Origin of the sequence: Streptomyces zingiberis (genome assembly GCF_012034935.1) — a bacterium.
GTDB classification, from domain to species: domain Bacteria; phylum Actinomycetota; class Actinomycetes; order Streptomycetales; family Streptomycetaceae; genus Streptomyces; species Streptomyces zingiberis.
Genome location: NZ_JAATEN010000016.1, coordinates 57,672 through 153,816, shown reverse-complemented (window position 1 = coordinate 153,816; position 96,145 = coordinate 57,672). Strand labels below are relative to the sequence as shown.

Annotated in this window: 69 protein-coding genes, 3 pseudogenes and 2 riboswitches (1 of these 74 running past the window's edge); of the genes and pseudogenes, 39 read left to right on the top strand and 33 right to left on the bottom strand. The window is 76.7% G+C overall.

The genetic code is table 11. The features are described from left to right. Positions 1-254 precede the first annotated feature (254 nt). The 7 genes from HCK00_RS19665 to HCK00_RS19635 all read left to right on the top strand — a co-directional run bounded on the left by HCK00_RS19665 (position 255) and on the right by HCK00_RS19635 (position 11,916). Positions 255-2,474 (top strand): catalase, encoded by a 2,220-nt coding sequence (locus tag HCK00_RS19665; RefSeq protein ID WP_168103316.1) that lies wholly within the window; start codon positions 255-257, stop codon positions 2,472-2,474. A 412-nt stretch (positions 2,475-2,886) separates the two neighbouring features. Further along, a complete protein-coding gene (locus tag HCK00_RS19660; protein WP_168103315.1) occupies positions 2,887-3,510 on the top strand; it encodes a hypothetical protein in 624 nt (207 codons plus the stop codon). Positions 3,511-3,905: 395 nt separating this feature from the next. Continuing rightward, positions 3,906-4,220, top strand: coding sequence for a DMT family transporter (locus tag HCK00_RS19655; protein WP_206320624.1), 315 nt, complete (start codon positions 3,906-3,908; stop codon positions 4,218-4,220). Between the two features lie 679 nt (positions 4,221-4,899). Continuing rightward, positions 4,900-5,106 (top strand): type A2 lantipeptide, encoded by a 207-nt coding sequence (locus HCK00_RS19650; RefSeq protein WP_168103313.1) that lies wholly within the window; start codon positions 4,900-4,902, stop codon positions 5,104-5,106. Positions 5,107-5,325: 219 nt separating this feature from the next. Beyond that, positions 5,326-6,132, top strand: coding sequence for an HlyD family efflux transporter periplasmic adaptor subunit (locus HCK00_RS19645; RefSeq protein ID WP_168103312.1), 807 nt, complete (start codon positions 5,326-5,328; stop codon positions 6,130-6,132). A 323-nt stretch (positions 6,133-6,455) separates the two neighbouring features. Beyond that, positions 6,456-8,573: an NHLP family bacteriocin export ABC transporter peptidase/permease/ATPase subunit gene (locus tag HCK00_RS19640; protein WP_240965704.1), complete on the top strand. Its 2,118-nt coding sequence runs from the start codon at positions 6,456-6,458 to the stop codon at positions 8,571-8,573. A 10-nt stretch (positions 8,574-8,583) separates the two neighbouring features. Next, positions 8,584-11,916: an NHLP bacteriocin export ABC transporter permease/ATPase subunit gene (locus tag HCK00_RS19635; protein ID WP_168103310.1), complete on the top strand. Its 3,333-nt coding sequence runs from the start codon at positions 8,584-8,586 to the stop codon at positions 11,914-11,916. A gap of 109 nt (positions 11,917-12,025) precedes the next feature. Here the strand turns inward: HCK00_RS19635 and HCK00_RS19630 are convergent, their stop codons facing one another. Beyond that, positions 12,026-12,919: a hypothetical protein gene (locus HCK00_RS19630; RefSeq protein ID WP_311765397.1), complete on the bottom strand. Its 894-nt coding sequence runs from the start codon at positions 12,917-12,919 to the stop codon at positions 12,026-12,028. 873 nt (positions 12,920-13,792) lie between these two features. Here HCK00_RS19630 and HCK00_RS19625 point away from each other — a divergent pair. After that, positions 13,793-14,536, top strand: a complete 744-nt coding sequence (locus HCK00_RS19625; protein ID WP_311765396.1) for an IclR family transcriptional regulator — start codon at positions 13,793-13,795, stop codon at positions 14,534-14,536. Positions 14,537-14,814: 278 nt separating this feature from the next. Here HCK00_RS19625 and HCK00_RS19620 read toward each other — a convergent pair whose 3' ends face one another. The 9 genes from HCK00_RS19620 to HCK00_RS19580 form a co-directional block, all read right to left on the bottom strand. Next, positions 14,815-15,771: a PDR/VanB family oxidoreductase gene (locus HCK00_RS19620; RefSeq protein WP_311765395.1), complete on the bottom strand. Its 957-nt coding sequence runs from the start codon at positions 15,769-15,771 to the stop codon at positions 14,815-14,817. 655 nt (positions 15,772-16,426) lie between these two features. Continuing rightward, complete coding sequence (locus HCK00_RS19615) at positions 16,427-16,675, bottom strand: hypothetical protein (RefSeq protein WP_168103223.1); 249 nt, start codon at positions 16,673-16,675, stop codon at positions 16,427-16,429. A gap of 8 nt (positions 16,676-16,683) precedes the next feature. Beyond that, positions 16,684-17,814 carry a Rieske 2Fe-2S domain-containing protein gene (locus tag HCK00_RS19610; protein ID WP_168103307.1) on the bottom strand — a complete coding sequence of 377 codons (1,131 nt, stop codon included), beginning with the start codon at positions 17,812-17,814 and terminating at the stop codon, positions 16,684-16,686. A gap of 454 nt (positions 17,815-18,268) precedes the next feature. Then, entirely contained in the window at positions 18,269-18,715 is a 447-nt protein-coding gene (locus HCK00_RS19605) for a DUF6069 family protein (RefSeq protein ID WP_168103306.1), read from the bottom strand. A gap of 426 nt (positions 18,716-19,141) precedes the next feature. Further along, positions 19,142-19,612, bottom strand: a complete 471-nt coding sequence (locus HCK00_RS19600; protein WP_168103332.1) for a hypothetical protein — start codon at positions 19,610-19,612, stop codon at positions 19,142-19,144. A gap of 485 nt (positions 19,613-20,097) precedes the next feature. Next, a complete protein-coding gene (locus HCK00_RS19595) occupies positions 20,098-21,201 on the bottom strand; it encodes a calcium:cation antiporter (protein ID WP_168103305.1) in 1,104 nt (367 codons plus the stop codon). 163 nt (positions 21,202-21,364) lie between these two features. Next, on the bottom strand, positions 21,365-22,174 hold the full coding sequence (locus HCK00_RS19590) for an SAM-dependent methyltransferase (RefSeq protein WP_168103304.1): 810 nt from the start codon (positions 22,172-22,174) through the stop codon (positions 21,365-21,367). A 233-nt stretch (positions 22,175-22,407) separates the two neighbouring features. Continuing rightward, entirely contained in the window at positions 22,408-23,790 is a 1,383-nt protein-coding gene (gene gdhA, locus HCK00_RS19585; RefSeq protein ID WP_168103303.1) for an NADP-specific glutamate dehydrogenase, read from the bottom strand. Continuing rightward, positions 23,790-23,930, bottom strand: a complete 141-nt coding sequence (locus tag HCK00_RS19580) for a hypothetical protein (protein WP_168103302.1) — start codon at positions 23,928-23,930, stop codon at positions 23,790-23,792. Before HCK00_RS19580 ends, gdhA begins: the two co-directional genes overlap by 1 nt. 81 nt (positions 23,931-24,011) lie before the next feature. Here HCK00_RS19580 and HCK00_RS19575 point away from each other — a divergent pair, with 81 nt between their 5' ends. Then, positions 24,012-24,431: an HIT family protein gene (locus HCK00_RS19575; protein WP_168103301.1), complete on the top strand. Its 420-nt coding sequence runs from the start codon at positions 24,012-24,014 to the stop codon at positions 24,429-24,431. A 50-nt stretch (positions 24,432-24,481) separates the two neighbouring features. Here the strand turns inward: HCK00_RS19575 and HCK00_RS19570 are convergent, their stop codons facing one another. From HCK00_RS19570 to HCK00_RS19545, 6 genes are read right to left on the bottom strand one after another with little or no spacing between them, the layout of a single operon-like run. Beyond that, a complete protein-coding gene (locus HCK00_RS19570; RefSeq protein WP_168103300.1) occupies positions 24,482-25,282 on the bottom strand; it encodes an SDR family NAD(P)-dependent oxidoreductase in 801 nt (266 codons plus the stop codon). Beyond that, on the bottom strand, positions 25,279-26,721 hold the full coding sequence (locus HCK00_RS19565; RefSeq protein ID WP_240965700.1) for a cytochrome P450 family protein: 1,443 nt from the start codon (positions 26,719-26,721) through the stop codon (positions 25,279-25,281). The genes HCK00_RS19570 and HCK00_RS19565 overlap by 4 nt, the downstream gene beginning before the upstream one ends. Next, positions 26,718-27,377 carry a GTP-binding protein gene (locus HCK00_RS19560; protein ID WP_168103299.1) on the bottom strand — a complete coding sequence of 220 codons (660 nt, stop codon included), beginning with the start codon at positions 27,375-27,377 and terminating at the stop codon, positions 26,718-26,720. Before HCK00_RS19560 ends, HCK00_RS19565 begins: the two co-directional genes overlap by 4 nt. After that, positions 27,355-27,717, bottom strand: a complete 363-nt coding sequence (locus HCK00_RS19555) for a DUF742 domain-containing protein (protein WP_168103298.1) — start codon at positions 27,715-27,717, stop codon at positions 27,355-27,357. Before HCK00_RS19555 ends, HCK00_RS19560 begins: the two co-directional genes overlap by 23 nt. After that, positions 27,714-28,115 carry a roadblock/LC7 domain-containing protein gene (locus tag HCK00_RS19550; protein WP_168103297.1) on the bottom strand — a complete coding sequence of 134 codons (402 nt, stop codon included), beginning with the start codon at positions 28,113-28,115 and terminating at the stop codon, positions 27,714-27,716. The genes HCK00_RS19555 and HCK00_RS19550 overlap by 4 nt, the downstream gene beginning before the upstream one ends. 8 nt (positions 28,116-28,123) lie before the next feature. Continuing rightward, entirely contained in the window at positions 28,124-30,421 is a 2,298-nt protein-coding gene (locus tag HCK00_RS19545) for an ATP-binding protein (protein WP_168103296.1), read from the bottom strand. 540 nt (positions 30,422-30,961) lie between these two features. Continuing rightward, a riboswitch (cobalamin riboswitch) is annotated at positions 30,962-31,108 on the top strand. Between the two features lie 382 nt (positions 31,109-31,490). On the opposite strand from HCK00_RS19545, the gene cbiE reads away from it, so the two are divergent. Both cbiE and cobM read left to right on the top strand, forming a co-directional pair. Continuing rightward, complete coding sequence (gene cbiE, locus HCK00_RS19540; RefSeq protein WP_168103295.1) at positions 31,491-32,741, top strand: precorrin-6y C5,15-methyltransferase (decarboxylating) subunit CbiE; 1,251 nt, start codon at positions 31,491-31,493, stop codon at positions 32,739-32,741. Next, positions 32,738-33,481: pseudogene (gene cobM, locus HCK00_RS19535) on the top strand (precorrin-4 C(11)-methyltransferase); the annotation flags it as partial. The gene cbiE and the pseudogene cobM, both read left to right, overlap by 4 nt. A 316-nt stretch (positions 33,482-33,797) precedes the next feature. Here the strand turns inward: cobM and HCK00_RS27795 are convergent. Beyond that, positions 33,798-35,162, bottom strand: a complete 1,365-nt coding sequence (locus tag HCK00_RS27795) for a cobalt-precorrin-5B (C(1))-methyltransferase (protein WP_240965699.1) — start codon at positions 35,160-35,162, stop codon at positions 33,798-33,800. Between the two features lie 207 nt (positions 35,163-35,369). On the opposite strand from HCK00_RS27795, the gene HCK00_RS27790 reads away from it, so the two are divergent. Continuing rightward, positions 35,370-36,059, top strand: coding sequence for a cobalt-precorrin-6A reductase (locus HCK00_RS27790; protein WP_240965732.1), 690 nt, complete (start codon positions 35,370-35,372; stop codon positions 36,057-36,059). Positions 36,060-36,115: 56 nt separating this feature from the next. On the opposite strand, the gene cobJ is transcribed toward HCK00_RS27790, so the two are convergent. The 3 genes and pseudogenes from cobJ to HCK00_RS19510 form a co-directional block, all read right to left on the bottom strand. Beyond that, entirely contained in the window at positions 36,116-37,948 is a 1,833-nt protein-coding gene (cobJ, locus tag HCK00_RS19520) for a precorrin-3B C(17)-methyltransferase (protein ID WP_240965729.1), read from the bottom strand. 421 nt (positions 37,949-38,369) lie between these two features. Next, the gene (locus tag HCK00_RS19515; protein ID WP_168103331.1) at positions 38,370-39,002 is read right to left on the bottom strand and encodes a precorrin-8X methylmutase; all 633 of its coding nucleotides are present in this window, start codon (positions 39,000-39,002) and stop codon (positions 38,370-38,372) included. 807 nt (positions 39,003-39,809) lie between these two features. Then, positions 39,810-40,925 (bottom strand): annotated as a pseudogene (locus tag HCK00_RS19510) (ferredoxin-like domain-containing protein); the annotation flags it as partial. A 513-nt stretch (positions 40,926-41,438) separates the two neighbouring features. Continuing rightward, positions 41,439-41,515: riboswitch (cobalamin riboswitch) on the top strand. A 339-nt stretch (positions 41,516-41,854) separates the two neighbouring features. Between HCK00_RS19510 and HCK00_RS19505 the strand changes: the two are divergent. Beyond that, on the top strand, positions 41,855-45,808 hold the full coding sequence (locus HCK00_RS19505; RefSeq protein WP_168103290.1) for a cobaltochelatase subunit CobN: 3,954 nt from the start codon (positions 41,855-41,857) through the stop codon (positions 45,806-45,808). A 282-nt stretch (positions 45,809-46,090) separates the two neighbouring features. Here the strand turns inward: HCK00_RS19505 and HCK00_RS19500 are convergent, their stop codons facing one another. After that, the gene (locus HCK00_RS19500) at positions 46,091-47,794 is read right to left on the bottom strand and encodes a hypothetical protein (RefSeq protein ID WP_206320603.1); all 1,704 of its coding nucleotides are present in this window, start codon (positions 47,792-47,794) and stop codon (positions 46,091-46,093) included. 922 nt (positions 47,795-48,716) lie between these two features. On the opposite strand from HCK00_RS19500, the gene HCK00_RS19495 reads away from it, so the two are divergent. From HCK00_RS19495 to HCK00_RS19480, 4 genes are all read left to right on the top strand, one after another. Then, positions 48,717-50,351 (top strand): sensor histidine kinase, encoded by a 1,635-nt coding sequence (locus tag HCK00_RS19495; protein WP_168103289.1) that lies wholly within the window; start codon positions 48,717-48,719, stop codon positions 50,349-50,351. Between the two features lie 17 nt (positions 50,352-50,368). Continuing rightward, positions 50,369-50,755, top strand: a complete 387-nt coding sequence (locus HCK00_RS19490) for a roadblock/LC7 domain-containing protein (RefSeq protein WP_168103330.1) — start codon at positions 50,369-50,371, stop codon at positions 50,753-50,755. Next, positions 50,752-51,114 carry a DUF742 domain-containing protein gene (locus tag HCK00_RS19485; protein ID WP_168103288.1) on the top strand — a complete coding sequence of 121 codons (363 nt, stop codon included), beginning with the start codon at positions 50,752-50,754 and terminating at the stop codon, positions 51,112-51,114. Before HCK00_RS19490 ends, HCK00_RS19485 begins: the two co-directional genes overlap by 4 nt. A 207-nt stretch (positions 51,115-51,321) precedes the next feature. Beyond that, positions 51,322-52,971 (top strand): cytochrome P450 family protein, encoded by a 1,650-nt coding sequence (locus HCK00_RS19480; protein ID WP_168103287.1) that lies wholly within the window; start codon positions 51,322-51,324, stop codon positions 52,969-52,971. A 194-nt stretch (positions 52,972-53,165) separates the two neighbouring features. Here the strand turns inward: HCK00_RS19480 and HCK00_RS19475 are convergent, their stop codons facing one another. Then, entirely contained in the window at positions 53,166-53,981 is an 816-nt protein-coding gene (locus tag HCK00_RS19475) for an SAM-dependent methyltransferase (protein ID WP_168103286.1), read from the bottom strand. Between the two features lie 783 nt (positions 53,982-54,764). On the opposite strand from HCK00_RS19475, the gene HCK00_RS19470 reads away from it, so the two are divergent. From HCK00_RS19470 to HCK00_RS19405, 14 genes and pseudogenes are all read left to right on the top strand, one after another. Further along, positions 54,765-56,960, top strand: coding sequence for a hypothetical protein (locus tag HCK00_RS19470; RefSeq protein ID WP_168103285.1), 2,196 nt, complete (start codon positions 54,765-54,767; stop codon positions 56,958-56,960). A 369-nt stretch (positions 56,961-57,329) separates the two neighbouring features. Further along, positions 57,330-58,868 carry a GT4 family glycosyltransferase PelF gene (gene pelF / locus HCK00_RS19465; RefSeq protein WP_168103284.1) on the top strand — a complete coding sequence of 513 codons (1,539 nt, stop codon included), beginning with the start codon at positions 57,330-57,332 and terminating at the stop codon, positions 58,866-58,868. Between the two features lie 137 nt (positions 58,869-59,005). After that, entirely contained in the window at positions 59,006-60,448 is a 1,443-nt protein-coding gene (locus HCK00_RS19460; RefSeq protein WP_168103283.1) for a hypothetical protein, read from the top strand. Between the two features lie 443 nt (positions 60,449-60,891). Beyond that, positions 60,892-61,887, top strand: a pseudogene (locus HCK00_RS19455) (SDR family NAD(P)-dependent oxidoreductase); the annotation flags it as partial. A gap of 173 nt (positions 61,888-62,060) precedes the next feature. Further along, positions 62,061-62,774 carry a nucleotidyltransferase family protein gene (locus tag HCK00_RS19450; protein ID WP_168103281.1) on the top strand — a complete coding sequence of 238 codons (714 nt, stop codon included), beginning with the start codon at positions 62,061-62,063 and terminating at the stop codon, positions 62,772-62,774. A 9-nt stretch (positions 62,775-62,783) separates the two neighbouring features. Further along, entirely contained in the window at positions 62,784-63,701 is a 918-nt protein-coding gene (locus HCK00_RS19445) for an NAD-dependent epimerase/dehydratase family protein (protein WP_168103280.1), read from the top strand. Positions 63,702-63,862: 161 nt separating this feature from the next. Continuing rightward, entirely contained in the window at positions 63,863-64,624 is a 762-nt protein-coding gene (locus tag HCK00_RS19440) for a spherulation-specific family 4 protein (RefSeq protein WP_168103279.1), read from the top strand. Continuing rightward, positions 64,621-65,655 (top strand): endo alpha-1,4 polygalactosaminidase, encoded by a 1,035-nt coding sequence (locus tag HCK00_RS19435; RefSeq protein ID WP_168103278.1) that lies wholly within the window; start codon positions 64,621-64,623, stop codon positions 65,653-65,655. Before HCK00_RS19440 ends, HCK00_RS19435 begins: the two co-directional genes overlap by 4 nt. A gap of 298 nt (positions 65,656-65,953) precedes the next feature. After that, positions 65,954-67,423 (top strand): SDR family oxidoreductase, encoded by a 1,470-nt coding sequence (locus tag HCK00_RS19430; RefSeq protein ID WP_168103277.1) that lies wholly within the window; start codon positions 65,954-65,956, stop codon positions 67,421-67,423. Positions 67,424-67,980: 557 nt separating this feature from the next. Then, on the top strand, positions 67,981-68,160 hold the full coding sequence (locus tag HCK00_RS19425; protein ID WP_311765393.1) for a hypothetical protein: 180 nt from the start codon (positions 67,981-67,983) through the stop codon (positions 68,158-68,160). 154 nt (positions 68,161-68,314) lie between these two features. Beyond that, complete coding sequence (gene fdh / locus HCK00_RS19420; protein ID WP_168103276.1) at positions 68,315-71,599, top strand: formate dehydrogenase; 3,285 nt, start codon at positions 68,315-68,317, stop codon at positions 71,597-71,599. Next, positions 71,596-72,657, top strand: a complete 1,062-nt coding sequence (locus tag HCK00_RS19415) for a 4Fe-4S dicluster domain-containing protein (RefSeq protein ID WP_168103275.1) — start codon at positions 71,596-71,598, stop codon at positions 72,655-72,657. Before fdh ends, HCK00_RS19415 begins: the two co-directional genes overlap by 4 nt. After that, positions 72,654-73,805, top strand: coding sequence for an NrfD/PsrC family molybdoenzyme membrane anchor subunit (gene nrfD / locus HCK00_RS19410; RefSeq protein ID WP_168103274.1), 1,152 nt, complete (start codon positions 72,654-72,656; stop codon positions 73,803-73,805). Before HCK00_RS19415 ends, nrfD begins: the two co-directional genes overlap by 4 nt. Positions 73,806-74,086: 281 nt before the next feature. Beyond that, entirely contained in the window at positions 74,087-75,280 is a 1,194-nt protein-coding gene (locus HCK00_RS19405) for an alcohol dehydrogenase catalytic domain-containing protein (protein WP_168103273.1), read from the top strand. Positions 75,281-75,424: 144 nt separating this feature from the next. On the opposite strand, the gene HCK00_RS19400 is transcribed toward HCK00_RS19405, so the two are convergent. Next, positions 75,425-76,036, bottom strand: a complete 612-nt coding sequence (locus tag HCK00_RS19400) for a DUF6328 family protein (protein ID WP_311765398.1) — start codon at positions 76,034-76,036, stop codon at positions 75,425-75,427. Between the two features lie 30 nt (positions 76,037-76,066). Next, a complete protein-coding gene (locus tag HCK00_RS19395) occupies positions 76,067-77,800 on the bottom strand; it encodes a hypothetical protein (protein WP_311765392.1) in 1,734 nt (577 codons plus the stop codon). Between the two features lie 431 nt (positions 77,801-78,231). Here HCK00_RS19395 and HCK00_RS19390 point away from each other — a divergent pair, with 431 nt between their 5' ends. Continuing rightward, on the top strand, positions 78,232-79,440 hold the full coding sequence (locus tag HCK00_RS19390) for an acyl-CoA dehydrogenase family protein (protein ID WP_168103272.1): 1,209 nt from the start codon (positions 78,232-78,234) through the stop codon (positions 79,438-79,440). 60 nt (positions 79,441-79,500) lie between these two features. Here the strand turns inward: HCK00_RS19390 and HCK00_RS19385 are convergent, their stop codons facing one another. From HCK00_RS19385 to HCK00_RS19360, 6 genes are all read right to left on the bottom strand, one after another. Then, complete coding sequence (locus HCK00_RS19385; RefSeq protein ID WP_168103271.1) at positions 79,501-80,085, bottom strand: GAF domain-containing protein; 585 nt, start codon at positions 80,083-80,085, stop codon at positions 79,501-79,503. A 106-nt stretch (positions 80,086-80,191) separates the two neighbouring features. Beyond that, positions 80,192-80,785, bottom strand: a complete 594-nt coding sequence (locus tag HCK00_RS19380) for a GTP-binding protein (RefSeq protein ID WP_168103270.1) — start codon at positions 80,783-80,785, stop codon at positions 80,192-80,194. Next, a complete protein-coding gene (locus tag HCK00_RS19375; RefSeq protein ID WP_168103327.1) occupies positions 80,763-81,110 on the bottom strand; it encodes a DUF742 domain-containing protein in 348 nt (115 codons plus the stop codon). The genes HCK00_RS19380 and HCK00_RS19375 overlap by 23 nt, the downstream gene beginning before the upstream one ends. Positions 81,111-81,153: 43 nt before the next feature. After that, on the bottom strand, positions 81,154-81,615 hold the full coding sequence (locus tag HCK00_RS19370) for a roadblock/LC7 domain-containing protein (protein ID WP_168103269.1): 462 nt from the start codon (positions 81,613-81,615) through the stop codon (positions 81,154-81,156). Positions 81,616-81,658: 43 nt separating this feature from the next. Further along, positions 81,659-83,821: an ATP-binding protein gene (locus tag HCK00_RS19365; RefSeq protein ID WP_168103268.1), complete on the bottom strand. Its 2,163-nt coding sequence runs from the start codon at positions 83,819-83,821 to the stop codon at positions 81,659-81,661. Positions 83,822-84,033: 212 nt separating this feature from the next. After that, positions 84,034-85,233 carry an FUSC family protein gene (locus tag HCK00_RS19360; RefSeq protein WP_168103267.1) on the bottom strand — a complete coding sequence of 400 codons (1,200 nt, stop codon included), beginning with the start codon at positions 85,231-85,233 and terminating at the stop codon, positions 84,034-84,036. Between the two features lie 447 nt (positions 85,234-85,680). Between HCK00_RS19360 and HCK00_RS19355 the strand changes: the two genes are divergently transcribed. Beyond that, the gene (locus HCK00_RS19355) at positions 85,681-87,516 is read left to right on the top strand and encodes a transketolase (RefSeq protein WP_168103266.1); all 1,836 of its coding nucleotides are present in this window, start codon (positions 85,681-85,683) and stop codon (positions 87,514-87,516) included. Positions 87,517-87,628: 112 nt separating this feature from the next. On the opposite strand, the gene HCK00_RS19350 is transcribed toward HCK00_RS19355, so the two are convergent. Beyond that, positions 87,629-87,871 (bottom strand): DUF6480 family protein, encoded by a 243-nt coding sequence (locus tag HCK00_RS19350; protein WP_168103265.1) that lies wholly within the window; start codon positions 87,869-87,871, stop codon positions 87,629-87,631. A gap of 435 nt (positions 87,872-88,306) precedes the next feature. On the opposite strand from HCK00_RS19350, the gene HCK00_RS19345 reads away from it, so the two are divergent. The 6 genes from HCK00_RS19345 to HCK00_RS19320 all read left to right on the top strand — a co-directional run bounded on the left by HCK00_RS19345 (position 88,307) and on the right by HCK00_RS19320 (position 93,764). Then, positions 88,307-88,753: a DUF2267 domain-containing protein gene (locus HCK00_RS19345; RefSeq protein ID WP_168103264.1), complete on the top strand. Its 447-nt coding sequence runs from the start codon at positions 88,307-88,309 to the stop codon at positions 88,751-88,753. 221 nt (positions 88,754-88,974) lie between these two features. Then, complete coding sequence (locus HCK00_RS28760) at positions 88,975-89,388, top strand: DUF6343 family protein (RefSeq protein ID WP_375781982.1); 414 nt, start codon at positions 88,975-88,977, stop codon at positions 89,386-89,388. A 321-nt stretch (positions 89,389-89,709) separates the two neighbouring features. Next, positions 89,710-91,020, top strand: coding sequence for an NAD(P)/FAD-dependent oxidoreductase (locus HCK00_RS19335; protein ID WP_168103263.1), 1,311 nt, complete (start codon positions 89,710-89,712; stop codon positions 91,018-91,020). Positions 91,021-91,151: 131 nt separating this feature from the next. After that, complete coding sequence (locus HCK00_RS19330; protein ID WP_206320602.1) at positions 91,152-91,706, top strand: GNAT family N-acetyltransferase; 555 nt, start codon at positions 91,152-91,154, stop codon at positions 91,704-91,706. Between the two features lie 17 nt (positions 91,707-91,723). Further along, the gene (locus HCK00_RS19325; RefSeq protein ID WP_168103261.1) at positions 91,724-92,653 is read left to right on the top strand and encodes an Fpg/Nei family DNA glycosylase; all 930 of its coding nucleotides are present in this window, start codon (positions 91,724-91,726) and stop codon (positions 92,651-92,653) included. Positions 92,654-92,978: 325 nt separating this feature from the next. Continuing rightward, positions 92,979-93,764: a CAP domain-containing protein gene (locus HCK00_RS19320; RefSeq protein WP_168103260.1), complete on the top strand. Its 786-nt coding sequence runs from the start codon at positions 92,979-92,981 to the stop codon at positions 93,762-93,764. A gap of 379 nt (positions 93,765-94,143) precedes the next feature. On the opposite strand, the gene HCK00_RS19315 is transcribed toward HCK00_RS19320, so the two are convergent. Further along, a complete protein-coding gene (locus tag HCK00_RS19315; protein WP_168103259.1) occupies positions 94,144-95,607 on the bottom strand; it encodes a HAMP domain-containing sensor histidine kinase in 1,464 nt (487 codons plus the stop codon). Then, a protein-coding gene (locus HCK00_RS19310; protein ID WP_168103258.1) for a response regulator transcription factor crosses the window boundary here: on the bottom strand, positions 95,604-96,145 show its 3' portion. 202 nt of this gene lie beyond the right edge of the window; the window shows 542 of its 744 coding nt (coding positions 203-744); its start codon lies beyond the right edge, outside the window; its stop codon occupies positions 95,604-95,606. Before HCK00_RS19310 ends, HCK00_RS19315 begins: the two co-directional genes overlap by 4 nt.

Below are 96,145 nucleotides of genomic sequence, written 5' to 3'. Positions count from 1 at the left end.
TGGAGGGATGAGGACCGCTCCGGGCGTCGGGGGCGGAGCCGGGGCCGGGGCGCCGGGCGGAGGGAACTCCGGCCCGGGGCCCGGGGTGAGCCCCCTGCGGAACCGGGGGCGCCGGCAGGCGGCCGGCCACCGGGGGCCGGTCCCGCGGTGTCCGCCACCCGGGGGACGGGCCGGGACCGGATCCCGTCCGCGGGTTTCGGAAGGCCGTCCCAGGGTCACGCGTAGGCCGTCACTCGACGTCACGCGGAGGATTCGTGGACCAGCCAGCCCCCATTCCCGGCCGTCCCAGCAGCGAGGAGCCGCAGCTCCAGGAACCCACCGAGCCGCGCGAGCCGCTGCCCCCCAAGCCCGGCCAGAGCGGCCCGGAGCCGGTGAGCCCGACCGGCCGGCCCACCGGCGCCGACCCCGCCGCCCTCGCCCAGGGGGGCGCCCACCTCACCGACGCCCAGGGGCACCGGCTGCCGGACACCGACCACTCGCTCACGGTGGGGGCCCGCGGGCCGGTGCTGCTGAGGGACCACCATCTGCGGGAGAAGATCACCCACTTCGACCACGAGCGCATCCCCGAGCGCGTCGTGCACGCCCGTGGCGCCGCCGCGCACGGCGTCTTCCGCGGCTACGGCACGGCGGCCTCCGTCACCCGGGCCGCCTTCCTGGAGAAGGACGTGGAGACTCCCGTCTTCACGCGGTTCTCCACCGTGCTCGGCTCCCGGGGCTCCGCGGACACCGTGCGGGACACCCGCGGCTTCGCCACCAAGTTCTACACCTCAGAGGGCGTCTTCGACCTGGTCGGCAACAACATCCCGGTCTTCTTCATCCAGGACGCCATCAAGTTCCCGGACGTCATCCACGCGGGCAAGCCGCATCCGGACCGGGAGATCCCGCAGGCGCAGAGCGCGCACGACACCTTCTGGGACTTCGTCTCGCTGCACACCGAGGCCACCCACCACACCCTGTGGAACATGTCCGACCGGGGCATCCCGCGGTCCTACCGGATGATGGAGGGGTTCGGCGTCCACACCTTCCGCCTGGTCGACGCGCGCGGCGCGACCACCCTGGCGAAGTTCCACTGGAAGCCGAAGCTCGGCGTGCACTCCCTGGTGTGGGAGGAGGCCCAGCTCACCGGCGGGGCCGACCCCGACTTCCACCGCCGGGACCTCGCGGACGCCATCGAGGCGGGCGCCTTCCCCCAGTGGGAGCTCGGGATCCAGACCTTCCCCGACACCCCCGAGCAGACGTTCGAGGGCATCGACCTGCTGGACCCGACGAAGATCGTGCCGGAGGAGCTGTCCCCGGTGCAGCCCATCGGGCTGCTCACGCTCAACGCCAACCCCACCAACTTCTTCGCCGAGACCGAGCAGGTCGCCTTCCACCCCGGTCACCTCGTGCCCGGGATCGACGTCACCGACGACCCGCTGCTGGCGGGGCGCCTCTTCTCCTACATCGACACCCAGATCACCCGGCTCGGCGGCCCCAACTTCGCCCAGCTCCCCATCAACCGCCCGCACACCGAGGTCAACGACATGCTGCGGGACGGCATGCACCAGACCGCGGTGCACCGCGGCGTGGCCCCGTACCGGCCCAACTCCCTCGACGGCGGCTGCCCCTTCACCGCCGGGGCCGACGCGGGCGGCTACGTGGAGGCACCCGTCGAGGTGCCCGCCGGGCGGAAGGTGCGCGAGGCCCCGGCCTCCTTCGCCGACCACTACAGCCAGCCCCGGCAGTTCTGGCTCAGCCTCTCCCCGGTGGAGCGCGAACACGTGATCGCCGCGTACACCTTCGAGCTGAGCAAGTGCTACGAGAACACGATCAAGGAGCGGGTGCTGCGCACCCTGGCCGCCATCGACCCCGTGCTCTGCCAGGAGGTCGCCACCGGGCTCGGGATGCCCGCCCCGGAGCCGCCGGAGCCCCTGGCGGACGTGGCGCCGAGCCCCGCGCTCTCCCAGCTCGGCCGGGAGTGGCCGGCCGAGGGGCGGATCATCGGCATCGTCGCCGACGGGAACAGTGACCTCGACGCGGTGCGCGCCGTGCGGCAGGCGGTGCTCGACCGCTCCATGGTGCCCCTGGTGGTCGCCCCCACCGGCGGGACCCTGGGCGCCGGCTCCGGCGACCCGGTCACCGTGCAGCGCACCTTCGCCGCCGCCCGCTCCGTCGAGTTCGACGCCCTGCTGCTGGCGGGGGCCCCGGAACCGGGTGACGACGCCCACGGGGCACGGGACGCCAAGGCGGGCGGCGGCAGCGGCGCGCCGGTCGACCCGCGAGTGGCGCTGCTCGCCGGGGAGGCGTTCCGGCACGCCAAGGCGCTCGGCGGCTGGGGCGACGCCCGGCGCGTCACGGAGGCCGCCGGCATCGACCCGGCGGCGCCCGGCGTGATCCTGGCGGACGGCCCCGACGGCGCGGTGGACGTCCTGGACGGCGTGGCCGGGCTGCTCACCCGCCACCGGGTGTGGGACCGCTTCCCCGCCACCGTCTGATCCCGCGCCACCGTCCGACCCCGCGCGGAGACCGGCCCCCGGTGCCCGTGACGCACGGGGCGGCCAGGGCCACGGCTCCGGCGAACGACGCGGCCCTCCCCTGCCGAACGACGGCGGGGGAGGGCCGCTTTCGTATGTCCGGGTGGGTCCGCTGCCGGTGCGGGCCCACGGCCCGCACCGCCCGGGGGTGGAGGCCGCGTCCCGCGCGCCCGGCACCCGGAGGAGAGGGAGAACGGGGCGGGGTGACCGCTGTGCGACCGTTTGCCTCCACTGCGTGAAAAAGCGGGCCCCGAGACCTCCCCCAAACACGCGGATACGGGTACGGTACGACCCCGATCACCAAGACGAACCACCGAACAAGCACGCGATGCCACTGATGCCGATGGGCCAGTGGAGAGGAGTGGTGTGCCCCGTGCCCACTGATTACGCCTGTCAGGCAGCGGCGGAGCGGGCCGCTCGCGGGGTCGCCCCCGTCCGGGACGTGCTGGTGCCGCTCCGGCCCCAGCAGCAGGAGGACGTCCCCGTCGTCCTCCGTTCCTATCTGGGGATGCAGGGCCCCGGCCGGAACGGAGGGGGAGGGCCCGCCCAGCCGCCCGTCAGCCATGTCATGGGGGCCGCCGTGCTGCTGGTCCTCCTCGACGGTCTCCGCGCGGAGATGTCCGGGGCCCTCTCCGAGTGGTACGCCGACCTCGCGGTCCGGCTGCCGCGGACCCTGGGCGCGCCCGCCGCGGGCGGGCAGGCGCCCCGTCAGCAGCCGGGCAACTGGCAGATCATGACCGATCTCCAGACCAACGCCCAGGAGGTGCTGACCGACTTCTCCGGGCGCGCCCGCGGCGGGCCCGGCGCCCTGAACGTCCGGCTCGCGCTCGTCGAGGACTCCCTGTCGGGCGCCCTGCGCCGGATGAACGTCCCCGCCGGGACGGCCGTCGACTCCGCCGGGGAACTCGTGGTCGCCGCGGGCTCGCTCTTCGGCCTCTCCACCCGGCCGGCCCCGCCCGTCGTCCCCTACGAACCGTCACCGCCCGACCGCCGCTGACCCGGGCCCGGGGCCGGGGCCACGCCGCGCCCCGGCGGGGCGGCACCACGGCCTTACCGGCACACCGCACCGGACCGCAGCCGTCACCCGCGGTCCGCGGCTCCCCGGCCGCGCCGCCCCACCAGGGCGCCGCGGCCCGTTCCGTCCCGGGGGCGCGCACCCGGTGGCGGGCCGGCCCGGGCGGACGGCGGTTCCGTGTGACGCGCCTCCCAGCGCGACCCGGCGCCGGCCGCGGCGGTGACCGGGGGTGCACCGGATACGCTCGGCCGGGGCCGCGGCGCGCGCCGCGCCGGCCCGTCCCCGTCCGCCCGCCGCCCGGGGAGAACCGGAAGCGGGGCCCGTGGCGGGGCTCCGCGGGTGGGCACGAGGGAGGAACCGCTGTGGGCCCGGTACTGATGGTCGCCGTCGCGATCGTGTTCGAGGTGGTCGCGACCCTGGCGCTGCGCGCCTCGCACGGTTTCACCCGGCTCGGCCCCTCGGCCGTGGTGGTCGTCGGCTATCTGGCCGCGTTCTGGCTGCTCGCCCAGGCCCTCAAGAGCCTCGATGTGGGCCCGGTGTACGCCGTCTGGTCCGGCATCGGGACGGTGGGCGCCTTCATCGGCGGTGTGCTGCTCTTCGGGGAGCAGGTGCGCGTCACCACGGTCATCGGCGCGGCGCTGATCGTCATCGGTGTGATCGTGATGAACGCCGGCGGGGGTTTGCAGCACTGACGGTGCCGGTGGTGCCACCGGCACCGGCGTTCCGGCGGCGCCGGCGGGGGAGCGGAGAGCCGCCGCCCGTCCCGTCCGTGGGGCCGTCCGTTTCCCGGGCCGCTCCCGGGCCGGGTTCCCTCTGCCGTGTCTCCGCCCTCTCTCTCGCCCGGTCTCCCGCCCGGTGCGTTCCGGGCCCTGCCCGCCCGTCCCTCCCCCACCCCTCGGGCCCGTGCGCAGGCCGCCCCGGGGCACGGGTCTGTCCCGCTTTCCCGCGCCACTTCATTTCCTACCCCTCTTGTCTTCCCGTGTCGCTTTCCGTCTGCCCTGCACACCGTTTTTGCAGAAGCGGCACAGAGGAACGTTAGGAAGGGGATGAGGCCGAAATCACGGTGCCGCCGTGGCGGTCGGGTCCCCGCGCTGCCCCCAATTCCGGTGGCCACGCGGTGGAAGGTGTGAAGGGGTTGTCATCATCCGGTGCCTCACCTGCGGTCTCTCATGGGTGGTGACGGTGGGGCAGTAGTGGCGAAGGTGGCCTCCCGCCGCGGCGGCATGCTTATATCTGGCGGTGCCCGGAGATCGATCACACATGATTTCCGGGGAGGGGCAGCTGACGCCCTGACCGTCGGCCGCTTTTCGTCCCCCTTGAAGCGGCCGGTGTTTTGCAGAACACCCAGCAAGGAATTGAAGGGAAGCCCAAGTGCGCAACGACTTCACCTCCCAGGTCGAGACCCGCGAGATCGACGACGCCGACCTGGACGGCGTGTCCGGCGGTGTCGGTGTCAACGTCGGCGCCGTCCTCGGCACCGTCGACGGCGTCGCCCCGGTCTCGGAGGCCCTGGGCCTGGTCACGGACGTCACCGGCGTGCAGACCGGCCAGGTGACCGGCCTCGTCGCGGGTCTCTGATCCAGACATCCGCCGCCGGGGCCCGCGAGGGTACCGGCAGCTGACGGCCCGCCGGTCCGGCTGATACCGGCACGGGCCGACCATGGGCCCCGGAATCCTTCCGGGGCCCATGTGTGCCGTCATCCGGCGGCCCCGGTTCCGGTTCCGCCCCGGACCACCGGGTACGGTGTGCGCCGCCGGGCCGAACGGCCGGTGGATCCGCAGGCGAGGAATGAGAACGTGCAGTTCCGGCAGAAGGCGCTGTCCAAGCTCCAGTCGCCCGAAGATCTCGACATCCCGGTGCGTTTCGCCCGGCCGCAGGGCCTGCTGGTGCTCGCCGTCACCCTCGCCGTGCTGGCGGGCGCCGTCGTGTGGGCCGTGACCGGCACCGTCACCTCCCGGCAGGAGGCGCCCGGCGTCCTCACCCGCCCCGAGGGCAGTTACGTCCTGCAGAGCCCCGTCGCCGGGCAGGTGACCGAAGTCCTGGCCCAGGAGGGCGAGATGCTGCCCGCCGACGCGCCGGTCCTGGCCGTCGCCACCGAGGGCGGCACCCGTGCCGTCCGCACGGTGGAGGCCGGCCGGGTCACCTCGCTGCTCGCCGAGACCGGCTCCGTCATCACCCCCGGCACCCAGGTGGCCACGGTCGAACGCGTGGACGATCCCGAGGACCCCCTGGTGGCCATGCTCTACATCCCCGGCGGGAAGGGCTCGCCCGTCCCCGTCGGCGCCCGCGTGGACCTCAGCGTCCAGTCCGCGCCCGCCCAGCAGTTCGGGGTACTGAAGGGGCGGGTCAAGGCCGTCGGGCGGGTCCCGCAGACCCGTCAGCGGATCGCCTCCTTCCTCGGCAGCGCCGACCTCGCCGAGCGGTTCTCCGCCGGCGGGCCGGCCGTGGCCGTCCTCGTCGAGCTGGAGCGGGACCCGGGCACCAAGTCCGGCTACGCCTGGTCCCAGGAGGACGGGCCTCCCTTCCCGATCGAGTCCACCACACCCGTCAGTGGCGCCGTCCACCTCGCCGCCCAGCGCCCCGTCGACTGGCTGCTGCCATGACCACACCGCACGAGACCACCGCTTCAGGCTCTTCGGGCTCCGGCGGATCTTCGGACTCCACCGGGCCCACCGGCACACCGGGGCCCTCGGGCTCCGGAGCGCCCGCCGCAGCCGGGCGGCCCGCCCCCGCCCCGCCGGGCCCCCGGCCCGCCGCGGACGGCCCGGCCCGCCGCCCGGCCACCGGCGGGCGCCGCCGCGCCGACCGCGCCCGCGGCGGGTCCCCCGGCGCCGGACACGGCAGGCGTGGCCGCCGGGACCGGCGTGGCGGCCCGGGGCGGCGCCCCAGGCCCGGCCGCGCCGCGCGCAGCCCCGTCGTCCTCCAGATGGAGGCCGTGGAGTGCGGTGCCGCGTCGCTCGCCATGGTCCTCGGCCACTACGGCCGCCACGTCCCGCTGGAGGAACTCCGCATCGCCTGCGGTGTCTCCCGGGACGGCTCCCGGGCCGCCAACATCCTCAAGGCCGCCCGGAGTTACGGCCTGACCGCCAAGGGCATGCAGATGGAGCCCGAGGCGCTCGCCGAGGTGAACGCCCCGGCCATCCTCTTCTGGGAGTTCAACCACTACGTGGTCTACGAGGGGACGGTCCGCCGCCTCGGCCGCCGCATGGTCCGCATCAACGACCCGGCCCGCGGCCGCCGTCACATCACCCCGGAGGACTTCGACACCAGCTTCACCGGCGTCGTCCTCGTCTTCGAGCCCGGGGAGGGATTCCGCCGCGGCGGGCGCAGGCCGGGGGTGGCCGGCGCGATGCCCGCGCGGCTCCGCGGCACCAGCGGCACCATGCTCGCCGCGCTCGTCGCCAGCTTCCTCCTGGTCCTCACCGGGGCGGCCGTCCCCGCCCTCAGCCGTACCTATATCGACATGTTCCTCTTCGGCGACCAGACGTCGGTGCTCGGCGTGCTCTTCGCCGCCATGGGCACCACCGTCGCGCTCATCGCCGTGCTCACCTGGCTGCAGCAGGCCAATCTGCTGCGCGGGCGCATCATCGCCTCCACCCTGGGCAGCGCCCGCTTCTTCCGCCATCTGCTGCGGCTGCCGGTCACCTTCTACTCCCAGCGCAACCCCGCCGACCTCGTCCAGCGGCTGCAGTCCAACGACACCGTCGCCGAGACCCTCGCCCGCGACCTCGCCGCCGCCGGGGTGGACGTCGTCGTGGTGGTGCTCTACGCCGTGCTGCTGTGGTCCTACGACCCGCAGCTCACCGGGGTCGGCATCGGCATCGCCCTGGCGAACGTGATCGCCCTCCGCGTGGTGATGCGGCTGCGGGCCGTCGGCACCCAGAAGCTGCGCGCCGACAGCGCCCGCCTCACCAACACCTCCTACAGCGGCCTCCAGCTCATCGAGACCATGAAGGCCACCGGAGGCGAGGACGGCTGGTTCCGCCGCTGGGCCGGGCAGCACGCCACCACCCTCGACACCCAGCAGCGGCTCGGCGTCCCCAGCGCAGCCCTCGCGGTGGTCGCGCCCACCCTCGCCACCCTCAACAGCGCGCTGATCCTGCTCATCGGCGGGCAGCGGGCCGTGGAGGGCGCCGTCTCCATCGGCCTGCTCGTCGCCTTCCAGGCGCTGGTCACCAACTTCACCGCGCCCATCACCCGGCTCAACGGCGTCGCCGGCCGGCTCCAGGACTTCGCCGCCGACCTGGCCCGGCTGAAGGACGTCGAGAACTTCCCCGCCGACCCCCTCTACACCCGGCGCGAGCCGCCCGAGGACACCCGGCGGCTGCGCGGCCACGTGACGCTGGAGAACGTCACCTTCGGCTACAGCCCGCTGGACAAGCCGCTGCTGTCCGGTTTCTCCCTGGACGTCGGGCCCGGCCGCCAGGTCGCCCTCGTCGGCGGCTCCGGCAGCGGCAAGTCCACCGTCTCCCGGCTGATCTCGGGCCTCTACCGGCCCTGGGAGGGCGTCATCCGCATCGACGGGGTGCGGCTGGACGAGATCCCGCGCTCCGCGCTGTCCGCCTCCGTCTCCTTCGTCGACCAGGACGTCTTCCTCTTCGAGGGCACCGTGCGGGACAACGTCGCGCTCTGGGACCCCTCCGTCCCCGAGGAGGCGGTGACCGCGGCCCTCCGCGACGCCGCCGTGTACGACGTGGTCGCCCGCCGCCCCGGCGGCATCCACAGCCGCGTCGAGCAGGACGGCCGCAACTTCTCCGGGGGGCAGCGGCAGCGGCTGGAGATCGCCCGTGCCCTCGCCCGCCGCCCCAGCGTCCTCGTCCTCGACGAGGTGACCAGCGCGCTCGACGCGGAGACCGAGCAGGTCATCATCGACAACCTGCGGCGGCGCGGCTGCGCCTGCGTGGTCATCGCGCACCGGCTGAGCACCGTACGGGACAGCGACGAGATCGTCGTCCTGGACCGGGGCACGGTCGTGGAACGCGGCCGGCACGAGGAACTCGTCACCGCCGGCGGGGCGTACGCCGCGCTGGTCCGGGAGCACTGAGAGCGCCACCATGACGACACCAGATCCGGCCCCCTGGGGCGGGGCCGTGCCCGGACCCGGAGCCGACGGGCACGCCGGGGCACCGGCCGGTGCCGGGACCCCGGGGATCTCCGAGGGCTCCGGGACCCCCGGCCCCGGCCACCACCCCGGCGGCACGGCCCCGGGCGCCGTTCCGGGCGCCGCCTGGGCCGGGCCCACCGGCACCGCCGCCACCACAGCCAGTGGCGCCCCCACCGGACCCGGCGCCACGGCGGGCGCCGGCGCCGGCGTCGGCGCCGCCGCCGCCGCCGACGATGTCGTCGTCGCCCACCTGGGCGGCCTCGGCGCACCCGTCGACCACAGCGGCAGCCGCAGCCTCGACCTCGGCGGCCCGCAGACGCTGTGGCTGGTGACCTATGGCGCCATGGACCTCTTCGCCGTCGACGCCGGCCAGGAGGGCCACTGGCACTTCCTCGGCCGGCTGGAGACGGGCACCCTGCTGCTCGGCCCCTCCGGAGGCCCCCGTCACACCCTGGTCGGCCGCCCGTTGCAGGGCTGCGCCCTGCGCCGGATCCAGCTCCGCGAACTCCTGCCCGGCTACGGTGCCCCGGCCGCCGGCGCCGGGAGCCCGTACGGCCCGTACGGCGGTCACACCGCGTACGGCGACTCCCCGGAGACATACCCCGGGGCGGGGCCGGCGGGCCAGGGCGGCTGGTACCAGGACTCCTACGGTGCCTGGCACCCCCACGGCGACGCCGCGGGCGCCGCCCAGGGCGGCTCCTGGACCCACCCCGGACACGAGCCGGCCCTCAGCCCGCTGGACGACGCCTTCGCCCGCGGCTACGGACGCAGCCTGCGGGTCCTGTTCGAGGCCCCCTTCGGCGAGCAGCACCCCACGCTCGGCGCGGACGGCGCGGGAGCCCCCGGCGACGGCGGGGCCCCGGACGGCGGGGCCGGACCGGCCGCCGGGGAGCCCGAGTTCGGCGACGAGAACATCCTGTGGATGTCCCTCACCCCCGGCAGCGTGCAGTACGGCTCGGTCTACGGCGCGGAGACCGCCGCCGAACTCCTCATCGACGGCTCTCTCTGGCAGACCATGGTCAACCAGCAGGTGCGGCTGCTCACCGCCCTCGACCGGTGGATCGAACGGCTGGAACGCGCCCACGAGGACCGCACCGCCGCCGGCCTCCGCGCGGGGGAGGCGGAGCGGGAACGCGCCGACCGGGCCCTGCTCGCCTCCATCGGCCGCCCCCGGCGCCGCTCCACGCTGCCCGGCCCGCCCGGCGCGGTGAGCACCTCCGACGACGCGACCCTCGCCGTCTGCCACCGGGTGGCCGCCGCGGCCCGGATCCCCGTGGCGGCCCCGGGGGACGCGGGCGGTTCCGGGGCCGGCGCCCGCCTCGACCCGGTGGAGCGCGTCGCGCTCGCCTCCCGTTTCCGTACCCGCGACATCCGGCTCGGCGGCGCCTGGTGGCGCGAGAACACCGGGCCGCTGGTGGGCCGCTGGGCCGACGACGGGTCACCCGTGGCCCTGCTGTGGCGCCGCGGCCGCTACGAGGCCGTGGACGCCGACGGCACCCGCGAGCGGCTCGGCGGGGACAACGCCGGGGATCTCGAACCGCGCGCCGTCATGTTCTACCGCCCGCTGCCCGACCGGCCCCAGCCGGCCTGGCGGCTGCTGCTCTTCGCCCTCCGCGGCACCCGGGTGGACCTGCGCAATCTCGCGCTCGGCGGCCTCGTCGCCGTCGCGCTGGGCGCCCTGGTGCCCGTCGCCACCGGGAAGGTGCTCGGCGAGTTCGTCCCCGCCGCCGAGACCGGGCTGATCGTCCAGACCTCGCTGGCGCTGATCGTCGGTGCGGTTCTCGCGGCCGCCTTCCTGCTGTTGCAGAACATCTCCATCCTCCGTATGGAGGGGCGCGTCGAGGCCACCTTGCAGCCGGCCGTCTGGGACCGGCTGCTGCGCCTGCCGACCCGCTTCTTCGCCGAACGCTCCACCGGCGAGCTGGCCAGCGCCGCCATGGGCATCAGCGCGATCCGCCGGGTGCTCTCCGGGATCAGCTCCACCGTGTTGCAGGCCGGCACCATGGGTGGCGTCAGCCTCGTCCTGCTGCTGGTCTACAGCGTGCCGCTGGCGCTGGTCGCGCTCTCCCTGCTCACCGTCATCGCCGCCGTCTTCCTCGCCCTCGGGCTGTGGCAGCTGCGCTACCAGCGGCGGCTGGTCGTGCTCACCAACAAGCTCAACAACCAGGCGTTCCAGACCCTGCGCGGACTGCCCAAGCTGCGGGTCGCCGCCGCCGAGAGCTTCGCCTACGCCGCCTGGGCGGGGGAGTTCGCCCGCAGCCGCGAACTCCAGCAGCGGGTGGGGCGGGTGAAGAACCTCATCACCGTCCTCAACGCGGTCGCCCTGCCGCTCTCCCTGCTGACGCTGTTCATGCTGCTGGCCGGCCCCGCCCGGGGCGCCCTGTCCCCCTCCGGGTTCCTCACCTTCAACACCGCCGTGACGATGATGCTCGGCGCCGTCACCCAGCTCACCGGCGCGCTGATCTCCGCCGCCGCCGTCCTGCCGATGTTCGAACAGGTCCGGCCGGTGTTCCAGGCGGTGCCCGAGGTCCGCGGCGGCTCCACCCGGCCCGGTGAGCTCAGCGGCGCCATCGAGGCGCGCCGTCTCTCCTTCCGCTACTCCGGCGACGGCCCGCTGGTGCTGGACGGCGTCTCCTTCCGGGTGGAGCCCGGCGAGTTCGTGGCGATCGTCGGCGCCAGCGGCTGCGGCAAGTCCACCCTGCTGCGGCTGCTGATCGGCTTCGACCGGCCCGACGCCGGCGAGGTGCTCTACGACGGCCAGGACCTCGCCGCCCTCGACCAGGCCGCCGTCCGTCTCCAGTGCGGGGTCGTCCTGCAGAACTCCCAGCCCTTCTCCGGCTCCGTGCTGGACTGCATCCGCGGCACCGGCACCTACACCCTGGAGGAGGCGTGGGAGGCCGCACGGCTCGCCGGGCTCGCGGAGGACATCCGGCGGATGCCGATGGGCATGCACACCGTGCTCTCCGACGGCGGCGGCACCGTCTCCGGCGGCCAGCGCCAGCGGCTGATGATCGCCCAGGCGCTCATCCGCCGCCCGCGGATCCTCTTCTTCGACGAGGCCACCAGCGCGCTGGACAACGAGACCCAGCGCGTCGTCACCGAGTCCACCCGCGCCCTCAACGCCACCCGCGTGGTCATCGCCCACCGGCTCTCCACCGTCATGGACGCGGACCGGATCGTCGTCATGGACGCGGGCCGCGTCGTCCAGGAGGGCCCGCCCGCCACGCTGCTCGCCGACACCACCGGGCTCTTCCACGAACTGGTGCGGCGGCAGATCCACTGAGCCGGCGGCCAGGCCCGGCCCGGCCGCCGGCTCCACCGGACCCCGTGGGCGCCGGGCATCGGGTACCGATCAGGGGTGGTCAGGGGTGGTCAGAGGCGGTCGGGGACGGTCAGCGAGGGCAGCCCACCCGTTCCGGGGCGAGGGCCAGGTCGTCCAGGAGGACGTCGAAGCGCCCGGGGGCGGGGTCCGGCTGGTAGAGCTGCCAGCCGAACTTCACCGTGCCGAACCGGGGGAAGACGAAGTCGGTCCCCGGGTCCGCCCCGCCGTGGTCGCGGGTGCTCACCGTCAGGTCGGGCTGCGGCCGGCCGTCGAACCACACCTCGATCCGGTTGTCCGTCGCGTCCATGCGCCATTCCGCGCACACCCAGCGGCCCGCCCGCGCGGGCGCCGACTCCCGCCAGGCCGTCCAGTCGCCGGTGGGCCCGCCGTCCGAGCCGACGCCCCACAGGTTGGCGTCCACCGAGGGCACGTACTGCCCGCCCAGCGGGCGGACGAAGCCCGGGCCCTCCCCGGTCGCCTCGACCATCGTCCAGTGCGCCCAGTCGGGGGCGGTGGGGAACTCCGCGACGCGGAGCCGGGCCCGGCCCCAGAAACTGTTCCCGGGCGGCGTGAGCCCGTCCACCACGAGAAAGGCCTTGCCGTTGCCCTCGGTGCGGACGCGCAGCGCCTTCCCGGGGCGGTGGACCCCCCGGCCCGGGCGCTGCCGCTCCACGGTGAGCGTGCCGTTCGCGTTCTCGGTCCGCCAGCGGCGGCTCACGGCCGGGCCGGTGGGCAGGGACTCGAAGTCCTCGCAGAACAGCGGCGTCCGTGCGGCGAGGCGGGGGCAGGGAGTGGCGTGCCGGCCGGAGGTCTTCCCGGGGCCGGGACCGGAGCGGGGGCCGGGGGCCGGGCCGTGCGCCGGGGCGGCGGGCGCGGCGGCGGTGGCGAAGGACAGCGAGAGGACGGCCGCGAGCAGGGCCTTCCCCGGTCTCGTGCGTAACGTTCCCCAAGCGCTTCTCAACACGTTCGGGCTCCTCGTCCGGTGACTGCGGTGGAGGGTGCGGGATGGTGTGCCGGTGTGCCAGGTGCGTGCGCCGGGGGCCATCCTGGCCCCTCCGCGCCCGGAGCGACACCCGGCCGGCCACCTGGTGGGACGTCACCGGCATCACGACGAGTGCCCGCGGCCACCTCGAGCAGTGCCATGGGGGGCCTTCGAGCAACCCGGGGACGTGCTGACCGGGAACTCGCCTGAGTGTTCGCCTTTCCCCGGCGGGTCGTTTCGGCTTACCGCCACCGGGCGCAGGAGCTCCGGTCAGGCTCGGGGTGTGCCAGTTGCCCCATCTCTCCGGCCCGGGGCCGACGGCGGTGCGAGGGCGGGCGCATGTGGTGGCGGAGGTGCAGAGGCCGTCCGGAGGGGTGTGACCCCTGATCAGGCCGGCCGTGCGCGCCAAGGCCAAGGGGACGAAGCCGCGGCCGGCTTCCACCGCGCCGTATCCGGATCAACCCGGAGGAAGTGGCACAAGCCCCGCCTGGGCCGCCGATGGTGACGAGCATCTCCGGCTGGACACGCGCCGTGCGCGACGACCGTGTCCAGCCCGCCGCTCGGCGCGCTCGGTTGCTCCGGCGGGATGCCGTCGTCCGCGCCCGGGCTGACGCGGGGCCCGGCACCGTGGTGCCTCCCGGCCGCTGTGGACCGCTCCCGCGGCGGCCGGGGTCGCTTCCGGTGGTGACGGCCTGGCCGGTGGCGCGGGTGGCTGGCAGACTCCTGGCCATCCGACCTGCCCCGACCGCCCGCCCTGACAGCCCCGGGGGCTCCGGGCGCGCCGACGGCGGCCGGTAGGGGCCCGTGGGGGCCGGGGCGGGCCGAGGGGCCGCCGAGGGACGAGGGGAGCCGCGGGTGAGCGAGTCCGTAGCGGCGCGTCTGCTGGCCGTGCTCGGCGCCTTCGACAGCGGCCACCGGGTCCTCACCCTCACCGGCCTCGCCCACCGCGCCGGGCTGCCCCTCGCCACCGCCCACCGGCTGGCCGCCCAGCTCACCGAGTGGGGGGCGCTGGAACGCGACGGCGGCGGCTGTTACCAGATCGGCCTGCGGCTGTGGGAGGTGGCGACCCTCTCCCCGCGCCCCGTCGGGCTCCGTGAGGCCGCGCTGCCGTTCATGGAGGACCTCTACGAGGCCACCCACGAGAACGTGCAGCTCGCCGTCCGCGACGGCACCGAGGCCGTCTACGTCGAACGCATCACCGGGCACTCCGCCGTCGGTGTGCGCACCCGGGTCGGCGGGCGCTGGCCGCTGCACGCCACCGGTGTCGGCCTGGTGCTGCTCGCGCACAGCCCGCCCGCCGTGCAGGACCAGGTGTGCCGGGGACGGCTGGAGCGGTTCACGGAGAAGACGGTCCGCGATCCGCGGCGGCTGCGCGCGATGCTCGCGGAGGTCCGCCGCGCCGACGCCGCTGTCAGCGACCGGCAGATCACCATGGACGCCCTCTCCGTCGCCGTGCCCGTGCGCGGGCCGGGCGGGGACGTGGCGGCGGCCCTCTCCCTGGTGGTGCCCAGCGCCGGGGCCCGCCCCCACACGCTGATGCCGGCGGTACGGGTCGCGGCCCGGGGCATCTCGCGGCGGCTGGGACGGGCGGCGGAGTGACGCCGGCGCCGCGGGGCGCCGCTCCCGGCCCCGGCGGCCGGCGGGGCCGGGCACGCAGCCGCCCACCCGGCCGGACGAGGACGGAGCGGTCGGAGGCCCTGACGTGACGGGCGGAGCGGGCGCCCGGCCGTCCGCCCACCGCCGACACCGGCGGGCCTGCCTCCGGCCGTTCCGCCTCTTCCCGTCCCGGCGCCCGTCCCCGCCCGAACCCGGGACGGCCACGGCCCGCCGCACCCCGCAGGCTCCGGGCCCCCGCTCCACGGCCCTCCGCCGGCCGGTCAGAGATCCAGCACCAGGCGCCCGCCGCGGCAGCGGGAGACGCAGATCATCATGGTGTCCCCGGCCGCCCGTTCCTCCTCGGTGAGCAGGACGTCCCGGTGGTCCGGCTCGCCCTCCAGGACGTCCGTCTCGCAGGTGCCGCAGGTGCCTTCGCGGCAGGAGGAGAGCACGTCCACCCCGGCCTCCTCCACCGTCTCCAGGATCGAGCGGCCCGCCTCGACCCGCAGCGTCTTCCCGGAGAGGGCCAGCTCCACCTCGAACCCCTCGTCGGCGGCCGGCGGCCCGGCGCCGTCCGCCGGTTCCGGGTCGGCCCGGCGGAAGCGCTCCAGCCGCAGTGCCCCCGGCGGCCAGCTCTCCCCGCACCGCTGTTCCACGGCGGCCAGCAGCGGCTCCGGCCCGCAGGCGTAGACGAGGGTGCCCGGGGCCGGCTCGGCGAGGGCGGCCGCCAGATCCAGCAGGCCGTACTCGTCCTGCGGGCAGACCGTCACCCGCTCGCCGTGGCGGTCGAGTTCACCGAGGAACGCCATGGACGCCCGGGCCCGCCCGCCGTACAGCAGCCGCCAGTCGGCGCCGGCCGCCTCGGCGGCGGCGACCATGGGCAGCAGCGGGGTGATGCCGATGCCGCCCGCCACGAACAGGTAGCGGCCGGCGGGCTCCAGCGCGAAGTGGTTGCGCGGGCCCCGCACCTGGACGCGGCCGCCCTCCGCCAGCCGCTCGTGGACGTACGCCGAACCGCCGCGCCCGTCCCGCTCGCGCAGAACGGCGACCCGCCAGGTGGCGCGGTCGGCCGGGTCGCCGCACAGGGAGTACTGGCGGACCAGCCCGTCACCGAGGTCGAGGTCCACATGGGCGCCGGGGGCCCAGGCGGGCAGCGGCGCCCCGCCGGGACGGCCGAGGGTGAGCGCGACCACCCCGTCGGCGGCCCGCTCCTTCCGGAGGACCGTCAACTCGGCCACCGGTTCCGGGCCCTGGGACCGGGTACGGGACACCGGCCCGGGTGGGGCGGGGGAGGCGGGGCCGGTGGTGGCGGGCGCGGCCGGGCCGGCGGGGGTGGGGGAGGCGTGACTCGGGGCGGTGGGTCCGGTGGGTCCGGTGGGTCCGGCGGGTCCGGTGGGTCCGGTGGGTCCGGTGGGTCCGGTGGGTCCGGTGGAGTTCATCGGGGCTCTGTCCCTCGAGTTTCGGCACGGGCACGGGCACGGGAACGGGCACGGGGCCGCGGTCGGGCGGAGGGCCGCCGGGCGGGCCGGGGTTCGGGGAGGCTGGGGCGGGACCGCCTGCGCCGGGAGCTGACCGCGCCGGTGCGGGCGGAGGCGCCGGGTGTAACCACCCCGGGCACCGGGGAGGCGGATCGCCCTCCGGGCTCCGGGACCTGCGGCCGGGGCCGGCGGGTCCAGCGGTCCGGGGCGGGTGGGTGAGGCGGAGGACCGGCCACCGGATCCAGGGGGAGGCCCGCGGCCGGAGGCGGGTTCGCCCGGTGCGGGCGGCCCGCGCCCGGCCGCCTCGCTCCGTGGCCGCCCGGCCGCCCGGCTCCATGGCCGCCCGGCCGGCCGCCCCCATCACCCGGCCGCCGGCGCGCCCGGTCGTTCATCCGGCGGCCGGCCCGCCGTGTGCTCAACCGGGTTGCAGGGCGGGGCTCCTGACCTCCCCGCCGGGGGCCACGGGCCCGGCGGCGCGCGCCGGCCCGCCCCCACCGGGGCCGTTCCCGGCCGGTCCGCCGGGGGCGTGGTGCCCCTCGGGGTGGGCGAGCAACCACTCCCACACCTCGGCCGGGCTCTCGGCCACCTGCTCGGCGCCGCAGTGACAGACGCCCAGCAACTGGTCGCTGCCGGGCATCCAGGAGACCCGCAGCACCCCGCTCACCGGGGCCCTCACCGCGCCGCCCCCGCCGCCGTACCGGTCTCCGCGCCGCCGGGTGCCCCGGCCGCCCTGCCCGCCTCGCGGAGCCGCTTCAGCACACGCCGGGCGGCCAGGCCGCCGGTGTCGATGTTGATGCTCAGCTCCTGCACCGTGTCCGGCTCGGCGGCGATGACCTTCTCCAGCTTGTTCAGCGCCACCACGTCCTGCATCACCACCTCGCGGTTGAAGTCGTGCAGGAACCGCGAGACCTCCTCGTCGTCCCGGGCGAAGTCCCGGGAGACGGCCCAGAAGTCGTAGGTGGTGGTGGCGGTGGACGGGGTGATGGCGTACGTGATCTCGGTGTGGAAGCCGTTCGGGTCCGAGCCGTCCGCCTCCGGCAGCACGCCCGTCGGCGCGATCCGGCTGTGCAGCAGGTAGAGGCAGGGGGCGAGGTACTCGATGTCCTGCCAGCGGGTGATCCGGCCCTCGATCCCCGTCGAACGGGCGTAGAACGGCGGGCACTCGGCGTCGTCCATGTGGCGGCTGACCCGGACGATCGCGTTCTCGTCGTCGGCCTCGGTGGTGATCGGGGTGGCCGCCACCTCGGGGGTGCCGATGTAGCCGCCGTGCAGATACGTCTCGTGCGAGAGGTCCAGCAGGTTGTCGACGAGCAGCTCGTACCGGGCGTCCAGCGGCTCCATGCCGCACACGGTCGTGTAGTTCTCCGTGTCCGCGAGCCACGGGGCGCGCGGCGGCGCGGTGCCCGCGGAGCGGGCCGGGTCGCCGATCCACACCCAGACGAAGGAGTCCTGCTCGACCACCGGGTAGGCGGCCACCCGCGCCGTGCGCGGTACCCGCTTCTGCCCGGGGACGGCCACGCAGGTCCCGGTGGTGTCATAGGTGAAGCCGTGGTAGCCGCAGACGACGCGGTCTCCGTCCAGCGCGCTCTCCGACAGGGGGTAGCGGCGGTGCACACAGCGGTCGGCGAGCGCCACCGGCCTGCCGTCCTCCGTGCGGTAGAAGACCAGGGGCTCGCCGCAGACCGTGCGGGCCAGCAGCTCCCGGCCCACCTCGCTGCCGTAGGCGGCCACGTACCACTGGTCGCGGACGAACGTGTCGGCGGGCTTCGTGGTGTTGGTGGTGCCGGGGGTGTCGGCGGTCACGGCTCTGCCCTCTCTCACCTGGCGGACGGGGCGCGGTCCCGGAGACCGGCGGGCGGGGCCGGCCCCGGGGGCGCCGGAGTGTGGTCTGCCGTGCAGACTCGCGGCGGGCGGCCGGGACCGGCAAGACGCCCTTCCACTGAGTGGAAGGACTGCTGACGGGATCTTGCCTGCGTGCCAACGGCGTGTTAGGCGGATCCGCGGGGCGGCGCGCACCCGCCGGGGTGCGCGGGGCGGGCCCGAACGGGACGGTGGCGCGGGGGAGTTCGCCTGCCCTGCCCTGTCCTGTCCTGCCCACCCCGCCCCGCCCCGTCCGGGCCCCGGCCCGGCCCGATCGGGTCATCGGAGACCGGGCCGGGGCCGGTCCCTGCCGGGAAGCCGTCGCAACACCCCTCCTGGCGCGGGCGGATGAGGAGGGCCGGCGCCTTCGCGCGGCGGGCGGGGAGCCGGTGGTCCGTCAGTCCTGCCGGGCGGGGAGGGGCAGCAGGAAACGGAAGGCGGGGATGGCGACGGCGGCGACGACCAGGTGCATGACCATCAGGGCGATGACGCCGCCCCAGCTGGTGCCGGGCTCGTCGGAGGTGCCGAGGAGGATGTCCGGGACGAAGGTGAGCAGGAGGATCACCGGGATCCACGTGCGGAACACCCGGGCGGGGTGCGCCGAGCGGGCCCGGACCAGGGCCCAGCCCCCGGCGCCGGCCAGCACGCCGACGACGGTGAGGAGGGCGTAGTCGGACAGATGGAGGGGGGCGAAGTCGCCGGAGACCCCGGCGGCCCGCGCGATCACGGCGACGACGGCGTTGAGCGCGACGGCGACGGCGGCGGTGGCCAGCAGGCCCCCGGCCACGACGAGTCCGCCGGGGCGGGTGGTCTCGGCCGGGCGGGCGGTGAACTGCTCGTTCACGGTGTGCTCCTCATCTCGGTGGCGCCTGGTGGGGATCGGGGTCGCGGCGGCGGCCCGGTGGCGTGCCCGCGTCTCCGCGTGGCGGCCCCGCTGTGCGCCCACGGCGGGCGGCGCACCGGCGGCCGGCGGACGGGTCGTCGGGCCGGCGCCGCACCGGCACCGGCGGAGAACGCCCACCCCCCACCCCCGGCGCGCCGGCACCTCGGCGCCGCGCGGGTTTCGAACGCCGAACGTAACGACTGGTGGCGCTCCGTCGAGCCGGTGGGCGGAAAACCATCCCGCCGGTACCCCCAGGACGTCCCGAAGGGGCCGTCGTTCGCGGCCGGGGTGGTCACGCGGCAGGCCCGGCCGCCCGGCCGCGCGGGGCGGGGGCCGGGTACGGGCGCCGGATCCCGCGTGCCCGGGGGCCGTCCCCCGCCGGCCGGCTCAGGTGTGGATGGCCAGCTTGAACTGCGCGTGGACGAGGGACGCCGCGCGGCTGCCGTTGTGGCGGACCCGCAGCGCCACCGGCGTCCCGGGGTGGACGAACATCTCGTGGTGCTTGGCGCGGTACTGGCCGCCGGGGGTGCGGGCGTGGTCCTCGGTGGCGGTGGAGTCGGCACCGCCCGCGAGGCCCAGCGGGTCCCGGACGAACTGGTCCCGGACCTCCGTGTAGTCACCCGCCTCCCAGTGGATCATCGCCGTCAGCGACCCCCAGCCGGAGACCGCCGGCCAGATCAGCCCGGAGCGCGTGTCCGGGTACGCGGAGGTCTTCCCGTCGGGCTGACGAGCGTTGTGCATTCCGTGGGCGTCGTAGGACTCCCGGTCGCCGTACGGGAAGCGGACGAGGTGATAGTTCCCGTCGGCGGGAACGGACTGCCGCGCGTTCACGATGAGCGAGCAGACGTGGACGGGCACGGGGAACTCCTTCTTGTGGTGCGGCTGCTTGTGGTGCCGGAGGTACGGGCCCTGGGTCCTGCGGACCGCCTCGTCGGGGGTGCGCGTGCGCGCGGGCCGGCCGTTCCTGCCACGGCCGGGGGCGTGCCCGGCGGGGCGCGCGCACGCCGCAGGGGCCGGTCCGGTGGTGCGGGTGAGGGGACGCGGGCCGGCCGCGGTCCCAGTGTCCACGGAAGCGGCGCCCGTGCCTACCGCGTCTCCCGGGCGCCCGGGGGCATCCGCCGCGCCGGTCCACCGCCGGCGGAGGAGCCGGGACGGCCGCCCGCCGCGCACGCGGGCGGACGCCCCGGCCACTCACGCCGGGGGCGGGACGGGTGCGAACCGGTGGGGCCCGCCCGCCCGGCGTCCGGGAACCGCGTACCCCGCCGGACGCGCTCCGGCGGTGGCGGGGTACGGCGTGTGTCCCCGGCCGGCACGCGCCCCGGCCGGCGGGCGGGGAACAGCGGTCAGGGGTTGACGGCGAGGAACAGGAACGCCGCCAGCAGGACGAGGTGGACACCGCCCTGCAACCGGGTCGCCCGGCCCGGGACGATGGTGAGGGCGCTGACCACGATGGTCAGGAGGAGCAGCACCGTCTGCGTGGGCTCCAGGCCGAGCACCAGCGGCCCGTCGAGCCAGATCCCCGCCAGGGCGATGGCGGGGATGGTGAGGCCGATGCTCGCCATCGCCGAGCCGAAGGCGAGATTGAGGCTGATCTGGATGCGCTGCCGCAGCGCTGCCCGCACCGCGGCGAGCGTCTCCGGCGCCAGGACCAGCAGCGCGATGACGACACCGACGAACGACGGCGGGAAGCCGACGCTCCGCACGCCGGCCTCGATCGCCGGGGATTCCACCTTGGCCAGCCCGACCACGGCGACGAGGGCCACGACCAGCAGCGCCAGGCTGATCAGCGCGGCCCGCGCGCTCGGCGGAGCGGCGTGCTCCTCGGTCTCGTCCGGTTCCCCCTCCGGGGTGACGGGCAGGAAGAAGTCCCGGTGGCGCACCGTCTGGGTGAAGACGAACATGCCCCACAGGGCGAGCGAGGCGAGCGCGGCGAAGGTGAGCTGCGAGCCCGAGAACTCCGGCCCCGGGTGGCTGGTGGTGAACGACGGCAGCACCAGGCTCAGAGCCGCCAGGGTGGCCACGGTGGCCAGCGCCGCCCCGCTGCCCTCGGCGTTGAACAGCGTCGTCCCGTACCGCAACGCGCCCACCAGCAGGGAGATACCCGCGATGCCGTTGACGGTGATCATGAGAGCGGCGAAGACCGTGTCCCGCGCCAGCGTGGCCGTCTCCTCACCGCCGGAGACCATGAGGGTGACGATCAGCGCGACCTCGATGACCGTCACCGCGACGGCCAGGATCAGTGAACCGAACGGCTCGCCCACCCGGTGGGCCACCACCTCCGCGTGGTGCACCGCCGCGAGCACCGCACCGCCCAGGAGGAGCGCCACGAGGATCACCGGCAGTACACCGAGATCACGTCCCCAGGTGAGGGCGAGCACCACCAGGGCGAGCAGGGGAACGACGAGGGTCCAGGACGACAGCGCTGAGCGAAGGCGAGTGCGGGCCATTGCACAACCTTTACATATGGTGGTGCTCTGCCTGCTCACCGGGTCGCCGGCCGGCCCTCGGCGGACCGCGCCCTCCAGGGCTCGGCCGGGCGCCTCGTCCGCCGGACGGCAGGGGAACGGGGCCCCGCGGGCCCGGGCGTGCCGCCGTGGGTGTGCCGCGCCGTCAGCCCTTCTTGCGGGCCACCCCGGCCCAGTAGTACGCGGCCCGTGGGTCGGTCGGCTCCTCCTCCGGGCGCCAGGCCATCACCGGTACCACGCCCGGCTCCAGCAGCTCCCAGCCGCCGAAGAACTCCTCGACCTGGGCCCGGGTGCGGGGAACCAGCGTCATCTGGCCCCGGGCGGCGGCCTCCACGACCTCGCGCATGGCCCGCGGGTCGAAGTCCTGGGAGGGGTGGGTGAGCGCCACCTCGCTGCCGGGCGGCAGGGCGTCCAGCAGGGCGGCCACCGTCGCCCACGGGCGGTCCTGGTCCTTCAGCAGCATCAGGACCGCCACCAGCAGCAGCCCGACGGGCCGGTCGAAGTCCAGATGGCCGGCCACCCCCGGGTGCGCCAGCAGCTCCTCCGGCCGGCGCAGGTCGGCCTGGACGTAGACGGTGCCGCCCCCCGGGGCGGCCTCCATGACGGCCCTGGCGTGGGCCTGCACGATCGGGTCGTTGTCGACGCAGACCACACGGCTGCCGGGGGCGGCCAGCTCCGTGACGGAAGGGGTGTCCCCCGGGGCCGGGACACCGGCCCCGATGTCGAGGAACTGGCGGATGCCCGCCTCCCCGGCCATCTGCCGGATCGCGCGCCCCAGGAACCTGCGGTTCTCCCGGGCCATCGTGCGGATGCCCGGGATCGCCAGCTCGAACGCCCTGCCCAGTTCCCGGTCGGCCTCGAAGTTGTTGCTGCCGCCGAGCCAGTAGTCGTACATCCGGGCGGAGTGGGCGACGCTGGTGTCGATGCCCGTGGGGAGGGCCTTCTGATCCGTCATAACACCTGCTTCGTCAGGGGTGGTTGAGCGTTTCTGCCGGGTCTCGGCAGCCGAGCGTAGCGGCCCCGCCCCCGTGCATGTGCACGGTACGGCGGAACGGCGGGCTCCGGCCCTGCCCGCGCTCCGCCGCCGCGTGGACCGTTCCTCAGGCCCGCCCCGCCGGGGGGCCGGACGCCGTACGCCCGGCCGCCCCGGGTGGGAGACGGCCGGGCGTGAACGGCGGCTGCCGGGGATCAGACCAGGCCCTGGGCGAGCATCGCCTCCGCGACGATCTCGAAACCGGCGATGTTGGCGCCGGCCACGTAGTTGCCCGGCCGGCCGTACCGCTCCGCCGTCTCGTGACAGGAGCCGTGGATGTGGGTCATGATCTCCCCGAGCCGCTCCTCGGTGTGGGCGAAGGTCCACGAGTCCCGGGACGCGTTCTGCTGCATTTCCAGCGCGCTGGTGGCCACACCGCCCGCGTTGGCCGCCTTGCCGGGCCCGAACGCGACACCCGCCTCCTGGAACACCCGCACCGCCTCAGGGGTGGTGGGCATGTTCGCGCCCTCCGCCACGGCGAGCACGCCGCCGCGGACCAGGGCGGCCGCGTCGGAGGCGGTCAGCTCGTTCTGCGTGGCGCAGGGCAGGGCCACGTCGCACGGCACCTCCCACACACCGCCGCCGGCGACGAAACGGGCCGCCGGGCCGCGCCGCTCGGCGTACTCCGAGATCCGGCCGCGGTTCACCTCCTTGACCTCCTTCAGCAGCGCGAGGTCCAGGCCCTTCTCGTCGACGACGTAACCCGAGGAGTCGGAGGCGGTGATGACCTCGGCGCCGAGCTGCTGCGCCTTCTCCGCGGCGTAGATCGCGACATTGCCGGAGCCGGAGACCGCGACCCGCTTGCCCGCCAGCTCCTCGCCGCGGGCGCGGAGCATCTCGGCGGTGAACATCACGCAGCCGTACCCGGTGGCCTCGGTGCGGGCCTGTGCGCCGCCCCAGCCGAGCCCCTTGCCGGTGAGGACGCCGGACTCGTGGCGGTTGGTGATCCGCTTGTACTGGCCGAACAGGTAGCCGATCTCCCGGCCGCCCACGCCGATGTCACCGGCCGGCACGTCGGTGTACTCGCCCAGATGGCGGTAGAGCTCGGTCATGAACGACTGGCAGAACCGCATGACCTCCGCGTCGGAGCGGCCCTTGGGGTCGAAGTCGCTGCCGCCCTTGCCGCCGCCGATCGGCATACCGGTGAGCGCGTTCTTGAAGATCTGCTCGAACCCCAGGAACTTGACGATGCCGAGGTTCACCGAGGGGTGGAAGCGCAGTCCGCCCTTGTACGGCCCGAGCGAGCTGCTGAACTCCACCCGGAAGCCGCGGTTGACGTGGACCTCCCCGGAGTCCGCGGTCCACGGGACACGGAAGATCAGCTGCCGTTCCGGTTCCGCTATCCGCTCCACGATCTTCGCCTCGGCGAACTCGGGGCGCCGGGCCAGGACCGGGCCCAGCGTCTCCAGCACCTCCCGGACGGCCTGGTGGAACTCCGCCTCCCCGGGGTTGCGCCGCAGGATCTCGCCGTAGAGTGATTCGATCATCCGGTCCTGTCCGGGACGGGGTGGTGCCTGTGCGGTGGTGCGCGGCTCCATCAGTTCTCGCTCCTTCTCCCGACATGCGGCCGTGCGGGGGGCGTCATGTCGTCTCCGGGGACGACGCCTCGTCGTTGAAGCGTGCCGTGCGTCGTGGCCGCCGGGACGGTGATCAGCGATGAGTGATCGGTGACAGCCACTGGTGCGATTATGTCTGCCCGCTCCGGGCGGCCCGGCGCGCTGATCGGTACGGACACCGTGCCACCCCGTTCACTGGGCCGGTGGACTGCCTCTTCTGTGCGATCGCCGGCGGGCGGGCCGCCGCCCACCGGATCTGGGCGGACGGCACGGCCGTGGCCTTCCTGGACAGCCGGCCGCTCTTCCCCGGCCATGTGCTGGTGGTGCCGCGGCGCCACGCCGCCACCCTCACCGAGCTGACCGAGGAGGAGACCGGGCCGTTCTTCCTGCGGGTGCGGCGGATCACCCGCGCGGTGGAGCGCGCGACGGCCGCCGCCGGCTCGTTCGTCGCCGCCAACAACCGGGTCGGTCAGTCCGTCCCGCACCTCCATGTGCACGTCGTTCCGCGCAACCCGCGGGACGGGCTGCGCGGCTTCTTCTGGCCCCGCGGCCGCTACGCCTCCGAGGAGGAGGCCGCGGCGGTGGCCGCCCGGCTGCGGGCGGAACTGGACGGCGCGGACTGACGGGCGGGTACCGGCGGACGCGCCCGGCGCGGCCCGGCCACCGGCCGCCCTCAGCCGAAACGGGACGCCAGCCGCCCGTAGAGCCCCGGCGCCGCGCCGCGCAGCCGCGCCGGGACGCGCAGCCAGGCCGGCACGAACACCTCGGGGCGGCCGTGCTCCACGGCCCGCAGCACGGCCCGGGCCGCCCGCTCCGGTGCCACCGGGCGCGGCCGGGCCCGGTCATAGGGCGCGCCGCGCCGCTCGAAGAACGGGGTGCCGATCGCGCCGGGCAGCACCACCGACACCGTCACGCCCGTCCCCGGCAGCTCCTGGCGGAGACTGTCCGCGAAGACGGTGAGACCGCCCTTGGCCGCCGCGTAGACGCTCTCCCCGGCCACCCCCACCGTCCCCGCGACGGAGCCCACCAGCACCACCTGGCCGTGGCCGCGCCGCACCATCGCCGGCAGCAGCTCCCGCACCAGGTGCAAGGTGGCCAGGAAATCGACGGCCACCACCTGGTCCAGCGTCTCGGCCGGCATCTGGGTGAACCGGCCCTTCCAGCCGATGCCGGCGTTCGCCACCAGCAGGTCCACCCGCCCGGCGGCCTCGACGGCCCGCCCGGCGAGGGCGCGGCAGCCCTCCGCCGCCGACAGGTCGGCGCGGAGCGCGGTCCCCCCGGTGGCGGCGGCGACCTCCGCCAGCCGCCGCTCGTCCCGGCCGCTGAGCAGCAGCCGCCGCCCGCCGGTGGCGGCCAGCAGCCGTGCCACGGCCGCGCCGATACCGGAGGAGGCCCCGGTCACCAGCGCCACGGGCGGGGTGTCCGCCCTGCCGGCGGGCGGGGCGCCGGCCGGAGCGCACTCGTGCGAAGTCATGACGGGAAACCTCCGGAACCGGAACGGTGGTGCGGGCGAGGTGGGGCGGGGTGGGGAATCCGGGCGGCGGCGGGCGGCTCTCCGGGGGCGGTGGGCGGTGGCTCGGGCCCGCCGGCCGCCGGTGCCGGGACGGGCGGGGCGCCGTCCGGCGCCGGGCGCCCGCCGCCGGGGGCGAAGCGCACCGGCAGCGCGGCCGGGCAGCGGGTCCAGGGCGAGGGCCGCCAGGCCGGTTCCTCCGCCGGTGCCGCGAGGGTGACCCCGGGCAGCGCGCGCAGCGCGGTCTCCACGGCGGTCCGCGCGATCAGCCGCGCGGTCACCTGCGCCGGGCAGGCGTGCGCGCCGGCGGAGAAGGCCAGATGGGCGCGGTTGCCGAGCAGGCCGTCGGGGTCGGCCGGCCGGACGGAGGGGTCGGCGCCGGCGGCGGCCAGCCCGAGGACCAGGGCGTCGCCCCGGCGGATCGGACGCCCGCCCAGCTCGGTGTCGTGCAGCGCGAAACGGGCCGGGAGCACGGCCAGCGGCGGATCCTGCCACAGGACTTCGTCCAGCGCCTCGTCGACACCGAGCCGCCCGCCGTGCAGCCGGCCCCGCAGCCGCCGGTCGGTCAGCATCAGCCGCAGGGTGTTGGCGATCCACGCGGTGGTCGTCTCGTTGCCCGCCGAGATCATGACGACCATGGAGCGCAGGACCTCGGCGTCGTCCCGCAGATCGGGATGGGCGAGGAAGGCGGAGGTCAGATCGGGCCGGGGGGCCGCGCGGCGGTCCCGCACCAGGACGGTCAGGATCTCCTCGAAGCGGCGCGCCGCGGGCGCGGACCGGTCGCCGGAGAGCAGTGCGGACCGGGCCCGCAGCAGCTCCCGCGCCTCGGACCGGTCCAGGCCGAACAGCCCGCCGAGAGCGAGCAGCGGCACCGTCCGCGCGTACTCGGCGACCAGGTCGGCGGTGCCGCGCCCGGTGAACGCCGCCAGCAGCCCGGCGCAGACGGCCTCCACCGAACGGCGCATGCGGCGCTGATCGGCGGCGGCCATGGCGTCCACCAGGGGCCGGCGCAGCCGCTGGTGTTCGACACCGTCCCGCCCGGCGACGGTGTCGCGGTGCGCCATCATCGGCAGCAGCGGCGAGTCCGGCGGGACGGCGCCGCCGGCCAGGTCCCGCCAGTGGCGGGCGTCGCGGGAGAAGGTCTGTTCCTGCCGGGTCACGGCGAGCACCTCCCGGTAGCCCAGCACCAGCCAGCCGGGCAGCCCGGCCGCCAGCTCGACGGGGGCGACCGGCCCCCACGCGGCGCGCAGCCGCTCGTACGCGGCCGGGGCCCCGGCCCCGGTGAGGGAGCGGAGCGGTACGGGCGGGGCGGCCGCGCCGCCGGTGTGCGGGCCGGTGCGCGGGGCGGCGTGCGCGGCCACCGCGGGGTGGGCCGGGCAGCCGGGGGGCGTCTCGGTGGTCATCGGTGCACCTCCGGTGCGGCGGTGGCGGAGACGTACTCCACGAGGGCGATCAGGGCGTCACGGGCGGAGCGGCGCCGGCGGGCGTCACACACCACGACCGGTGTCCCGGGCAGCAGGTCCAGGGCGCGGCGCAGATCCCCCGCGGTGTGGTGGCGGGGGGTGTCCGGGAAGTGGTTGACGGCCACGGCGAACGGCAGCCCGCGCAGCTCCAGCTGTTCCAGCACCTCGAAGCTGTCGGTCAGCCGGCGGGTGTCCACCATCACCAGGACCCCCAGCGCGCCCTCCGCCAGCCCCTCCCACAGATCCCAGAAGCGCCGCTGGCCGGGCGTGCCGAAGAGGTACAGCACCAGACCGGGGTTGAGGGTGACGCGGCCGAAGTCCAGCGCCACCGTGGTGGTCGTCTTCCCGGCCAGCCCGGCGAGGTCGTCGACCCCGGCGCTCTCCTCCGTCATCACCTCCTCGGTGCGCAGCGGCGCGATCTCGCTGACCGATCCGATCAGCGTGGTCTTGCCGACCCCGAACGCCCCGACGACCAGCAGCTTCACCGCCCGTTCCACGGTGTCGGGCAGATAGCGCCCGGTGGCCGGCGGCACCGGCTCCGCCAGGGGGCGCGGCTCGCGGGGGCCGGCGGGCTCAGCGGAGCCGGCGGAGACCATCGAGCACCTCCCGCAGCAGGTCGCCGTCGCTCCGCGCGGCCGGGGGGACGCCCGTCCGGGCCGTGAGATGCCCGGCGTCCACCAGGTCCGAGGCGAGAACGGTCACCGTGGACACCGGCAGCCCCAGATGGGCCGCGGCCTCCGCCAGGGACAGCAGCCGGGAGCACATCCGCAGCAGTGCCCGCTCCTGGCGGCTGGCCGAGACGGGCAGTTCCTCCTCCCGGCCCGCGGCGACGACCAGGGTGTCCAGCGCGACCGTGTTCCGGCTGGGGCGGGCCCGCCCCCCGGTGAGGACGTACGGCCGCAGCGGCGAGTCCCGGTACTCCCGGGGCCCGCTCATGAGACGGCGCCCTGGCGGGGCGGGGCCGGCAGATGGCTGCCGATCCGGTTGACCTGGACGCGCATCTGCTGGGCGATCAGCCGCGGATCCACCGCGGCGTCCGTGACGACGGCCAGGTGGGAGCCCTGCCCGGCGGCGACCACGAAGAGGAAACCGCCCTCGAACTCCACCATCTGCTGGAGCACGTCCCGGGTGCCGCTGCCGAACTCCCGTCCCAGCCCGCGGGCGAGGGACTGCAGACCGCAGCAGGCGGCCGCGAGCCGGTCGGCGCCCTCCCGGCCGGTGCCCTCGGAACGGGCCATCGGCAGGCCGTCGGCGCTGAGGACCACCGCGTGCCATACCCCCGGCACCGAGGCGACGTCCGCCACCATCCAGTCCCGGCCGGCGGGGCTGTCCATCCGGGGCGTCATGCGGTCCCTCCCGTCACGTCGTCGGTGGCCGGGCGCCCGGCGTGCCGCGGGCTCCCGGTGCCGGGGGCCGCCGTGGTGCGCGGGGCGCGTGCCCCGGCTGCGCGGGGGGCCTGCTCCGCTGCCGGGTCTCCGGCGGGCTCCTCCCCGCCGCCGGGGCCGCCGGGTCCCGGCGACGGCGGAAGCGTGATCGGAGCCGCGGGGGCCGCCGGGGCCACTTGGGCCGCGGCGCGAAGGGCGGAGACGCGGCGCCACGGGCCGGGGCCCGCGGCGGGCCGCCCGCGCCGGCCGCGGCCCGCGGGGCGCGGGACGGCGGGACCGGCGGCGGACGGGGCATCCGGGGCGTCCGGGCCGGAGGGGCTCTCCGGGCCGGAGGGGCCGGAGGTGCGGGTCGGGCCGGCCGGGCCGTCCGGCGGGGACTGCGCCGTGACCGGCGCGGGCGGCCCATCCAGCAACGGTCCCTCCGCCGCCGGTCCCTCCGCCGCCGGTCCCACCGCCGCCGGCCCCGCCGGCGCCGGCCCGGTGGGCACCACGCCGGCCGGGCCGGGCACGTCCGGTCCGTCCGGGACGCCCCCGTACTCCGTTCCGGCCGCGCTCGTGAGGTCCGCCCCTCCGGGGGCGTACGTGCGGCCGGTGCCGGTGCCGGTGCCGGTGCCGGTGTGGCCGGGGGTGCCGGTGACCTCCGGGAGGCCCGGGCCGCCGGTGCCGCCCTCCGCGTCCGGCCCGCCGGGTACACCCGCGGCGGGCCCGTCCTGACCGCGCTCCGGCGGGTCCCCGGCGGCGAGGCGGGTGCCGTCGTCCGCGTCCGGGGTGGCCGGGACGGTGCCGTTCGGTCTCCCGTCGGGGCCCGCGTCCGGCACCCCGGCGTCCTCCGGCCGGTGGCCGGCGGGCGCACGGCCGCCGGCGAAGAGGGCGCCCATCCACGCCCCGGCGCGCTCGGGGGAGAGGGACGCCGGCTGCTCCTCCGCCGTGGCGCCCGCGGCACCGGTGACGGGGGCGGGACCGGTCAGCCCGGTGAGGGCCGACACGGGGGGCACCGCGGCCCGGTGCCGTGCCGAGCGGCGCTGCGGCAGCCCGGTGCCACCGGAGGCCGCGACGGTCCCCGCGGGTACCGCCACCTCGCCGGCCGGGCGCCGCGAGGCGGGTACGGTGGCCGGCTCCAGGGCCCGCAGCAGCACCGCCGGCACCAGTACGACGGCGCGTACCCCGCCGTACGGCGACGGCAGCAGGTCCACCCCCAGCCGGTGCCGCTCCGCGTAGCGCCCGACCACGGCCAGCCCGGTCTGCGGGACCTCCCCCAGATCGGCGAAGCCCAGCAGCCGCCGGCCGGAGGCCACCTCCCGGGCCCCCTCCAGCGCGTACTCGTCCATGCCCAGGCCGGCGTCGTCGATCTCGACGACCGCTCCCCGGGTGACGGTGCGGACGGCCACCTCGACCTGGGTGGTCGGCGGGGCGCACTGGGTGGCGTTGGCCAGCAGTTCCGCCACGACGTGCACCAGTGGCTCCACGGCCTCCGCCGCCACCGCGACCTCCTGGTCACCGCAGACCCGCACCCGCTGATACGCCGTGATCCGGGACGCGCCCGCGCGGACCACGTCCACCAGAGCGTGCGGCTTCTGCCAGCGCTGCCCCGGCCATTCGTCGCACAGCACCGCGAGGCTCTGCGCCAGCCGCGCCTGCTGCGCCGCCGCGTGGTCGCCCCGCATCCCGGCCTCCAGCACGTCGGGGTGGCCGGAGTGGTGGGTCTCGAGGGCGGCCATCTCCTCCTGGATGCGGTGCGAGGACGCCTGCACCCGGCGGGCCAGCGCCACCACCACCAGCCGCAGCGACTCCTCGCGTTCCCGGACGGCCCGCACCGCGGCGGTGGCCGTGGCCAGCACCCGCTCATGGCCCTGGGCCGTACCCGGGTGACTCTCCCCGGGGCACGCGGCCGGCACCCGTGCTCCCGCGAGCGCGGCCGGCAGCCGGACCTCGGCCAGATGACGGACCGTTTCCTCCCGCCGGACGTCCTGACGGGCGCAGAAGTCCCGCCACTCGGCGTCGTGCCGTGCCGCCTCCTCCCGGGCGGCGTGGGCGTCCCGCTCGGCGCCGCGCAGCATCGCCAGCGTCCGTTCGAAGAGGGCGACGAGGAGACCGGCGGTCAGGGCGTGGCAGGCCAGGGCCCAGCCGGCGGACAGACCGCCCGCCCACGGATCCGTGACGGCCACGGCGGCCAGCAGCAGGGCGGCCGCGCGGACGAGCCGGCGGCGGGAGAGAAGGGAGACGGACGCGGAGAGCAGGGCGGGGGATCGGACCATGGCACACCTCGGGAACGGGCGGACGGCGGACGGCGGGGGCGGGCGGGTGGCGGCACCGCCCCCGGTATCCGGGCCACCGGCGGCCGGGGCGCCCCGCCGGTGCGGTCCGTCCCCGTGACGCCGGTGCCGCCCGCGCCGTCCGGGCGGGGCGGCGCGCTCCTGCCGGCCGTGCCGTTCCTGCCCGCCGCGCCGTCCGGGCCGCGCGTGTCCTCCGGGCCGGGGAGCCGGGTGCCGGGCCGATCGGCGCCCGGCCGGGCCGTCCCCCGGGACGGCGGCCGGTACTGGGGCCGGGCCGCAGCGGGAGACGCCGGCCGGCCCCGGCTCCCGGAGCCGGGCGCGCGGTCGCGGCCCGGGCCGCCGGTGGGCGGCGGGCAGGGGAGGGCGTACCGGACGGGCACGGATCTCGGGTCCACGGAGGCGAGCATAAACCCCTGTTCGGGGCAAACATCTTAAATTATCGCAGCTCAGGGCGGGTTTCGGACGGGTGGCCGAGCCCTCGGGCGCACCCGCCGCTCCTCCCCGGACCGCGATGGGGGAGGATGCTGCCGAACAGGGCGACGGGAACCAGGAAGCCGGTGCGACTCCGGCGCGGTCCCGCCACTGTGACCGGGGAGCGGACCCCTCCGTGCCACGGCCCCCACGGGCCGGAAGGCGGGGCGAGCCACGATCCGGCAGCCAGGAGACTGGCCCGTCGCCGATCCACGGCCCGGGGCGAGGACACCCCAGGAAGGATCGGTGATCATCCGTGCGGTACGAGGACGGCGGGTCCGGGTGCGGCCTGCCGGGGCGGCGATCCGGGAGGGAGCCCGCCCGGCGCGGTTCCGGGGCGGCGAACGCCGGTCCGGCCGACGCCCCCGGAAACCCCGTGGCCCCCGCAGCCACCCTGACCCCAGAGGCGCCCGGGACCACCGGGACCGGGGAAGCGCGGGCGGCGCCCGGAGAGCCCGGGGCGGTGGCGGGGGAGCCCGGACCCGCGGCCGGAGCACCGGGGCCCGGGGTGGGACCGGCCGGCTCCGCGGCCCCGGCGGCCGGAAGCGATCACGACCACGGTGGCGGCTCGTGCCACCGCGTGGTCACCGTGGTCGGGATCGGCGCCGACGGCTGGGACGGTCTCGGGCCGGCCGCCCGCGAGGCGCTGCGGGGCGCCCGGGCCGTGCTCGGCGGCGCGCGCCAGCTCGCCCTGCTACCCGCCGACTGCGCGGCGGAACGGGTGCCCTGGCCGTCGCCGCTGCGCCCCGCCCTGCCGGGGCTGCTCGCCGCGCACGCCGGACGCGGCCTGTGCGTCCTCGCCAGCGGCGATCCCATGTTCCACGGCATCGGCCGCGCTCTCGCCGAGACCGTGGGCGCGGCGCGGCTGCGCGTGCTGCCGCAGGTCTCCTCCGTCTCCTACGCCTGCGCCCGGCTCGGCTGGCCGGTGGAGGGAACGGCGGTGGTCAGCCTGGTCGGGCGGCCCGTCGCGGAACTCTCCGCCGCGCTGCGCGCCGGGCGGCGGCTGCTCGTCCTGAGCGCCTCCGCCGCCACCCCCGCCGAGGTGGCCGCGGAGGTGCGGGAGCGCGGCTACGGGCCCAGCCCGATGACGGTGCTCGAGCAACTGGGCGGGCCGCGGGAGCGCCGCCTGGACGGTACCGCCGGTACCTGGGCGCACCCGCCCGGTGACCCCCTCAACGTCGTCGCGGTCGACTGCCGGCCCGCGCCCGGCACGCTCCGCCTCGGGGCCGTCCCCGGGCTGCCGGACGCCGCGTACGAGCACGACGGGCAGCTGACGAAGCGTCAGGTGCGGGCGGCCACCCTCGCGGCCCTCGCCCCCGCCCCCGGTGAGCTGCTGTGGGACGTCGGCGGCGGCTCCGGCAGCGTGGCCGTCGAGTGGATGCGCGCCGGGACCGGCTGCCGGGCCGTCAGCGTGGAGCGCGACCCCGGGCGCGCGGACCGCATCGGCCGCAACGCGCGGGCGCTGGGGGTGCCCGGGCTGCGGGTGGTCACCGGTACCGCGCCCGCGGCCCTGGACGGGCTGGAGCCCGGTCTCCGGCCCCCGGACGCCGTGTTCGTCGGCGGCGGGCTGACCGCCCCCGGGCTGCTGGAGACGTGCTGGGCGGCGCTGCCGCCCGGCGGCCGCCTGGTCGCCAACACCGTGACCCTGGAGTCGGAGGCGCTGCTCGCCGTCTGGCACCGGCGGCACGGTGGTGAACTCGTGCGGATCGCGGTCTCCCGCGCCGCGCCGGTGGGCGGCTTCACCGGCTGGCGCCCGGCGATGCCGGTCACCCAGTGGGCCGTCACCAAGCCCGCGCCCGCGGACGGAACCGAGCGAGGAGAAACGTCGTGACGGTGTACTTCATCGGGGCCGGACCCGGCGCCCCCGACCTGATCACGGTCCGCGGGCAGCGCCTCCTCGCCTCCTGCCGCGTCTGCCTCTACGCCGGCAGCCTGGTGCCGCGCGAACTGCTCGCCGTGTGCCCGCCCGGCGCCCGGCTGGTGGACACCGCCCGGCTCGACCTGGACCGGATCACCGGCGAACTGGTGCGCGCCCACCGGGAGGGGCACGACGTGGCCCGGCTGCACTCCGGCGACCCGTCCGTCTTCAGCGCGGTGGCCGAGCAGATGCGGCGGCTGGACGCGGCCGGCGTGCCGTACGTGATGGTGCCCGGGGTGCCGTCGTTCGCGGCGGCGGCCGCGGCCCTCGGACGGGAGCTGACGGTGCCCGCGGTCGGGCAGACGGTGGTGCTCACCCGGATCGCCCGGCAGGCCACACCGATGCCCGAGCACGAGGACCTGGCGACGCTGGGCCGCAGCCGCGCGCTGCTCGTCCTCCATCTCGCCGCCCGGTACGCGGACGCGGTGGTGGCCGAACTGCTGCCGCACTACGGGGCCGACTGCCCGGCCGCGGTGGTCGCGTGGGCCAGCAGGCCGGACGAGCTCGTGCTCCGCGGTCCCCTGGGCACGATCGGAGACCAGGTGCGCGCGGCCGGGGTGACCCGCACCGCGGTCATCATGGTCGGGCGGGTGCTGGGCGCCGGGCAGTTCCCCGACAGCCACCTGTACTCGGCGGGACGCGACCGCGGCGCCGGGCCGTCCGGTTGCCCGGCGCCGTCCGGCAGCCCCGAGCCACCCGGCCACCCGGAGCCGTCCGGTCGCCTGGACCCGTCAGGCCCCCCGCCGGCCCCGTCCACCGGGGGCGCGGGCCCGTCCGGAGTCGGTGGCGCCGGCGGCCGGGACGGCGGTCCAGCGGGGGGACCGGGACCGGTGGGCCGGTGAGCCCGGTGTGCCCGCTGTGCCCGGCCGGGGGCCGGGCCTCCCGCCCCGGAGCGGACGGCCCGTGCCGGAAGGCCGCCCCGCGGATGGGCGCCGCCGCCCCGACCGCCCGGCGGGCGCCCGCCGGGGCTCAGTCCTGCCGCGCGGCCCCTCCCGCCGTGCCCCGCTCCGGCGGACCGGCGGGGGCCGCCCGGCCGACGACCACGCCCGCGCGGTCCACGCAGAGGACGTCGACGGTGACCGGCGCGCCCCGCAGCACCCCCAGCGCCGTGGCGCGCGCCGCCTCCGCGACCCGGTCGCCCAGCGCCACCCCGCCGGCCGCACACAGCCGCAGCGCCTCCAGTCCCGTTCCGGCGGCCGCGACGGCGCCGGCCAGGTCCTCGCCGGCGCCCGCCTCGCGGGCGAGGGCCGCCAGGTGGCGCGGGTCGACCTGGGAGCGCCCGGAGTGCAGGTCGAGGTGGCCCGCGGCGAGCTTGGAGAGCTTGGCGAAGCCGCCCGCGATCGTCAGCCGGTCCACCGGGTGGCGGCGGAGGTACTTCAGCACCGCCCCGGCGAAGTCGCCCATGTCCAGCAGCGCGTCCTCCGGCAGCCCGTGGACGGCCGCGGCCGTGCGCTCGGAGGTGGCACCGGTACAGCCCGCCACATGCGTGCGCCCGGCCGCCCGCGCCACGTCCACCCCGCGCCGGATGGAGTCGATCCAGGCCGAACAGGAGTACGGCACGACGATCCCGGTGGTGCCCAGGATCGAGAGCCCGCCCACGATGCCCAGCCGCGGGTTCCAGGTGGAGCGGGCGATCTCCTCCCCGTCGTCCACCGAGAGTTCGATCTCCAGGTCGCCGGGGGCGCCGTGGCGCGCCGCCACCGCGGCGGCGTGCTCGCGCATCATCCGCCGCGGCACCGGGTTGACGGCCGGTTCCCCCACGTCCAGCGGCAGCCCCGCACGGGTCACCGTGCCCACGCCCGGACCGGCGCGGAAGACCACCCCGGCGCCCGGCGGCAGCAGCCGGACGGCCGCCCGGACCAGGGCGCCGTGGGTGACGTCCGGGTCGTCGCCGGCGTCCTTGACCACCCCGGCCATGGCCCGGCGCACCGGCCCGTCCGGTCCCGGCTCCTCGCGCAGCTCCTCGGCGGCGAGGGCGAAGGCGGGCGTCTGCCCGCCGGGCAGGGTGACGGTCACGGGGTCCGGGAAGCGGCCGGTGAGCAGGGCGGTGTACGCGGCGGTGGCCGCGGCCGTGGCACAGGCCCCGGTGGTCCAGCCGGGCCGCAGCCCGGAGCGCTCCAGCTGCCCGGCCCGTCCGCCGCGCGGGGACGCGGGCGGCGTGGCCCCGCCGGAGGCGGGCGCACGGCCGGCGGGTCCTCCGGATCCGGACGGGCCTGCGGGGCCGGGAGAGCCTACGGGGCCGGGAGAGCCGGCGGGTTCGGGAGAGCCGCCGGATCCGGACGGGCCCGCGGGGCCGGGGGAGCCGGCGGGGCCGGCGGGTTCGGAGGGGGTCATGGAGCGCTCCGGGTGGCGGACGGTGCGGGGGGCGGCACGGCGGTGGCGCGGCGCGGTGGGCGGTGCCCGGGGATCGCGCCCCGGGTGTACCGGGCGCACCGGCCGCCCGGGGCCGGGGCCCGGCCGCCGGTGGCGGGAGGAGGACCGGGCGTGCGGCGCCACGTCCTGATCCTGGGCGGCACCGGCGAGGCCCGGCGCCTCGCCGGGATGCTGGCCGGCGGCTCCGGCCCGCGGGTCACCAGTTCACTCGCCGGACGGGTCGCGCGGCCCCGGCTGCCCGCCGGCGAAGTGCGCGTCGGGGGCTTCGGCGGCCCGGAGGGCCTGGCCCGCTGGCTGCGTGAGCAGCGGGTGGACGCGCTCATCGACGCCACTCATCCCTTCGCGGACACGATCACCCGGCACGCGGCCCGTGCCGCCGCCGACGCCCATGTTCCCCTGCTGGTGGTGCGGCGGCCCGGCTGGGTGGCCGGCCCGGGTGACGACTGGCGCCCGGCCGCCTCCCTCGACGCCGCGGCACGTCTCCTCCCCTCGCTGGGCGGCCGCGTCCTGCTCACCACCGGGCGCACCGGGCTCGCCGCCTTCGCGGGCCTGACCGGCCCGTGGTTCCTCATCCGCACCGTCGACCCCCCGGACCCGCCGCTCCCGCCCCGCCACCGGCTCCTGCTCGCGCGGGGGCCGTTCACCCTGGACGGCGAGCGGGAACTGCTCCGCGAGCACCGCGTCGACGTCCTGGTGACCAAGGACAGCGGCGGTGACGCCACCGCCGCCAAGCTGACCGCCGCCCGCCTCGCCGGCCTGCCGGTGGTCCTGGTCCGGCGGCCCGAACCACCGGCCGGGGTGCCGCTGGTGACCGGGGAGGACGAGGCCCTGGAGTGGCTGCGGGAACGCTTCGGCTGACCGCTCACCGGCCGGTCCCGGAGCACCGGACCCCGCGGCGCCACCCGCCGGACCGGTCACGGCCGTGAGGGGTCCGGCGGGTACCGCCGCGGGGTCCAGGCGACCTCGGAGCCGTCGCCCCGCCGGGCCGTGCGGGTCCGGGACGAGCCGACGAGCAGGATGGTGCGCATGTCCACCCGCTCCGGCTCGAGGCCGGCCAGTGGCACGATCCGCACGCTCTCCTCCGGGCCGCCCACGTCCCGCGCCACCACCACCGGCGTGTCCGGCTTCCGGTGTTCCAGCAGTACCTCCCGCGCCTCGGCCACCTGGTGGACCCGGCTGCGGGAGGCGGGGTTGTAGAGCGCCAGCACCAGATCGGCGGCGGCCGCGGCGCGCAGCCGGCCGGCGATCACGTCCCAGGGCTTCAGCCGGTCGGAGAGGGAGATGACCGCGTAGTCGTGGCCCAGCGGGGCTCCGGCCCGGGCGGCCGCCGCGTGCGCGGCCGTCACCCCCGGCACCACCCGGACCGGCACCTCGCGGTACGGATCGCCGGCCGCCGCCTCCAGCACGGCGGTCGCCATCGCGAACACCCCCGGGTCGCCGGAGGAGACGACGGCCACCCGGCGCCCCCGGCGCGCCAGTTCGAGGGCGAACTCGGCGCGCTCGGCCTCCACCTTGTTGTCGGAGGCGTGCCGCCGCCGGCCGGGGCGCGGGGGCACCCGGTCGAGATACGTGGTGTAGCCGACGAGGTCCTCGGCGCGGGCCAGCGCGCCGCGCGCCTCCGGGGTCAGCCAGAGCGGCCCGGCGGGACCGAGCCCGACGACGACCACCTCACCGGGACCGGACCCGGCCGCCTCGTCGGGGGTGGCCGGCACACCGGCGGGGAGCGGTTCCCCGGACGCGGTGGCGCCGGCCGGGGAGGCGGCGGTGGCGCCGGCGGTGGCCGGCGGGACGGCGGAGGGGGTGGCGGACGCGGGTACGGCCGCGCGCCGGTCCGCCGGGGCGGAGAACCCCGCCGCCGGCCGTGCGCCGGGCACGCCCGCGGGAACGGGGGGCGCATCGCCCGGAATGCCGCCCCCCGGGACCTCGCCGTCCCCGGGCCGGCCGGCCGGGTCACCCGTCCCCCCGGCGGACTCCATGGGGGAACCCGCGCCGGGCCGGCCGGGGGAGAGAGGACCGGCTCCGGCGCCCTCCCCGGGCCGTTCGGGCCCGGGCGGTCCGGACGGCCCGGGGGGCGGGACCGCGGCCACCCGGCTGGGGAGCACGGCCAGGGAGAAGTACGGCACCGTGGCCGGGTCCACCCCGGCCAGCGGAGCGGTCCGTTCCGCGTCCGTCGTGGCGCGTTCCACGTACCGGGCCTCGTCCAGCCGGCCCGCCCGCTCCAGGGCCCGCCGGACGGACGGGAAGGTGCGGCCCAGCTTCAGCACGGCCGCCGCGTCCGCCGCGGCCAGCCGCGCCGTCAGCTCCTCCTCCGGCAGCGTGCCGGGCAGGACGGTCAGCACCTCCTCGCCCTCCACCAGCGGGGTGCCCAGCCGCGCGGCGGCCGCGCTCACCGAGGTCACCCCGGGGACCACCTCGGTCGGATAGCGGTCGGCGAGCCGCTTGTGCATGTGCATGTAGGAGCCGTAGAACAGCGGGTCGCCCTCGGCGAGCAGCGCCACCGAGCGCCCGGCGTCCAGGTGCGCGGCGAGCCGGGCGGCGGCCTCGGCGTAGAACTCCTCCAGCGCGCCCCGGTAGCCGCCGGGGTGGTCGGTGGTCCCGGTGGTGACGGGGTAGACGAGCCGCTCCTCGAGCTGGCCGGGGCGGAGGTGGCGGGCGGCGATGGCCCGGGCGACGCTGCGGCCGTGCCGGGCGCTGTGGTACGCGACCACCTCCGCGCCGGTGATCACCTCCACGGCGCGCAGGGTCATCAGGGACGGATCGCCGGGGCCGAGCCCCACGCCGTAGAGACGGCCGGTGGAGCCCCCCGTCCCGGCTTCCGCCCCGGCTTCCGGTCCGGCGGCCGGGCGGGGGGCCGTCTCCGGGTGCCGCCGGTCGTGCCGGTCGTGGCGGTCCTCCCGGTCCTCCCGGCCGGGGCCGGTCACCGGCGCCCGCCGGTCCGTGGCGGGCGGCCCGGCGTCCGCCGTGGGTGCCGGGCGCCGCTGCTGCTGCTCGCTCATCGGGACTCCGTAGGTTGTCGGGCGGCCCGGGAGGGCCGGGGTGGGGCGGCTCCCGTCCGCGGGGAGAAACGGAACTCCCGCGGACACGGAACAGGCGGAACGAACGGAACAGTGCGCGGGAGGCCGGTTCGGCGCCGGGCCGCACGGGCGGTCCCCGCGAACCGGCCGCGCGTCACTCCTCCTCGCTCGCCATCGCGTTGATCGCGGCGGCCGCCATGGCGCTGCCGCCGCGCCGCCCCCGCACCACCAGGTGGTCGAGGCCCGACGGGTGGGCCGCCAGTGCCTCCTTGGACTCGGCGGCGCCGATGAACCCCACCGGGACGCCGACCACCGCCGCCGGCCGGCCCGCCCCCTCGCCGACCAGCTCCAGCAGCCGGAAGAGGGCGGTCGGGGCGTTGCCGACGGCGACCACCGCGCCCTCCAGCCGGTCGCGCCACAGCTCCAGCGCGGCGGCGCTGCGCGTGGTGCCCAGCCGGCGCGCCAGCTCCGGGACCGAGGGGTCGGCGAGGGTGCACACCACGTCGTTCCCGGCGGGCAGCCGCCGGCGGGTGATCCCCTCGGCCACCATCCGCGCGTCGCAGAGCACGGGCGCGCCGGCGAGCAGGGCCGCCCGGCCGCGCGCCACGACGCCCGGGCTCCAGGCGAGATCGCGCACCAGGTCGGTCATGCCACAGGCGTGGATCATGCGCACGGCGACCCGGGAGAGGTCCGCCGGCAGACCGCCGAGGTCGGCCTCGGCTCGGATGGTGGCGAAGGAGGCGCGGTAGATGGCCGCACCGTCCTTCTCGTACGCGTAACCGGTCACAAGGTCCTCGCTCGTGTGATGGTGCCGTGGTCCGGCGGGCCGCCGTCCGCCGCCCGGCGGTGGCCCGGCAGGGGCGCCGGGAGGGTCCGGGAGGCCCGGTCCCGCGGCGCCGGGCCGGCCGCCCGCGGCGGCGGGGGCGGTGCCCGGGCCGGTGGAGGGGGCGTCCGCCCCGTGGCCCCGGCCATCGCCCCGTCCGCCGTGCGTTCCCGGGCAGGGGCCGGGGGTTCTCCTCCGCGTGCGGCCCGGGGGCGCGTGGCCGGCTCCGGGGACGCCGGGGGCTCCCGGGGCACGGGAGGCGCCGTCCGGTCGCGGCGGGGGAGAGTCCGGGCGCCCCGCGGACGTGGCACCGGGGGGAGGGGGCGGTGCGGCGGGCGCGGGCGGGGAGCCCGCGCGGGCGGACGCGACGGCCGCCGCGAGCCGCTCGCCGGGGGGCACCTCGGGCGGGTCGGCCAGTTCTCCGGCGGGTGCCCCGGCCGGGGCACCCGCGAGGCTCACCCGGTAACCGCCGCCGGTCGCCACGACGTCCACCCACGGGCCGTTCCCCGCGGGGCGGCCGCAGCGGCGTTCGCAGCCGGACCAGTACACCGGCAGGAGGGCGGGGGCGCCGGGCGCCGCCGCGTCCGGCGGCTCCGCCTCCGGGCTCCGGTGTTCCGGCCTCCCCGTGTCCGGCGGGGGCGTGGCCCGTACGGCGTGCGCGGCGTCCGCGCGGACGTCGGCCAGGGACGTGGCGCAGCCGGGGCGTCCGGTGCAGGCGCCGACCCCGGACCACGGGGAGCCGGGGGAGGTCAGGAGCCCGGCCGCCGCCAGCCGCCGTGCCGCCTCCGCGACGGCGTCCCGGGGCAGTGCGGGGAGGACCACACCCCGCCAGGGGGTCGTCCGGAGTTCCGGCCGGCCGGAACGCTCGGCGGTGGCCGCGAGCAGCCGCCAGGCGCGGGCCGGGTACCGCCCCAGCGGGGCCGTCACGGAGAGCGCGTACCGGCCGTCGGGCCCGGCGACCGGCCCGGCCGGCGGCCCGGACGGGTCGCGTGCGGGGTCCACCGGCCGCGGCCGGCCCGGGGCGTACGGGGAGCGGCCGCCCGGCTCCGCGGTGCCGGTGGCGCCGTCCGCGGCTCCCCCCGCCCCGGCGACCGCTGCCGGGGCCGGGCCGCCGGGACGCGTCCCGTGATCCGTCCCGGGCCCGGTGGCGGACGGGGGGCGGGAGCACGGGATGCCGACGCGGTGGAGACGGTGGCTCAGCGCCGCGCCGTCCAGGGGGTGTCCGGCGGGGGCGGGCGGATCGCCGGGGGTGCCGGCGGGGGAGGGGGCGCCCGGCGCGGCGGGGAGGTCGCGGACCCGCCAGGCCCGGGTGGCACGCCCGGTCTCCGGGTCCGGCCCGGCCGCCGCCGCGGCCTGAAGAAACGCTTCAGCGGCGGTGAGTGCCGCCCGGGCGGCGTCCCGGGCGGCGATGCGCAGCCGGGCGCCGCCCGCGCCGATCCGCAGCTCCGCCCGGCCGGCCGGCAGTGCGACGATCGTCACATCGGCGTCGAGCGCGGCGACGTCCCCGCGCCCGTCGTCCAGGGCGAAGAGGAAACGCCCGGACAGCGCCGCCATGGCCGGGTCGGAGCAGAGCAGCGCGTCCAGGGAGCGGACCCACTCCGTGGTGTCCGCGAACCCGCCGCCGTCCAGCCCGGACAGGGGCGACATCACCAGGTTCCGCACCCGTTCGTGGCTCTCCGACGGCAGCAGTCCCCCCGCCCGCAGCCGGTCCCCGAGTTCGCTTCCGCAACCGTCCGCCAGGCCGCGCACCTGGACGTTGCCGCGCCCGGTGAGGTCGAGGTGGCCGTCTCCCATCTCCTCGGCCATGTCGGCGAGGGCATGGGCCTGACGGGAGGTCAGCAGCCCGCCCGGGAGCCGGATCCGGGCCAGCGCTCCGTCATCCGCCATGTGCAGGCGCAACGCGCCGGGGCAGGCGTCCTCGGCGCGCTGCCGGGGCGGTCCGGGCAGGCCGCGGCGAGGGGGTACGGGGGAGGGCATGGCGGCGAGCATACAGACGCCGGTGAGCCGCGCGACCAGGCGGAGAAGTCCCGCCGGCCCCTCCACGGGCCGGGCGGGGGAGGGGCCGGCCGGGCCGGGACCCGCGGAGAGCGGCCCGGCGGGCCGGGCCACGGCGGACCGTGGCGGAACCGGTGCCGCGCCGCCGCGGCGCGCCCCCCGGGCGATGGCCCCGGCGGCCGGATCCCGGCGGGAGGCGCGGTCGCCGGACCCGCTCCGGCCGGTGTCCCGGGGCCGGCCGGGGAGACCGGTTCGGCCGGGTGTGCGGCGGTTCGCCCGCTCCGGCGCGGACGCGGCGCCGCCCGTCCCGCTCGCGGGGCCCGGTGCCGCGCGCCGCCGCCCTGCCCTACGATGCTCACCGTCGGGCCCCGAGCGGGCCCGGCGACGCCATGGACGGCGCCAGGGGAGGAAGCCGGTGCGAATCCGGCACGGTCCCGCCACTGTGAACCCGGCAGCGTCACCGCCGGGTGAGTCAGGAACTCCCGCCGTCCCCACCGACCCGGGGCGAGGACCCCGAGGAAGGCTCGCCGCCGCATGCGCACTCGGCCATGGAGCGGCCGGTTCCGCCGGTCCCGTTCCCGCCCCCTCACCTGCCGCCTCGCCCACCGCCGTGCCCTGGCGCGCGCCGTCTCCCCGGGCCCCGCCACGAGCGCCCGCCGGGGTCCCGCCGCCCGCACCGCCGGTGACCCTCGCGCCTCCCGGCCCGGCCCCCGGCCGGTCCGGCGTGTCCCGGACCGGCTCCCCGTCCGCCGGCCGTCCGTCCCCGACCGCATGCCGGCCCCGGCGCCGGCGGTCCCCCCGACCCCGCGGAGCGAGCACCCGTGATCCTGCTGCTGTCGACCTCCGACACCGATCTGCTCAGTGCCCGCGCCGCGGCCGGGCCCGTCCCCTACCGGCTCGCCAACCCCGCCCGGCTCGCCCTGGCGGACCTGCCCGCGCTGCTGGACGGCGTCGACCTGGTCGTCGTCCGGCTGCTCGGCGGGGTCCGCGCCTGGGAGGACGGGCTCGCGGCCCTGCTCGCCGGGGACCGGCCCGTGGTCGTCCTCACCGGCGAACAGGCCCCCGACGCCCAGCTGATGGCCGCCTCCACCGTGCCCGTCGGCACCGCGGCCGAGGCCCACGCCTACCTCGCCCACGGCGGGCCCGCCAACCTCGCGCAGCTCGCCCGGTTCCTCTCCGACACCGTGCTGCTCACCGGGCACGGCTTCGCCCCGCCCGAACCCGCCCCGGCCTGGGGCCCGCTGGAGCGCACCCCGGCACCCGGCGCGCCCGCCGGCGGGCCCGTGATCGCCGTGCTCTACTACCGCGCCCACCACATGAGCGGCAACACGGCCTTCGTGGAGGCCCTCTGCCGTGCCGTCGAGGCCGCCGGCGGCCGGCCGCTGCCGCTGTACGTGGCCTCGCTCCGCGCCCCGGAACCCGAGCTCACCGAGGCGCTGCGCGCGGCCGACGCCGTGATCACCACCGTCCTCGCCGCCGGCGGCACCCGGCCCGCCGCGGCCTCCGCCGGCGAGGACGACGAGACCTGGGACGCGGGTGCCCTCGCCGCGCTCGACGTGCCCGTCCTCCAGGCGCTCTGCCTCACCGGCCCGCGCGCCGCCTGGGAGGAGAGCGACGAGGGCGTCTCGCCCCTGGACGCGGCCACGCAGATCGCCGTCCCCGAGTTCGACGGCCGGCTGATCACCGTCCCGTTCTCCTTCAAGGAGACCGACGAGGACGGCCTGCCCGTGTACGCGGCCGACCCCGAACGGGCCGCCCGCGTCGCCGGGATCGCCGTCCGCCACGCGCGGCTGCGCCACATCCCGCCCGCGGAGAAGCGGATCGCGCTCGTCCTGTCCGCGTACCCCACCAAGCACTCCCGGATCGGCAACGCCGTCGGCCTCGACACCCCCGCCAGCGCCGTCGCCCTGCTGCGGGCCCTGCGCGCGGCCGGCTACGACCTGGGTCCCCAGGAGGGCCCCGAGGCGCTGCCCGGACTGGTCTCCGGCGAGGGCGACGACCTGATCTACGCGCTGATCGAGGCCGGCGGCCACGACCAGGACTGGCTCACCGAGGAACAGCTCGCGCGCAACCCCGTCCGCATCCCCGCCGCCGACTACCGCCGCTGGTACGGGGGACTGCCCGCGGAGCTGCGCCGGCGGGTCGAGGAGCACTGGGGCCCGCCGCCGGGCGAGTTGTTCACCGACCGCAGCCGTGACCCGGACGGCGAGATCGTCCTGGCCGCGCTCCGCCGCGGCAACCTGCTCGTCCTCGTCCAGCCGCCGCGCGGCTTCGGCGAGAACCCCATCGCGATCTACCACGACCCGGACCTGCCGCCTTCGCACCACTATCTGGCCGCCTACCGCTGGATCGCCGCCCGCCGCGAGGACGGCGGCTTCGGCGCCGACGCCATGATCCACCTCGGCAAACACGGCAACCTGGAGTGGCTGCCGGGGAAGAACGCCGCGCTCTCCGCGGCCTGCGCCCCCGACGCGGCCCTCGGCGACCTGCCGCTGGTCTACCCCTTCCTCGTCAACGACCCGGGCGAGGGCACCCAGGCCAAACGCCGCGCCCACGCCACCCTGGTCGACCACCTCGTCCCGCCGATGGCCCGCGCCGAGTCCTACGGCGACATCGCCCGGCTCGAACAGCTCCTCGACGAGTACGCCGCCGTCTCCGCCATGGACCCGGCCAAACTCCCCGCGATCCGCGCCCAGATCTGGACCCTCATCCGGGCCGCGAAACTCGACCACGACCTCGGCCTGGACGAACGCCCCGACGACGACGGCTTCGACGACTTCCTGCTCCATGTCGACGGCTGGCTCTGCGAGGTGAAGGACGCGCAGATCCGCGACGGCCTCCACGTGCTCGGGCAGGCGCCCACCGGGCCGGAGCGCGTCGGGCTCGTCCTCGCCGTCCTCCGCGCCCGGCAGATCTGGGGCGGCACCACCGCCCTGCCCGGGCTGCGGGAGGCGCTGGGCCTGGACGAGTCGGCGGCCACCCGGACCGCCGCCGACGCCGCGGAGGAACGCGCCCGGGCGCTGGTGACGGCGATGGAGGAGACCGGCTGGGACCCGGCCGCCGTCGGCTCCGCCGTCACGCGCGTGCTCGGACCGGAACCCGGCCGCTCCGGCGGAACGCCCGGCCCGGACCTGACCGGGGGAGCCGGCACGGCCCCCGCGAACGGTGCGGGCTCCGCGAACGGCACGGGCTCCGTGAACGGCGCGGGCCCCGGTGACGCCACGGACGCCACGGACGCCACGGGCTCCCCGGGGGCCACCGGCACCACGGATCCGGCGGACACCGCTGCCCCGGCGGGCGCGGCGGATTCGGCGGACGCGGCAGACCAGGCGGACGCCACGGGGCTCCCTGGCCCCGCGCCCGGCGTGGCCGCCGATCCGGCCCCGGAGCCCGGCGCGGGTGGTGCGCGGCACCGGGCCGTCGCCGCCGTCCTGGACTTCGCCGCCCGTGAGGTGGTCCCCCGGCTGGCCGCCACGGGCGACGAGATCCGGCACGCCGTGCACGCCCTGGCCGGGGGCGCCGTCCCCGCGGGCCCCTCCGGCTCCCCGCTGCGCGGGCTGGTCAACGTGTTGCCGACCGGCCGGAACTTCTACTCCGTCGACCCCAAGGCCGTGCCCAGCCGGCTCGCCTGGGACACCGGCACCGCGCTCGCCGACTCGCTGCTGCGGCGCTACCGCGAGGAGACCGGCCGCTGGCCCGAGTCCGTGGGGCTGTCGCTGTGGGGCACCAGCGCGATGCGCACCGCAGGTGACGACATCGCCGAGGCGCTCGCGCTGCTCGGCATCCGCCCCGTGTGGGACGACGCCTCACGGCGCGTCACCGGTCTGGAACCGGTGCCGCTCGCCGATCTCGGCCGTCCCCGGGTCGACGTCACCCTCCGCATCAGCGGTTTCTTCCGGGACGCCTTTCCGCACGCCGTCGCCCTGCTGGACGACGCGGTACGGCTCGCCGCCGGCCTGGACGAGGGGCCCCAGGACAACTTCGTCCGCGCGCACACCCAGGCCGACCTCGCCGAGCACGGCGACGAACGCCGGGCCACCACCCGCATCTTCGGCTCCCGCCCCGGCACCTACGGGGCCGGTCTGCTCCAGCTCATCGACAGCCGCGACTGGCGCACCGACGCCGACCTGGCGGAGGTCTACACCGTCTGGGGCGGTTACGCCTACGGGCGCGGGCTCGACGGCCGCCCGGCCCGCGGCGAGATGGAGACGGCCTACCGGCGAATCGCCGTCGCCGCGAAGAACACCGACACCCGCGAGCACGACATCGCCGACTCGGACGACTACTTCCAGTACCACGGGGGGATGGTCGCCGCCGTCCGCGCGTTCCGGGGCACCGCCCCCGCCGCGTACATCGGCGACTCCACCCGGCCGGAGACCGTCCGCACCCGCACCCTCACCGAGGAGACCTCCCGCGTCTTCCGCGCCCGGGTGGTCAACCCCCGGTGGATCGCGGCCATGCGCCGCCACGGCTACAAAGGGGCCTTCGAACTCGCCGCCACCGTCGATTACCTCTTCGGCTACGACGCCACCACCGGGGTCGTGGCCGACTGGATGTACGACACGCTGGCCCGCACCTACGTGCTGGACCCGGAGAACCAGGAGTTCCTGCGCACCGCCAACCCGTGGGCGCTGCACGGGATGACGGAGCGGCTGCTGGAGGCGGAGGGCCGGGGCCTGTGGTCGGCCCCCGACCCGGAGGTGCTGGCCGGGCTGCGCCGCCTGCTGCTGGAGACCGAGGGGGACCTGGAGGCCGGGAGCGGCGAGGAGGGCTGAGGGGCCGGGTGGCCCGGTCCGGTGGTCGCGTCCGGTTCCTGGTGTTCCGGTGGCCGTCGCGGCTCTCCGGCTCAGGAGAGGCGAGGGACGTCAAGGCCGGGGACGACCCGGGCCGGGGCCGCCGGTGAACGGTCCACGTGTGTTCGCGCGCGGTGGGCGCCACCACCGCGGGCCCGGTCACCGGCCCCGCCGCCGCATCCATCCCGGGCGCGGTCCGAACTCCGGTTCCGTCCCGGTCCGGTGGGCCCCGCCTTCACCCCTGCCCTGCGGACGCCGTGGCGATCAGCGTCCCGCCGAAGCCGAAGCCGAAGCCGAAGCCGAAGCCGTAGGAGTAGGAGTAGGAGAAGCCGACGGCGCCGCAGCCGGGGCCGACGGCCCCGTTCCGGGGCGGACCGCCGGTGAGAGGTAGGCGTCGAACCCCTGCCGCCCGTGCCCCGGGATCGGGTGGCGGCGCCACCCCCGCGCGTGGACCGGCGGCGCGGCACCGCCCGGGACGACCACCGCCACCGGACCGGCGCCCGCCGCGGCGCGCAGCCCGGACGCGGTGATGGAGCCGTCGTGCCCGCCCACCTGCCGGGAGGAGCAGCCCGCGCGGAAGGCGATCCGTACCGCCTCGTGGCCCGACACCACACACGGCGGGCGGACGCCCTGCCGTTTCAGCTCGGCCGCCGCCTGGTCGAACACCCGCCCGCTGGCCCGGAACTTGGTCACCGTCGCGTGCAACACCGTGAACTGCACGGCCAGATGGAGGCCCAGCACCGCCACCGCCAGACAGCCGGCGGCCGTGCGCAGCGCGGGCCGCCGCTCCCGCAGGACCTGCCCGAACCGGACCATGCCGTAGGCGACGACGAGCGCGAGCAGGGCGTACGCGGGCAGCAGGAACCGCGGCGCGGCGTAGCCGACGAGGAAGAGGTACGGCAGTGCCAGGAGGCTCCCCGCGGCGGTGGCCAGCAGCACCGGCTCCCGGTGCCGGCCGCGGCGCGCGGCGAGGGCCCCGCCGGTGACGAGCAGCGGCAGGGCGAACCACCACACCCCGGTGCCCGGGTTGTCCCAGGGCACCGCGCACGGCCGGCACAGGGTACGGCCGGCCAGCGCCCGGATGTGGTCGTCCACGGAGAAGTACGGGGCCAGATGGCCCTGGATCTCGCTGGCCCGCCGCAGCCGCGCCACCAGGCCGCCGTACCCGGTGAACGCCTCGGCGGTCCACTGCGTCCAGCCGAGCGCCGCCCCGGCCGGCGCGGCCGCCACCGCCAGGGCGAGCCCGGCCGGGGCGGCGGCGCCCGGGCCCCCCGGACCCACACCGGGGAGGCGCCCCGCCGGGCCGGCCGCCGGAGCCCGCCGGAACCTGACCAGCAGCGGGGCGGCCGCCAGCGGCACGGCGAGCCACACCGCGTCCGTGGGGCGCATCAGCGCGACGAAGGCGAGGGCCCCGCAGACGCCCGCCGGGGCGAGCCGGGAGGACGGGTTCCGCAGCGCGCGTACCAGACAGCCGGCCGCGAACAGCGCGCCGAGGGCCACCCAGAGGTTGGGCATCGCCTGGGGCCCGTAGAAGAGGGTCACCCACAACCCGGCGAACAGGGCGCCCGCCAGGGTGATCACGGACTGCGGCAGCAGTCCGCGCCACACGCGCAGCGCGGCGAGGAGACCGGCGCCGCTCAGCAGCGCCAGCCAGATCCGCAGCGGTGGCACCGCGTCGGTGAACCAGGTGGCCGGGGCCACGAGGTAGCTGATGCCCCGGGCGCGGGGGGCGCTGAAGTACGCCGCCGGCGCGTGTCCGCTGACCTGGCTGACGTAGACCGTCTCGTCCCAGCCGAGCCCGCTGCCCGGGGCCACCAGCGCCAGCTGGAGCAGGGTGAAGACGGCCGCGACGGCGAGCGGGCCGTGGCGGGCGGCCCGGGCCGCCCGCCGGGAGGCGGTCTCCCGGGGAGCCCGCCGGGGCGGGCGGGGAATCTCGTCCCGGGTGCCGGTGACCGGGGGTGGTTGCATGGCCGGACCTCGCCGCGGGTGAGGGGTGACGCCCTCCCGGCCGGTGACCGGTGCGCGCCGGGCGGCGCGTCCGATGCCCGGCGCGTACCCCACCGCCGGGGCCGGACCGCCCGCGGAGCACGGGGTCCGCGGGCGGCCCCGCGCCGGGTGACGGCCGTGCCGTGGCGCCGCGCGCCGGCCCGGGGCGCGGGCCGGGCACCGCCGGAGGGCGGGGGCGGACACCACCTTCCGGCGGGCCGTGCCCGCCCACCACCGGGGTGGTCCGGACGGAGGAACGTCCGGCCCCGTCCGGCGGCACCGGGCGCGCACGGCACCGCGGCCCCGTGCCACCGGACCGGCCGGGGCACCCGCCGGGACGGCGTCACGGGGCGAGCCGGGGCACTGAGGCCGGCGTGACGAAGGCGGAGCCGGGTGGGAGAGCCACCGGACGGCGCGGCGTCCGTGCTCCCGGCCCCGGTCGCTCCCGGTCCCGTGCTCCCTGCCCCGGGACCCAGGTGCCCGCGATGCGGGCCCTCTGGCGCCGGGACCCGTGACGGAAGGGCTCCGCGGATCTGCGGCGGAGCGAGGGAAGGCGGCGGTCGGCCCCGGGCCGAACGAATCGGCCCCCGTATGGCGCGAGATGATCCGGAGAACGGAGAGAAATGACCGGACGGAGAATTCCACAGAACTTTCCCGATCGTTTTCTTCAGTGGTCCGCAATCGCACTCCAGTGCATTTCTGGGAAAAGGTCATCTTCATCCCGGGGGGTGCGGGGAAAGGGCTATGCTCCGTGTCCCGCAGGCGAGTTGCGGAATTCCCGCAGGTCGCCCCAGCAGCTGCCGCGGTGACGTGACCCACCGCGCCGCGGGCCGCGGCGGCGGTACCCGCCGGTGCCCCACGCGCCGGCCGGCTCCATTTCCTTCCGCAAGGGTTTGAGACATTGATGGTTCGTGCCGGCACGTCACCCGCGAGGGGGCGGCCCGCCTCCGCGCCGATGTGGCTGTTCCTGCTGGTTCCCCCCGCCGTGACATCGCTCTGCGCCGTCGCGGCCGTCCTCGCCTCCCCCGCCACGGCCCGCACACCCGTCGCCTGGTGCGGCGCGGCCGCTGTCGCGGCGGTGGCCGTCACGGCCGCCGCGGCCGTCCGCCGGGCGCCGCGAACCGGGGAAGCGGTCCGGCGGTCCGCGGAACGGGAGGCCGCCCTCTGCCGGCGCCTCGCCGAGCAGGAGACCGAGACCGCGCGGCTCGCCGCGGACCTGCTGCCCGCGGCCGTCGAACGCCTCCAGCAGGGGGCCGGTGTCGAAGAGGTGCTCGACCGGGTGGAGCACACCCCCGGTACGGACCCGGGCCTCCGCGACATCCACCAGGCCGTGCTCCGCTCCGTCCTGGAGGCCGTCCGGGCCGAGGAGGACCTGCGGGAATCGGCGCACCGCGCCTTCGTGAACATCGCCCGGCGCGTCCAGGCGATCGTCCACCGGCAGGCGCTCGACCTGCGGGAGATGGAGGACCGGCACGGCAACGACCCCGAGGTCTTCGGCGACCTCCTCCGCCTCGACCACGGCAACGCCCTCGTCGGCCGGCTCGCCGACAGCATCGCCGTACTCGGCGGCTCGCACCCCGGACGCCAGTGGCGGCAGCCCGTCCCGCTCTACAACGTGCTGCGCGGCGCCATGTCCCGGATCCGCGACTACCAGCGGGTGGATCTGCACTCGGTGGCCGAGGTGGGCGTCGTCGGTCCCGCCGTCGAGCCCCTGATCCACGCCCTCGCCGAACTGCTGGACAACGCCACGCGCTACTCGCCGCCGCAGACCCGGGTGCACCTCACGGCCACCGAGGTGCAGACCGGTGTCGCGGTGGAGATCGAGGACGCCGGCATCGGCCTGTCCGACGAGGCCCGCCGCCGCGTCGAGGACACCCTGGCCCGCGGCCATGCCGGCGGCATCGACCTCGACGACCTGGGCGAGACCCCCCGGCTCGGCCTCGCCGTGGTGGCCAGGCTCGCCCGGAGCAACCGCTTCCGGGTGGCGCTGCGCTCATCGGCGTACGGCGGGGTCCGCTGCGTGCTCGTCGTTCCGCGGGAGCACCTCACCGCCACCCCGGCACCGGGCGGCGCCGTCGCCCGCGCCGCGGTCCTGCCGCCGCGCCGCCTGCGGACCCGGCCGGTGCCCACCCAGCCGCAGGACGAGGACACCGGCCGGGGCGGGGCCACCGGCCCGGAGGTCGCGCGGGCCGCCGGTCACCCCGGGTCCGGCCGCACCGGCCCCGGCGGGGAGCGCGGCCCCGGCGGACCCGGCGTGCCGGGTGGCGGCACACCGGCCGTCGCCGGGCGGTCCCCGGGCGCCCTGCCGCAGCGCCGCCGCCGGGCCCCCGCCTTCCGCGCCCGGCCCGCGGCGGGCGCGCCGGGCCCGGCCCGCACCGCGGGCACCGCGCCCGGCCCGGCCGGGGCACCCCCGGCCACCCCGGCGGAACAGGTCGCCCCGGGACTGCGGCTCGCCGCCTTCCACAGCGGCATCAACGGAGAGACACCGGCGCCCCGGGCCGGGGAACCGGCGCCCGGGCGGAAGGGGACGGCACCGTGACGCGACCGCGGTACTCGATGGACTGGATGCTCCGCGACCTCGCCGAGAGCGTCCCGCAGACCCGGCATGTCGTCGTGCTCTCCGCGGACGGCCTGTGCGTCGCCCGCCACGGCACCGAGGACGCCGTGGCCGACCGGCTCGCCGCCGCCTGCGCCGGGTTGCAGAGCCTCGCCGGGGCGGTCGCCGCCGAACTCCCGCACGGCACGGGGCGGATGCGGCTGGTGGTGCTGGAGGTCAGTGGCGGCTTCTTCTACCTGATGGCCGCCGGGGAGGGCGCCTATCTGGCCGTGCTCGCCGACGAGGACGTCGACGCCGGCCTGATGGGACAGCGCATGCGGGACCTGGTCGCCCGGATCGGCGAGCACCTCGGCAGCCCGCCCCGGGCCGGCGAGCGGGCACGGTGACCCGCCCGGTCCCGGGCTGGCGGGAAGGCGCCCCCGAGCGGCTGTACGTCCTCGCGGGCCGGCCCGCCCCGCCCTCCGGTGGAGCGGCGGCGCTCGACCTCGTCACCCTCATCGTGGCCAGGGCCGCGCCACAGGCCGCCGGCCGGCCCGAACAGGCGGCCGCGCTGCGGTTGTGCCACCACCCGCTCTCCGTGGCCGAGATCTCCGCGCATCTGGAGCTGCCCGTCTCCACGGTCTCCGTACTCCTGGCGGATCTGCTGGCCGACGGGCGGGCCGAGGCCCGCGCCCCCGTCCCCGCGGCCGAGCTGCCCGACACGGAACTCCTCGAAGCGGTGGTGCATGGACTGCGGAACCTCTGACCCGCACGGGGGTCCGCGCGGGGAGCGCCTCCTGCCACCCTCGGCTCCTCCCGCCCACGGCCTCCGCGGCGGCCGAGGCGGCGGCCGAGGCGGCGGTCGCCGGTCGCTGGTGGAGCCCGACGCCCGTGACCGGGGCTCCTGCCGTGACGTCCTGCTCGCCCTGATCCGTCATCCGCACACCCTTGCCACCGTCACCCCGGAGCACCCGTGACCGCACCGCCCCCCGGACCCCCACCCACCGCGGAACCCGCACCCGGAGCGGGGGGCGGTCCCCCCGGTCGGCCCGCCGCCCCGGCGGAGGAGCCGGCCGGCGCGGGCCGTCCCGCGGGCCCGGCCGGCCGCCGCCCCCGCGGCCACGGCGCGCCCGGCGGCGCGGTCCGGCTGTACGGTCCCGAGGCGGAGAGCGACCCGCCGGGTCTCCACGAACGGCTGCGCTCCCGGTACGGAGCCGTCGCCCCGGTCCTGCTCCACGGCGACCTGCCCGCCTGGCTGGTCCTCGGCTACCGGGAGATCCTCGAGGTGGTCCGCAGCCCTTCCCGCTTCTCCCGCGACCCCCGTCACCGGAGTGCCGTACGGGACGGCCGGGGCGCCGCCTTCCGTCCGCCGGCCCCGGACGCGGCCTGGCAGCCGCTGTGCACGCAGGTGGAGGGTGCGGAGCACCGGCGGCTCCGCGCGGCCGTCACCGACTCCATCGGCCGCTTCGACCGGCGTGGCGTCCGGCGTGCGGTGACCCGCTCCGCGGGCCTCCTGGTCGACCGGTTCCACGCCGACGGCCGCGCCGATCTGGTGAAACAGTTCTCCGAGCAGCTGCCGATGCTGGTGATGACCCCGATGCTGGGGATGCCCGAGTCCTACGGGCCGAGGCTGGCCGAGGCCTCCCGGGGCGTCCTCGAAGGGATCGGTGCCGCCGGCGGCACCCCCGGCGGCACCGCCGACGAGTACCTGCTGCGTACCCTGCGACGCCTGGTGGCCCGCAAACACGTCTTGCCCGGCCGGGACCTCGCGAGCCGGCTGCTGGAGCATCCGGCGGGACTGGGGGACGAGGAGGCGGTGCGGCATCTGCGGCTGGTGCTCCTCGCCGCCTGCGCGACCACCACCGGCCTCGTCACCAGCATGCTGCGGATGGTGCTCACCGACCCCCGTTTCCGCGCCGACCTCGCCGGCGGGCACATGACGCTGCCCGACGCCATGGAACAGGTCCTGTGGGACGAACCGCCGGTGACGGCCTCCGGGGGGCGCTGGGCCGTCGGTGACACGGAGCTCGCCGGGCGCCGGATCGCCGCGGGTGACCTGCTGGTCCTCGGCCTGGCCGCGGGCAACCTCGACCCGGCCGTCCGCCCGGATCCGGCGGTGCCGGTCCACGGCAACCGCTCCCATCTGGCCTTCGGCGGCGGCCCGCACGAGTGCCCCGGGCAGGACGTGGGACGGGCCATCGCGGACACCGGGGTGGAGGCGCTGCTGACCCGGCTGCCCGATGTGCGGCTGGCGGTCCCGGAGGGGGAACTGCGCCGGCGGCCGGTGCCGACGGCCCGTCACCTCGTCGCGCTGCCGGTGGAATTCACCCCAGTCCGGGCGCGCACCGCCGCGCGGGTGCCGGGCGGCCCGCCGTCCCGTCACCCGGCGGCGGCCCCGCGACCGGTGCCCTCCGAGCTGCGGACCGTGCCGCGCAGACCCGGCGCGACCGCGCCCGCCGCCCTCCCGGCTCCGGGGCCCGGCCCGGTCCGGGGCGACGGCGGGCGGTCACCGTTGCCGGGGCTGTCACGGCTGTCACGGCTGTCACGGCTGTCACGGCTGTCAGGAGTGTGGCGACCGTGGTGGAGGGGGCGGAGGGAGACGCCGCGGGCGCCGGGGCGCTGACCGTCCGGCGCCCCGGGCCGTGGTGCTCCGGTGGCCGGGGTCCGGGTGGACGGGGCCGCTCGCACGCCGCGCGGTTCCCGCCACCGAACGGCGGCGGGCGGCCGGGCGGGCCGGTCCCGGAGGCAGGGTGCGGTGGTGCGGTGCGGCCGGCCCCCGGGCCACGTGGCGAGCGGGGGCGCCGCCCCGGCAGGGCCTTACGGGACGCGGGCCACGCCGCCGAACTCGATCCACTCGCGCGTGCGCTGACGGTGGGTCAGTTCCGAGTCCGGGTGCCAGGTGGAGACCTCCACCAGCCCGGGCTCCAGCAGTTCCAGCCCGTCGAAGAAGCGCTCCACCTCGTGCTGCTGCCGGACCCGGCCCCAGTTGCCCTGGGTGGAGCGGTTCATGAAGTCGGTGACGAAATCACGCGTGGCCTGGTCCTCGCTCACCAGGTGGCAGATGACGAGGAAGCTCCCCGGGGCCAGCCGCTCCGCGACGCGGCGCACCAGGCCCGCCGGGTCGTCGGAGTCCGGGATGCAGTGCAGCACCGAGACGAAGAGGGCGGCGACCGGCTCGTCGAAGTTGATCAGCCGCTGCACCTCCGGGCGGCCGAGGATGCCGTGGGTGTCCCGCATGTCCGCCTGGATGACGGCGGTGTTGTCGTTCTCGTCCAGCAGTGCCCGGCCGTGGGCGAGGACGATCGGGTCGTTGTCCACGTAGACGACGCGGGCCGACGGGTCGACCTCCTGCGCGATCTGGTGGACGTTGTTCTGCGTCGGAAGGCCGGATCCGTGATCGAGGAACTGCCGGACGCCGTGCTCCTCCGCCAGCTTGCGGACCGCGCGGATGAGGAAGTCCCGGTTGTTGAGCGCCAGTTCCCTGGTGCTCGGTGCCACCTTCAGCAGTTCCTGGGACGCCTCCCGGTCCGCGGCGTAGTTGTCCTTGCCGCCCAGGAAGAAGTCGTACATCCGTGCCACGCTGGGGACGTTGACGTCGATCCCCTGGGGCAGCGGCTCGTGTGTCTGGCCCATCCGAATCCTCGCAAATGTTCTCCGCGGCCCGCAGGTGCGGACTCCGCGCGGCCATCCTAAGGGCGGAGAACGGGCGGGGACGAGGTCAACGACCGTAACGGGTGTGACGGTTGGGGAGAAGAACGGTGTGGCGGCGCCGTTCCGCGGGGCGGACTCCCGGCACCGGCCGGCTGCCGGCGGTGGCGCCTCCCGAGGGGCGGGGCGGCCCGGGCGCCGGCGGCCCGGCCCTCCGGTCCCGGAGGCCGGAGACCGGCGCCGGACGGGCCCGGCCGGCGCCGCACGGGCTGTCCGGGGCCTATGCCCCCGTCATTGATCGAGACTGTGGAAAATCGGACGACTTCCCGTGGTGGTCCGTACGAAACGAAAGCACCGCCCGCGCCGCGCCCCGCCCGCCGGCCCGGCCGCCCGCGCCGCACGCACCTTCGCGCCCGTCATCAGCGGTGATACCCCGGGCCGGTACGCGTGGGGCGGATGGGGTGGGAGCACCGGTGGCGCCCGTGGAAGGAACACCACGTGCTGTACCGATGAATATCGAATATGTGGGCGATGAGTTCCGGACAGTCCTGGCGCCGCGGCCCGCCGTTCCGCTTCGTGAATTGGCCCCGCACCGTCGCGGGCGGCGGGCCTCATGCCGCACGATGTGCCTGCGCCGTGCCGGGCGGATGGGGACCCGGCCGCACGGCTGTCATGGACAGGGACGCCCCGGTGGCGCGCACAGCGCGGCTCCGCCGGGGCGCACGTGTGGGGAGCGCGCGGAGCGTGCCTCCCCGGGGGGTGAACACCATGGGTCGGAGGACCCGGATATCCGCGGCATGCCTGGCCGCGGTCCTGCTCGGCGCGGCCCTTCCGGCTGCCGGGGCGGCCGCGGCGGAGCCGTCGGCCAGAATCGATCTGCGCGTGCTCGTCGTGGACGACGGAGGCCCCGCCACCGGGGCCATCGAGGCCGAACTGGCCGACGGCGGCACTCCGTATACGACCGTGGACCTGACGGACCCGGAACGGCCCCGCGTCGACGAGGCGTTCCTGACCGGTACGGCCGGTTCCGGTGACGGGGAGGAGGACCGGCCGCTCGCGCGCTACCAGGCCGTCGTCCTGCCGAACGACAACCCGTTCGGCGCGGACTCGGCCGAGATGGCCGCCCTGGCCGCCTACGAACGGCGCTTCGGGATCAAGCAGGTGGACGCCTACACCTACGCCCGGCCCGCCGTCGGCCTCCGGCCCGCCGCCGAGTCCGGATACGCCGGAACGCTCGACGGCCACACCGCGGCGGTCACCCCCGCGGGGGCGGCCGGACCCTTCGGTTATCTGGAGGGCCCCGTGCCGTTCGAGGACAACGACCCCTCGGTGGACGAGAGCTACGGCTACCTCGCGGCCCCGCTCGCCGAGCAGGAGGACGGCGCCACCTACACCTCCTACGTGGACGCGCCGCTGCCAGGCGGCTCCGGCCGCGGCTCGCTGGTCGGCGAGTACGCCCGCGACGGCCGCCGCGAACTGGTCGTCACCTTCGCCTACGACCGGCACCAGCTCCAGTACCGGCTGCTGGCCCGGGGCATCGTGGCCTGGATGACGGACGGCGTCCACCTCGGCGGGACGCGGAACCACTTCGCCGTCCACGTCGACGACGTGTTCGGTGCCGACGACCGGTGGCACACCGAACTCAACTGCACCCCGGGCGACGTCGACTGCGGCCCGGCCGGGGACACCGTGGAGCCCGATCCGATCCGGATGACCCCCGAGGACGCGTCGTACGCCCGCACCTGGTCCGAGCGGAGCGGCTTCCGGCTCGACCTGGCCTACAACGCCGGCGGCAGCGACAGCCACCGGGAGCAGCAGGACGGGGCCGACCCGCTCACCGACCGGCTCCTCGCCGACCAGGACGCGTACCGCTGGATCAACCACACCTACGACCACACCTTCCTCGGCTGCGAGCAGGACGTCACCGTGGTGCCCTGGCGGTGCGCCACCGACGCCACGGGGGACGTCCGGTGGACCGGCCGCGACCACATCACGGCGGAGATCGCCGGCAACCTCGACTGGGCCGACCGCAACGGCCTCGCCGTGGACCGGTCCGAACTCGTCACCGGTGAGCACTCCGGTCTGGCGACCCTCCCGCAGCAGCCCGCGGACAACCCCGCGCTGGCGCCCTCGCTCGCCGACACCGGCGTCACCTGGCTGGCCTCCGACAACTCCCGGGAACAGGCGCCCCGCGCCGCCGGTCCCGCGCTGACCGTGCCCCGCCACCCCATGAACGTCTTCTACAACGCCGGCCGGATCGCCGAGCAGGTGGACGAGTACAACTGGATCTACGGCCGGAAGGCCGACGGCGGCAGCGGCATCTGCGAGACCAGCGAGCACACCACCTGTCTCGACGAGCCGCTGGACCCCGGGACCGGATACGCGGACCACATCGTGCCGCTGGAAGCCCGGATCGCGCTCTCCCACATCCTGTCGGGCGACCCGCGCCCGCACTTCGTCCACCAGTCGAACCTCGCCGAGGACCGCATCGCCTACCCCGTGCTCGACCGGGTCCTGGCCGACTACGACGCCCTGTTCACCGACTCCGCCCCGCTGCTCAACCCCCGGATGCGGGACGCCGGGGCCGAGCTGCGCGACCGGGAGGCGTGGCGCGCCGCGCGGGACGGGGCGGCCGGCTACCGCGTCGGGGACACCGTCACCGTCACCACCCCGGAGGCCGGCACGCCCGTACCGGCCACGATGCCGGCCGGGACCCGGACCGGCGCGGACGGCGGCGGCCCCTTCGGCTCCCCCTACGCCGGACTCGCCACCGGCTGGGCCACCGCCGACGGGCCCGGGAACACCGTGGAGTTCACCCTGCCGGACGGAGCGCCGGGCACCGCCGCCCCGGAGGCGGCCACGGGCCGCGCCGGGCCCCTGCCCTCGCGGGTGAGCGGGCTGCCGCTGCCCGCCGGCGTCACCACGCCGGTACCGGCCGGGCCGGGGGACGACCGCACCTCCTGACGGGCCACCGGCCCCGGGCCCGCCGCCGGGGTGAGCCGAGCGCCACGGCTCACCCCGGCGGCGGGGACCGCGGGCCCGGTGCCGGCTCCGCCGTGTGCCGTTCCGGAGCTCACCGGGCGCCACCCGGCGGCCGTACGGGAACGTTCCGGCCGCGCGCCGCCGGCCGCGGGCGGCGCCTCCGGCACCGCCGGGCCGTGCCCGGGCGGGCTCGCGCCGGTGCCACCCGTCCGCGCCCGCGCACACCCCGGTCCGCGCCCCGTTCCGCCGCCCCGGCCGCCCTCCGTGCCCGGCCGCCCGCCCGGCGGCTCCGGGACCGTCCGTCCGGCTCCCGTCACCACCCGCCCGCACCCCGGGGGAGATCCGTTCGCCATGCACACCCGCCTCGCCGCACCGGCCACGGGCATCGACACGGTGACCCTGCTCACCGAGGGCACCTATCCGCACAGCCACGGCGGTGTGAGCGTCTGGTGCGACCAGCTGCTCCAGGGCATGCCCGACGTGGAGTTCCGCATCTGCGCGGTCACCGGCACCGGCAGGGAGGCCCTCTCCTGGCAGCTCCCCGCCAACGTCACCGACGTGATCTGCCTGCCCCTGTGGGGGCCCGCCGCGGCCGTTCCCGCGCCCCGGGGGCGCCGGCTGCGCCACTTCCTCACCGTCTACGAACGGTTCCTGCTGACCCTGCTCGACCCGGCCGCCGAAGCCGGCTTCGCCCCCGCGCTGTACGAACTCGCGGAGTACGCCGCACGCGGGGAGCTCTCCGCGGCGCTGGGCGGCGAGCGGGCCGTCCGCGTCCTCGTCCGGCTGTGGAACCGGCCCGGGACCGCCACCGCCGCCGCGCGCCCCACGCTCCGTGACGCCCTCGACGCCACCGACCTGCTGGAACACGCGCTGCGGCCGCTCGGGGTCGACCTGCCGCCCGGCGGGGTCGGCCACGCCGCCAGCGGCGGTCTCGCCGTGCTGCCCGGACTGCTCGCCCACCGGCGCCACGGCACCCCGCTGCTCCTCACCGAGCACGGGATCTACCTCCGCGAGCGCTATCTGAGCTTCCGCCACGAGCCCTACCGCTGGCCGGTCAAGGCCGTCATGCTCGCCTTCTTCCGCCTGCTGGCCGCGGAGACCTACTGCCGGGCGGCGCTCGTCACCCCCGGCAACCGCTACAACCGCCGCTGGGAGGAGCGCGGCGGCACCCCGCCGGACCGCATCCGCACCGTCTACAACGGCGTGGACCCGATGGCGTTCCCGCCCGCCGGGCCCGAACCGGCCGCGCCCACCCTGAGCTGGGCCGGGCGCATCGACCCCATCAAGGACCTCGGGACGCTGATCCGGGCCTTCGCCCGGGTCCGCGCCGAACTGCCCGCCGCGCGGCTGCGGATCTTCGGCGGTACGCCGCGCGGCGCCCAGGGGTACCGGGAGAGCTGCGAGAAGCTGGCGGCGGAACTGGACCTGGCCGGCGCCGTGACCTTCGAGGGCCGGGTCGAGGACATCCGCGACGCCTACGCCGCCGGGAACGTCGTGATGCTCTCCAGCATCAGCGAAGGCTTCCCGTTCACCCTCATCGAGGCCATGTCCTGTGGCCGCGCCACGGTGTCCACGGACGTCGGCGGGGTGCGCGAGGCCGTCGGCGACTGCGGCCTGGTGGTCGCCCCGCGCGACCCGGACGCCATGGGGCGGGCGGCGCTGGAACTGCTCCGCGACCCCGAGCGCCGCGCCCGGATGGGGGAGGGGGCCCGGCTGCGGGTCATCGAGCAGTTCACGCTCCGCAAGACGATCAGCGCCTTCCGGGACATCTACCGGGAACTGTGCGCGCCGGCGCGGGGAGCCGGCGCGCCCGGTGCGGTCCCGGCGCCGGGCGCGGCCCCCGCGGCCGTCCCGGACGGGCCCCTGCTGGCGGCGGGAGGTGCCCGGTGAGTGGCCCGCTGCGGCTGGTCCCCGGACCGCCGCCCCTCCCGGAGGAGGACGCCCCCGCGCCACCGGTCCCGTTACGGGGCCGCCGGGGCACGCCCACCGGCCCCGCCCGGCCCGCCCGGGGAACGGGCGGCGGGAGCGTGCCCGTGCTCCCCGGGCCGGGCGGGGGAGACCCGCCACGGCCCGCCCCCTCCTGGGCCCGCCCGGACCCGCTCGACGACCTCGCAGAGCGGCTCGCGGACGTCTGCGCCGGGGCCGTGCACCCCGACGAGATCGCCGCCGTCCTGGAGGCCGAGGGGCTGACCGACGAGCGGGCCGCCGCCGGGTACGGGCGCCGGGACGCCTTCGAACTCGCCGCCGAGCTGTACCACCGGGTGCCCCGCCGCCACCCGGAGCCGCGGCCCGCCCCGGACCCCTGGGCCGTGCGCCCCTGGCGCTTCCTGCTGCGCGGCGCGGTGTTCACCCTGCCCGGGCTCGGCTGCCTCCTCGCCGCCCCCTACGCCACGGGCCCCGGCACCGGCACCTGGGGTCTGCCCGCCGGGACGGGCGCGCTCGCCGCCTCCGCCGTCACCGTCTGGGCCTGGAGCCAGGCCGTGGCGCACCGCGCCTACGCCCGGATGGCGTCCGGCGGCCGCGGCGCCGCCGCCCGGAGCCTCCGGGCGGGCGCGCCGCTGACCGCGCTGGCCGGGCTGCTGGCCGCGCTCGTCTTCCCCGGCCCGGTCCCGGGCGGGACGCTCGCCTTCGCCGCCGGGCAGTCGCTGTACCTGGCGTCGGCCACCGTGCTGCTGGTCCTCGGGCGGGAGCGCCTGCTGCTCACCGTGCTGCTCCCGCCGGCCGCCGGGGCGGTGGCGCTGGGGGTCACCGGGCTGTCCCCCGGCGCGCGGATCGCGCTGCCGCTGCTCACCGCGGCCGCGGCCCCGGTCGCGGCGGTGCGGGAACTGCGGGACGCGGCGCTGGAGCCGGACACCTCACCGCCCGGCGCGGGCCCGCCCGGCCCCGCCGCGTCCGTCCCGTACGGGCTGTTCGGGCTGGGGTGCGCCGTGCTCACCGCGGTCGCCGTGCTCGGCGAGGGCCTGTGGCCGGCCCTCGGGGGCGGCACGCCCGGCCCGGCCGGGGCCGCCGTCCTGGCGCTGACGGCGAGCATGGGCGCCGCCGAGTGGCTGCTCCACCGCTTCCGCTCGCTGACCCACGCCGCCCTGCGGCGCAGCCGGAGCACCGGCGCCCTCCGGCGGCGCGCGGGGGGCGCGGTGCTGGTGTGCCTGGCCGGATATCTGGCGCTGCTCGCCGCCCTGCAGGCGGCCGCGGAGGCCGCGCTGGGGCGGGGCGCGCCCCCGGAGCCGGCCCCCCTCCTCGCCGGGCTGGCGCTCGGCGCGGTGCTGTGGACCGGGCTGCTGCTCCAGGCGTTCGGGAAGGCCCGGATCCCCGCCGTGGTCTGTCTGCTCGCCGCGGCCGCCGAGTGCGCCGCGGCGGCCCTGGGGATCTCCGGACCGGCCGCGGTGCAGATGGCCGTCCTCGCCTGCGCCGCCGCGGCCCTGCTCGTCACCGCCGTCGCCACCCTGGGCCGCGCCACGGCCCACCGCTGAGCCATCGCTGTCCCCACCGCCGAAGGGAGTGCGGCACCGGAACCCGACCACCGGACCACCGTCCGCCACCCACCGCCGTCCGCCGTGTTCCGCGACCGCTCGCGCCGACCGGCCCGGCCGCCCCTGTCCCGTGCGCCACCACCGTGCGGCCCGTCCCGGCCGCCGGACGGAGACCGTGCGGGACCACGAGCCCGGCGCCCCGCGCCGGCTCCGCGCGACCCGGCGCCGCCCCTGGCGCCGGCCCGACACGAAGAGGAGTTCCCATGTCCGAGGCCACCGGCCCGGCCGCCCTCACGGGTGGCGCACCGGCCCCCTCACCGGCCCCCCCACCGGCCGCGGCCGGCCCGTCCGCGCCCGCCGCTCCTCCGGCCGGCCCCCCTCCGCCGGCGGCCGGATCGCCCGCGGAGGGGACCGCCTTACCGCCCGCCCCGGCGCCCGGACCGTCCGGCCCGCCGGTCGCGGTCACCGGGGCCGAGGGGTTCATCGGCTCCCACCTGGTGGAGAGACTCGTCGCGGCGGGGCACCGGGTGCGGGCCATGGTGCAGTACAACTCCTTCTCCTCCTTCGGCTGGCTGGAGACGCTCCCCGCGGAGGTCACCGACCAGGTGGAGGTCGTGCTCGGTGACGTCCGCGACCCCGGCTCCGTGCACGGGCTGGCCGCCGGCGCCGGGGCCGTCTACCACCTCGCCGCGCTCATCGCGATCCCGTACTCCTACCGGGCCCCGCACAGCTATGTGGAGACCAACGTCACCGGCACCCTCAACGTGCTGGAGGCGGTGCGCCACCTGGAGATCCCGCGGCTGGTGCACACCTCCACCAGCGAGACCTACGGCACCGCCCGCACGGTGCCCATCACCGAGGACCACCCGATCAACACCCAGTCGCCCTACGCCGCGTCGAAGGCCGGCGGTGACCGGCTGGCCGACAGCTACCACGCGAGCTTCGGCACCCCGGTGGTGACCCTCCGGCCGTTCAACACCTTCGGCCCGCGCCAGTCCATGCGCGCCGTCATCCCGACCGTGATCGGCCAGGCGGCCGCCGGGCGCCGCGAGATCAGCCTCGGCGATCTGCGGCCCACCCGCGACTTCCTCTACGCCGAGGACACCGCGGCGGCCTTCCTCGCCGTCGGCACCGCCCCCGCCGCGGACGTCGTGGGCCGCACCTTCAACGCCGGCACGGGGCGGGAGATCTCCGTCGGCGACCTGGTGCTGCTCATCGCCAAGCTGATGGACGCCGAGCTGCGGCCGGTCGAGGACGGGCAGCGGGCCCGGCCCGCCGAGTCCGAGGTCATGCGGCTGGTCTGCGACGCCTCCCGGCTGCGCGCCGCGACCGGCTGGGTCCCGGCGCACACCCTCGAGGAGGGGCTGGAACGCACCATCGACTTCTTCCGCGATCCCGCCAACCTCGCCCGCTACAAGACCGACCGCTACAACGTCTGAACCGCGTCCCCGCACCTCCGGCGCCACCCCGTGCGTCGCCCCGTACCTCCGGCGCCGGCCACCACCGGCGGCGGTCACCACGGGCGGCGGTCACCCCGGGGACGGCCCGCCCGTCCCGGCACACCCGGTGGCCGCGGCCGTCACCCGATCCCCCGAGAGGAGCACGACCCCTGATGCACGCAGTCATCCTGGCCGGCGGCAAGGGCGTCCGTCTGCGCCCGTACACCACCGCGCTGCCCAAGCCCCTCGTCCCCATCGGCGACCAGCACGCGATCCTGGAGATCGTGATGCGCCAGCTGGCCGCGGCCGGCTTCACCAGCTGCACCCTGGCCATCGGCCACCTCGGCCATATCATCCGCGCCTACGTCGGCGATGGCTCCCGGTGGGGCCTGCGCGTCGGCTACATCAGCGAGGACAGCCCGCTCGGCACCATGGGCCCGCTGCTCACCGTGCTCGACCGGCTTCCCGAGCACTTCCTCGCCATGAACGGCGACATCCTCACCGACCTGGACTTCGCCGACCTCCTCCGGGACCACCGGACCGGGGCGGCGCCGCTGACCATCGCCACCTACGCCCGCCGGGTCAGCATCGACTTCGGCGTGCTGACCACCGAGTCCGGGCGGGTCGTGGGCTTCTCCGAGAAGCCGAGCATGGACTACCGGGTGTCCATGGGCGTCTACGGCGTGACCCGCGGCGCCCTCGCCCGCTACACACCCGGACTGCCGCTCGGCTTCGACGAGCTCGTGCTCGACCTGCTGCGGGAGGGCACCCCGCCGCGCGCCTACGACTTCGACGGCTACTGGCTCGACATCGGCCGGCCGGACGACTACGACCGCGCCAACGCCGAGTTCCCCGGCTTCCGCGGCCGGCTGATGAAGGGAGCGTGACGGCCCGTCATGCGCGTCCTCGTCCTGGGGGCCGGCGGCTTCCTGGGCGGGCACGCCGTGGAGTCCCTGCGCGCCCTGCCGGGCGCGCGGGTGCTCCGCGGCGGCCGCTCGCCCGCCGGTGACCTCTCCCTCGACCTCGCCGCCACCGGTGTGGAACCGCTGGCCGAGGCGCTCGGCGCGCTCCGCCCCGACGCGGTGGTGAACTGCGCGGGCGCCGTCGGCGGCGGCGCCGTACGGCTGGCCGGGCTCAACGCCCGGCTGCCCGCCGTGCTCTGCGCCGCGCTGGAGCGCGCGGCGCCCGCCGCCCGGCTGGTCCATCTGGGCTCGGCGGGGGAGTACGGGCCGGCCGAGGAGGGCCGGTCCCTCGCCGAGACCGACCCCGCCACCCCCACCAGCCTCTACGCGGCGACCAAACTCGCGGGCACTCTCGCCGTCAGCGGCGCGCCGCTGGACGCCGTGGTGCTGCGCGTCTTCAACCCGGTCGGGCCCGGCGCGCCCGAAGGCGGCCTGCCCGGCCGGCTCGCCGCCGAACTGCGGCGGGCCGGGCCCGGGGGCACCGTCGTGGTCGGGGATCTCTCCGCCCACCGTGACTTCGTGGACGCCCGGGACGTGGCGCGCGCCGTGACGGCCGCCGTCACGGCCCCCGCACCGCTGCCCCGGATCCTCAACATCGGGGGCGGTGAGGCCCGGCCGGTCCGGGCCGTCGCCGACGGGCTCGTCCGGGCCGCCGGTTTCCGCGGCCGGCTGACGGAGCGCGGCTTGGGCCCGGAGCGGTCGGCGGCGGTCTCCTGGCAGCGGGCGGACATCCGGTCCGCGGCCACCGCGCTGGGCTGGCGGCCGGAGTACGGCCTGGACACCTCGCTGCGGGACCTGTGGGCCGCGGGGGCGGCGGGGGCCGCCCTCCCGGCGGGCCACGGACCGCGGTGACGGACGGCCCGCACGGTCCGCCGCCGGCCGGCGGGCCGTGCGCGCCGGCCGGTGGCGGCGCGGGGGAGCGGCGGCGGCGCGCGGCGCGGCGGTATGACGGCTGTGACGGCGCGTGCGGCGCGACGGCACAGAGGCGCGACGGCACGGAGAGGACGGCCGGCATGACCGGGGACGCGGAGAACGGACGGGGCCACCCCCCGCCCGGGGTCGGCACGCTGCTGGTACCGCTGTACGTCCACCCCGCCGTGGCCCCCCGCGCGTGGGAGGCGCCGGCGGGCGCGGCCGGGCGGCTCTACGGCGTGGTGCTCAACGTCGCGGACGGTCCCGGCCGCCGCCCCGACCCCGCCTTCACGGGAGCCGCCGCCCGGCTGCGCGCCGCGGGCGTCCCGGTGCTCGGCTACGCCGACACCGGCTACGGCCACCGCCCCGCCCGCGCGGTGCTCGGGGACGTCCTGCGCCACCGCCGCTGGTACCGCGTGGACGGGGTCTTCCTGGACCGGACGGCCTCGGCCCCCGGTCCGCTGGCGCACTACCGGCGCGTCACCCGGGGCGCCCGGCTGCTGGGGGCGCGCACCGTCGTCCTCAACCCGGGCACCCACCCGGACCCGGGGTACGCCCGGGCCGGCGACCTCCTGGTGACCTTCGAGGGCCCCTGGGAGACGTACCGGCGGGCCGGGCCGCCACCCGGATGGACACGCCGTCACCCCCCGGAACGCTTCTGCCATCTGGTGTACGCGGTGCCCCCGGAGGAGGCCGCCACCGTTGCCCGAACGGCCCGGGAGCGCGGGGCGGCGGTGCACTGCGCCGTGCCGGGGACGGGGGACAATCCCTGGTCCGGGCTGCCGTACGCGGTCGCCGGGAGACCCGCGCCGGGAGAGACTCAGGAGCCCCCGGGCCCGTCCGAGGAGGACCCAACACCATGACCCCCCGCCGTCCCGCGCGCCTCCGCCGCGCGCGCCCCCACCCGCTCCCGGCGCCCCGGGCGCGGCGGACCGCCGTCCGCGGACTGCCCGCCCGTCTCCGCCGCCACCCGGCCGGCCGCGGGACGGCGGACGCGCCGCCGCCCCCGTCAGCCCCGTCAGCCCCGTCAGCCCCGCCGGGAGCGGCCGGGAGCGGCCGGGAGCGGGTACGCCGGCTCGCCCTGGCCGCGGTCCTCCTCCCGCTGCTGCTGCTCACCGGATGCTCGGGCGGCGCGGAGGGCCGGCCGCCGGCCGACGGCGCCGCGCCCGGCAGCAGCGCGCCGTCCGCCGCCGACCGCTGGCGCCCGGCCCCGCGGACCCCCTGGCAGTGGCAGCTCAGCGGGCGCGTCGACACCCGCGTGGACGTCCCCGTCTACGACATCGACGGCTTCGAGAACACGGCGTCGACGGTCACCGCCCTGCACGCCCGGGGCCGCAAGGTGATCTGCTACATCAACGCCGGGGCCTGGGAGGACTTCCGCCCCGACCGCGCGGCCTTCCCCCGCTCGGTGCTGGGCCGGTCCAACGGCTGGCCGGGCGAGCGCTGGCTGGACATCCGCCGCACGGACGTCCTGCGCCCGCTGATGGCCCGCCGGATGGACATGTGCCGGGAGAAGGGGTTCGACGCGGTGGAACCGGACCTGATGGACGGCTACCTCAACCGCACCGGTTTCCCGCTCACCGCCCGCCACCAGCTCGCCTACAACCGGATGCTGGCCGCTCTCGCCCACGAGCGGGGGCTCTCCGTGGGCCTCAAGAACGACCTCCCGCAGATCCCGGAGCTGGTGGACTCCTTCGACTTCGCGGTGAACGAGGAGTGCGCCGAGTTCGGCGAGTGCGACCGCCTGGGGCCCTTCATCGACCAGGGCAAGGCCGTCTTCCACGTCGAGTACGCGCTGCCGACGAGCCGCTTCTGCCCGGGGAGCGAGCGACTGGGGCTGAGCTCGATGCGCAAGCGGCTCGCCCTGGACGCCTGGCGGGACCCCTGCCCCTGAGCCCCGCCCGCGGCCGGGTCTCCCGTCCCGGCCGCGGGCGGCCCCCTTGGTCCGGGCCGCTTCCTCCGTCCGGCGTTCCACCCGGGCGGCCCCGGCTGTGGTCTTCCTCGCGCCGCCCCGGCTGTGGTCTTCCTCGCGCCCGCCCCTGCCGTGCTCTTCCTCCCGCCCGCCCCCGCCGTGTGACCTTCCTCCCGCCCACCCCGGCCGGTTTGGCGGAGCCGCCCGGGGCTCCGTAGAGTTCCGGCGGAGTGCGCGCGGACGAGGCGCGCGGGAGCGGGAACGGGAAGCGGCTGCGGCGATGACGGTGACTGAGCTGACTGACGACGGCCGGAACGGGCACCCGGGCATCGACCCCCAGCGGCTGGCCGCGTGCCTGGAGGTGCTCGCGGAACTCGACGAGCTGCCCCTGGACCACCCCGACGCCGTCATGGTGCGCCGCGCCACCGCCGGCATCTACCGGACGGTGAAGCAGCGCCGCCGCCAGGAGCGGCGCGCCGCCAAGACCGCCCACGACCGGGCCGTCACCGAGGCCACCGCCACGGGCTCCGCGGAGCGGATCGACGACGAGACCGCGGGCGTGCCGCTCTCCTCGGCCACCACCGCCGAGTTCGCCGGCGTCCTGGAGCGGCCCCGGTCCTGCTACATCTGCAAGACCCGCTACCGCGAGGTGGACGCCTTCTACCACCAGCTCTGCCGCGCCTGCGCCGCCGAGAACCGCGCCCGCCGCGACGCCCGCACCGATCTCACCGGCCGGCGGGCCCTGCTCACCGGGGGCCGCGCCAAGATCGGCATGTACATCGCGCTGCGGCTGCTCCGCGACGGCGCGCACACCACCGTCACCACCCGCTTCCCCCGGGACGCCGCGCGCCGCTTCGCGGCCATGGACGACAGCGGCGACTGGCTCCACCGGCTGCGGATCGTCGGCACCGACCTGCGGGACCCGGCGCAGGTGGTGGCGCTGGCCGACACGGTGGCCGCCGCCGGCCCGCTGGACATCCTCATCAACAACGCGGCCCAGACCGTGCGCCGTCCCCCCGAGTCCTACGCCGCGCTGCTGGCCGGCGAGACGGCCCCGCTGCCCCCGGGTGACCTGCCCGAGCCGCTGGTCCTGGGCGGCTTCGGCAGCGGCGCCCGGCCCGCGCTGACGGCGTCCGGGGGCGGGCCGGACGTCCTCACGGCGGACGCGGTCACGGCCCTCGCGCTGACCGGCGGCTCGGCCTCCCTCGCGCGGATCGAGGCCGGCACCGCCGTCGACGCCGGCGGACTCGTGCCCGACCTGGCCGGTGACAACAGCTGGAGCCGGACGGTCGGCGACGTGGACCCGGTGGAGCTGCTGGAGGTACAGCTCTGCAATGTCACCGCGCCGTTCATCCTGGTCGACCGGTTGCGCCCGGCGATGGCCGCGTCCACCGCGCGCCGCAAGTACGTGGTCAACGTCTCGGCCATGGAGGGGGTGTTCAGCCGCGGCTACAAGGGAGCGGGGCACCCGCACACCAACATGGCCAAGGCCGCGCTCAACATGCTCACCCGGACCAGCTCACAGGAGCTGCTGGAGACCGACGGCATCCTGATGACCAGCGTCGACACCGGCTGGATCACCGATGAGCGCCCGCATCCGGAGAAGATGCGGCTGGCCGCCGACGGTTTCCACGCACCGCTGGACCTGGTGGACGGCGCCGCCCGTGTCTACGACCCCATCGTGCGCGGTGAGCGGGGCGAGGACGTCCACGGCTGCTTCCTGAAGGACTACGCGCCCGCCGGCTGGTGAGACCCGGCCGGGCGCCGTGCCCCGGAGGCATGCCGCCACCGGGCCGGAGATCCTCCGCCACCGTGCCCTCGGCGCCGGAGAAACCGCCCCGGGCCGTCACACGTGGCGGAACCTCTCCCCTCCGCCTCACCCGAATGGAGCAATCGGCGGTGCGGCGGAGCGGACGCGGCCCTCGACCGCGCGCCGCCCGTGCGACCGTCCCCGGCCTGCGGTGACGTCACACGGGCCGCCCTCCCGGCCGCGGCCCGTGGCGCCAAGTGGCGGGCACCGAGCCGCTCTTCCGGCTCGCGCCACGGCGATACCCGCGCGCGTCACGCCTCCCGCGGGGGTAGGCTGGTGACCAGACGGACAGCCCTTCCGGCATGTGAAGCACCGAGACCCTCGGCCCGTCCCGGGAACGGCCCGCCACCGTGGCCTGACTCCCGGTTCCTCGTCCGGCGCCACCGCGCCCGCAGTGACGTTCCACCAGCCCGATCGGGCGCCGGCGCCCGGCGTATGTCCTGTCATATGCCCGTGGCGCGGGGCGTCCGGTGCACCCGATTGTGAAGGAGTGCGCGGTGACCACGACCACCGAGACCAGCATCGACCCTCTCCCCGCCGAACCGGCGGAACCGCTCGCCGCCTCCCGGTGGGCGGCCTTCCGCGGCCTGGACGCCTGGTCCACGGCCGCCCCCATCCGGCTCGCCGGCTACGACGACGACCCGGCCGAGTCCCACATCCTCCGCGGCATCGACTGACGCCTCCCCGTCCCGTCCCCTCGGTTCCCCCGCCGGGGCGCCGCGCCGGGCCCGTTCCCGCGACGGCCCGGACGATCCCGTCGCGCGGCGTTTCCCGGAGCGTCCCTCGGGCACCCGTCGCGCGATCGACGATCAGCTGACGGCGGAGGAATCGATGGGCGTGCGCAGCCGGATGCTCGAATGGCCGGTGTACCGGCAACTGACCGGAAAGGATCCCCTGGGGCGCGGCGCGGCCGCCAAGTCACGGCAGAGCGCCGCCCTCACGACCCGGAACGCCACCGCGGACCGGGTCGTGAAGTCGGTCTGCCCCTACTGTGCCGTCGGCTGCGGCCAGAACGTCTATGTGAAGGACGAGAAGGTCGTCCAGATCGAGGGGGACCCGGACTCCCCGGTCAGCCGCGGGCGGCTCTGCCCCAAGGGGTCGGCGACCCTCCAGCTCACCACCGGCTCCGCCCGTGAGCGTCATGTCCTCTACCGCCCCCCGCACGCCACCGAGTGGCAGCGGCTCGGCCTCGACGAGGCCATGGACATGGTCGCGGACCGCGTGGTGCGGACCCGGCGCGAGGGCTGGGAGGACGAGCACGACGGCGTGCCGGTGAACCGCACCATGGGGATCGCCAGCCTCGGCGGGGCCTGCCTCGACAACGAGGAGAACTACCTCATCAAGAAGCTGCTGACCGGCCTCGGCGTGGTGCAGGTGGAGAACCAGGCCCGGGTCTGCCACAGCTCCACCGTCGCCGGGCTCGGCACCTCCTTCGGGCGGGGCGGCGCCACCACCTTCATGCAGGATCTCCAGCACTCGGACTGCATCGTCATCCAGGGGTCCAACTTCGCCGAGGCGCACCCCGTCGGCTTCCAGTGGGTGATGGAGGCCAAGGCGCGCGGCGCCCGCGTGATCCACGTCGACCCGCGCTACACCCGCACCAGTGCCCTCTCCGACCAGCACGTGCCGATCCGGGCGGGCACCGACATCGCCTTCCTCGGCGCGATCATCAACCATGTGCTGACGGAGGGGAAGGACTTCCGGGACTACGTCCTGGCCTACACCAACGCGGCCACCATCGTCTCCGAGGAGTTCGCCGACACCGAGGACCTGGACGGCGTCTTCTCCGGCTTCGACGCGGAGGAGCGCGCCTACGACCCGACGACCTGGAGCTACAGCACCGGCCCGGTGCAGGCCGCGTCCGGGGACCGGGCCACGCTCTACACCGAGCACCTGGAGAACCGCGGGGGCACGGAGCAACAGGAGAGCGTCCAGGAGGCCGGCGGCTCCGAGAGCCACGGCTCCGGCGGCGCGGTGGCCGTCCCCGAGCCCGAGCGCGACCCGACGCTCCGGCACCCGCGCTGCGTCTACCAGATCCTCAGGCGCCACTACGCCCGCTACACCCCCGAGCTGGTGGAGAAGGTCTGCGGCGTGCCCCGCGAGGACTTCCTCGCCGTCTGCGACGCCCTGACCGCCGGCTCCGGCCGGGAGCGCACCAGCGCCTTCGTCTACGCCGTCGGCTGGACCCAGCACACCACCGGCTCCCAGTACATCCGGGCCGCCTCCGTCCTCCAGCTGCTGCTCGGCAACATCGGCCGCCCCGGCGGGGGCATCCAGGCGCTCCGCGGCCACGCCTCCATCCAGGGCTCCAGCGACATCCCCACCCTGTTCAACCTGCTGCCGGGCTACCTCCCCATGCCGCACGCCCACGCCCACCAGGACCTCGACTCCTTCATCCTGGGCAGCCGCACCGAGAAGGGCTACTGGGGCGACATGCGGAAGTACATGGTCTCCCTGCTCAAGGCCTACTACGGGGACGCCGCCACCGCGGAGAACGACTTCTGCTTCGGCCACCTGCCGCGGCTCACCGGCTCCCACTCCACCTACGACACGGTGATGGCCCAGCTCGACGGGCGCTGCAAGGGCTACTTCCTGATGGGCGAGAACCCCGCCGTGGGCTCCGCCAACGCCCGCCTCCAGCGGCTCGGGATGGCACAGCTCGACTGGCTCGTCGTCCGCGACTTCTCCCTCATCGAGTCGGCCACCTGGTGGAAGGACGGACCCGAGATCGAGTCGGGTGAGCTGCGCACGGAGGACGTCGGCACCGAGGTGTTCTTCTTCCCCGCCGCCTCGCACACCGAGAAGTCCGGCTCCTTCACCAACACCAACCGCTGGCTCCAGTGGCACGCCGCCGCCGTCGAGCCGGAGGGGGACGCCCGCAGCGACCTGTGGTTCATGTACCACCTCGGCCGCCGGATCAAGGAGCGGCTGGCCGGTTCCACCGACCCGGCGGACCGCCCGGTGCTCGACCTGGCCTGGGACTACCCGCTGGAGGAGGGGCCGATCGCGGAGCCGTCCGCCGAGGCCGTCCTGAAGGAGATCAACGGCCGTGGCCCGGACGGCCGGCTGCTCGGCGCCTACACCCAGCTCGCCGACGACGGCTCCACCTCCTGCGGCTGCTGGATCTACTGCGGTGTCTACGCCGACGGGGTCAACCAGGCCAACCGCCGCAAACCGCACACCGAGCAGGACTGGGTCGCCGCCGAGTGGGCCTGGGCCTGGCCCGCCAACCGCCGGATCCTCTACAACCGCGCCTCCGCCGACCCCGACGGCGTCCCGTGGAGCGAACGCAAGGCGTACGTCTGGTGGGACGAGGAGACCGGCCGCTGGACCGGCCACGACAACGCCGACTTCATCCCGGACCGGGCGCCGTCCTACGTGCCGCCGCCGGACGCCTCCGGGCCCGACGCGATCCGCGGCGACGACCCGTTCGTGATGCAGGCCGACGGCAAGGGCTGGCTCTACGCCCCCGCCGGGCTGATGGACGGGCCGCTGCCCACCCACTACGAGCCACAGGACTCGCCGTTCCACAACGCGCTCTACGAGCGGCAGAGCCGGTCCCCGGTGCGCACGGTCAAGGAACGGGAGGGCAACCGCTACCACCCCAGCGGGAACGAGCCCGGCGCGGAGGTCTACCCGTACGTCGTCACCACCCACCGGCTCACCGAGCACTTCACCGCGGGCGGCATGAGCCGGTGGTCGCCCTACCTCGCCGAGCTCCAGCCGGAGTTCTTCTGCGAGGTCTCACCCGCCCTGGCGGCCGAGCGCGGCCTGGAGCACGGCGGCTGGGCCACGATCGTCACCGCCCGGAACGCCGTCGAGGCCCGGGTGATGGTCACCGAGCGGATCCGGCCGCTGACGGTGCACGGGCGCACCGTCCACCAGATCGGACTGCCCTTCCACTGGGGCCCCAACGGCATCGCGCCCGGTGACGCGGCCAACGAACTCACGGCCATCGCCCAGGACCCCAGTACGCACATCCAGGAGGACAAGGCGCTGACCGCCGACATCCGCCCCGGCCGCCGGCCGCGCGGCGCGGACCTGCCCCGGTTCGTCGCCGGCTACCGCGAGCGCGCCGGCATCACCGCCACCACCGGTACGGAGGCCCGCTCATGAGCGAGATCGACATCCGGAGCCTGCTCTCCGGGCCGGAGCCGGACCCCGCCACGGACGCCGGGTACGACCGGGACGGCCACCCCGAGCGGGTGGGGTTCTTCACCGACACCTCCGTCTGCATCGGCTGCAAGGCGTGCGAGGTGGCGTGCAAGGAGTGGAACGCCATCCCCGAGGACGGCCTCTCGCTCACCGGCATGTCCTACGACAACACGGGCGATCTGGGCGCCTCCACCTGGCGCCACGTCGCGTTCATCGAGCAGAGCGCGGTCACCCGCGGGCCGGGGACCACTGCCGGCGCGGGGCCGGAGACCGGGGCCACGGCAGGACCGGGGGCGCCGGCCACGGCGGTGCCGGGGACCGCCGCCCCCGGTGACGGGGGGCCGGGCGCCGCCGTGCCGGGCCCCGACGGCCGGACCGAGCTGCGCTGGCTGATGTCCTCCGACGTCTGCAAGCACTGCACCCACGCCGCCTGCCTCGACGTCTGCCCGACCGGCTCGCTCTTCCGCACCGAGTTCGGCACCGTCGTGGTGCAGGAGGACATCTGCAACGGCTGCGGCTACTGCGTGCCCGCCTGCCCCTACGGGGTGATCGAGCAGCGCCCGCAGGACGGCCGGGCGTTCAAGTGCACCATGTGCTACGACCGGCTGGGCGAGGGGCAGGAACCGGCCTGCGCCAAGGCGTGCCCCACCGACTCCATCCAGTTCGGCCCGCTGGACGAGCTGCGCGACCGGGCGCGGCGGCGGGTGGAGCAGCTCAAGGACGCCGGGGTCGCCGACGCCCGCCTCTACGGGGAGGACCCGGAGGACGGCGTCGGCGGCGACGGGGCGTTCTTCCTGCTGCTGGACGACCCCGAGGTCTACGGGCTGCCGCCGGACCCCGTCGTCACCACCCGCGATCTGCCCCGGATGTGGGCGCACGCCGGAGCCGCGGCGCTCTCCCTGCTCGGCGGGGTCGCCGCCGCCTTTCTCACCTCACCGGCCGTCCGCCGGCGCGGCGGCAGCGTCACCCGGGCCACCCGTGCGGCCCGTCCCGGACCCGGAAGGGGAATCGGCCGATGACCGGCTCGGACGTCACCAGGAGCGGCACCCGGGGCGAGCGGCCCGGTCACGAGGCGGCCCCGGGCTCGCTCCAGCCGGGCGGGACCTCGCCCGGCGCCGGCGGGAACGGGAACGGCGGGAAGCGCCGCGGGAAGCGCGGTAAGCGCGGCGAGGAGCTGATGGTGCCCCGCGCCGAGTTCCAGTCCTACTACGGGCGTCCCGTGATCAAGGCGCCGGGCTGGAGTTCCGTCGACATCGCCGGCTACTTCTACACCGGCGGGCTCGCCGGGGCCGGCTCGGTGCTCGCCGCCGGCGCCCAGGCCACCGGACGCCCGGCCACGGCCAGGGCGCTGAAGATCTCCTCGGCCGCCGCGATCGGCGTCTCCACCGCCGCGCTCATCCACGACCTCGGGCGGCCCGGGCGGTTCGCCAACATGCTCCGGGTGATCAAGCCGACCTCCCCGATGTCCATGGGGTCCTGGCTGCTGTCGGCCTACGGCCCGGCCGCCGGTGCCGCCGCCGTGCTGGAGACCACCGGCTGGTTCCCACGGCTGAACACCCTCGCGACGGGGGCCGCCGCCACCCTCGGGCCCGCCGTGGCCTCGTACACCGCGGTACTGGCCGCCGACACCGCCGTGCCGGCCTGGCACGAGGCGCACCGTGAGCTGCCGTACCTGTTCGTGGCCTCCGCGACGGCCGCCGCCTCCGGCATGGCCCTCGCCACCGCGCCGGTCCGCGAGAACGCGTCGGCCCGCCACGCCGCCCTGCTCGCCGCCGCCTGCGAGGCCGCCGTCGTGCGGCTGAAGCGGCGCAGGCTCGGCATGATCGCCGAGACCTACCGGCAGGGGAAGGCGGGCCGGCTGATGCGCGCCGCCGAACTCCTCACCGCCGGGGGCGCGCTGGGCGCCGCGCTGCTGGGGCGCCGGTACCGGGGGGCGGCGGTCGCGAGCGGCCTGGCGCTGCTCGCCGGCTCGGCCTGCACCCGCTTCGGTGTCTTCCACGCCGGGATCGCCTCGGCCGAGGACCCCAAGTACACGGTCGTCCCGCAGCGGGAGCGGCTGGAGCAGCGGTACCGGGAACAGGCGGAGCAGCGGGAGGCGGAGCACGCCGGGGACGGGGAGGTCACGGACGGGGACCGCCCCGCCGGCGGGGGCGCCACGGCGGCCTGACCCCTTTGACGGCCCGCCCGTCCGCCGGGCCCGTGGCGCGACCGCGGGGAGCGCCGCACGCCCGGCGGACGCGCGGGCCCGTCCGCGGAAACGGTGGAAGTGGGCTGGATGGTGTGAACGGCCTGATTCCGGCAAACCGAGGTAAGGGGCGCGCTTCGCCCGCCGGGGGCGCCGGAGCCGGCGCCCGCCCGGCACGGCGGGACCTGACCCCACGACACCTGATTGCCCGCCACCTGACGCCGCGACACCCGCTACACCCGCTACAAGGAGAGAACCACGCCATGAGAGCCCTGACCTGGCACGGCAAGCGCGATGTACGGGTGGACACGGTTCCCGACCCGGTCATCCGGGAGCCCACCGACATCATCGTCCGGATCACCAGCACCGGCCTGTGCGGATCGGACCTGCATCTCTACGAGGTGCTCGGCCCCTTCCTGGAGCCCGGCGACATCCTCGGCCACGAACCGATGGGCGTGGTCGAGGAGACCGGCTCCGAGGTCACCGAGGTGCGCCCCGGGGACCGCGTCGTGATCCCGTTCAACGTCTCCTGCGGCACCTGCTGGATGTGCGGGCAGGGGCTGCACTCGCAGTGCGAGACCACCCAGAACACCGGGCGCGGGACGGGCGGCAGCCTCTTCGGCTACACCAAGCTCTACGGGCAGGTGCCCGGCGGGCAGGCCGAGTTCCTGCGGGTGCCGTTCGGCAACACGCTGCCGGTGAAGGTACCGGACGGGCCGCCGGACCAGCGGTTCGTGTACCTCTCCGACGTGCTGCCCACCGCCTGGCAGGCCGTACGGTACGCCGAGGTGCCGCGCGGTGGCAGTCTGCTCGTCCTCGGGCTCGGCCCGATCGGTGACATGTCCTGCCGGATCGCCCGCCACCTCGGCGTGGAGAAGATCATCGGCGTGGACCGGGTGCCGGAGCGGCTGAAGCGGGCCGCCGAGCGCGGTGTCCACGTACTCGACCTGGACGAGCGGGGCGAGGACCTGGGCGACGCCGTCCGCGAGCTGACCGGCGGGCGGGGCGCCGACGCCGTCATCGACGCGGTGGGCATGGAGGCGCACGGCGCGCCGGCCGGCAAGCTGGCCCACCAGATGGTCGGCATGCTGCCCGGCGGCGTGGCCGAGAAGCTGATGAGCCGCGCGGGGGTGGACCGGCTCGCCGCCCTCCACGCCGCCATCGACGCGGTACGGCGGGGCGGCACCATCTCGCTCAGCGGGGTCTACGGCGGAATGGCCGACCCGCTGCCGATGCTCACCCTCTTCGACAAGCAGATCCAGCTCCGGATGGGCCAGGCCAACGTCCACCGCTGGGTGGGCGACATCCTGCCGCTGCTCACCGACGGGGACCCGCTCGGGGTGGAACAGTTCGCCACCCACACCCTGCCGCTGGAGGAGGCGCCGGCCGCTTACCGCACCTTCCAGGACAAGGCGGACGGCATGGTGAAGACGGTGTTCCGGCCCGGGGCCGCCTGACCCCGCCGATCCACCACCCCGCCGAGTCCGACACCGCCGACGGCCCGCCGCCGCGTCGCGCCCGGTACCCCTTCGCGGGGTGCCGGGCGGCCCTTTACCTCGGAGGCCCCGGGGTTCTGCCCTGCTCCTTCCCCGGGGTGCCGGTCAGCCGCGCTCGGTGAACTCGGGCACGCAGCGCACGTCCGGGTCCGCGGGGTCGCTCGGGTCGCCGGGCACCGCGCCGAGCTGCCTGCGCCGGTGGCGCAGCCAGGCCGCCGGCGGGAACCAGCAGCCCGCGAACCAGAGCAGCACGCCGCCCGCGAGCCAGACGGCGAGGGTGTCGTGGATGACGAAGCGGAGGATCAGCGTCAGCGCCGCGCCCACCGTGACCAGCAGCAGCATCAGCCCCACCATGGTGAACCGCGAGGCCCAGATGACCGTCTGCGGCTTCAGCGAGTACCCGGTGACCATGCGGTGCAGGGCCACCGGGGCTATCAGGGCGCCGGTGGCCGCCGCCCCGGACATGATGGTGAAGACGTACAGATCGTGGCCGAAGGCGTCCAGTTCGGGGAAGCGTGGGGAGAACGCCGAGGTCAGCAGGAAGGCGAGCAGGATCTGGATGCCGGTCTGGGCGACCCGCACCTCCTGCATCAGCTCGCCCCACTTCCGGTCGGCACGCTCCTCACGGGTCTCGTCCCGCCCGGTGAGCTGGGGGCCGGGCCGCTCCTCGGGCCGCTCACCGGATGACTCGGCGGGCTGGTTCCGGACATCGATCACCAAGGCGGCCTCCTTCGGTCAGGGCCCCCTTCAGCTCGCGGACGCGGAGCTCAGGGCCTCGATACGGCGCTCCAGTGCCTCGACGGCACCGGGACGTCGTCCGGGTACCCGCCGGCGGAGGGTCGCAAGCCGCTCGCTCAGCCCCCGCGCGGCGGCTCCGTCGCGAACCTGCTCCCAGCAGTGGTGTGCGCGGTCCACGGCGGCCACCACGTCCGCGGCGGCCTCCTCCTCCCCGGCGGAGAGCCGGGCCGTGGCGGCGGACAGCCACAACTCGCAGGAGCGGGCCGGGTCGCCGGCGAGCCGGGCGAGGTCCGCCCGTACCTCCAGCCAGTGCACGGCCTCCGCGGAGTCGGGGCCGTGGGCGCGCCAGGCGTGCTGTTCCCAGGCGGCGGCCATCGCGGCGGCCTCGCTGTGCCGGCCGGCGTGCGCCGCGGCGAGGATCGCCGGGTGCGGGTCCTCCGCCGGGGACGGCGCGGGAGCCGGCGGCCCCGGCGCGGGGGCCGCCGGGGATGCCGGGGCCGCCGGGGGAGCGGCGGGGGCCGGGGCCCCAGCGGGGGGCTCCTGCGCGGTGCCCGGCCGGGCGTCCGGTGCCGGGTGGGATGCCGCTGCGGTCTCCCGGCCCGGCTCCTGGCGGGGAGCGGGCGGCGGGAACGGGCGCTCACGGTCCGCGGACCGGGCCTGACCGCCTGCTTCCGCCGGGGCGCCGGCGGTCGCCGCGCCCGCGGGGGCCGCGCCGGCGGGCGTTCCACCCGGGGAGACCGGCGGGGGTGGCTGGACGGGGGAGGGGCCCGGGGCCGGCGCGGCCTGCGCGGTGAGGGGGGAGAGAACGGCGTACACGGCATCGCCCGCGGAGGGAGCGCCGGAGGAGCCATGGCCGTCCTGCCTCTCCCCGGCCGGGGGAGCGGCGCCCGGGGTCCCGGTGTCCGGGTGTGCCCCCGGCCGGGAAGCCGGGGTGGGGACGGCGCCGAAGGGGGGCGGCGGCTGCGGAACCGACGGCGGCACCTGCCGTGCCGCGGCCGGAGGGACCGGGGAGACGGGTGTGCCCGGACCGGCGGCCCCGGTGGGACGCGGGGTCAGCAGCAGCGCGCCGGGGGGCAGTCCGGCCCGGGCGGCGGCGAGGTCGTGCAGCTCGGCCGGGTCCGGCCGGGCCGTGGCGGTACGCAGGAGTTCGGCGACGGCCCGGCTGTAGCGCGGCTCGGCGGGCGTGCGCCGCTCCGGCGGCGGGGTCACCGCGCCGTACACGGCGGCACCGGTCACCGCGAGGGAGGCCAGCAGCTCCGGCAGCCGCTCCCCGGCGGAGGAGTCGGCCACCAGGTCGGCGAGGACCGTGGTGGTGCCCGGACGGCGGTGGCCCAGTTCGGCCGAGAGCCAGTGCCAGGGCAGCGCGGTGTAGCGGGCGGTGGCGGAGGTGGTGCGGGCCAGGGCCAGATGCGGTCGCTGCTGTTTGCGGTCCACGGTGAGCTGGCCGATGAGGTGGATCAGCAGGGGCCCGGGGGCCGCCGCCGCGCTCCGCAGCCGCACCAGGACGACCTGCGGGTCGGCCGGGTCCACCAGCTCCACCACGCGCGCGGCCCCCGTGCCCGTCAGCAGTTCGGGCCGTACGGCCGCCAGCGCGGGCAGCGCGGAGGCCGCGTCCACCAGCCGGTGCCGTCCGGCGGGTGCGGCCGCCAGCAGCAGCACGGCCCCCGGGGCCGCCGCGTCACCGGCCGGGAGCGCCGCCCCGGCGCCGTCCCGTGCCGCCCGTCCGCTCTGGATCTCCGCCACCAATCCGTCCCCGTCCCGTCGTCACCGGCCCGGCGCCGTGCCGCGCCGTCCGCCCACCCCGGTCCACCGGCAGGGCTCACCGTATCCGCTGTCCGGGGCGGCTCCGCACGCCGGTGGCTGAATCCTTTCCTCCGGTCGGTCCGGGCAGTCCCCTGATGGCCCTCGTCAGGGCGGTCACGAGGGCTCCGGGGAACCGGTTCGTGACCCCGGAGGGCAGATATCGGCCCAGGTGTGAACGGTGGGTGAAGCCATATCGCATAATCTGGTGGCCAACACAACAGCGGCGCTTTTGGCCAAAGGTCTGTCGATCCGTGACGGACCGTCTTCTGGAGTGGACCATGGTGCGGGCGGCAACCACCGTGACAGCGGAGTCGCCCGGAGTGACCATCCCCAGCCACCGGCCTGGGGGACACGCGGACGAGGGACGTGCAGTGGAACACTATTTCACCGACCGCCTCCACCATGAACTACGCCAGCAGGTAAGGGACTTCGCGGAGCGGGAGGTGCGGCCGCGGATACCCGCGATGGAGGACTCCCGCACCGTCAGCCACGAACTCTCCCGGTTGATCGCGCGTCAGGGCTGGATCGGTGTCACCATCGACCCGGCGTACGGTGGCATGGGCGCCGGGCACCTCGCCAAGACGATCGTCATCGAGGAACTGGCGCGGGTCAGCGGCGCCATGGGCGCCATGGTCCAGGCGTCCCAGCTGGGCGTGGCCAAGATCGTCCATTTCGGCAGCGACGTACAGCGCAAGACCTGGCTGCCCAGGATCGCCTCGGGCGAGTGCCTCCCCACCATCGCGGTCACCGAGCCCGGCTCCGGCGGCCATGTCCTGGGCATGGAATCCACCGCGGTCCGTGACGAGGACTCGGGCGACTACATCCTCAACGGCGGCAAGGTCTACGTCGGCAACAGCCACGTCGGAGACCTGCACGGGGTGGTGGCGCGCACCGGGCCCGGCTCGGACGGGCTGACCGCCTTCCTGGTGGAGTCCAGCGCGCCGGGCTTCTCCCTCGGCGAGCAGCGGCCCGCGATGGGCCTGCACGGCTTCAGCTTCGGCGAACTCCGCTTCGACAACTGCCGGGTACCGGCCGCCAACCGGCTCGGTGAGGAGGGGGACGGCCTGTCGGTCGCCTACTCCTCCAGCGTCCTCTACGGCCGCGCCAACCTCACGGCCGTCTCCCTCGGCATCCACCAGGCGGTCATGGAGGAGACCGCGGCCTTCTGCGCCGAGCGGGAGCGGTACGGCCGGGCGCTCGGCGCCCTGGGCACCGTCAAGCACAAACTGGGCCAGATGCAGTCCCGGCTGATGACGGCCCGGCTCGCCGCGTACCACGCCGTCCATCTGCTCGACCAGGGCCTGCCGTGCGACGCGGAGCTGATGAACGCCAAACTGATCAACGTCGAGTACGCACTCGACTCCGCACGGGCGGCCATGGAGATCCACGCGGCCTGCGGGCTCTTCACCGACCGCCCCCTGGAGCGCTACCTGCGGGACGCCTTCCACATCTTCGCGCCCGCCGGCACCTCCGACGTCCAGCTCCTGCGGCTCGGCGAGCTCGCGCTCGGGCAGGGGCGGGGCCAGTGGTCCGAGCGGCTCGCGGACCGGGTGCGGCGGCCGGAACCCAGCGCGGTGTGACAAGGGCGCGGGGCCGGGGGAGCGCCCCCCGGCCCCGCGCCGGACCCGCACGGTGCGGGCTCAGAGCCCGCCGGCCTCCCGGTGGTGGATCCGGTCCACCAGCTCGGCGGCCATCGCCTTGATGGTCTCCAGGCCCTGCCGCCCCCACGGCCGCGCCTCCTGGGCCACCACGCAGACCGTCCCCAGCGCCATGCCCGTCCGGTCGATCAGCGGGGCACCCATGTAGGACCGGATGCCGATCTCGTCCACCACCGGGTTGCCCGCGAACCGCGGGTAGTCGCAGACGTCCTCCAGCACCAGCGCCTTGCGCCGCACCACGACGTGCGGGCAGTAGCCGTGGTCGCGGGCCATGACCCGGCCCGGCTCCGGCGCCACCGGGCCGAACTCGACCCCGGAGCCCCCGCTGCCGGGGGTGTACAGGCCCGCGAAGTACTGGCGGTGTTCGTCGATGAAGTTGACCATCGCGTAGGGGGCCCCGGTGACACGGGCCAGTTCCCGGGCGAAGTCGTCGAACTCCGGCACCGGGTTGTCCCCGAGGCCGAGTTCGTTCAGGCGGACCCGGCGCGCCGGCGCCTGCCCGTCCTCGGGGGTGAGCAGGAGATGACCGGTCGGGTCGTAGGAGGGAGGGGGTGTCGGTGCGGCCACGGGTGGCTTCTCCGTTCGGGGGACGTACGGGGGAGGGAGAGGGGACGGGGGCGGAGGAAGGGCGACGGCCGGGGGACAGGGGGTACGGGGCGGAGCGGCCCCCGGTTCAGCCCGTGACCCCGGCCGGCTGCCCCGGGACCGAGGTGAGCAGGTGCTGGACCAGGGCCAGCAGCACATGGGTGCCCGAGTCCGGGTGGCGGGCGTCGCAGAGCACCACCGGGACCTCCGGCCGGAGGTCCACCGCGGCCCGCACCTCGTCGGGCGTGTAGCGGTGGGCCCCGTCGAACTCGTTGACGGCGACGACGAACGAGATGCCGCGGCGCTCGAAGAAGTCCACCGCCGAGAAGCAGTGCTCCAGCCGGCGGGTGTCGGCCAGCACCACCGCGCCGAGGGCACCGCTGGACAGCTCGTCCCAGAGGAACCAGAACCGTTCCTGCCCGGGGGTGCCGAACAGGTAGAGGACGTGGTTGCCGTCCAGGCTGATCCGGCCGAAGTCCATGGCGACGGTCGTCGTCGCCTTGGCCTCCACCCCGTCCAGCGGGTCGGTACGGGCGCTGACCTGGGTGAGCAGCTCCTCCGTCGACAGCGGCTCGATCTCGCTGACGCTGCCGACGAAGGTGGTCTTGCCCACCCCGAAACCACCCGCCACCAGGATCTTGAGGGCGGTCGGGAAGGGGTCAGAGCCGTTTGCGTAGTCCATGCAGCACCGCCTTCAGCACATCCTTGTCGGTACGGACCGCGGCGGCCGTACGGGGTTCACGGGTGGTGACCGCCCCGCAGTCGACCAGGTCCGACAGCAGGACCTTGGTGACGACCGCGGGCAGCCGGACATGGGCGGAGAGTTCGGCGACCGACATCGGCCCGCCGCACAGCTCCAGCACCTGGGCGTGGTCCGGGCCCAGGTAGTTCTTCGGCCGGGAACCGGTGGCCATCACCAGCGTCATCAGGCCGAGTTCCGAGGACGGCCGGGTACGCCCGTTGCTGACCGTGTAGGGACGGACCAGCCGGCCGGCCCTGTCGTCCATCCACAGGGCGTCCGGCTCCGCGTCATCGGGTAAACGCGGCACGTCAGCGTCCCGGTCCGGGGCCCAGCGGCCCGGCGCCCTCGGGCCCGCCGCCCGCCGCCGGGCGCCGTGGCGGAGTCCCCAGATACGGGCGGACGCTCTTCACGAGCATGGCCATCTCGTACCCCAGCACGGACGGGTCGGACTCCCGGCTCGCCAGCACGGCCAGACAGGCGCCGGAGCCGGCGGCCGACACGAACAGCAGCGAGCCGTCGAGTTCGACCACCACCTGGCGCACCTCGCCGCCGTTGTCGAAACGGACGCCGGCGCTGCGCGCCAGGGAGTGGAGTCCGGAGGCCAGGGCCGCCATGTGGTCCGCGGCGTCCGGGTCGAGGCCGTCGGCCGCCTTCACCAGGCCGTCCGACGACAGCAGCAGCGCGCTGCGGGTATGGGGCACGCGCTGGACGAGGCCGGCCAGGAGCCAGGAAAGGTCGTTGCTCTGGCCGGTGCGCATGTCGCTCACCATGGAAGGGTCGTCTCCTCGGGTCAGGGAGGGTGGGGAGACACGGTCAGCGGGTGCTGTCCGTGCCCTTCTCCTCGCGGGCGCCGGGCGCTTCCGCGAGGCCGAAACCGCGGCGGAACGCCGCCATCAGCTCGGGGTCGTGTTCGGCCTGCGGCCCGCGGTCCGCAGGCACCGTCCGGGGGCCCGGCGAGTCCCGCAGTTCGGGGCTGAGGTGCTCCTGACGGCGCCGCCGCGGCAGCACCGGGCGGTCACCGTGCCCGCCGAAGTCGTCGCCGAAGTCTCCGCCGAAGTCCTCGCCGGGGTACCCGCCGGGCTGCGTGGGCCGGGGCGCCGGCGGACCGGGCTCGGCGGCCCTGGTGGGCCCGGCGCCGGGGTGTGGCGCGCCCGGGTGCGGGGCGCGCTGGGGCAGGGCCGGCGGCGGCGCGGGAGTCCGGGCGGGCGGGTGCGCTCCCGGTCCGCCACCGGTGCCCGCGGGCCGCGGCTGCCCGCCGGCGTGCTCGGCCGGCGGCCCGGGGTGGTGGCGTACCCCGGAGGGCCCGGAGCCGACGGCCGGTGACCCGCCCGGGGGCGTCGCGGGCCCGGCGGGGGCGGCCGGGCGGGCGCCTCCCTCACGAGGGGCCGGCGGGGTGTGCGCGTTCGGCTGGGGGTGCGGGGCGCGCCCGTCCCGCTCGTGGCCGTAGCCGGCGCCGCGGGCGGCCGGGGTCGGCTGCAGCGTCATCGTCGGCGGGCCGTCCCGGTCGACGTCATGGGCTGGGCCACGAGAGGAACCATGAGCGGGGCCGGGGCCGCCGCCCGCCGGGCCGGCCTCCCGCTGCTCCCGGGGCATCTCCGGCGGCACGGGCCGTTCCCCGCCCTCCGCGGGGGAACCGCCCCGGAGGGGGGCCGGGGTCTGCCCGTTCTGCCGCCCGCCGGTGCCCGCGGGGACGCCGGGGGCGACCGCGGGGGGCTCGCCGGCGCCCGTCACCGGGATGCCGCGGGGGTCGGTGGTGTCGGAGCCGAGCAGGGCGAGCGGCAGCACCAGCACGGCCTGCACCCCGCCGTAGATGTTGTTCCGCAACTGGACGGCGAGGCCGTGCCGGCGGGCCAGCGCCGAGACCACGAAGAGCCCGATGCGGCCGTCCTGGAGCAGCTCGCCCACGTCGATCCGGCCCGGGTCGGCGAGGAGCGCGTTCATCCGCTCCTGCTCCTCGCCGGGCATGCCGAGCCCCCGGTCCTCCACCTCGACGGCGAGACCGGCCGAGACCCGCTGCGCCCGGAGCAGCACCTGGGTGTGCGGAGGCGAGAAGAGGGTGGCGTTCTCGACGAGTTCGGCGAGGAGGTGGATGACGTCGGCCACCGCGTGGCCGCGCAGGGTGCCCTCGATCGGCGGCACCAGCTTGACCCGGGAGTACTGCTCCACCTCGGCGATCGAGGACCGCAGCACCTCGGTGAGGGTCACGGGGCGGCTCCACTGGCGCCGGGAGACGGCGCCGCCGAGCACGGCGAGGTTCTCGGCGTGACGGCGGATGCGGGTGGCGAGGTGGTCGACGTGGAAGAGGCCCTTGAGGAGGTCGGGGTCCTCGACCTCATTCTCCAGCTCGTCGAGGAGCTCGATCTCGCGGTGGACGAGGGACTGGAGCCGGCGGGCGAGGTTGACGAACACCTCCACCTTCTCCCGGTTGTCCGACTCACCGCGGACCGCGTGGGCGGCCTGGACGACGGCTGCCTCGGCGGCGCGCTGGGTCCGGGAGAACTCGAAGGCGACGAGGTCCAGGCAGTCCCCCTCGGCCCGGGGCTGCTGCGGCGGCGTGTACGGCGGGATGCGCTCGCCGGCCTCCAGCCTGCGCAGCAGCTCCTGGAGGTCGGACTGCGCGCGGCCGGCGGAGCGGCGCAGCGCCGCGTACCGGCGCACCGTGGAGCGGGCCTGGGCATCCCCCGCCGCGGCGGCGGCCGTGACCACGCCGCAGCCGATCACGGCCAGACCGACCGTCACCCACCAGCCTGCCGCCGTGTCACTTCCGGACTCGGTGGTCCGCAGCACGAACACCAGGGCGGCCACCGCGATCAGGGTGACGGCCAGCGCGGGCAGCGCGGCCAGCCGCGCCGTCCGCGAGCGGAGCGCCGCGTCGGCGGCGGCCTCGTGGGGAGGGGGGCTGCCGTGCCGCCCGCTGCGGGGGGCGGGACCGGAGTCGGTCCCGGAGCGGGCGGCGTAGGCGCCAGGTGCGGACATGAAGGTTTCCTCCGGGTCAGCCGGGGGCGCACCGGTGATCAGTCGGTTCACGGGCGGGCTAACCGTCAACGCGCGTGTGGACAAGGGTAATTGGTGACTCTCGGGGGCGCCGCCACCCTACGCCACACCGGATTACGGCAGGCAGGTGGCCTGCGGATCCACCACCCGGGAGGGCGGTGACCGCGTGCCGCCGCACAGCGTAGCGCCAGGTACTAGGTTTGATGATCACCGGCCTGGTCGGGGGACAGCCGCTCGGTCAGTGCCCTCGCGTGCCGGAGCAGGGACCCGAAGAAGGCCACCGCCTCGGGATCCCCGGTGGCCCACCGGGGCAGTTCCCCGCGCAGCCGGTCGTGGGTCTCCCGGACGCGGTCCGCCCGTGCGTCCAGTTCCTCGCGCTCCTTCCCGGTGTCGGGGTGGGTCACCCACTCCCCGTAGGCGCGCAGCACCGCGGCGGCCTCGCGGAGGAAGGCGGCGTACGGCTCGGTCACCCCGGCGGCCGGGCGCGGGACGGCGGAGTCGCCGTCGGCCGCCTCCAGCAGGATGCCGGTCAGCGCGGAGAGGTTCCCCGCGACGTCGTCCAGGGTGTGCAGCGTCTCGTCGTACCAGGGTGCGAGGCGCCGCGCCTCGCCGCGCTTCTCCTTCTCCGGGTGGAACCACACGCTCTCCCGGGTCCACGCCACCGAGGAGCGCACCCCGTCGATGAGCCGCGGCAGCCGCTGGGCGCGGTGGTACCAGCCGAGCGCCCGGTCGCGTTCCAGTGGCTCCTCCAGCCCGTCCGCGATGGTCTCCAGCTGCCGGGACGCCTCGCAGACCACGTTCCACACCGCCTTGCAGGTGTCGCGCAGATACGTCGGCGGGCGGAGCAGGGCGTTGACGGCCACGGCCACCCCGGCCCCGAGGAGCGCGGCCAGCACCCGCTCCCCGGCGATCGCGGCCGAGGCCTCCCCGCCGGCCGTCACGGTGAACAGGGCCGCGGTGGCGCTGTAGATGCCCTGGTCGCCGAAGCGGGGCCAGTTGCCGATGAGGATCGTCAGCGGCAGCACCGCCGCCATCGCGGCCACCGGGTGCCCGAGCAGCGCGAGCGTGAGCGTGCCGAGGACGGTGCCCAGCGCGATCGCCGCCAGTTGCTGGGCGCCGCGCGCCATCGACCGGTAGACGGTGGCCTGGACCAGGACCAGCGCCACCCACGGCGCCATCAGGGCGAGGGTGTCCGTCAGCAGCCACGAGGAGAGCAGCCAGGCGAGCACGGCGGCCAGCGCCGCCTTCAGCGACTGGACGGCCAGGTCGCGTTCGCGGCCGGGGCCCCGCGCGGCCCGCCGCGCGGCGCGGAGCGCGGCGGTGGCCTCGGAGCGCAGCCAGGGGCGCGGGGAACGGGGGTGCGGGATGCGGGAGGTGTGAGCGGTGCGTGACATCGTCCCCTGCGCGTGCCACGCCGGTGCTCCTCTCACGCATCCGGCCCGGGGTGATCTGGCGCTCACGCCGGACGCGGCGGGCGGCCGCCCCGTCTCGGGTTCGCTCCGCGCGCCCGCGGGGCCGGGTGGGACGGCGGCGGGACCCGGCGGGACACGGGCGGGAGCCGCCGGGGCCGTGGCGCGGAGCGCGGGCGGGGGAGGGCGTGCGGCGGGCGGGGCGGGGGCCCGCGGCGGCGCGCCGTACCGCCGGAATCGCACCGGACGGCCGGGGGATGGCGCGCCCGATGCGGGGTACTCCAGCCGGAACGCCCTGTTGTCCCGCAGCCCGGGAGAGGCTCCCGCGGTCCGCCGCCGGGCCCCTCCGCCCCCCGACCATCCGGCCACCGCCGGGAAGCCGCGCGCCGCGAGCTGAGAACTGAGAACTGAGAACTGAGAGTTAAGGAACCCATGGATCTCGAACACCTCCGTGAACTGGGACAGCAACTGCGGGTCGACGCCGTACGGGCCGCCGACGCCGCCGGGTCCGGCCACCCGACCTCCTCGATGTCGGCTGCCGACCTGATGGCCGTGTTGCTGGCCCGGCATCTGCGGTACGACTTCGGCGACCCCGCCCACCCCGGCAACGACCACCTGATCTTCTCCAAGGGCCACGCGTCGCCACTGCTGTACGCCCTGTTCAAGGCCGCGGGCGCGGTCGGCGACGACGAACTGCTCACCTTCCGGCAGCAGGGCAGCCGGCTGGAGGGCCATCCCACCCCCCGGCTCCCCTGGGTGGACGTGGCCACCGGCTCCCTCGGCCAGGGGCTGCCGGTCGGTGCCGGGCTGGCGCTCGCGGGGAAGCGCCTGGACCGGCTGCCGTACCGGACGTGGGTGCTGTGCGGCGACAGCGAACTCGCCGAGGGCTCGATGTGGGAGGCGTTCGAGTACGCCGGGCACGAAGGGCTGGACCAGCTCACCGCGATCGTCGACGTCAACCGTCTCGGCCAGCGGGGTCCCACCCGTCACGAGTGGGACCTCGACGCCTACGCGGCGCGGATCCGGGCCTTCGGCTGGCACACCGTCGAGGTCGACGGGCACGACCCGGCCGCCGTGGACGCCGCCTACACCGAGGCCCGTGAGACCACCGGCCGCCCCACCGCCGTCATCGCCCGCACCGTCAAGGGCCAGGGCGTCTCCGCCGTACGGGACCGGGAGGGCGCCCACGGCAAGCCGCTGCCGGACGCCGCCGAGGCCGTCGCCGAGCTGGGTGGCCGGCGGGACCTGCTGGTCGACGTCCAGCCGCCCCCGGAGGTCCGCGCCCCCGAACACCCGCGCGCCGACCTGGCGCTGCCGGTGTACGAGCCCGGCGACGAGGTCGCCACCCGGGACGCCTACGGGCAGGCCCTTGCGGCGCTCGGCACGGCCCGCGGCGATGTCGTCGCGCTCGACGGCGAGGTCAGCGACTCCACCCGGGCGAAGTTCTTCGCCGAGGAGCACCCCGAGCGGTTCATCGAGTGCTACATCGCCGAACAGCAGCTCGTGGCCACCGCCACGGGGGTTCAGGCGCGCGGCTGGACCCCCTACGTCTCCACCTTCGGGGCCTTCCTGACCCGGGCCCACGACTTCCTGCGGATGGCGGCGGTGAGCGGGGCCAAGCTGGCCGTCGCCGGTTCGCACGCGGGGGTCGCCATCGGGGAGGACGGCCCCTCCCAGATGGGGCTGGAGGACCTGGCGATGTTCCGCTCGGTGCACGAGAGCACCGTCCTCCACCCCTGCGACGCCAACCAGACGGCCCGCCTGGTGTCGGCGGTCTGCGACCGGCCCGGCATCAGCTACCTGCGGACCTCCCGGGACGCCTTCCCGGTGCTCTACGGGCCGGACGAGCCGTTCGCCGTCGGCGGCAGCCGGGTGCTGCGCTCCTCCGGCGAGGACCGGGTGACGCTGGCCGGCGCGGGCGTCACCGTGCACGAGGCGCTGATCGCCGCGGACCGGCTCGCCGAGGAGGGCATCGCGGCGCGCGTGATCGACTGCTACTCGGTGAAGCCCGTGGACGCCGACACCCTGCACCGGGCCGCCGAGGACACCGGGCGCATCGTCACCGTCGAGGACCACCGGCCGGAGGGCGGACTCGGTGACGCGGTGCTGGAGGCGTTCGCCGACGGCCGGCCGGTGCCGCGCGTGGTCCGGCTGGCCGTCCGCACCATGCCCGACTCGGCCACCGCCGCGCAGCAGCTCGCCGCCGCGGGGATCGACGCCGAGGCGATCGTCGCGGCCGCCCGCCGCCTGGTGTCGGCGACGGGCTGACCGCCGCCCGGGCACCCCGGGCACCCACCCGGGGTGCCCGGGCCACCGGCCGCCCCGGAGGCCGGGCCGCCGCCGGGGCGCACCGGCCCCCTCGCCCCGGGCCGGCCGCGCGTCACTCCCACAGGCTCGCGGCCCGCGCCACCATGAAGACGGCGAAGAGCAGCACGACGACCGCGATGACGATCAGCGGTCCCCTGCTCCACCCCTTCGGCGGGTTGTGCGGCGTCTCCTCCGGCCCGCTCTCGGAGAGGCTGCCCTCCAGAGGAGGGGTCTCGCCGGGCGGTACGCCGCCCCCCGGCTCCAGACCGGGGGTGGTGCGGGGGTCGGGGTCCTGGTCCTGCTTCCTGTTCTCCATGGCCTCCGGGTGAACCGGTATCCGGTCTTCACACCTGGTGTCCGGCGCGGACGCCGGGGGGCCGGGCGGTGCCCCCGCCCGGCAGGTCGCGTGGCGAAGGGCGGCGGGGCCGCGTGACCGGGAGCGCCGGACCGGCCACCCGGAGCGGCGGAACATGTCCGATTCCGCCGTGCCGTGCTCCGCGGGCCCGGCCCTCCGGGACCGGCCCTCCGGGACCGGGCACGGATTTTCCGCCGCCGGCGGGTTACGGACCGGCCCCGAGTGGTCACCCGGACAGCAGTGACGGGTCCGGGCGCCACCGCGGGCCATGCGCGGCGCGCGGACCCGGCCCGGGCGGCCCTCCGGGCCGGCCGGAACCGGCGACGGGTGGACCCGAGGGGCCACCGGGCCACAGAGAACGCAGGACCACAGTCGTTCACCGAGGCGGTGCTCATCATGCGCTACGAGGAACTCACGGGCACGGTGCAGGCCCGGGCCGGACTCCCGGACCGGCAGAGCGCCGAACGCGCGCTCGGCGCCACGCTGGAGACGCTGGCCGAGCGGGTGCCGGACGGCCTCGCCGACCACCTCGCGGCCCAGCTCCCCGAAGGGGCGGCGGAGGCGGTGCGGCGGGTGACCGCCGCCCACGAGGCGGCTCCCCGGCAGCGGGAACACAGCCGCGAGCACGGCGAGAGCTTCGACCTGACGGCCTTCGCGGGACGGATCGCCTGGCGCACCGGCAGCTCCGAGGCGACCGCGCTGCGGGAGGCCGCGGCGGTGCTGGAGGCGCTGGACGCGGCCGTCGACCCGGAGCTGATGCACAAGCTCATGGCCGTCCTCCCCGCCGACATCGGCGAACTCCTCCCGGAGAACCGGGCGCGGGAAGCCGGGCCGGGCGCCTGAGGGCGCAGCACCCGCGGCCCGCCGGACGCGGCGCACGGAACCTGCGCGGCACCCGCACGGAACTCGCACACCATCACACGGCGGAACCCGCTCGCCGGGGCCTCCCGCCGGGGCCGTGGAGCCCTGACCGGCGGCCCGCACGTCCCGGCCGGCCCGCCGCGGCCGTGCCGGAGCGGGGAACGTACCGGCCCACAGAAACCCCCTCAAGGAGGCGCATACCGATGAACCAGCACGACGGCGGAGCCGGCGACCCGCGCCGGTACGCGCCGGACGGCGGCGCCGGGGAGCGGCCGGCGGACACCCCTGCGGACGGTGGGACCGGTGGCCCGGAGCCGGTTCCCCGCTCGCGCTCGGGTGTCGTCGGCCGGCGGCTGGAACGCACCGGGACCGAGCCGGTCACCGCACGCAGCGCGCTCGGGCTGCGGCTGGTGCTGGCCGCCGTGTACACCCCGCTGTTCGTGCTGGGCGCGGTGGTCTTCTCGCTCTGGGCCGCGTCGGCGGGACCGGGGTCGGTCCCCAGCGGTGACGGGCTGGCCGTGGTCGCCGGGGTGTGCGCCGCGCTCGCCGTCCTGGCGGCGGTGGACCTGGTGGTCGTGGTGCGGCGGCGGCGCCGCGAACGCGGCGGCCGCGGCTGAGGCCACGCCGGGCCCGGCCGCCCGGCGCCCGCCCGCCGGCCTGTCCGCCCGCCCGCCGGTCCGGACCGCCACGGGGGATTTGTCCCGCGGCGGCGGGGAACCCGCAGGCGGAGACCTGGCCAAGATCACCCGACGCCCCGACGCCCCGACGCCCCGACGCACGGGCCCGCGGACGCCGGCTCCCGCCCCGGAGCCCCCGCCAGGTGGCCCGCCCGTGACCGGCCCGCCGGCCCCTGACGCCGACAAGACGCCGAAATTCCGTCGACAAGCAGCGACAAGCAGCCGACAAGCAGCCGACAAGGAAGCGAACTGGACACCACCATGAGCCGACCGCGCATCGTGATCGTCGGAGCCGGCTTCGCCGGTTACCAGACCGCCCGCACCCTCTGCCGCCTCTCCAAGGGCGCGGCCGACGTCGTGCTGATCAACCCGCACGACTACTTCCTCTACGTACCGCTGCTGCCGGAGGTGGCGACCGGCATCCTCGAACCCCGGCGGATCTCGGTGTCGATCCCCGGCACCCTGCCCGACGTCCGGCTCATCCTCGGCGAGGCGGACAGCGTCGACCTGACCCGGCGCTCCGTCGGCCTGGTCGACCCCGAGGGCCACCGCCGTGAGATCTCCTACGACCGGCTGGTCCTCGCCGCCGGCAGCGTCAACAAGCTGCTGCCGATCCCCGGCGTCACGGAACACGCCCACGGTTTCCGCGGCATGCCGGAGGCGCTCTACCTGCGGGACCACATGACGCGCCAGATCGAGATGGCCGGTGCCGCGGACGACCCCGAGGAGCGCGCCGCCCGTTCCACGTTCGTGGTGGTCGGCGCCGGCTACACGGGCACCGAGGTCGCCGCGCACGGCAAGCTGTTCACCGATGAACTCGCCCGCACGCAGCCCACGCTCCGGGACCGCGAGCCGCCCCGCTGGAAGCTGCTGGACATCGCCCCGCGCGTGCTGCCCGGCCTGCCGGAGCACATGGCCGAGACCGCGGAGCGGGTCCTGACCCGGCGCGGCGTGGAGGTGTCCATGGGCGTCTCCGTGGAGGAGGCGACCAAGGAGGGGGTGCGCCTCACCGACGGGCGGTTCGTCCCCACCCACTCCCTGATCTGGTGTGTCGGCGTCCGGCCCGACCCCCTCGTCGGCGACATCGGGCTGGAGACCGCGAAGGGCCGGCTCTGCGTCGACGCCTACCTGAGCGTGCCCGGCCACCCCGAGGTGTTCGCCTGCGGCGACGCGGCCGCCGTGCCGGACCTCAACAACCCGGGCGAGATCACGCCCATGACGGCGCAGCACGCCTGGCGCCAGGGCCGGACGGTCGCGCACAACATCGCCGCCTCCTACGGCCGGGGCGAGCGGCGCCGGTACCGCCATCGCGACCTGGGGTTCGTGGTGGACCTCGGCGGGTTCCAGGCGGCGGCCAACCCGTTGCAGGTCCCGCTGTCCGGCCCGGTCGCCAAGGCCGTCACCCGCGGCTACCACCTGGCGGCCATGCCGGGGAACCGGGTGCGCACCGGCGCGGACTGGCTGCTGGACGCCGCCCTGTCCCGGCAGGCCGTGCAGATGGGGCTGGTCCGCTCCGACGCGGTGCCCCTGGAGAACAACGCCCCCGAGCTGCCCGTCCGGCTCAGCGGCTGAGCGGCCCGGCCCCGGCCCCGGCCCCGGCCCCGGTCACCCGGGAACGCCCCGCTCACGACGGGGGCGCTCCCGGGCGACCGGGGCGGAAACACGTTCGCCGTCCCGGGGCCGCACGGGGCATGCTGGCCGCCATGCACATCAGAGCAGCCACCGCGGCCGACTGGCCCGGCATCTGGGCGTTCATGCGCCTCATCCTCGCCGCGGGCGAGACCTACACCTACCCCCGGGACATGGACGAGGAGGCGGCCCGAGCCGTGTGGACGCCTCCGGCGCCGGGCCGCACCCTCGTGGCCGTGGACGGCGGCGGGAGCGAGGGGGGCAGTGCCGGTGACGGCGGCGCTGGTGGTGGCGCTGGTGGTGGCGGGGCCGGCGGGACGGTGCTCGGCACCGCCAAGCTCCACCCCAACCAGATGGGCGGCGGGGCGCATGTCGCCAACGCCAGCTTCATGGTCGCCCCCGGGGCCGCCGGGCGGGGCGTCGGCCGCGCCCTCGGCCACCACGTTCTCGACCAGGCGCGGCAGGACGGTTACCGCGCGATGCAGTTCAACGCCGTGGTGGAGAGCAATACCCGGGCCGTCGCCCTCTGGCGCTCCCTCGGCTTCGAGATCCTGGCGACCGTCCCGGAGGGCTTCCACCACCCCGTCAAGGGCTATGTCGGACTGCACGTCATGCACCGCCGCCTCTGAACCGGCACACTGGGGACATGCCGGAACTGCCGGAGGTGGAGGTCCTCGCCCGGTTCCTCGGCGACCGGCTCACCGGCCGCCGGATCCGGCAGGTCCGCCCCGCGGCGGTGAACGTGCTGAAGACGTACGACCCACCGCTCACCGCCCTGGAGGGGCTGCTGGTCACCGGCGTGCGGCGGTACGGGAAGTTCACCGCCGTGACGGCCGACGGCTCCGCCGGCTCCCAGGGCCCCCTCCACCTCGTCTTCCACCTCGCCCGCGCGGGGCGGGTCCGCTGGCACCGGACCGCTCCCGCCGCCCCCTCCCGCCCCGGGTACGGGCCGCTGGCCCTGCGCGTCCGCCTCGAACCCGCCGACGGGCCCGGCGCGGCGGGCGGCGCCGCCCCGGACGGGGGGTCCGCGGCCGGGTTCGACCTGACCGAGTCCGGCTCGCGCAAGGCCCTCGCCGTCTCCTGCGTCCGCGATCCGGCTCAGGTGCCCGGCATCGCGCGGCTGGGCCCCGAACCGCTCGGCGAGACGTTCACCGTGGAGGTCTTCACCGGGCTGCTGCGCGGGGAGCGCCGCCGCATCAAGGGCGTGCTGCGGGACCAGAGCGTCGTCGCCGGTATCGGCAACGCCTACTCGGACGAGATCCTGCACGCCGCCCGGCTCTCCCCGTACCTCCTCGCCGCCGACCTCGGCGAGGAGCGCGCCGCCGAGCTGTACCGGGTGGCGCGCCACACGCTGCGGGAAGCGGTGGAGCGGCTGAGCGGCGTGGAACCGGCGCGCCTGGCGGACGCCGCGCGGAGCGGACTGCGGGTCCACGGACGGACGGGGGAGCCCTGCCCGGTGTGCGGGGACACCGTGCGCGGGGTGTCCTTCGCCGGCTCCTCCCTGCAGTACTGCCCGACCTGCCAGACGGGTGGCCGGACGCTCTCCGACCGCCGGATGTCCCGGCTGCTGAAGTGAGCGGGAGGGCCGGGCGGCACCGGGTCCGGCCCCGGGCGGGGAGGCCCGCGCCGGCCCGGCGAGGACCGCGCGGAGGCGCGGCGGGCCGCCGTGACGTTCGGTGAGGGCGGGGACCGCGACGGTGGCGGTGCGTGGTGGCTCTCCAAGCGGATTCTGAGCACTTCCTTATGGGTGCTTTAAGAATCTGCCTGTGTGCGGATCGTTCCGGATCGGGGCCTCTAGGGTCGGGCTCGTCGGCGAGGTCACCGCCGGCGGTCCCAGGTCCGCACGGCCCGCGTCCCAGCGCGGGCCGTACGGACGTACACGTCCGAAAGGTCCCCACCCCATGAGCCCCCGCCACCGCAAGCGCCGCTCCGCCCCCGTGGGGCCCATAGCCCTGGCGGCCGGGGCGGTCGCGGTCGTGGCCGGGGTCGGTGCCGGGGTCGCCGCCCTCAACGGCGGGGAGGGCCCCGCCGTCTCGGCCCGCTCCGGTGACGCGCCGGCGCGGGTCACCCCCTCGCTGCCGCGCGCCGAGAGCGGTGGTGACCGCTCCGCCTCGTCCTCGCCCCCGGCCACCCGGCGGAGCGCCTCCCCCGGGCCGGAGAAGAGCACCACCGCGCCCCGCCCGGAGCGGAGCACGGCCGTCCCCAAGGCGGACCGCCGGACCGAGCGGGCGAGCCGGCCACCGCGGACCACCGCCCCCCAGCCCCCGGCCCCGCGGGCGGAGACCCCCGCCGGCACGGGCGCGCCGGGAGTGGCCGGCGAGGTCCTGAACCTGGTCAACCAGGCACGGGCGGACGCCGGCTGCCCGGCGGTGACCGCCGACGCCCGGCTGGACGCCGCCGCGGGGAAGTACAGCGACGCCATGGCGGACAGCGGGAACTTCTCCCACACCGGCACCGACGGCTCCACCGTCGACCAGCGGGTCGAGCGGGAGGGGTACCGCTGGTCCGCCGTCGGCGAGAACATAGCGAAGGGCCAGCCCGACGCCGGGGCCGTGATGGACGCCTGGATGAACAGCGAGGGCCACCGGGCCAACATCCTCAACTGCGGCTTCCGCGAGATGGGCCTCGGGGTCGAGGAGCGTGCCGGCGGCCCCTGGTGGACCCAGGTCTTCGCCACCGGCCGCTGACGGGCCGATGACGCCCGAGGGCGTCCGCGCGGTGCCGGGGTGCCGGTCGCGTCGGCGTAGGCGGTGGCCTGGCCCCGCCCGGTGGGCCCGGCGGACTCCCCGGGCGGCGGCATCACCGGGGCCGTCACGGCTCCGGGCCGCCGGACGAAGGGCTCCGGAGGACCGCCCGGGGCGAGCGGAGGGCCTGGCCGTGGCCGGGTTTCCCGCCGGCGGCACCGCCGCCGGTTCGCGCCCCCGCTCGTTCCGCCACCTTCCCCGGGCCCGCCACCGGCCGGGGACGGGTGCGAGCCACGAGGGCGCGCGCCGGTCCGCCCGGCGGATACCGCTCCCGCCGCCGGTCCGTCCGGCGCTCCCGTCGCCGCCCCCGGTGCCGCTCCCGTCAGTCCCGGACGGTGCCGTCCGGGTCCGGAGCACTCGTGCCACCCGGGACGCCCCCGGCCTGCGGGCGGTGGCGCCGCGCACGCCGGCCGCGCCGGGTGGCCGCGCGCACCGCGCGCGAGGCCCGGGAGCCGGTACCCGCCGGGGCGCCCGCGGCCGCCAGGCCCAGCGTCACCCGGACCCGGGCGCCGCCCAGCGGTCCCCGCCCGATGGTGACGTCGCCCCGGGTGGCGCGCGCCGCCCGGTGGGCGATGTCCAGGCCCAGCCCCGTCGAGCCGCCGACGCTCACGCCCCGGGCGAGGGCGAGGTCGGGGTCCGCGATGCCGGGGCCGGCGTCGTCCACGGAGAGCACCACCGCCTGCGCGGTGCGCTCCACCTCGACGGCGAAGGCCGTTCCCTCCGGCGTGTGCTGGAAGACGTTGCCGATCAGCGCGTCGACGACCGCCGCGAGATCGTCGTGCCCCAGCCGCACGGGGGTCGGCTCGGCCGTGGCCACCAGTCGGCAGGAACGATCCTGCTGACCGGCGAGCACCCGCCAGAACTCGACCCGTTCCCGCACCACCGCCGACACCTCGCAGCGGTTCCCCGTCTCCTCCCCGCCGTGCGCCGCGCCGGCGCCCGGAGGGTTCACCGCCAGCGGGGTACGGGCGGCGGAGATGATCGAGTCCAGTTCCGTCCGGAGCTGGGTGACGGCCCGGGCCAGCCGCTCGGACCCGGGGGCGGGCCCCAGCCGCTCCGCCTCCAGCCGCAGCGCGGTCAGCGGGGTGCGCAGCCGGTGGGAGAGGTCCGCCACCAGTTCCCGCTCGGTGGCCAGCAGCCCCGTCACCCGGTCCGCCATCGAGTTGAACGCCCGGCCCGCCTCCTGGAGCTCGGGGGGCCCGGCGGGCTCCACCCGCACCCCGAGGTCACCGCCGCCCAGCGCGTGCGCGGCCCGGGACAGCTCCCGTGAGGAGCGCACGACCCGGGCGCCCAGCCGGTCCGCCACCAGCACCGACCCCGCCACGAGCCCCACCGCCAGCAGGGACATCACCACCCAGGAGAGCGTCACGCCCCGGTTGAGGGCGGCCCGGGGGACGAAGGACTCCACGACGGCCACCCGGTCCCCGGCCAGGATCACCGGCTGGAGGTAGACCCAGCCCTCGTCGGTGTCCAGGGCCAGCGTCGCCCGCTCCCGGCCGGCCCGGGCCAGGGCGGACGCCGGCGCGTGCCGGGTGCCGATCACCTCCCCGTCCGGCAGGTGCACCGCCAGCCGCCGCCCGGGGTCCAGCGCGGAGACCGCCTGCTGGACGTCGCGGGAGCGGGTGGAGAGCGCCAGCACCGGGGCCAGGGCGGAGGCCCGCTGCTCGGCCTCCGTGGTCGAGCGGTCCCGTGCCTCGGACTGCACGAGCAGGGCCAGCGGGATCAGGAAGGAGAGCGCCACCATGGAGGTCACCGCGAGCGCGACCCCGGCCAGGGCCCGTCTCATCGCGGCGACACCAGCTTGATCCCGATGCCCCGCACCGTGTGCAGGTAGCGCGGCCGGGCGGCCCGCTCGCCCAGCTTGCGGCGGAGCGCGGAGAGATGGACGTCGATCGTCTGGTCCTCGACATAGGGCTGCCGCCAGACGTCGGCGAGGATACGCCGCCGGGAGACCACCTGGTCCGCGTGGGCCGCGAGATAGGCCAGCAGGTCGAACTCGCGCCGGGTCAGCCGCAGCTCGCGCCCCGCCAGCGAGGCGGCCCGGGCCCGCGGGTCCACCACCAGGTCGCCCACCACCAGCGGTCGCGCCGCGGCGCCGGACTCGTCCGGAACCGCCCCGGGCGGGCCGGCGGCGAGCGGGGCACCGGCCGGGACGCCGGCCCCGGTGGCGGTACGGCGCAGCACCGCGCCGATCCGCGCGGCGAGCTGCTCGCCGGAGAAGGGCTTGACGACGTAGTCGTCCGCGCCGGCGTTCAGCAGTGTGACCACCTCCGCGTCGTCGTCCCGGGCGGTGGCCACCACCACCGGCACCCGGGAGATGCCGC

Excerpts from the sequence above, each read along its gene's own strand:
- HCK00_RS19640 (WP_240965704.1), top strand. The coding sequence starts at position 6,456 with ATGGAGGCCGTGGAGTGCGGTGCCGCGTCGCTCGCCATGGTCCTCGGC.
- HCK00_RS19560 (WP_168103299.1), bottom strand. The coding sequence starts at position 27,377 with ATGGTCTCCGCCGGCTCCGCTGAGCCCGCCGGCCCCCGCGAGCCGCGC.
- HCK00_RS19360 (WP_168103267.1), bottom strand. The coding sequence starts at position 85,233 with ATGTCACGCACCGCTCACACCTCCCGCATCCCGCACCCCCGTTCCCCG.
- HCK00_RS19435 (WP_168103278.1), top strand. The coding sequence starts at position 64,621 with ATGACCCCCCGCCGTCCCGCGCGCCTCCGCCGCGCGCGCCCCCACCCG.
- HCK00_RS19445 (WP_168103280.1), top strand. The coding sequence starts at position 62,784 with ATGCGCGTCCTCGTCCTGGGGGCCGGCGGCTTCCTGGGCGGGCACGCC.
- HCK00_RS19495 (WP_168103289.1), top strand. The coding sequence starts at position 48,717 with ATGGTTCGTGCCGGCACGTCACCCGCGAGGGGGCGGCCCGCCTCCGCG.
- HCK00_RS19595 (WP_168103305.1), bottom strand. The coding sequence starts at position 21,201 with ATGGCCCGCACTCGCCTTCGCTCAGCGCTGTCGTCCTGGACCCTCGTC.
- gdhA (WP_168103303.1), bottom strand. The coding sequence starts at position 23,790 with ATGGAGCCGCGCACCACCGCACAGGCACCACCCCGTCCCGGACAGGAC.
- HCK00_RS19635 (WP_168103310.1), top strand. The coding sequence starts at position 8,584 with ATGACGACACCAGATCCGGCCCCCTGGGGCGGGGCCGTGCCCGGACCC.
- HCK00_RS27795 (WP_240965699.1), bottom strand. The coding sequence starts at position 35,162 with ATGACCCCCTCCGAACCCGCCGGCCCCGCCGGCTCCCCCGGCCCCGCG.
- HCK00_RS19450 (WP_168103281.1), top strand. The coding sequence starts at position 62,061 with ATGCACGCAGTCATCCTGGCCGGCGGCAAGGGCGTCCGTCTGCGCCCG.
- HCK00_RS19370 (WP_168103269.1), bottom strand. The coding sequence starts at position 81,615 with ATGGTGAGCGACATGCGCACCGGCCAGAGCAACGACCTTTCCTGGCTC.
- HCK00_RS19440 (WP_168103279.1), top strand. The coding sequence starts at position 63,863 with ATGACCGGGGACGCGGAGAACGGACGGGGCCACCCCCCGCCCGGGGTC.
- HCK00_RS19335 (WP_168103263.1), top strand. The coding sequence starts at position 89,710 with ATGAGCCGACCGCGCATCGTGATCGTCGGAGCCGGCTTCGCCGGTTAC.
- HCK00_RS19375 (WP_168103327.1), bottom strand. The coding sequence starts at position 81,110 with ATGGACGACAGGGCCGGCCGGCTGGTCCGTCCCTACACGGTCAGCAAC.
- HCK00_RS27790 (WP_240965732.1), top strand. The coding sequence starts at position 35,370 with ATGCTGGCCGGCGGCTCCGGCCCGCGGGTCACCAGTTCACTCGCCGGA.
- HCK00_RS19315 (WP_168103259.1), bottom strand. The coding sequence starts at position 95,607 with ATGAGACGGGCCCTGGCCGGGGTCGCGCTCGCGGTGACCTCCATGGTG.
- HCK00_RS19430 (WP_168103277.1), top strand. The coding sequence starts at position 65,954 with ATGACGGTGACTGAGCTGACTGACGACGGCCGGAACGGGCACCCGGGC.
- HCK00_RS19325 (WP_168103261.1), top strand. The coding sequence starts at position 91,724 with ATGCCGGAACTGCCGGAGGTGGAGGTCCTCGCCCGGTTCCTCGGCGAC.
- HCK00_RS19365 (WP_168103268.1), bottom strand. The coding sequence starts at position 83,821 with ATGTCCGCACCTGGCGCCTACGCCGCCCGCTCCGGGACCGACTCCGGT.
- HCK00_RS28760 (WP_375781982.1), top strand. The coding sequence starts at position 88,975 with ATGAACCAGCACGACGGCGGAGCCGGCGACCCGCGCCGGTACGCGCCG.
- fdh (WP_168103276.1), top strand. The coding sequence starts at position 68,315 with ATGGGCGTGCGCAGCCGGATGCTCGAATGGCCGGTGTACCGGCAACTG.
- HCK00_RS19500 (WP_206320603.1), bottom strand. The coding sequence starts at position 47,794 with ATGCAACCACCCCCGGTCACCGGCACCCGGGACGAGATTCCCCGCCCG.
- HCK00_RS19490 (WP_168103330.1), top strand. The coding sequence starts at position 50,369 with ATGGACTGGATGCTCCGCGACCTCGCCGAGAGCGTCCCGCAGACCCGG.
- HCK00_RS19415 (WP_168103275.1), top strand. The coding sequence starts at position 71,596 with ATGAGCGAGATCGACATCCGGAGCCTGCTCTCCGGGCCGGAGCCGGAC.
- HCK00_RS19570 (WP_168103300.1), bottom strand. The coding sequence starts at position 25,282 with ATGACTTCGCACGAGTGCGCTCCGGCCGGCGCCCCGCCCGCCGGCAGG.
- HCK00_RS19355 (WP_168103266.1), top strand. The coding sequence starts at position 85,681 with ATGGATCTCGAACACCTCCGTGAACTGGGACAGCAACTGCGGGTCGAC.
- nrfD (WP_168103274.1), top strand. The coding sequence starts at position 72,654 with ATGACCGGCTCGGACGTCACCAGGAGCGGCACCCGGGGCGAGCGGCCC.
- cobJ (WP_240965729.1), bottom strand. The coding sequence starts at position 37,948 with ATGACCCTGCGCGCCGTGGAGGTGATCACCGGCGCGGAGGTGGTCGCG.
- HCK00_RS19590 (WP_168103304.1), bottom strand. The coding sequence starts at position 22,174 with ATGACGGATCAGAAGGCCCTCCCCACGGGCATCGACACCAGCGTCGCC.
- HCK00_RS19655 (WP_206320624.1), top strand. The coding sequence starts at position 3,906 with ATGGTCGCCGTCGCGATCGTGTTCGAGGTGGTCGCGACCCTGGCGCTG.
- HCK00_RS19475 (WP_168103286.1), bottom strand. The coding sequence starts at position 53,981 with ATGGGCCAGACACACGAGCCGCTGCCCCAGGGGATCGACGTCAACGTC.
- HCK00_RS19350 (WP_168103265.1), bottom strand. The coding sequence starts at position 87,871 with ATGGAGAACAGGAAGCAGGACCAGGACCCCGACCCCCGCACCACCCCC.
- HCK00_RS19330 (WP_206320602.1), top strand. The coding sequence starts at position 91,152 with ATGCACATCAGAGCAGCCACCGCGGCCGACTGGCCCGGCATCTGGGCG.
- HCK00_RS19345 (WP_168103264.1), top strand. The coding sequence starts at position 88,307 with ATGCGCTACGAGGAACTCACGGGCACGGTGCAGGCCCGGGCCGGACTC.
- HCK00_RS19380 (WP_168103270.1), bottom strand. The coding sequence starts at position 80,785 with ATGGACTACGCAAACGGCTCTGACCCCTTCCCGACCGCCCTCAAGATC.
- HCK00_RS19545 (WP_168103296.1), bottom strand. The coding sequence starts at position 30,421 with ATGGTCCGATCCCCCGCCCTGCTCTCCGCGTCCGTCTCCCTTCTCTCC.
- pelF (WP_168103284.1), top strand. The coding sequence starts at position 57,330 with ATGCACACCCGCCTCGCCGCACCGGCCACGGGCATCGACACGGTGACC.
- HCK00_RS19405 (WP_168103273.1), top strand. The coding sequence starts at position 74,087 with ATGAGAGCCCTGACCTGGCACGGCAAGCGCGATGTACGGGTGGACACG.
- HCK00_RS19550 (WP_168103297.1), bottom strand. The coding sequence starts at position 28,115 with ATGGACAGCCCCGCCGGCCGGGACTGGATGGTGGCGGACGTCGCCTCG.
- HCK00_RS19565 (WP_240965700.1), bottom strand. The coding sequence starts at position 26,721 with ATGACCACCGAGACGCCCCCCGGCTGCCCGGCCCACCCCGCGGTGGCC.
- HCK00_RS19555 (WP_168103298.1), bottom strand. The coding sequence starts at position 27,717 with ATGAGCGGGCCCCGGGAGTACCGGGACTCGCCGCTGCGGCCGTACGTC.
- HCK00_RS19470 (WP_168103285.1), top strand. The coding sequence starts at position 54,765 with ATGGGTCGGAGGACCCGGATATCCGCGGCATGCCTGGCCGCGGTCCTG.
- HCK00_RS19320 (WP_168103260.1), top strand. The coding sequence starts at position 92,979 with ATGAGCCCCCGCCACCGCAAGCGCCGCTCCGCCCCCGTGGGGCCCATA.